A 115,343-nucleotide genomic window follows, 5' to 3' on the forward strand; every position below is an offset into this window, starting at 1 on the left:
ACTATTTAGTTAAAACCTCCAAAACATTTATGCATCTATTTTGTATAATTCCGCTTACTTGCTCTTAATCAGCACGTTTAATTAAAATAGAGCGTCATGTTAAGCTTTTACAGCATCTGTTGCAGCTTTGGGCGGTCGTAATGATGCGCCCGCTTTGAGCATTTCAGTGGTTATTGTGCGTGTATATTGTTGTATTTCCTGCTGAAAACTCGCTACGGATGCACCCGACCGAATTTCTTCCAAACGCTTTTCCCAATTTCCGGTGAGTTCAGCTTGCGCAATTTGCTGGTTTTTAACTACCCCGTATACAGATAGGCCAACTTCTGTTGGCAGTAGATTCTTCTTTTCCCTTTTAATATAGTCGCGCTTTATGAGTGTTTCTATAATTGCTGCGCGTGTAGCCGGAGTGCCCAGACCGCTATCTTTCATTGCATAGCGTAATTCTTCATCCTCAATTTCTTTACCTGCAGTTTCTAGTGCTTTAAGCAATGATGCTTCATTGTACATAGGCTTAGGCTTGGTTTGCTTTTCAAGCACGGCCTTATTAGTGATGGGTAATTGCTCGCCCGGCTCAACTTTTGGCAGGGATGCATTTTCCTCATCCTTCTTTTCTTCATCTTTATCATTAAACACTGCCCGCCAGCCGGCTGTATTAATAACCGTTCCACTGGCCATAAATTTAGCCCCCGATTGAACGGCAATCTTTGTAATCTCCTTTATGCAATCTTGATGAAAAGCCTCAAGCATACGGCCGGCAACCATATCATAAATTGTCTGCTGATCGGGAGTTAATTGTCGCGGCGTTTCTCCGGTAGGTAAAATAGCGTGGTGATCAGTCACCTTTTTTGCATTTACGCTTCGCTTGTTAAGCTTAGTAGTGCCTAAAAAGGTTGCCTGTTTGCCAAAGTTTGAATGATCTGTAAACTTACTTATAAGGGAAGGCACTGTAGCAAAAACATCATCACCTATATAACGGCTGCCTGTACGCGGATAGGTCACTAATTTTCCTTCGTACAAGTTTTGCAACAGGCTAAGGGTGTAATCGGCTGTAAATCCTCTTCTTTTATTTGCTTCCTGCTGTAAACTACTTAAATCGTGCAATAGCGGCGGCGGTTCTTTACGAGGTTTGGCTTCAACACTTAAAATATTGCCGCCCTGGGCATAGCCGGATGCAACATCTTCAACGGCATTAACAACGCCTTCTGCATCAGCCTTAGTTTTATAGCTATCAACCGATATTGCCCTGAAAGCAGTTCCGTTTTTATCTACCTGTATGGCAACCTGGTAATATATCTGCGGAACAAAGTTTTTATTTTCAAGATAACGTGAACAGATCATAGCCAGTGTAGGCGTTTGCACTCTGCCAAGTGATAAAACTGACCGCGTACCCGACGCCAGGCTTAATGCCTGGGTAGCATTCATGCCCACTAACCAATCTGACTGGGAACGGCAGTGAGCAGAATTAAACAAAGTATCATAATCAGAGCCGGGTTTGAGGTTGCGAAAACCATCTTTTATGGCTTCATCTGTTTGCGATGATATCCATAAGCGTTTGAACGGCTTTTTACATTTGAGGTAGTAATATATATACCTGAATATTAATTCGCCTTCGCGCCCGGCATCCGTAGCTACAATAATTTCTGAAGCTTCTTCAAATAAAGTCTTAATAGTGTTAAGTTGCTTTACGGCCGACGGGTCATCAACCATACCATCTTTTGTTTTAGTTTTACGTACAGATAGTTTAAACTTTTGCGGAAGCATGGGAAGGTTTTGTACACTCCACCTGTAATACCCATATTCCTGCGGAGGCGCTAGCTGCAACAAATGACCAAAGGCCCAGGTAAATGTGTATCCTTTGCCTTCAATATAACCATCCTTTTTAGTGTTTGCTCCAAACACCTTTGCAATTTCGCGGGCCACAGAGGGCTTTTCAGCAATAATTACTTTCATATAATACGAAACCGGAGTGTGATAGCTTTACCTATTGCGTCAGCTAATCGGTTTGAGTCAAAATTTTCATTGTCTTTAAATTTCCACTTTTCGCCATCGCGCTGCAAAACCTTCATTTCTCCGTTTACGAGCAACTCCAATTCATCAACCCTCCGATCATTGGGCAGAGCGCTCAATAGTTTAAAGGTATTGTCAACATTTTCAAAATTCAGTCTTAGTAGCTGTCCCATATATATGTGCGGCGAAATTAGTTATTGCTTATTACGACAACAATGTATGTTGATAAATGCCTTTTTATTGAAATATGGCCGTTTCGTAATATTTTTGTACCGATGACGGATTTAAATGAGTTCGAGTGTGAAATGCTTGATGTGCTTTTAGAAGCATTTGGCGTACCTGATAACCTTACACGCCTGCAGATAATGCAGCTTTTTAATGACGATGAGGCGTTAGCTTATGCTATGGTACGTGCCCTGTTAAGAGAGGGCCTTGTGGGCATATCGGGCAACCATGGTGATTATGAACTGCCCGACCGACTTGTACTTATGCCTAAAGGCGAACGCTTTTTAAAAGAGGGCGGTTTTATGCGCCGTTTTAAAGAAGAGCAGAAAAAACCGCTGGAGGTTGGCGGCACCCTGGCCAAACTTCAGCAGCAAAATATGAAGCTTCAGAATTTAAAGCTTGCTAATGAAATTGAAATAGGAAACTTTAAAAGGGAGTTACAACAAGGGCAAACTTTAAAATATTTATTATTTGCACTTGTTGTAGTTGCGCTTATTCTCGGTTTTATTCTTGGCCGTACACTTTAATATAGTACCTTCCGTTAATCCTCATCGGCACTATTTTTAAGTTTCATCAAAAGCGCATAGGCGTTTTTGGCGACTACACGTGTATTTACCGTTAAACTTTTACTGTTTATCTGTTGCTTTCCGTTATGTTGATTGCCTAAAGTAACAGGCATCATTTTAAATGACGAATCATTTAAAGCCTTAAATACATAATGTGCGTTTTGCCACCTTACAACGGCACTTTCAGGCACCGTTAAAGCTTTATGATTGGCAACCTCTACTTCGGCATTCATAAACATACCAGGCAAAAGTGTGGCATCAAACTTTTCAAAATGGCAATGTACACTTGCCATCCTATCTTCATTAAGATTTTTGCTGATTAATATAATTTCGGCCTCATATTTTTTACCGGGATTATTAATAGTGTAAGTAGACACTTTTTGGCCTATTGCAAGCTGGTTTACATCCTTTTCAAAAACTTCAAGTGCCAGGTGAATATCTTTTGGGTTTACTAGTTCAAATAACACATCAGTGGGCGAGGTGTACTTGCCTATGTTTACATTTACTTTTGATACAAAACCATCAATAGGCGACAAGATGTGAACGCTTTTTGAAATATTGGACGCTGTAAGGCGGTTCGGATTAATGTCTATCAACTCCAGCTTTTGAGCCAGCGAACGCATTAATATACGTTGAGTTTCCATTTCGGCCTTAGCCTGCTGAAACACTTTATCGCTGGTGGCTTTACTTGCGTTTAATTCCTGCTGTCGGCGGTATTCGGTTTCGGCAAATTGAAATTTTTCTTTGGCAGATAAGTAGTCCTGTTGAATTTGTATAAACTGCATGTCCTCCAGAATGCCTAATACCTGCCCTTTGCGCACGTGCACACCCGGCAATAAATCAGTACTTTTAAGGTAACCGCCCAAGGGGAAACTTACGCTTACGGTACTTTGCGGCGGCACATCTATAGCTCCCTGCAACTTCAAAGTTCCGGTTACATTACTCATGGAAAGTGTGTCAATTTCCACTCCGGCGTTTTTTAATTGTGCGGGTGTTAAATTAACTAACGTTGTATCTTGCAACTCTTCTTCCTCATGGCTTGCTACCTTTTTTTCGGTACAGCCGGTAAGTATAAAAAGCGTCACTAAAAGTGATATATAAGTCTTCATTTTATGCTTTATAAATTATAGAGTTTTTGAGCCTGAATTACCGAATTATTATAGTTATATAACAATTCCAGATACTCGTTTCTGATGCTTATAGCCTGATCGACCAATATTACCCATTGCAGGTAATCAATCTCGCCACCTGTGAATTGCTTGCTGGCAGTGTTAATGATTAAGTCGGCATTTTTAAGCCCTTGCCCCTCAAAGTAGTTAAGACTTGCAGCATATTTTTGTATTTGCCTAACTGCATTATGTTGTTCGGTTTTCAACTGCAGTGCAGCGTAAGCAGTACGGTTTTGAGCCAGCTGCCATTCAACCTTGGCTGATGATATACGTGCCGACTGTGCACCTGCAAATATAGGTATACTTACACCTGCCGATACATAATTGAACCGCTTACCGGCGCCAAAATTTGTTTCGAGGCCATTTACTATTTGTGAGCCTGCAATACTCTGGTTATTGTACCCGGCGAACAAATCAGGCAATAGTTTAGCCTTTTCGGTACGCCAGCGCCAGCGGGCTGCTTCGGCCTGATGATTGTAAAGCTGCACTTGCGGAAAGGCATTAACATCAGCGGGTGTTAGCAATTGAGCATTTACTCCGGGCTTAAGCGTTTGATAAGCCGGCACATAGGCAACAGAGTCATTGAGCAGTATATTGAATTGTTTTAAAGCAATCTCCTCATCGCCAATAACCAGGTTAAGCTGATTATTAATTTGCTGGTGGTGTGTTTGTGCTGTTGTTTTTTCAAGAATATTGGCCTCCCCTACTTTAAAGCGCAAGTTGGTTTTTCGCTCAAACAAAGTATAAATACTATCAGCATAGCGCAACAGCTTTTTCTTTTCGTTTAACCACACTAACTGGTAATAAAGCCTTCGCACATCAGCTTTAACATCTTGCTGAGTAAGCCGGGTTTGTTGCTGTGCTGCGAGGTAACTCTCCTGCAATGCACGCTTTTGGTTTCCATAAACTGTTGGAAAACTTATAGCCTGGGTAACACCTATGCGCGTGTCATTATTAATACTATTTATTTGACCATAATCGGCGCTGAACTGTGTTTTCGAAATATCAAACGATGTTTTTTGCCGCACACGTTCCACTTCTTCATTCAAGCGGCTACCCTGCATTTGCAGGTTATTTTTGAGCGCTATATCAACTGCTTTTTCAACGCTTAATACGGGCGATTGCTGTGCAAAAGCCGAGGACGTGCCCAGCATCAGCAATAAAATAACTAAAGGAGTGGGTTTTACCTTATTTTTGAGTTCTTTCATAAATAAGAGGTAAAGCGCCGGTAACACAAACAACGTCAATAATGTAGCTGTTATTAAGCCGCCTATTACTACGGTAGCCAAAGGACGCTGAACCTCGGCCCCTGCACCATTACTTAAAGCCATTGGTAAAAAGCCTAACGAGGCTACTGCCGCCGTCATTAAAACGGGGCGCAGGCGGTTACGTGTACCTTGCACCACCAAATCAAGCGCATTGGTTACTATGCCTTCTGCCCTAATACGGTTAAACTCTGAAATGAGCACGATGCCATTTAACACAGCTACACCAAACAAGGCTATAAACCCTACCCCGGCCGATATACTGAATGGCATGCCTCTGAGCGCCAAAGCAAATACACCACCAATGGCAGATAACGGTATTGCTGTATAAATAAGCGCACCTTCTTTGAACGAAGAGAAAGCAAAATACAGCATAATGAAAATCAATAACAAAGCAACAGGCACAGCAATGCTCAGTCGCATTTTGGCCTGTTGAAGGTTTTCAAATGCTCCTCCATAAGTTATGCTATATCCGGGAGCAAGCTTTACCTGACGGTTCACTTTTTGTTGCAGCTCCTCTACAATTGATTGCACATCCCGACCCCTAACATTAAAGCCAACGGTTATACGCCGGCGTGCATTTTCGCGCTGAATTTGATTGGGTCCTTCAATTTCTTCTACCGTTGCTACCTGTTGCAACGGTATCTGCGCTCCACGGGGTGTTGATATAAGGAGATTTTGTACATCTGTCAGATTTTTTCTGCCCTCGCCGCCAACGCGTACCACTAAATCAAAGCGTTTTTCGCCCTCATAAATCTTACCGGCAGCAGCACCAGCAAAAGCTGCGTTAACAGTGCGGTTAATATCTGATATGTTTAAACCATACTTGGCAATTTCAATACGGTTGTACTTAATAACTACCTGCGGCATGCCTGTTACTTTTTCAACATACAAGTCGGCAGTGCCGTCAACCGTTTTACTGATGCTGCCTATTTGATCGGCATAGCGGGCAAGTGCATTTAAATCTTCTCCAAAGACTTTGCAAACTACATCTTGCTTTGCACCAGTCATTAGTTCATTAAATCGCATTTGAACCGGGTATTGATAGCCTTGGGTAACGCCTGGAACAGCCTCTTGCACAGCATCCGACATCTTTGAAGCCATTTCCTGGAAACTTCCGGCGCTTGTCCATTCCTTTTTAGGTTTGAGTACAATAATCATGTCGCCTCCCTCAATAGGCATTGGATCTGTTGGGATCTCGGCACTACCAATGCGTGAAACAATTTTCTCTACTTCAGGAAATTTGCTTTGCAGCAGTTTTGAAACCTGTTGAAACGTTGCTATTGTTGTACTGAGGTTAGTTCCTACCAATAACCTTGTTTCTACCGCAAAGTCACCCTCTTCCAACTGCGGAATAAACTCGCCGCCCATGCGTGTAAATAATATTACAGCAATGGCAAATAATCCGAAAGCTGCAGCCACCAATATTTTCCGCACTTTCATAGCCTTTAAAAGCCAGCGTTGATAAAACACTTCAAGCTTACTCATTATCCTGTCAGACCAGTTGGCTTTGTGCGATACGGTTTTGCTGATAAGCAATGAGCTGATCATTGGAACATAGGTAAGCGATAAAATGAATGCACCTAAAATAGCAAAGGCCACAGTTTGGGCCATAGGCTTAAACATTTTACCTTCTATGCCCGACAATGATAATATAGGCAGATATACAATTAGTATAATTATTTGACCAAAAACTGCCGCGTTCATCATCCTTGAGGCGGAGCCGGCAACCTCATCGTTCATCTCTTGCTGCGATAGCTGATTTATACCAGCATATTGTTTTGAAAAATGCAGATGGTGCAAAATGGCTTCAACAATAATTACAGCACCATCAACTATTAGCCCAAAATCAAGCGCCCCCAAACTCATAAGGTTGCCACTAACGCCAAAGGTGTTCATCATTATAATGGCAAACAACATGGCCAGCGGTATAACTGATGCTACAATTAAGCCAGCCCTTAAGTTGCCTAAGAATACTACCAGAACAAATATTACTATAAGCGCTCCTTCAAGTAAATTATTTTTTACTGTGCCAATGGCATTATTAACCATTTTTGTCCTGTCCAAAAACGGATCAATCACCAGGCCTTCAGGAAGCGTTTTTTGTATTTGAGCAATTCGCTCTTTTACATTCTTGATAACTTCTGATGAGTTTTCGCCCTTGAGCATCATCACTATTGCACCGGCAACTTCGCCCACCAGACTGTAGTTAAGCGCGCCATACCTTATGGCAGCTCCTGTACGTACATCGGCCACATGCTTAATTAGTACAGGGGTTCCATCGGGCGTGTTCTTTACCACTATATTTTCAATATCGGCTATGTTGGCCGCAAGTCCTTCGCTACGTATGTATAATACAGTTGGCCCTTTTTCAATGTAAGCGCCTCCTGTGTTTTCGTTATTGGTATGTAGCGCGTTAAATACATCAGTAATGCTAAGGTTTACCGATTTAAGTCGTGCCGGGTTTACGGCCACTTCATATTGCTTTAGCTCACCGCCAAAGGTTGATACATCGGCCACGCCTTTTGTACCCAAAAGTTGCCTGCGTACTATCCAGTCTTGAATTGTGCGTAAATCGGCCAGGCTGTACCGACCTTCATAGCCCGGTTTAGGTCTTAACACATACTGATAAATTTCGCCCAAACCTGTGGTAACAGGTGCCAGTTCGGGCTTACTGGCGTTTTCATCAATTTCAACCTGCGAAAGCCTTTCGGTAACCTGTTGCCGGGCCCAGTATATATCGGCATCATCAGCAATTACAACTGTGATCACCGATAGTCCAAACCGCGACAGACTACGGCTTTCCTTAATACCCGGAATGTTACTAATTGCCTGTTCAATAGGAAAAGTGATTAAACGTTCAACATCCTGCGCTCCCAGTGATGGCGCGGTTGTTATTATTTGCACCTGGTTGTTTGTTATATCAGGTACAGCGTCAATTGGTAAACGGGTAACTTCGAAAATGCCGTAGATGATCCACAGCAGCATCAAAGCTCCAATTACCAGTTTATTATTAACTGAAAACTGAATTATTTTATTGAGCATGTAAGTGCTTAAATTGCTGAAAAGAAAATGCAACTGCATACACTTCTACCTTAGAGGTGAAGCTTTACAGATTACAATTAATTAAAAAATAAATAAGCTATGATTACACGCAGGGAGGCCTGAACGGAGATGCTAAAGCCGGATTAGGAAAGTACTGATGCTGGTAAACAGGGTAGTTTGTTAGTATGCGTTTTTCAGGCGTTAAACTTACTAGCGTACGCACCGTGGGCAAAAAAAGCACATGGGTAGGATGCACATCGAGCTTTTTAAAAGGAAGCTGCATATCACGATCATCATCATTATCGTTTAAATCGTTGCCCCAGTAATGCATTGAAATGAACGTTGCAAAACTAACGCTGTTGTCCCGCTCCTTGTGCTCGGCAAAATGCTCAAACAGCACAGGCAGCTTTAACAGCTGGTGCAGTTCGGTTGTATCTGCTGCAAGCAGTACAAGCATTAAATATATGCACAACTTTTTCAATGCTGCAAATTTATAAATTATATTAAAGATGTGCTTTTAAATAATTGCAGTTTAATCTTGTAGCGAGTATCAAACAAAAACGGCCACAAAGATTGCTCTTTGTGACCGCTCAGGAGTTTAATTATAGTTTAGCAGGTAAGTTTTATAAGGCGTAGCGCAAGGTTACGCCAAAGGTTCTTTGATCGCCAAGCACAGCAGCGTACTGGCCCGCATTGCCGCCGGCTGGCAGCAGCTGCTCAAAGTAGTTTTTGTTAAGCAGGTTGCGGCTCCATATATAGGCCGAAATGCCTTTGATGGCTCTGAACCCGGCCCGCGCATTTAGTATACTATACCCACCTATGTTTAAGTAAGCGGAAGGCGAAGGACTTGAAGAGAACTTTGACCGAAAGAAACCATCGGCAGCAATGAAGAAACGGGTGTCTTTGTTAATGTATTTGGCCACAGTACTAAACTCGCCACCTAATGAGCCGGCCCATTTTGAGATACCTGGCAACCTGCCGCCTGAAATATCTTTAAAGGCAACTTGTTGTCCGTTCACTGTGAGTCCGGTTTCTTCTAACGGAAGCGGCGCATTGGTAAACTTTACATACTTGGCATCAGTATAAGCAGCAGCTCCGTAAACTGAAAAGTTTTGGCTTGCTCTGAAGTTACCGTCAAACTCCAAGCCCTTAACGTTTACTTTATCAGCATTAGCTATGTAACCACGGTTTACGCCAAGCTCGGGTGATTGCACATTGGTTTGGTAGTTTTTAATATCAGAGTTATGATAATTAAGATTTAAAATAAGGTTGTTAAGTGGTGTGGTTTTAACGCCTACTTCGTAGTGCTTTGTATTTTCGGGTTTAATAACGGCCAAGCTCAAATCGGCAGTAGTACCACCTACAACACTTGGCAAACCGGCAACGTTAACGCCTACTGGCTTAAAGCTGGTTGAATAAGTGGCAAAGGCGTTAATGCGTTTACCTGGTTTATAGGCAGCGGTAACCGAATAAGTAAAGTTTTTTTCATCGGCACTGGCATCATATTGCTGACTACTGTAAACCAGATTTTTGATTTTTTGCAATTCAGATTTTACTGCTGCGCTGTAATTGCTGTTTCCAATATCTAGACCGCCGCGGGCAGCGCGATTATAGTACACGTCTTTATTATCATAATTTATACGTGCACCCGGCAAAATATGAAAGCCTTTGAATACCTCCAGGTCAATGCTGGCAAATGCTGCCGCACTTTGTGATTTTATTGAGGCATCGGTATAAATACCATACCCTTCTAACAAACCGGGCGTGGCCCATAATTGATCATTTGTAGTGCCGGGCGTGTTAGCATTGTTGCCGGTGGTGCTTTTGGCAAAACGCGCCTGCGCCGACCCGGACTCTTCAGTACCTGTAATATCAACTTTTTGGTCGATGTAGAATAAACCAATAACACCACTCAACTTTTCGGTTAACTGGCCGGCATAACGTACCTCCTGTGACCAGCTTTTATGCTTTGCCGGGTTTTGCGATTTAGCCAGCACGGGCAAGCCTGTAAAATCGCGATCATTTGATGGATCCCAGTTCCAATAGCGCCATGCAGTTGTTGATGTTAGCGTACCGGGCCCTATTTTAAAGTCAGCATTTAAAGAAGCACCTCCTAATTGGTTACCTGATCTCCATGGTGTGTCATGATCAATAACACGGTCAAAAGCATTAAGACTTGGCAACTTGTAATTTAAGTCGGCAATGATGTTGTTGAACTGCCGGTAAGCGGCACGTTTGGTGGTTACAACCCCTGCAACAACCTGTGCATAACCATCAGGTTTTTGATCAGTTATATCGCCGGCAAGTGTAAGTGCTATATCGTCGGTTGGTTTGTATAGCAACTGTGTACGGCCGCCAAGGTTATTTATATCATTTGTTGCTCTACCGGTACGTATATTATCAACCAGGCCGTTACGCTGGGTACCTGAGAATGACAAACGACCGGCAATTTTTTTACTTAACGGACCAGACACGGATGCCTTTGCCTGTATGTAGCCATAATTACCATAACTGGTTTCAAAAGTAGCTTCGGGCGTAAAACTGGCTTTGCGGGTAGTTATATTGATAGCGCCTGCGCTGGTGTTTTTACCAAACAAAGTTCCCTGCGGACCGCGTAAAACTTCAATACGGTCAATATCTAAAAAGTCGAGCGTGGCTGCAGCCGGACGCGCATAGTAAACACCATCAACGTAGAAGCCAACGCCGGGGTCAAGACCATCATTGGTTAACCCAAACGGCGACCCAATACCACGTATGTTAATACCTGTATTACGCGGATTTGAAGAGTATAACTGTACTGAGGGGATGATTTCCTTAACCCGGTTTACGTTAAACGCCCCGGCCTGGTCAATTTGTGAACCACCCACAACCGAAATAGGTATAGGCACATCCTGCACCACCTCTACCCTCCTGCGCGACGTTACCACAATCTGGTCAAGCAAAGCATTTTCTACTAGTACCAGGTCTATCGGCGCTTCCTGAAGTTGAAGTATTTGAAAATCCTGTGGTTTGAAACCCACGGCGCTTATTTGCAAGTAAAACGGGGGTTGTTGTTTAGTTTCAATAGTAAAAGCACCGTTATCATCAGCACTTACCGCTGTTTTGGTACCGCGTATAGCAACGGTTGCACGTGCAATGGCGCTACCGTCGGTTCGTTTTACAATACCCGTAATTTTGCTTTGAGCAAACGCAAAGCTTGCCGTAAGCAAAAAGAAGGTAAATGTGAGTAATTCCTTTTTCATGAGTTGTGTTATATGGTTTACGTCTATAAGTATTTTGATTGCAGCATCGTGACGAAACATAGCTATGCTATTGGCCTGCCTGAGGATGCCTTATTATACAGCAAGAAATTATGGGATTGGATGAAGAAGATTATCTACAGCAACAACAAGCGTACTTTGCGACAGTACAATAATTTTGAGGAGTTGACTTTACTCTCAGGCATAAAGCGTTGTTGTTGATTTCTTTAAAGGCTTTCATTTGTTCTGCAATTATAGCACATCAAATTTAATCTACCAAATCTATAGACAAAATAGTTTTTAATATTTGTTGCTCATCCATTTATGTATTTGACGCAAATCACCTACTTGAGTGACGATGGTCATCTCCAGAAAGTACATAAGCGATCACTTTTGTAGTTGAGCGACTGATTTGCTCAAGTTGTACTTAAATGGTCAAATGCCATTAAATTCAATTACATAACATGAGTCATACTTTTCATATCCCCGTATTGGGCTTAGCATTTTCGGTTGACACTCCGCTTAAAGTTGCACGCTATGGCATATCATCAACAGTTTCAATAGTTGATGATGAACTTTTAGAACGCATGCGTAAATATCACTGTGAGCAAAATGCGCTACCTTTTACACCTATTAACAAAACCGAACCTGAAAGCAGAACCAAACGCGTAACTGCCTATTTAAATCTGCTGCATAAACTGGTAAATCAACAATTTGACGAGTTGCGCAAGTTGCCTTTTAATCATTGTTCTGATATTGATCGCTACTTTGAACTGTTACCACCGGGATCAGAATTAAAACATGGCTATGAGTTAATGTCCGAGTATCCGGAATGTGATAGCAAGCGCATTTTTCAGTCATTATTACGTTCACGTATCCATATGGGGGCTATTGACGTAAATATTATGTCGAAAGTTGATAAAATGAATTACACTGCAGAAGGCAACCCTGCCGGCGAAGAAAATTCAGATGCGCTGGCAGCATTAAAGGGCTTTGCCCAAAGCAACCTCCAGTCATCAATTATTTTATCAGCCGGTATGAATCCGCGCTTATACAGTTACCTTGAAAACTTTGCAGACTTTTATCCCGACGAAAACGGACAGCTCCGCAAAAAAATAATTTTGAAGGTTAGCGATTATCGTTCGGCATTAATACAGGCCAAGTTTTTAGCTAAAAAAGGATTGTGGGTATCAGAGTTCAGGATAGAATCGGGCCTGAATTGCGGCGGACATGCCTTTGCTACTGATGGCCTGCTGCTTGGACCTATATTGGAGGAGTTTAAACAAAAAAGGCTGCAAATGGCTAATGAGCTTACACAAATGTACCAGGCAGCTTTAGCAACAAAAGGTATAACAACTCATAAGCCTAAATTAAAAGTAAGTGTGCAGGGAGGTATTGGAACGGCTTATGAAAATACGTTTTTAATGAAGCATTATCAGCTATGTGCAACAGGCTGGGGAAGTCCGTTTTTGCTGGTACCAGAGGTAACCAACGTTGACCCCGACACCTTACAAAGTTTGGCCAATGCCGGTAAAGATGACTTTTACATCAGTAACTCTTCACCCCTTGGTGTATTGTTTAATAATTTTAAGGGCAGCACAATGGAGCAGCAGCGCCTGCAACGCATTGAAAAAGGTGTACCAGGAAGCCCTTGCGTTAAAAAGTTTTTAGTAAGTAATAGCGAGTTTACCCAAGAGCCAATTTGTACGGCATCACGCCAATACCAAATGCTTAAAATAGCGCAATTACAAGAGCTTAACCTACCACAAAAGGATTACCAGCAACAAGTGGAAGCAGTAACCGAAAAGATATGCTTATGCGAAGGCCTATGCACATCGGCCTACATAAAAAACGATATGCTTAAGCCGCGCGAAAGCAAAGCTGTAGCTGTTTGCCCCGGTCCTAACCTGGCTTACTTTAAAAATGTTTATACTTTGGGTGATATGGTTAAACATATATACGGACAGGTAAACCTTTTGCAAAATGTGGAACGGCCTAACCTGTTTGTTAACGAGCTTAATTTATATATTGATTACCTGCGAAAAGAGATAAGCAGCCATTTACAAAACTGGAATGGAAAGCGGGAAAATTACTTGCTTAAATTTAAAAACCAGTTACAGGATGGTATAAACTACTATAAACAATTGCTGCCCGAGCTTACCGGACAAACGCAGGAATATCTGAATAAAATGTATAAGGAGCTGCTGATTTCCGAAGCGCACCTTGAAGCATTAGATTTAGGGCTAATGGCTATTTAGAACTGAACCCCACCTTAATTATAAAGAAGCGGCTCAATGTATTGAGCCGCTTTTTTTATAAGCAAAATACTCCATAAATTGATAAATCTGTATTGAGTTAAAAAAGTACTCAAGCAAATAGTGCTAAAGCTAATTAAACACTAATGTTCTCTTTTATTGAGTTACATTCATTTGCGCAAATGCAGTCCTTGCCTATACATTTTTGCCTTGCCATAAAAACGATTGTTGTCAGTTTTTCATTTTTTGCAATCGCTCAATAGCTAATATTTGAATTACGCTACCTTTCTTTTCAATAATCCCTTCCTCTTTAAAATCGGTAAGGGTACGGCTAACGGTTTCGCTGGCTATACCGGCCATTGATGCCAGTTCTTCTCTGGAAGCTGATATTTGCTCTTGTGCACCTGCGTATTTGCTTAGTCTTAATAAAACATTAGCCATTCGTTTCCTCACAGACAAATAAGCCAACTCAATCAACTGATCTTCTTTTTCCCTGATGTTGTTGGCCAATATCTTAAAAAACTGCCTGCCTAAATCAGGATATTTATAAAGCAGCTCGGTAACCATATCTTTTGGCAACAGGCACACTGCCGAATCATCTAATGCTTCAGCGGTCTCGGCATGGTCAGCTTCCAACAACAGCGCATGCAGACCCAGGTAATCATCCGCCTGGTAAATGCCGGTAATTAATTCCCTGCCATCTGGTGCCATTTTAGTGGTTTTTATGTTGCCTTCAATAACCAGGTAAAGCCCCTGAGGCTGATCGCCGTCATAAAACAGTATCTGCTTCTTTTTAATCTGACGTATCTTTCGTCCAGCAATCATGCTTTTAAGTTCCCTTATTCCCTTACCATTGCCTTCGGCCAAACGCTCAAGGTTTTCCAGTGAGCGGCTGTAATAAATTTCCAGTTTTTGCTTTTTTTGCAAACGGCTTTCAATTGCGTTCAGCAACTCTACATCGTCAAATGGTTTGGTTAAATAATCATCAGCGCCAAGTTCCATACCTTTACGGTGATCAACGCGCTCAGCCTTTGCGGTTAAAAAAATAAATGGAATGGCTTGTGTATGCATGTTTTTGCTTAAACGCAACAATACGCCATAACCATCCAGTTCGGGCATCATAATATCGCACAAAATTAAATCAGGCTGATGCGCAGTAGCCAGTTCTACGCCGGTTTTACCATTATCAGCCTCGATTACCTTATAGCCCGATAAGCCCAGTATCTCGGCAGTACCTTCGCGTATATCTGCGTTGTCTTCAATAATTAAAATGGTTTTCATGATGATAAAGGAAATGTTAAAACGAACGAAGTACCCTGGTTTACGGCACTTTTAAAATGAATTTGCCCATCCATTAAAGCCACGTGCCGGGTTACAATGTTAAGACCAAGGCCCGTACCCGGGATGTTGCCGGTATTATGCGCTCTAAAAAAAGCCTCAAAAAGATGTTTCTGATCTTCAGGCGGAATACCAATGCCATTGTCTTTAACGGTGATGGTAAACTCACTCGCAGAAAGCTCAGTATTGAATTCAATAAATGTGTTTTCGCCCGAGTATTTGATGGCATTGCCAATCAGGTTTACAACGCAGTTTTTAAGCAACGAGCGATCAAGTGTTACGGTATTACCGGTGCCGGTGTGCTGGTATATTATATTTTGATCTTGCTTGGCAACCAGCTGCATTTCTTCGGTAATTTCTTCTCCAAACTTTAAAACATCAAAAGTTGAGCTAACAGCATGTGTTTTACCGGCTTCCAGTTTTTCAAGCGAAAGGAAATCGTTGAGTATGGAAGTAAGATTGTTTACCCCCGCCTTAATTTTAGTAACATGCTTTTTGATGTTGCTACTTTCGGCTTGTTGAGCATATTTTTCAATAAGCACGGCCGATAGCTGGATTGCGCTCAAAGGTGTTCTGAACTCATGTGATGCCATAGATACAAAACGGCTTTTGAGTTGATTAAGTTCTTTTTCCTTTTCAAGCGATACACTTACCTCCTCTTTTGCAAACTCCAGGGCCTGCACTGTTTCTTTTAAAGAGCTGGTGCGTTCCTCTACCAGTTCTTCCAACCGGGCGGCATGTTCTTTTAAGCGGTCTTCTGCTTCTTTAGCACGGCTCAGATCATGTATAAAGCCTGTATAAATTTTCCGGCCTGAAACTGCTACTTCACTCACTGCCAACCTGAAGGGGAACACAGAACCATCTTTACGTAATCCTGTTACCTCGCGGCCGATGCCAATAATATGTGCATGGCCGGTATGCTGGTACCGCTCAATATATGTATCATGTCTTGCCTTATCGGGCTGTGGCATCAGCATAGATATGTTGTGACCTATAACCTCATCAGGCACGTACCCAAAAAGCTTACATGCCGATGGGTTTATTGATTCAACTACTCCCCGTTGGCTGATAGTAATTATACCATCAATGGCATTTTCTATAATAGCATTCAGCAAAGCGGCATTATCCATAGACTTATTTATTGGGTAAAAATAGTGATTAAGTTCTTTCAAAATTACAACCATCATCAGCCTAAAATGTGACCATCGTCATTTTTGATTATGTTTGATTCCTGCATTTAGCTTATAAAACAAATAGTTAATAACACTAAACTTTTCAACAATACAATCAGCAATTTGGCATCATTTAAGGCAATACCTATTTTTATCGGGTAATTATGATTTCCCCTGATTTTAAAACCTTACACGCTCAGGTGCAACAAAAGGCGCCTATAGTTTCTATTATCTCATCCTATTTATCATTGCAACCCAGCAGGCGAGGCATGAGAGGTAACTGCCCATTTCACACCGATCAAACTAATTCGTTAATGGTAAGTGCTGAAAAAAATATTTTTAAATGTTTTGGCTGTGGTGAAGAAGGTGGACCTGCTGAATTTATATCGCGCATTGGCAATATTCCTATTGAGCAAAGCATTGAGTTACTTGCCGGACGTTTAAATATTACCCAAAACGCATAACGCAAATCCCTGGTTTATATAATTGATATTCACCTCTGTGTCTGGTTTAGATTACTAATTGTTATATGTGCACCATAGATAGGTAGCGCGTTCATCTTTTACTTACAAATTTAGTTTTCAACAAAAAATGTTTAAAATCTAAATACGATTTGCTAACTTTTTTAGCATACATTTGTACTTAGATTTATGGACGAGTTTTATATTGACATACAGTTAAACCGCGGACTTACCAGAATACAGGTAGATGAAGTACCTTCACATCAGTGGGATTTTCCGTTCATTCCGCAATTTATTGTGGAGTTCTATCATCAAAACGAATTTATAACCCTAACCTTACAACTTGAACACGGCACCTGGTATGATCGTAATTTACGCATAGCCGAGGATGAAGAAATTAAACAGCACCTGGATGCAGTTGATAACTGTACACCAAACTATCAGTGTGCGTTAAGTGCTTCTGAACTGCAGGAGATTGGTGCTGCTATATCAAGGCATATGGTGGTTTATCTTACCGCTTATTTGGGTTTACTCGTCCCTGCATTTCGCAACCCAACTTTAAACTGATTATAAACATGTTATTATGGCCCAGATTAATAAAAATGTTATTGAACAGTTGAAAAAAGATATTTTGCTTAAGCAAGGCTACAAACCGGCATCGGCAGATACTTTAAAAATAAATGGTTTACAACAAGTTGAAGCCAACTTTCCAAACGGTGTGTTTCCAACTGGAATGATACATGAATTTATTAGCAACCGTGATGAACATGCGTCGGCCTGCCGGGGTTTTATTAGCGGCTTACTAAACTCGTTAACCGGTAATAAGGGCATGTGCATTTGGGTAAGCATGCAACGCACCATATATGCACCGGCATTAAAAGAATTTGGCATTGAACCTGACCAGCTCATATTCATAGATGTTGCTAAGGAAAAAGATTTATTATGGGTAACCGAGGAGGCTCTTAAATGTGAAGGGTTTGCTGCCGTAATAACAGAAATCAAAGAACTTAGCTTTAGCCAATCCTTACGTTTACAACTGGCTGTAGAACAAAGTAAAGTTACCGGCCTTGTGCTACGTACCGATGATACCAAAATAAATCCAACCGCCACGGTTGCCCGTTGGCAAATCACCCCCCTGCCCAGCCATTTACAAGGCGGGCTACCCGGCGTAGGCTTTCCACGCTGGAAAGTTGAACTTTTGAAAGTACGCAACGGCCAGCCAGGTGCCTGGGAGTTTGAATGGCATGGCGGCAAGTTTTTACCGGTTTATGAAACCGAAGGTAGCAATATAAATACTTCGGTAAAAAAGGCAGGTTAATGACATGCAGCAACGTTTTATGGCTTTGTGGTTTTGTTATTTAAAAACCGATTGGATAGCCATTCGCAAACCCGAACTTATAGATATACCTTTTGTGTTTTCTCAGCCAGATCATAACTGCGTTATGGTTACTGCAGCAAATAATATTGCACAGCAAGGCGGTGTAATACCTGGAATGCGCCTGGCCGATGCAAAAGCCATTCTACCATCACTAGAAGTACTGCAGGATAAGCCCGCACGCGAAGAAAAGCTACTGAAAGCCATTGCCGAATGGTGCATACGCTATACGCCGGTTGTTGCACTTAACCTTCCTGACGGCCTTTTGCTAAACATTACCGGTTGCACGCATTTATGGGGCAGCGAAGCCGGGTATGTAACTGATATAATCAACAGGTTTAATAATAAAGGTTACGTTGTAAAAGCTGCCATTGCTGATACTATTGGCGCCGCCTGGGCACTATCAAGGTACACTGAAAACTATTGTATTGTTGAACCGAAACAGCAAAGGGCTGCTTTATGCAACCTGCCGCCGGCTGCTTTACGCTTAGATGCTATAACTATTGAAAAACTTGATAAGCTTGGCTTTTTAAACATTGAGTCTGTACTAAAAATTCCGCTTAAAGAGTTGCGCCGGCGCTTTGGTGGTGATTTAATTTTAAGAATACTACAGGCACTTGGCGAGGTGGAAGAGTACCTTAAACTAATTAAAGAACCTGATCCATACGAGGAGCGCCTGCATACACCTGAACTTTATAAAACACGCACCGGTATTGATATTGCCGTACAAGAGTTATTAAAAAAAATTTGCGAACGTTTAATTGCAGAGGGCAATGGCGTTCGTGCTGCAATATTAAGCACTTACCGCACCGATGGTAAAATTCAACATTTAAAGATTGGCACCAACAAGGCTACGCATGATGTAGCACATTTATTTAAATTGTTTGAGCTTCATTTAAACGAGATAAAGCCGGGGATGGGTATTGAATTGTTTGTTTTGCAAATACCTAAAATTGACAAGGTTGATATCAAACAGCAAGCCATTTGGAAGGGCAAAATAAATATTGACGATAATGGAATTATTGAACTGCTAGACAAAGTTGCCGGCAAAATAGGTATGCAGTCTATTTACAGATATTTACCCCAGGAAAACTACTGGCCGGAGCGAGCAATTAAAAACAGCCAAAACATAAAAGATATAAAGCAAACACCCTGGCGTACTGATTTAAAGCGTCCGGTAAATCTTTTTAAACGCCCGCAGCCTATACAGGTTTCGGCACCGATACCCGACTATGCTCCTATGCTCTTCAGGTATAAAGGCGAGGTGCACCATGTTAAACGTTCTGACGGCCCCGAACGTATTGAGCGTGAATGGTGGCTTGATGAAGGCGAACACAGGGATTACTACATTGTAGAAGATCAAAACGGATATCGTTACTGGATATTCCGTTCGGGGCATTATGATAAAGCAACCCCTGAATGGTATTTGCACGGCCATTTTGCATAAATCAAAACTATGCGTTACGTTGAACTACAGGTTACTACTAACTTCAGTTTTTTAAGGGGAGCATCACACCCTGAAGAATTGGTTAAATATGCAGCTCAATTAGGCTATAAGCGTATTGCCATTACAGATCATAACTCATTTGCAGGCCTGGTAAGAGCGCATGCTGAAGCAAAAAAACACAATATCAGTATTATACCTGCATGCAGGCTTGATTTGCTTGATGGGCCCAGCCTATTGGCATACCCAACTAATAAACAAGCTTACAGCCAATTATCAACCTTGCTTACGCTGGGCAACCAGCGGGCCGAAAAAGGCAAGTGTTATTTGTATAAAAAGGATGTTTACGCAGCAGCTAGTGATCTTATCCTAGTCATCATTCCCCCCGAAAGCCTGAATGAGTTTTTTGAATTTGACAGCCAATTCATTGCTGATGTGATTGATTATAAGGAAAACATAAGCAACCTGTACGTAGCTGCCAGCAGAACCTATCAAAACAATGATCATAAAAGATTATTTCGCATTCATGAGTTAGGGCTTAAAAACAACATTAAGGTTGTTGCTACCAATAATGTGCACTATCATGAACAAAGCAGGCGCGAGCTGCAAGATGTGCTTACCTGCGTACGCGAAAAATGTACTATACATAATGCCGGTTTCAAATTGCACGTAAACGCCGAAAGGTATTTAAAACCCATTAATGAGATTGAAAGGCTATTTCGATCCTATCCCGATGCTTTAGCGCATACTGTTGAAATATCTAATGCCTGTACTTTTTCACTTGATGAACTAAAATACGTTTATCCTGAAGAAATATATCAGAGCAGCCGCACACCAATGGAAGAACTTAAACATTTGGTTAATGAAGGTATAAAAGAGATGTTTAATAATGAGCCAACTGAAAAGCTTATAAACACCATTAACCATGAGCTTGGCTTTATAGAGCGAATGGATTATGCCAACTACTTTTTATTTGTGCATGATATTGTAAGAGAAGCCAGACAGCGCGGTATATTATGCCAGGGACGCGGTTCAGCAGCTAATTCGGCTGTTTGTTATTGCCTGGGCATTACCTCCGTTGACCCTACAAAGTTTAATTTACTTTTTGAACGCTTTATTTCTTCTGCCCGGAATGAACCTCCTGATATTGATGTGGATTTTGAGCACGAACGCCGGGAAGAGATTATTCAGTACATCTATGATAAATACGGGCGCGACCGGGCAGCTATTGTTGCTACGGTAACACAACAACGTCAAAAAGGCGCCATACGTGATGTTGGCAAGGTAATGGGCCTTTCGCAGGATGTGATTGACCGCCTTGCAGCAGGCATTTGGGACTATAGCAGTGACTGGTTTGATGCCAGGCAGCTAGAAGAACAAGGCCTTAACCCTGAGGATAAGCTTCTGGTAAAAGTGTTGAGCTTAACATCCCAAATGATTGGCTTCCCACGTCAGTTAGGGCAACATACGGGTGGTTTTGTTGTAACTCAGGGCAAACTTACCAACCTATGCCCTATCATCAATGCCCGTATGGAAGACCGTACCAATATTGAATGGAATAAAGATGATATTGACACTTTAGGCTTTTTAAAGGTTGACGTTTTAGCATTAGGTATGTTAACCTGCATACGTAAAGCGTTTGACTTGGTTAAACAACATTACGGCATTGAGCTAACACTTGCCAATATACCCCAGGACGATGATGTTGTTTACCAGATGATAAGCCTTGCTGATACCATTGGTGTGTTTCAAATTGAAAGTCGTGCACAGCAATCAATGTTGCCACGGCTGCGTCCTGAGTGCTTTTATGATTTGGTTATAGAAGTAGCCATAGTACGGCCCGGCCCTATACAGGGTGATATGGTGCATCCTTATTTAAAACGTCGGAATAAACAGGAAGAAGTAACTTATCCATCGAAAGAGCTTGAGGAAATTTTGAAACGCACTTTAGGTGTTCCGTTGTTTCAGGAGCAGGCTATGAAAATTGCTATGGTTGCTGCAGGCTTTACCCCTGCCGAAGCCGATGAATTACGTAGAAGCATGGCTACATTTAAAGTAAAAGGCCAGGTAAATGCATTTCAAAAAAAATTAACCGAAGGCATGATGGAACGCGGGTATACCCGCGAGTTTGCATCGCGCATATTTAAACAATTGGAAGGTTTTGGCAGCTACGGTTTTCCTGAAAGTCATGCTGCTAGTTTTGCATTATTGGTGTATGTTTCATCGTGGCTTAAATGCTATTATCCTGATGTTTTTGCGGCAGCTATTTTAAACAGTCAGCCCATGGGGTTTTATCAACCATCACAACTTATTACTGATGCGAAAAACCATCATGTTGAGGTAAGACCTATTGATGTAAACTACTCAGAATGGGACAATATTTTAGAAGAACGTATCAAATATTACAACCCGTTAAGGTTAGGTTTCAGAAATGCCAAAGGCTTACGTGAAGACGATGCTTTGTTAATTGTGGCTGGCCGCACTAAACCTTACAAGCACATTATAGAACTTTTGAACACAGGTATAACACCCGATGCACTGGAACGCTTAGCCGATGCGGATGCCTTCCGCTCAATGGGTTTAGATCGCCGCCAGGCTCTTTGGGAAATTTCGGCCTTGGCAGATGCCCCAAAAGGAATATTTAAAAATCAGGTTGTTAAAAACCCAGACTCTAAACAGATGCAATTACCCTTAATGAGCTTGGCCGAACATGTAATTCACGATTATAGTTCTACATCGCTGTCATTAAAAGCACACCCGGTAAGCCTTACACGCCCTAAACTAAAACAGCTGGGCATAGTAAGCAGTGAAGAAACAGCTCACATTGCTGTAGGAACAAAAATTAAGGTTGCCGGTTTAGTAACCATACGTCAGCGCCCCGGCACTGCACATGGCATATGTTTTATCACTATAGAGGATGAAACCGGCGTATTAAACCTTGTAGCCTTTGAAAAAATTTTTGAAACATACCGCAAAGAAATACTCACCGCAAGACTACTTATGGCCCAAGGCTGGATACAACGCGAAGGCATAGTACAGCACATTGTCATTAAAAGCTTTCATGATTTAACTCCAATATTAAACGGTGTTGTAAATGAATCCAAACAATCAGCGTTTGAACAAAGAGCTTCAAACACGGCAGAAAATACTTCATCAAAAGAGAACCTTGCTAAAAGCGCCATACCCAAAGCACGAAATTTCAGGTAGGTGAAAATTATATTGCTGTATTTACGCTTTATATTTAATTTTTTAACAAAACATCACTGCATCTGGATAAGAAACTTTAAATATGGATGTAAAGAAGAATAGAATATAATCTGTTTAGTATGAAATTAAGATCATAAAAAAAGACGGTTATAAGATTATAACCGTCTTTAAATTTTACCTTTTTGTGGAGCCGGAGGGATTCGAACCCTCGTCCAAACATGGTATAAGGTAAGCTTTCTACATGCTTAGTTCTGTTAATTTGTCGGGAAGGGGAAGGTCAGTAACTCACCTATACCATCTTCCGTAGGTGCTTTATCTCACCCGCTTATCACACCTTAAGCAGACCAGTTTCATCTTTCGATGCCCCGTATGCCGATCCGATGAAACGGAAAACCGGCGGGACAAAAGCTATGCTAATTCTAAATTAGGCAGCTAAGGCGTAGTTATTTTCGCCATTTGTAAGTTTGAGCGTTCAGATTTAAGCGCTAATTCACACAACGCGCTGCATGCTTACTTACTTATCTCCATCCTGTCAATTCCGGTCGACCCCGATTTTTGATAAGTAATTACAAACATACAAATTTAAGGCCATAGTTAAAAACATGACAAATAAGTCACTTTCTTATATACTTACCACTTCTATCTTCAGCATTTTTTATCATGCTTTTCCAAAATTACCCCATTATATCCCGTTTTTAGATTTGCCCTTAATTTGGGATTAATATCTCCCAACGATATACCAGTTTAATAAATTGAACTGCATCATACAAAACTCAATCAAGAATTTTTGCATGCTCAGCTTTTTAACGTGGTATCGCTTTCCAATTACTTCCTATACTGAATTAACTTTTAACATGGCAACCAAATTTTATATTACTTAATGTAACAATTGTAGCGGCTAACTATTGCATAAATAGTTAAATTGCTTACTTTTAAAACCTTATTTGTTTAAGTGCATGAAATATAATTTTGGAAATTGGATGCTGGCTGCAGCAGCACTTTGCCTTTCGGCAAATGTACAGGCCGGCGATGGTGGAAAAAACAAGAAGGCTAAGGCCGATCCCCCTAAAAAATTTATTGATCCGGCTAACATGGATAAGTCGGTAAAACCAAGCGACAACTTTTTTGAGTATGCAAACGGAGGCTGGTTAAAGGCAAATGAAATACCAGCCAAAGAAACGCGCTGGGGAAGTTTCAATATCCTTAACGACGATAACAAGAAAAAACTTCAGGGTATTGTTACCGAGGTTAGCGCAAAAACTAACGCGCCAAAAGGAAGCATTGAGCAACGTGTAGGTGATTTATACGCTAGCGGTATGGACACCATGGCTATCGAAAAAAGAAGCTACACCCCTATTCAGGCCGATTTACAACGTATTGATGCTATTCAAAATCTTGATGGCGTTATTAATGAAATTGTATTTGAACGCGTTAACGCCTTAGGCAGCCCACTATTTAGCTTTGGCGTAAGGCAAGATTCAAAAAACCCAACCAAATACATTGTAGGTTTTGGTCAGGGCGGCACCAGTTTACCTGATCGTGATTACTACCTTAAAAGTGATGCCCGTACAAAGCGCATTCAGGATGCTTATAAGCAATACATAGTAGATTTATTTACACTTACGGGTAGCAATGCCGAAACTGCCGCTAAAAATGCAGCTACCATTTGGGGCATTGAAAGCAAACTTGCCGAAGCACAAATGACCCGTGTGGCCATGCGCGATCCTAATAAAACTTATAACAAGTTTGCAACTCCTGCTTTAGCCAAAACTACTCCTCACTTAAACTGGGTTGAAATTTTGCCTAAACTTAAAGTGGGTACTCCTGACTCAGTACTAGTATCATCACCATCATTTTTAACCACTGCCGATGGCCTATTGGCTTCGGTACCGGTTGAAGATTGGAAAACTTACTTAAAATGGGGTATTTTACGCGGTTCGGCTGGTTCATTAAGCTCACCGTTTGTAAAAAGCCAGTTTAAATTCAGCAGCGTACTTAGCGGACAGCAGGTGCAGGCACCACGTTACGAGCGCATGACCGGTTTGGTTGATGGCAGCCTTGGCGAATTATTAGGCCAGCTTTATGTAGCCAAGTACTTCACTCCTGCTGCAAAAGCATACATGGTAGGTTTAGTAAATAACCTTAAGGTAACTTTAGGAGAGCGTATACAACGTTTAGATTGGATGACGGCCGACACTAAGGCCCGTGCAATGAAAAAACTGAATGCCTTTACGGTTAAAATTGGTTATACCGATAAATGGGAAACCTATAATGGCTTAAGCATTGACCGTAATGATTACTTTGGTAACCTGCGCCGCATTAACGTTTGGAGCTATAACGATATGGTTAGCCGCCTTGGCAAACCGGTTGATAAAACTGAATGGGGAATGACCCCTCCTACCGTTAACGCTTACTACAGCCCGGTAAACAATGAAATTGTATTCCCTGCAGGCATATTGCAATTCCCATTCTTTGATTTTAAGGCCGATGATGCCATTAACTATGGTGGTATTGGTGCTGTAATAGGTCACGAAATGACCCACGGGTTTGACGACCAGGGCCGCCAGTATGATGCTGATGGTACACTGCGCGATTGGTGGAAAAAAGAAGACGCCGACAAATTTAAAAGCCGTGCCGATTTAGTGGTAAACCAGTACAATGCCTTTACCGTGTTAGATACTGTACACGTAAACGGCAAGCTTACTTTAGGTGAAAACCTTGCCGACTTAGGCGGTTTAAGTGTAGCTTATGATGCATTCAAGAAAACCAAGCAAGGAAAATCAAATACCAAAATTGACGGCTTCACCCCCGATCAGCGATTTTTCTTATCTTGGGCACAAGTTTGGAGAGGTAAAAAACGTCCTGAGGCTTCAATGCAACAGATTATGACCGACCCGCACTCACCTGAGCAATTCCGTACCAATGCCCCTATTACAAATATGGATGCATGGTACAAAGCATTTAACATACAACCGGGCAACAAAATGTACAAAAAGCCCGAGGAGCGCATTAAGATTTGGTAAGCTGTAAAAGCTTCAGGTCTTAAGTTTTAAATCCCGAATCCCGTCCTCATGAGGGCGGGATTTTTCGTTTAATTAATAATAGAAATAAAGGAATTTACAAGCATTATTAGTTGACAAATAAGTGTCATAAACAATGGAGACATTAAATAGTGGAAGTATATTTACTTGGTTAATCCATCTGTATAACAACATTTTCAATGAAAACATAACACAACAAATTCATCAAGCTATTAATACTAACGTTGCTTGGCGGGTGAGTGAATTATATTTATTTATAGAATTGGCTGCGCAGAAAAACATTATCGTATCTTTTGAAGAGGACGTTGAAAACTGGGCGGGGATTTGCTTAAGTAATACACTTATAGGTTATGTTTGGTGCAAGAGCCCTCTCCTATTCATAACATCACAGGTGGCCAAGTTATTTGAAAGTATACTAGACAAATGTTCTTATATCACTTATATTGAGGTAAGCTCTATCGTCTCAAACGAATTACTAATTGACTACAATCCTGAGTTAATTGACAGGCTTGGACCTAATCTTTACAATAAACCCGTGTCGGTAAATGATATTTGGTTTGATTCAATCACTTGAGTATAAATTCCTGTATTTTACAACAAACTAAACTCAATAGGCACCATCTGATAAACCCTAACCGCCTTACCATTTTGCTGTCCGGGTGTCCATTTGGGAGAAGATGATACAATTCTCACGGCTTCGGCATTCAGCTCGGGCGATGCACCACGTTCGGCTTTCACATTTTTTACGGAGCCGTCTTTTTCAATAATCATGCTTACGTATACCTTACCCTGTATCTTTTTGTCCTTAGCCTTTTTTGGGTAGCGCAGGTTTTTGGCAATATACTTTTCAAACGCCCCGTTACCGCCCATAAAAACAGGCATTTTTTGAGCTACACTGTAAACCTGATTGCTTTCAGCCGTTTGTTTTGAGGTTTGAGCACTGGCAATAGTGGCGCAGCAAAGCGCAATTGAAAGCGTAATAATAAATTTCATAATTGATTAGTGGTTATGTATGTTGCAAAATACAAAGTAAACTTATAATTAGTTAACTGCGCTTACTCGTTTATTGTCAACTTAAACTGGCTATCAAACGGTTAAATTATTCTACTGCTTACAGCGTAGCTCAATGCTTCGGTCATATTTTTTACGTTGAGCTCCTCAAAAATATGGCGGCGATGATATTTTACGGTATCGGGTGCTACAAAAATCTTTTCGGCAATTTGGTTTATGGTTAGTCCTTGAGCATGCAGGCGTAAAATTTCAATTTCGCGAGGGCTAAGCCTGGGTTTTGTGTTTTTGCACCATACGCCTGTTTCCACATCAAGCTGCCAGATAGTATCATCGCCTTGTTTATAAATAAATGCGTTACCTGCTGTTTTGCGGTGCGCAATTGATACAATGCATATAGCTTTCCATATCTTTTGGTCGGGCGTTAAAAACAACGGTGTAAGCTTATGATTAATCAGCACCCGGCTCCCATCTTTGTTAAGTAAATGAAAATCGTAGGTAATGCTATACTGTTGTCTTTGTTCAGGAGCAAGTTTATCGTAAAAATTGAAACCGGCAGTGTTAATGAGCGTAAGAAGCTTTAAATCATCATCGGGCACGTTGTAAAGTAAAAGTTGTACCCCATTTCTAAAACCTCATTAGCTGTGTAACCGCACAAAAACAAAGGATTTTCAGACACATACTCAAACGACATGTCTTCGTAATTAATCACATATATACTTTCGTACGTAAGCCTTGCAAATGCCTTAACAGCATCAAGGTAGTTTTGCAACTGTGTGCTATCAGGCTGCGGAGCATTGTTCAGCTTGCTACGTGTTAGGAGTGATGAATGGTTATTGTTTTTCATTCTGTAATGCCTAAATTACACCATAGTGTAGTTTAATAAAAATAGCAGCTACACATTTTTGTTTAAATCCTCACCCTTAGCATGAAAAGAATCTTTCTGAAATGAGTTTAGCTCAACTGAGCAAACGACAATCAACGTTAAAAGGCGTAATCATGGGCCTGTTTGGCATATGGGTATTAATGATGCTTACCTTCATTTACCTTAAAATGAAACCGGGCTTTGCCATACAGTTTGCCCTACCATTTATTTGCGCGTGGCCTGCAATTTCAGCTTACAACGCCATAAAAGAAGAGCTAAAAATGCGTAATGAGAAAATCGATATCTAAGAGGACTGCTGTCATACCTTTTCCATCAAAGCAGCAAAAATACTTTAAAAGCAAAACGCCCCAATTTTCTCGGGGCGTTTGTAAAAATATCTGGTAAATAATGTTAACCTAGCTGGTTCAGCAGCATTTTGCCTCTTTCGGTATGTTCAGTTATAGTAGCCAACGCAAGGCTGGTTACGTGTTTAACATGCAAATCTGAACTTGCCGCATTCAAAGCCGAAACAGCAGCGTGAAGTTTTTGATGGGTTTCAACCTGGCCCTGCATAAATGCCTTGTCAAACGCAGCACCGCTTAAGCTTTGCAATTTGGTAAGCATTGCTTTCACTTCGGGGGTTGGTGCAGGCACGGTGGTTTTCATGTCTTTCAGTATTTTACCCATTGTTTCCTGCTCGGCAGCCTCAAATTTGGCAAACATTTTAACCTGTGCGTTTGATGCCTTGGTTAAAGCCAGTTGGCTGGTTTGTAAAGATGCTGTACCAAGCATTGCAATTTTTGATTGCAATGCCGCAGCTCCGGTCTGCGCAAACACAGCAGATGATTGTAATAAGCTACCGGCAAAGGTTGCTCCGGCACCAATCATCATGGCACTTTTAAATGATTGCGCTAAGAAGCTGCGACGTGAGTTTTCAGTTGTGTTATTCATGGTGTTTGTTTTTGTAGTTAAACTTTTAAACTATTAATACAACAACTTGTTTGAGTAATAGATAATTAAGCAGAAAAAATTGATTAATGTTTTGAGTTTGATGACGCAGTTGAGCCGTTTAAGCTATAGCTTTGTAATATGGGTAGTAAGCGGGAGATTTTAAACTTGCAAGACATTAAAGTTCTTGTTGACGGGTTTTATAACCGCGTACGCAATGATGAGTTGCTTGGGCCGGTGTTTAATGCGCGGGTAGAAAACCGCTGGCCGGAGCATCTTGAAAAGATGTATAAGTTTTGGCAAACGCTGTTGCTGGATGAACATACGTACAATGGCAGACCGTTTCCGCCACATGCCACATTGCCGGTTGAACACCAGCACTTTGAACGATGGAAAGCTATATTCAATGCAACTATTGATGAACACTTTACCGGCAACAAAGCCGACGAAGCGAAACAACGTGCGCAAAACATTGCCAAAATGTTTGAAATAAAGGTTGCCCACTTTCAGGGCAATAGCGGTGCTATTATGTAAGTTGCCTGCCTTTAATCAACGAAAACAACTTCTTGCCACCGGCAAAAATAGGAATGGCAATTAACCCGAAGACTATTCCGGCAGCAAACTCTGATACTAAAGCTGGTATACCTGTTAAAAGGTGATGCAGGTATTCAATATTATGCACAAAAATACCTCCCGCTACTAAAATAAGAGCAATGGTACCTACCACACCCAATATTTTAATAATTACAGGTAATGCCTTTACTAAAAATTGCCCTAATGCCGCAAAGAAACCTTTATCGTCTGAACGTTTAATGAGGTTAAAGCCAGCATCATCCATACGCACAATTAAGGCTACTATGCCATAAACTCCAACAGTAGCTAATATAGCCACTGCTGACACGGTAAGAATTTGCGTTAACAAAGGCTCATTAGCCACACTGCCCAACGCTATAATCACAATTTCTATTGAAAGAATGAAATCGGTAGCCACAGCAGATTTTATTTTGGTTTTCTCGGCATCGTTACCCTCTTCCTGCACTTCCTTAACCACCTCATGCCCCATCTTTTCGCGGTGAAACAAAAATTCTATAATTTTTTCAACCCCTTCATAAGCCAGGTATAAGCCACCCATTAATAAAATCACCTTTATAGCCGGAGGATAAAATGCGCTTAAGAGCAACGCTATTGGTACAATTATAAGCTTGTTTATAAAGGAGCCTTTGGTAATGGCCCATAACACCGGCAGTTCTCTTGATGAGAGAAACCCGGTGGCTTTTTCGGCATTAACGGCCAGGTCATCACCTAAAATGCCGGCGGTTTTACGCGCCGCAAGTTTGGTTGTCACCGCTACATCGTCCATTAAGGCGGCTATATCATCTAAAACTGCAAAAAAACCTGATGCCATATACTACTCAACTAAGGGGCGCAATATTAGTTTAACTTTTGCTCAATTTTATAAAATGGAAAATTTTGAACGCAGCTAGGCTTGTATTTAGTTTACGGCGGTTAAACCAAAAAACTTATACTGCCCGGCATCCTTCACAAATTGAAAAGCGTAACGCTGGCTTTCAAATCCTTTTACTTTATCGGGCTGGCGGGTAACAAACCACACATCATGTACAAGCAAAGCATCAGTAGTAACATTAAGGTTTAGCGGTTTGTAGTTCTTAATTTGCTCGGTTACAATTAAGTGCCTCGATGTTTTTACCGCCTGCCATAGTTGCGTTTTAGGTAAGGTAGTAAACATGCTTTGAATGAATGCATCGGCTGTTACCAAATCACCTGTACCAGCCTGTATAGCGCATGGCTGGCAATACACCTGCTTTAATGACAACTTTTTGAGCACCTTAGCATTTTTGCTACTTAAACCCCTTACATATTGTTTCCAAACAGCCTCTACGGCCAGTGAGTCAGTTTTTGCAGTTTGTACCATTTTCATCTGCTGGCCGCACGAGGTAAATAAAACCGAAGCAATACAGGCAGCAGCAATAATATATTTCATCATCTTTATTGATACTTATTGTAGCTGTTTAGCTACTGTTGTAACAACACATAAACGCCTTTGGCTCTTTTGTGTTTGTATAAATGCCGCAAAGCGTAATGCATGATGGCAGTTGGCTGACAAGCACGCGTTTGCCTGCTTTGGGCAAAACCTTATCTTTGCCGCACTCATGCTAATACACCAGTTTTACGATACCGACCTTGCCCATGCATCATACGCAGTATTGCGCGCGGGAAAACTTTTTGTTATTGACCCTGCCCGCAACCCGCAACCTTATTATGATTTTGCAACATTGCATGAAGCCGAAATAACAGGCATAATTGAGACTCACCCCCATGCCGACTTTGTAAGTTCTCACGTGGAGATACATGAGCAAACCGGTGCCACCATATATGTAAGCCGTTTACTTGGGGCTGCTTATCCGCATCAAACCTTTGATGAAGGTGATGAAATTGAACTGGCTGATATCAAATTAAAAGCGCTTAATACTCCCGGCCATTCACCCGATTCTATTTGTGTATTAGTAGAAGATGAAAACGGCCAAACCACCACTCTTTTTAGTGGCGATACTCTTTTTGTTGGCGATGTGGGCCGCCCCGATTTACGTGAGGAAGCCGGTAACATTACCGCAAAAAAAGAGGACCTGGCGCGCCAGATGTATCAAAGCACCCGCCAAAAACTAATGACCTTACCCGAAAGTGTGGCCGTTTACCCTGCCCATGGCCCCGGCTCATTATGCGGTAAAAACCTTAGTCCAGACCTTCACAGCACCATTGGGCGCGAACTGCGCGAAAACTATGCTTTGCAGTTAATGGACGAATTAAAGTTTGTCAAAGAGTTAACATCTGATCAGCCTTTTGCACCAACCTATTTTGGATATGATGTTGAGCTTAATAAAACAGGCGCTCCTGCTTACCAGCAATCAATACAAGCTATTGAACGTTTAGCTGCCAATGCTATTTTGGACGAAAACATTTTGGTTGTTGATACCCGACCAAAGACTGAGTTCAATAATGGGCACTTGCGTAATGCCATCAACATACAACTGCAAGGCAAATTCGAAACTTGGCTTGGAGCTATTGTTGAACCTAAAGAAGCGTTCTATTTAATAGCTGCTGACAAAGATAAATTGGAATTAGCCATTAGCAGAGCCGCCAAAATTGGATACGAGTTGCAGATTAAGGGAGCTTTGATAAATCCTGAACAAGCGGTTAATCATTCGGCCGAACTTGACCTAAATGATCTTAAGGCTAACTCTGAAAACTATACCATTGTTGAAACACGCAACTGGAATGAAATAAACGCCGGACTAATATTTGAAGGGGCTTTAACCATACCGTTGCCCGAATTGCGTAAACGCATAACCGAAATACCAACAAACAAACCTATTGTAGTGCATTGCGCAGCAGGTTACCGGTCGGCGGCGGCACGCAGTATCATTGCAGCACAAATAAGCAACGTACCGGTATATGATTTAGGCGAAGCAATAACGGAATTTAAATAATGAACCTATCCATCGTTACAACGGCCGACGGCTCACGGAGTATTTATAACGCCGAGGTAGGTGAAAATTATCATTCCAAGCATGGGGCTTTACAGGAAAGCAAGCATGTGTTCTTAAACGCAGGGTTAAAGCATTTCCTTAATAACAAGCCATCTAACGAGGTATCTATACTGGAAGTAGGTTTTGGTACCGGGCTTAATTTTTTGCTCACTGCTGATTATTGTACAACCCAAAAGCTAAATCTTCACTACACCGGCATTGAGGCGTTTCCTCTTAGCTATGATTTAATTACTCAAACCGGTTATAATGAATATGTAGAGCCTTTAATATGGTCTGCATTTCAAGATAATTACCCACGGGCCTTACAACAGCGAGTTGCAATTAATGACTTTGTTGAGGTAGAGGTTGCCCATACTGAGCTGCTCCACTTTGAAGCCAATAAGCTGTTTGATGTAATTTATTTCGACGCTTTTGCAGCTATCCATCAACCACACATGTGGAACGAAACTGCTATAGGTCATACCGTTAAGTTCCTGGCTCCCGGAGGCGTATTTGTGACTTATGCCATTACCGGTAACCTTAAACGCATGCTTAAATCATTAGGGCTTATGGTTGAAAAAGCACCCGGTGCTCCGGGCAAACGAGAAATGCTGCGCGCTACCAAACCGCTGTTATAATTTCGATTTTTAGGCCTGTAAACCATAGTTTTTAGCTTAAGCAGGCATTGTTTACTTTTGTTAAAAAAATAAACTATGGCTTTAACTCCTCCGGCTGCGGCCCAGGCTCCTGATACGGCATTTACACGTTTACTTAAAATAATGGACGACCTGCGTGAAAATTGCCCGTGGGATAAGAAGCAAACGCTCGAAAGCTTGCGCCATCTTACCATTGAGGAAACGTACGAACTATCGGATGCTATTTTAAGTAACGACTTAAACGAGATCAGGAAGGAATTGGGCGACGTGATGTTACACCTGGTCTTTTATGCCCGCATAGCGTCTGAATCCAATGCCTTTACCATTACCGATGTGTTGAATGGTATTTGCGATAAACTGATTACCCGCCACCCGCACATTTACAGTGATACCGAGGTTAATGATGAAGCCGACGTTAAACGCAATTGGGAAAAAATCAAGTTGAAGGAAGGCAACAAATCGGTCTTAGGTGGCGTACCTGCCTCATTGCCTGCACTGGTTAAGGCATCGCGCATTCAGGAAAAAGCGCGCGGCATCGGCTTCGATTGGGAAAACAAAAGCCAGGTTTGGGAAAAGGTTGAAGAAGAGATGCAGGAATTCAGAGATGAATTTAATGCCGAAGATGACACCATGATTGACAAGGATAGGGCCGAAAGTGAATTTGGCGACCTCATGTTTTCCCTCATCAACTACGCACGCTTCATTAACATTAACCCTGAGGATGCTCTTGAAAAAACTAACCGCAAATTCATCAAACGCTTCCAGCACCTTGAAAAAAAAGCACAGGAGAACGGCAAGCAATTACAAGATATGACCTTAGCCGAAATGGATGTTTACTGGAACGAGGCCAAAAAAATGTAATTTATTTCAATGCTGCTGTTACGTTTTTAACCCTACGCACGTAAGGGTATACGTAATTGTTTTATTGATATGAGGAAGCATTTAGTTTATGTTTTATTAAGTGCAACGATGGGTTTGAGTAGTTGTTTAAAGGGCCCCGAGCCAGATAGTACACCTGTTATACAACCACAGGGAAACTTTGCTGGACAGTTTACCAAAATTCATCGTAACGTGTTAAACAATAAACGCGACACTGTAAAGCTAAACATACAGTTGAAATTAACCGGCAATAAGTATGAGGCAATCAATACAGATGAAAGGCACGCCGCAAGCAACGGTGCATTTGAGTATAACCGTCAGTTTATAGTGTGGTATGATAACACCATAACTACAGCGGCAAACCTTAACCTGCCCCCATACCACTTGCACGGCCAGTTTGCCTATCAGTTTGATGGCACGAATTTCAGTTTCTCTGCGTCAGACTATGCTGATACTGTAAAATATGTATATGCACTAAAAAAGCAGTAAAGCTTATTGATAAAGTAAAAAACACCTACGGTATTTTTTGAATGCACGATAACCCCAGCAGCGCCGAACAGGAACTTATCCAGCGCTGTAAATCAGGCTCACTAAAACACCAGGAACAGCTGTATAAGCAGTTCTATGGCTATGCTATGGGTGTAGGCCTGCGTTATTGCGCTAGTCGTGACGATAGTTTGGAGGTGGTAAATGATGCCTTTATAAAGGTTTTTGGAACTATTGAAACCTTTAATGCCGAGCGCTCATTTAAGGCATGGCTGCGCCGGATTATAATTAACACGGCGATTGACCGCCGCCGTAAGGATCTTAAATATCAATTACACACCGATATGGAAAACGCACACCATATTGGCCATAACCATACAGCCGTATCACAGCTTAACGCAAAAGATATTTTAAAATTAATGGACGATTTGCCAGCTATACAGCGCACCATATTTAACATGTATGAGATTGATGGATACAACCATGATGAGATTGCAGATATGCTCAGCATACCCTCAAGTTCATCTAGAGTTTATTTAAGCCGGGCTAAAGAAAAATTAAGAAAGGCATTAACCACGGAGGCACATACTCATGAGTGAACAGTTGGATAATGAGTTAAGAAAGCGCATAAGCGAGGTGTTTGAAAATTACGAAGACACCGCTCCTTCAAATGAGGGATGGGCAATGCTGCGCCAAAAGTTTCCGGAGAATAAACCAAAACGCATAATACCTTTATGGTGGATGGCTACTGCTGCCATGTTATTAATTTTGAGCATGTTTGCCATTTGGCTATATCAGCAGCCCGGCAAAACAACTGAAAATGCAGGGCAGTCTGTGGTTAAAACCACAATTAACCCCCAAAAACCTGTTGCACCAAATCATGATTCTCAGGAAGCGGTATCAGCTGAAATGGCAGCGTCAAATAATTTAGCAGCCACCAACGACAAACAAAAGCAGCCATCAATAAATGAGCCTTCAGTTACAAACCATAGCATTGTAGGTAATAACGCGTTTTCTGCTGATGCTGTGAATACCAATGTTGTTACCAATACTCAAGCTTTGCCTGTAGAAAATAACATTGCCGGCAGTGTTATTAGCCAATCAAAATTGGCGGCAAATTCAGGCAGTGTTTTGATGCAAAATAAAGGTGGAGCAAGCTATGGTGCTGATAGTACTCAAATCAACAGCCCGGCAATGATTGCTCAGCAAAAGCCTGTAGCAACAGATCAACACAAAAGTATTATTGCAGTTAAAAAGGATTCGGCAGCTGTTGAGGCGGGCCAGTCGCGCATGGCTGCATTCTTAGCTAACGAACAAAAAAAGGAAGACGCACTTATTAAAGGCAAAGAACCAAGCGAAAAGGCAAACGTTGATAAGAAAGTAATGTATGGCGTTTACGCAGCCACTTATTTTAATTATGCCGAGGGCAGTAAAAGCCAGGTAAACGCAGGAGCTGGTTTCAGTACCGATATACGCCTTAGCAAAAACTTTAAACTCTCGACAGGGGTTGCTATTGGCCGCAATACGCTGAGCTACGAAAATCAGCCTGTGTCGGCAAGTTTGCAATCAGACGCCGCCTATGCGAGCGACTTTGCCAAAGTTGAAGTTATTCCTATATCCAATCTTAACCAGTTAGGATTTACGCCACTAAGGGTTGCAGCAAGTCCAACAATTTCGGCTTATAACATAAGCCTTACCGGCCTTGACGTACCCGTAAATATCAAGTATGAGTTTAACCCGCAAAGGTCAGATGCTTATATATCTGCCGGTTTAAGCTCGGGCACTTTCATAAGCGAAAACTTCAGATATAAGTTTGATAGCAACATTAGGGATGGTATTGCCACTTCAAATACATCATCCATACCCGATGCTACCTCAAGCAGAAGCTTTACCGGCTTTAATTTTGCACGTACGCTTAATTTATCAATGGGAATGGGTTACCAGCTAAGCAGGCACAACCGCCTGGTTATTGAACCGTTCTTTAAGTATCCGCTGGGTGGCTTAGGCTCGCAGCAAATACGATTTGGTTCTGGCGGGGTTAATCTTCAGTTTAAATTTCAGGGATCAAAAAAATAAGCAGCTTATTTAAAACGTATAGCCTTAACCGGTTGAATGCGGCTAACCAGCATTGACGGTAACAGCAGCACTAAAAGGCAAACGAACAATGTGCCGATGTTTAACCAAACCACATCGGCCAGTTTTAGCTCAATAGGTACAAAGTTCATGTAATAGGATGCCTGATCGAGCTTAAAAAAATGCGTTTGCTGTTGAAACCAGCTTATACCGCAACCAAATAAGTTACCAAGTAATAAGCCCACTCCTACAAGGTAGGCTGCATTGTATAAAAACACTGCTTGTATGCTCCAGTTGGTAGCTCCCAGAGCTTTGAACATGCCTATCATTGCGGTGCGTTCCAATATCATAATAAGCAGGGCCGAAATCATGTTAATAGTAGCTACAATAACCATTAATATCAACATCACCTGCGTATTAACATCCAGAAGGCTAAGCCACTCAAAAATGGCCGGATAAGTTTCGTCAATGGTGTATGAACGCAGGTAGGTAGGCAAAACATCATTAAGCTCAGCATTAGCCAGTGCAAGATCATCAAAGTTCTTTACCTGCACCTCAAAGCCTCCGGCCTCGCGTGGTGTCCATCCGTTTAACCGTTGTATAACCGCCATATTGCCAATTACAAACGTTTTATCAACGTCTTCCACTCCTACGCTGTAAATGCCAACAATATCAAGCTTTCGCTTGCGCATAGGCTCCTGTATAAAATACATCAGCAAATCATCTCCTACCTTAAGCTTAAGGCGTGATGCAATACGGCTTGACAGCATTACCTGGTTTTGCGCTGCTGCCGAATCTTTAAAGTTGATGATTTTGCCACTCACCATAGCATTTTTAAAAGTGCTCCAGTCGTAGCTCTTATCAACTCCTTTGAGTACAACGCCTTCAATTTCGCCGTTAGCTTTTATAATAGCCGGTTTCGTGGCATATGGCACAATACCCTTTACAAGTGAACTGGCTTTAACTTTACGCACAAAGGCCGTGTCAATCATAAACGGCGAATTTTCATAGGAAAAGTTATTATCAAACTTCGTTACCTGAATATCGCCCGCAAAACCGCGCACCTTTTCCTGAATTTCGCGTTTAAACCCTTTAACAATGGCTATCGACAGAATCATTACGCCCAAACCCAACATAATACCAACTATGGCAATACGCACAATGAGTTTTGAAAAGGTGCGCTTGCTGTGAAACGTAAGCCGCGAAGCAATAAAGGATGAAAAATTCAAGGCAAACAGTTTTTTTGTACTTTCGCAAATATGCAGATTTAGTGCCGTAATTGGCAGCTGCATTACATCATACCTCATACATTTTTCACATGATAAAACATATTTGCTTTAGTATTGGCTGTTTGCTGCTTAACATGGCAACATCATGTGGCACGGCCAAGGCGCCGGTACTTGTAACGCAAAAAACCAAAAGCGTCCAAACCAAACAACAAAGGTTGCCTCAGGCTGCTCAAAACGAAATAATTACCGGCGCCGACCAAACTGCCGCATACATTGGCTACCTTAAAAACCGTAAGGTTGGTATGGTGGTTAACCCAACTTCTATCATCGGCAACAACAAAACCACCTTGGTTGACAGCCTCTTGAAACGAGGCATCAGCATAAAAAAAATATTTGGACCCGAGCATGGTTTTCGTGGCGATGCAAGCGATGGCGCAAAAGTTAACAATGCGGTGGATGCAAAAACAGGCATTCCGGTTATTTCTCTGTACGGCAGCAAAACCAAACCAACACCCGCCGACTTGAAAGGCATTGATTTGATGATATTTGACATTCAGGATGTTGGTGCAAGGTTTTACACCTACATATCAACCCTTCATTACATAATGGAGGCCTGTGCCCAAAACAACATTGAGCTCATGGTATTGGACAGGCCCAACCCAAACGGATTTTATGTTGATGGCCCGGTGCTTGATACTGCATTCCGCTCGTTTGTGGGTATGCACCCCATACCTGTGGTACACGGCATGACCATTGCCGAGTACGCCCAAATGATTAATGGCGAAGGATGGCTTAAAGGGAAAGCTAAGTGTAAGCTCAAGCTAATAAAGGTAGCTAATTACAACCATTCCATGCCTTATGCGCTTCCTGTAAACCCATCGCCTAATTTAAATTCGGCACAATCAATTTTATTATATCCTGGCATTTGCTTTTTTGAAGGAACTACGCTAAGCCTAGGCCGCGGAACGGCATATCCGTTTCAGGTTGTTGGTCACCCGGCACTAAAGGGCAAGTACAGCTTTTCGTTCACACCTAAAAGTATACCCGGCGTAAGCGACAATCCGCCTCAAAAAAACGTGGAATGCTACGGAACTGACTACCGCAACTACAATACAGATACTATACGTAAAGAGAAACGCCTTAATTTGAACTGGCTCATTTCATTCTATCAAAACTTTCCGGATAAAGCGAAGTTTTTTAACGCTTACTTCACCAAGCTGGCGGGCACCGATAAGCTGCAAAAGCAAATAGAGGCCGGGCAAACAGAAAAGCAAATACGTGATAGCTGGGAACCTAAATTGAGCCGATTTAAGGAAACAAGAAAAAAATATCTGCTGTATAATTAACTTTGTTTACGGTTTATGAATACGCCTGATATTCATCAACTGTACATTAACCCAAACTGTCACCTGTGAACTAAACATCTATGAGAATAATATTTATGGGCACGCCCGACTTTGCAGTTGCATCGTTGCAGGCATTACTTGAAGCCGGAAGCAATATTGTGGCTGTAGTTACTGCACCTGATAAACCTGCCGGCCGCGGACAAAAGCTTTCGGAATCGGCAGTTAAACAATTTGCGGTAGCGCAGGGCCTTAAAGTCTTACAACCCGAAAAGCTACGCGATACTGACTTTTTGAATGAATTAAGAGCATTAAAAGCCGATTTGCAGGTTGTTGTAGCTTTTAGAATGTTACCCGAGGTGGTTTGGAACATGCCGCCAAAAGGCACCATCAACCTTCATGCTTCGTTACTGCCGCAATACCGTGGTGCGGCACCTATTAACTGGGCCATTATAAACGGCGAAAAAGAAAGTGGTGCTACTACATTTTTTATTAAGCAGGAAATTGACACCGGCGCAGTACTGTTTGTAGAAAAAATAAGCATAGATGAGGATGTTACTGCCGGAGAGTATCATGACCGCCTGATGATTAAGGGTGCAGGCTTGTTGGTTAAAACCGTAAAAGCAATTGAAAGCGGGCGCTATACCGAACAACCGCAGGAGCAACTCACTGAAGGACTTGAGCTTAAGCATGCCCCTAAAATTTTCAAGGAAGATTGCCGTATAAACTGGAACAAACCGGCTGAAATTGTTTACAACCACATCAGAGGCCTTAGCCCTTACCCTGCTGCGTTTACCGAGCTGAATGGCAAAACCTTTAAGATATATAAAGCTCAAAAAAACACCGAAACCACTTCAGAAACACCGGGCACATTCAAAACCGACAACAAGACTTTCCTGAAGTTTGCCTGCAATAACGGTTACATCAATGTAACGGAGGTACAGTTAGAAGGTAAGAAACGCATGGGAATTGAAGAGTTTTTGCGTGGCGTAAAATTATAGTTATCACCTCAAAAATGCGCTACAATACTGATGAAACAAGACAATTTGGGCACGGGATCTTTTTTCCTACCTTTGCCAATTGCCACTCAACTTGGCTTTGAGGTATAAAGTGCCGATATATTAAGTTATGTTTGATAGAGCAGTTACAAGCAAAAACAATCACAGCCTCAGATGAAGCAATTCTGGACTTACTTAAAAACAAAAGATTTTCGATTTCATATTTTAGGTGCTATTGGTACAGTGGTGGCCGTCGTGTTTATTGCTTACCTGAGTTTGGGCTTTTACACACGCCACGGTGAGGGCATACCGGTACCCCAGCTTAAAGGACTTACTGTTGACCGTGCAACGCAGTTATTAGAAGAGCAGGGTTTTGAATATAAAATTGATTCAGTCTACGTTCAGGATCAGCCGCCGGGTACCATCATTGAACAAGACCCTGATGCCGGCACCAAGGTTAAAGAAAACCGTACCATATACCTAACCATGGTAACCACACAGGCACCACCCGTTAATTTGCCCGATTTAGAGCAGAGCACTTACCGCGAAGCTGTGGCTATATTATCAAACAACGGTTTAAAAATTGGAGATACCACTTACCGCTCAGATATTGCCCGCGACCGCATACTTGAAGTACGTTTTGGCGGACAGGTGATAAAAACCGGGCAAAAGCTACCTAAAGGTTCAATTGTTGATTTGGTATTAGGAGATGGTGCGGGAGCTAATGAGGTTGATATACCTGATTTATTAAACCAGGACCTTGATGCAGCACGTTTTGCTATCAGGGGTGCAGGATTGAGCATTGGCAATATAACCTACGAAGGAACTATTACCGATTCAACCAATCTGATTGTAGTGAGCCAGTTTCCGGCTAAAACCGATTCTACTTCCAAAACAAGTATTGGTACACGTGTAAACTTAACTGTTACTCAAGGTAAATCAACTAATGAGCCAGAACCTCAACAACAACAGCAAGAACCCTGATATTAAGGCAAGTGAGCTATTGGAGAGGCTGGAACTTGGTGAAGCTTTGAAAGTGCTTGATGTAAGGGAACCAATTGAATACCACACTTATAACATTGGCGGTGCCAATATATCTGTTGGTACGCTAATGGACAGGTTGGATGAGCTGGAATGGAATGAGGATGACGAAATAATTCTTGTTTGCAAGGCCGGCGTTAGGAGCCGTACTGCGCAATCAATTCTGCAGCAAAACGGTTATACTAACACCCGAAATTTAACCGGCGGACTTACCGCTGTACAACGCTTAAAAAGTTAACATCTATATCGAAACAATATATGGATACTCAAAAACCGTCATCGGGCGGTACATTTAAAAAATTCATTGTGGCTTTGGTAGCCATTGTAGTGCTTGCACTTGGTATAACCGGCTTAGTTTATTACTTACGGTGGTTTGGCCCCAACGTTACCGATAAGCAGGAATACCTTTACATACGTACGGGAGCCGGTTTTAACGAAGTTTATGAAACTATACGCGAGCAAGGCATCGTTAAAGACACCACTACCTTTTTGTGGGCTGCACATAACATGCATTATGTAGACCGTGTTAAACCCGGACGCTACAAACTAACAGAAGGCACTAGCAACCGCAAGCTGATTAATATGCTGGCTTCGGGCACACAGGAGCCGGTTAAACTTAAGTTTAAAGGGTGGCGCTTAAAGCAGCAATTTGCAGGGCATATTGCTAAGCAAATTGAGGCCGATTCAGTTGCCCTGCTTGGCTTACTTGATTCAACCAGGTTTGTTGAAAAATATGGCTTCAGTACCGAAAATGTGTACACCATGTTTATGCCCAATACTTACGAAATGTATTGGAATACGTCGGCCGGTCAGTTTTTCGAAAAGATGCGCAAGGAGTATGAAAAGTTTTGGACGGCAGCCAGAAAGCAACAGGCAGCGGCTCTTAACCTTACCCCTATCCAGGTGTCTATATTAGCCTCTATTGTTGATGCTGAAGCTTTGCATGATGATGAAATGCCCATGATTGCTGGCCTCTACCTTAACCGCCTTAAACGCGGTATAAAATTAGAAGCCGATCCTACCGTTATTTACGCCACGGGCGATTTTACCATAAAGCGTGTATTGCGCAGGTACCTGTCTACCCCATCACCTTATAACACTTACAAGGTTACCGGTTTACCTCCCGGCCCTATCATGATGCCATCGGTTAATGCTGTTAAAGCAGTGCTTAGCCCTAAGGAGCACAATTATATTTATATGTGCGCTAAAGAAGATTTTAAAGGCTACCACAACTTTGCCAGTACGGTAGCTGAGCATTTAGCTAACGCCCGCCGTTTTCAAAAAGCGCTTGATGAAAGGGGAATAAAGCGTTAATGTTCACCTATACTACCAAAGTGAGGGTTCGTTACGGCGAAACCGACCAAATGGGCTATATGTACTATGGCAATTACGCCGAGTTTTTTGAGGTGGGCCGCGTAGAAATGCTCCGCAGTTTAGGGCTTACCTACAAGTGGATGGAAGAAACCGGTATTATGATGCCTGTGCTCGAAATGAAGTGCCGTTACTTGAAGCCTGCGCTTTATGACGAAGAAATAAGCATTAAGGTTACTATGGATAAAATGCCCGGTGTAAAAATCCATTTCAGGTACGAGTTATTTAATGAGAAGCAGGAACTTATTCATATTGGCGAAACGCTGCTGGCTTTTATTAACATGAAAACCAACCGTCCCAGCCTGCCGCAACAGGAATTTTTAGACAAACTCAAACCTTTTTTTGAGTAGATTTGATTAATGGACTGGCTGCACAGGTTACTACTCAAAACAAGCATTTACCGGGCTTTTTTAGAGTGGACAAAAGGGGTTATTTTGCCCGGCTTTCGTCCGCTGCCGCTATATACTGTTGCAGTTTTCTTTATTGGCGAATTACAAAAAAGCTCGCTGGTTAATAAAGCGTCTTCTTTGGCTTACAGCTTTATGCTGGCATTCTTCCCTGCAACCATCTTTTTATTTACGCTTATTCCCTTTGTGCCTATTAATCACTTCCAGGAGACCTTATTTGCCCTTATTGAGGTTATTTTACCCAGCAACGCATTTGAGGCCTTTAAAAGCACGCTAACCGACATTATAAAAAACCAAAACGGCAAATTGCTTTCTGTTGGCTTTGTGTCGGCTTTGTACTTTGCATCAAACGGCGTTTATAAGCTAATGCAGTCATTCAATAAATCATCTTTAATACATGAAACCCGTAGCATTTTAAGGCGTAGGCTTGTATCAGTTTACCTAACCATACTCATCAGTTTCTCGCTGGTATTTGCTATAGCTGTACTTATAGCCGGTCAAGCCTTAATTGGCTTCCTTAAATCACACTTTTTCAAGAGCTGGCATCTATGGCGGTGGTTGCTTTCATTAAGTAGCTGGTTTATTGTAGTGATGGTATTTTTTACAGTAGTATCTATCCTGTATAAATATGGCCCCGCCCATAAACGCCGGTGGAGGTTTTTTAGTCCGGGCTCAATATTAGCTACTGGGCTAGCCGTATTAACCTCAATTGGCTTTTCTTACTATATTAACAACTTTTCATCCTACAACAAAGTCTACGGTTCTATAGGAACACTTATCGTAATGATGATATGGTTGTACATAAATTCGCTAATAATTTTAATTGGTTTTGAATTAAATGCCTCTGTTGACCTCTCTAAACGGAGCATTAAGATAGTAAAACCCCGTCAAAACACATTTCGGGGGCCGCGAAACAGGCATTTACAATAAATTATTGAATTGATAATAAATGGGTTACAAACAAAACGCTCGAAAACATGAAAATATTGCATTTTCAATTTGTCAATTCGGTCCGGATTTGTACTTTTGTCCCCGGAGAGTTGGCAGAGTGGTCGATTGCGGCAGTCTTGAAAACTGTTGACTGTAACAGGTCCTGGGGTTCGAATCCCTAACTCTCCGCAAAACTTTAAAGCCCTGTAAATGCTGAATTTACAGGGCTTTTTTAATGAGTATAATCTTTAAACCGACATTTGATTATTACTCATAAACCCCCGCGGTTTGAGTTTTGTATAAACATCCTGTTCTCAAAGCAGTTCGAAAACTCCATTTATCTTCTTTATAAATCAGCACAATTTATTAGGCATGTAAGGCTCCCCTATAACAAGGTCAACTTAATGTATCAACCGCATAATTGCGTTTGTATTTTGCTAAAGGACTTATACTTGATGCAAGCTTAAAAGTTGATGCAACTGACAGAGATGTATACGCTTAGGCATAAGTGTTGAATAACACAGTTGCATAAAATTTCTATAGCGGTTAAAAGTAATGTTGGTTAAGCTTTAACATTTGAAGTGAATTGCTTGACGTAGCAAATCGGCAAAATTTAGCCATTAAATATGACCATATTTAAAACTTAAGGAGTAAAATTGAATGTAATTGTATGATTCATATGTTGATTGCTGATGACCATCAGTTAGTGCATGGGGCAATAATTACTATACCATCGGCTCCGCTTTGCTGTATTTAGTTGAGAACTAATCTACGTTGCTGACCGCTTTGGTTACTAGTATTTGGCAGAAATACGACGACACTTTAGTTACCGTGATGCCATACACCTTTTGAATTTGCAAACCTCTTTCCACTTGCTGTTTGAGTGGAATATTGCTCGTTATGGCTGTTAATATATGCCATGAATTTTAGACTTGCGCCATGAGCCGGATAGAGATGTAGTTGTACTGCATGCCATTAACAATATGCCAATGCGGGTAAGAAAACTGATTTTTATTATTCACGACTTATCAATAATGCTTCACAACCCTCGTGCATCAAGTAGTTCAAACTGATCAACAAAGGGGCTGCGCCTGGTAAATAAGGCAGCACCAAAAGAAAGCAATCCTAAGAGTAAGTGTGGTAGGTAAACGTCTACATAAAACTTGTACAAGAACGGCGATACAATAAGTATAAAGCCAACAACCATATCTAAAAACAAATGTAGTTGCAGCGGGAATACTTTGATTATACCCCCCTGATGATTGGTAAAAACGGTCATGAGCAGCTGCATTGATCCAAGCAGTAAAGGCAAAAATAGTGCAGCGCCTCCAATGCGGTAAAAACCAAATACCCATGGTGATGCGGTTATCAATATGCCGCCCACATAATCGAGCACTGCATGAAAGTTTATAGGAACAAAAGTTTTCATAGGAAAAATAACAAGGGCGCCGGTAAGCAGAACCGGCGCCCAACCAATAAAACATAAACCTACGGAAGAATGGTATCCTTAATGTTTTCAAGCATACCTTTATCGTTGCCGTCAACCATTTGCTGGCTTTGGGCATAACCTTTTACATCGGGCGGTCCTAAAACCGGCTCTTGGCCGTACGGGCGAGCGTGCACAAAGCTAAACTCGCCTTTGCCATCAATTGATGGTCCGCTTGTCCAGCGTGCATCTGGCGGTGCTGGTTTTTCGATATTGGTTGATACAAACTGGTATTCAAACTGCCTGATCTGATCGCTCATGGGAAATGTATTAGGAATAGGCAAATTTTCTTTCACGCCTCCTAAATCTTCAATTACAGCAAGCCACTGGTTTTGATGCATGGTATCACGGGCTATCAAAAATGCAAGCATATCTTTCATACCAGCATCATCGGTTAACTCCCAAAGGCGGGTAGCTAAAACCCGGCCGGTTGATTCGGCCATTACGTTAGCGTACATATCGGCTGCAATGTTTCCGCTGCCAACTACCCATGAGCCATTAAACGGCACGCCGTTACTATCAACAGCCATAGCAGCCAGGCCTGATGACAGTACATGCCTTGGATCCATTCCGCCTAAAATACTTCCAACTATGGGGTTTTCGCCTACAACTTTATCTTTCAATTCATTGGTAGCGCCCTCAAGATTAAGCGCAACGGCGGTGCTCAACATTTCAATGTGCGAAATTTCCTCAGTGCCGGTATCCAATAGCATATCACGGTACTTGTTAGGGCCTCTGGCTCCCCAGGCTTGAAACAGGTATTGCAAACAAACTCTGATTTCTCCTTCAATGCCGCCAATAGCCTGTTGAAGTAGTTTGGCAAATGCCGGATTTGGTTTTTCTACGCGTACTTCGTACTGTAGCTTACGGTCGTGGTAAAACATACTTTTTGCGTTAATTATAAAACATTAGTGTTTTTATTTCTGACGATCAGCAAGTATGGTGGTGGCCTGAAAGACGCATCAGGTGCTATGAAGCAAAAGCAAATATGTTATAAGAACCCGTGAATTAAAAATAAGTTTTAACTAATAATTAATATCTCGCCATCGTAAATTAAATCAGGCTTGTATTGCTGATAGCTTTTCAATTGTTAACTCATCTTTTGCACCTGAATAAAATTTATTCAGAACGTTCTGGAATACCTGATCACCATTAGGAACCAACGCAAATAAAGTCATTGATGAGCGTAGTTTCATATCATCAGGGCTGCCCATTACATTATTAGCGTCATTTGAAGGTAGGGCGAGTAGAGCCTTACTTATTTCAATTAAACGTATCCCAAGCACAGGGTGCTTTAAATAGTCTTTTGCTTCTTCCAGGTTTTTAAGGCCATAATAGTTTGCTAGTTCACTACTGCCCAACCCTTTTAGTTGCGGGAAAATATACCACATCCAATGGCTTCGCTTTCGTCCCTGCTTAATTTCTGACAAAGCGGTTTCATAGTCTTGTTCCTGTACTTTTATAAACCGTTCAAGTTCCATATTCTAATTATATTACTGTTAACTCATTAATGTTTAGCATTACTGAGGTTTTCAAGTTTAAAACACTCCTTCACCTCAGGTATAACATATTTGCCAAAATCTTCAATAAAACGCTCCTGACCGAGGTTTACGTTATGTAGAACCAAATCACTAACATCAAGTTCACTATAACAGCGTATGATTTTGACGAACTCTTCTTTGCTGGAAGAGATATGAACATGCTCATACATATCCTGTGGCTGTACGTTTAACGCCAGTTGTTCAAAATCTGCGGGTGTGCGCGTATCACTTAATACATGGCTGTCAAATATATTGGTACTCCACTGTTCACATGCCCCTGTAAGTGCCTGTTGCTCGGTAGAAGCATAAGACAATTGAACTTTTAATATTATAGGCTTCGCTTTTCCACCATTATTTCTAAACGCGCTTATAACCTTGTTTAAATGCTCTATAGGCTGGTGTGCTGTGAGCAAACCATCAGCCCATCGCCCGGCCCATGCCGCTGTTTCGGGCGAAAGTGCGGCACAGTATAATGGCGGCTGTACCTTAGGTAGCGTGTAGAGGCGGGCATCGCGTACTTTTACCACTCCATCATGATTTATAGTCTCTCCACGTAACAATCGTTTGATAATTTGCGCGCACTCCAGCAATCGTTGATTACGCTCAGGTTTAGCCGGCCAAGTGTCGCCAGTTACTTGTTCATTAATAGCCTCGCCGCTTCCTAAAGCTACTTCAAGCCTACCAGGAAACATCTCCGTAAGAGTTGCAATAGCCTGAGCTACAATAGCAGGATGATAACGCTGACCAGGAGCGCATACCATACTGTAGGGTAGCGATGTACTTTGCATAGCCGCGCCAAGCCAGGCAAAAGAAAAACCGCTATGTCCCTGATTTTCGTTCCATGGCTTAAAATGATCAGATGAATTGATAAAATTAAAGCCGGCCTCTTCTGCCAACTTGGCCAGCCTTAGCAAACTACCGGGAGAAAATTGCTCGTGAGAAGCTTGATATCCTATGCGCATATAAATTTGTGTGTGTGTGTGTGGTTATTTATTTTTACGATAGCGGAAACGCAAGTAAAGCATAACCAAATCGAGTATTACTGCAAGTACATTGGTTGCAATGATGGGTAAGTCGTTTTTTTGAAGCCCATACCAAGTCCACAATACATTACCTGCAAGCAATACAATAAACATAAACGGCGAAACCTCAGCCGCCTTTTTAGTTTTTATAGTGCTGATAATTTGAGGCAGGCTGGCAGTTGATGTACAAATTCCGGCAACCAAACCTAATATTTCTAATACATCCATATTTATAACGCTAAGAAATTTTGCCTTGATTATCCCAGTGATCTTTGATCACGTTGCCAACTTCATTAGTCACTATGCGCCGGGTAAAACGCTCTCCAACAATACGACCTTGTGCATTTGCCTTGCCAGCAAAAAGTAGTATAGGCCGTCCTATCTGGTCAGTGTCAAATCGAAGATCATACCTGCCCATACTACGCTCAATGGTACTTAGTGGTGCGTATGTTTTATCAAGTATCTTTTGTAGCTCTTTTCCTATCTTCATACTTGGCTAAATTGTAGGCTTAGTTTTATTATTAAGTTTATTATTAAAACACTTATTTAACCATTAATTAACCAATCGGTTTTATTCCTTAAAGCTATAATTTGATTTTTCATCATCGTATTGAATAAGGCGCGTTAAAAACTAGTAGGTAAACTTACTGTACGTAATTGACCAGATCGATCAATTCCAACCAACAGACGATTATTTAAAGGAGACCGCAGTAAAGTTGATTTATTTAGATAAAAACCTGGATGTATGGTTAGATTGGAAGCCAAGTATTAAATTGCAAGCAACAAGTAAGGTTAAAAATAAATATACCACATCCTATGGAAACTCACTTAAGCATCCTGAAAGGTATGGTATATTATGATCTTGTGACCAGCGTTGTTAAGCCAGTATAGTGGTACAGCGCAAGAGCGTACTGGTTAAACGCTTTCCTATGCGCCATATGAAAGTTGAGAGTATTGTGGTACCTTTTTTAACTACCTTTTTATTGATCATCAGTAATTTTGCGCTCATTCTGATAAGCCGTTGGAGCAGCGCCTGACTTTTTATTGTCGTCAACATTGGTCGAATTCTCTTTCAGCTCATCAAGCTGATCTTCTTCATTAGCACCCTCCCTGATCTCGTCTCCAGATAATGCATGTGGATTTCCCTGAGGCTCATTTTCGGATGGATAATTTTGTTGCCCCGGAGCCATGCTTCCTTTTTGCTCTGACATATTCTTAAGTTTTATATTACTATAATCAAACAAGATGTATTAACTAATAATTAAATACAACATTTCAAATTATGTTTTAACAAATTCAAACTAAATAGGTACCGATATACAAGCTTAGCACTAAGGTGCATTTATTACCTAATAGTTAAAACAAATATGATTCAATGGATATTATCAAACTATGAAAAATTCAATTAAGATCGGCATTGTCGCGTTAGCAATTTCATCCTCCTTGTTTGCTTGCAAAGGCTCAAACGCCTCAAACACCGAAGCTGACTCGAGCACCATCGATACTACCATAAAAGTAGATAGCAATACGATCGATTCGCCTGCCATGGCTGATACGCCAATGGTCGATAGTCCTTTAAGAAGGTAACTTAACTTCGAAATACACAATGTAATTTCTCCGCAGCATCGAGTACAATAATAGTAGAGTTATATCAAGTTGATTGACTTAACTCTTTTAAGCAACATTGGTCAGTAATAAAAGAAGCGCTTTCAAGTAAGATTTTTTGAAAACGCTTCTTTTAAACCATTATTTGCAATAGGTTTTACATTTGCTTAAAGATTATGCTTATAAATTTGAATTAGTATTAACCTCATTAATTGGAATAGGGAATAGGTAATATACGCTGTTTGGCACCAGATTGCTGTTATCGGGAAACTTAAGCACATAATGGCCTTTAATAAGTACATCGGCAGCGCCAACACGTATAGTCTCAACTGATTCTTTACGTACCGGGGCGCGTTGCAGGCGCAGCAAATCGTACAGCCTAAAACCCTCCCCCCAAAGCTCGCGGCGGCGTTCGGTTAGTATCTCCTCAATTAGTGTGGTTTGGTTAAAATTGGCAACTACTGCCCCCGGTAAATTGCGTTTAACCCTAACCTCGTTAAGTGCCGATATGGCTCCTGTTAAATCATTTAAACGGGCTTTACTTTCGGCCTCTATCAACGCCATTTCTGATGAGCGCATGAGTACGATGTGACCCGACTGATCAGCCTTGTTGATGAATTTTTTGTATTTGATCCAGCGATACATTGGGTCGGCTGGGGCAGTAACGGTTTCAAACAGCGTTTTACGGATGTCGCCATCGGCAAACAACTGTTTAAAGTATGGGTCGGGCATTATGGAGCGGTAACCTGCCGCCGGGGTAACATCAATGTAGGCAAAGTACGATGCTCCTCCCAAGTTCTGGTCGGCCTGCTGCGGGTGGCCCCAAATCCATTCAACGTTACTCACATCATTAAACCCTTGTGTGTATTGCGCGGCTTCCATAATGTTATAACCGGTACGGGCTTCACGGGCTTTTGTAGCAGCTAATGCCCAATTTTCCTGAGTTAAATAAGCTCTTGCAAGCAATCCTTTTACCACATTGGCGTCGGGGCGGTTTTTAACCTTGCGCACAAAGCCAACAAGTAGTGTTTCGGCCTGGGTAAGGTCGCCAATGGCCTGGTTGTACACTTGCTCAACCGTAGCACGTGCTTTAGGTACTGATGTGGGACTGGTTGGCTCGGTGTACACTGGGACAGCCTTGGCATTTTTATCTTTGGCATAAGTAAACTGGTATTGTCTTACTAAGTTTAGGTATACAAAGCCTCTTAATGCCAATGCCTGGCCTTTTAAATAGCGGCGTTCCGCATCAGTGCCGCTGGCATTATCAACATTAGCCAAAATGTTATTGCAGTTATCAATCACTTTATACTGAAAGCTCCAGAAAAACAAAGCCCTGCGGGTCGTATTATCAAATGGGTCTTTATACGGATATGAATCACGAAAACCGTAAACACCATCGCGGGCAATGGCATCCTCTCCCATTACCTCGTGTGTGAGGGTAATGGCCGACAAGCCTGGATTATCCTGCGAGGTACTGGTTTCCATAAGGTAACGCATTGTGCCGTTAATCAAGGCATCAATATTTTTGGTTGACGAATAGGTTTCGCTGCCAGTGAGATCTCCCGATGGCGAGGTTTCAAAAAAGTCGTCCTTGCAAGCCGACAGGCTTAACACGATGGCTACGAAAAGTATTTTTATGGTTGTGTATTTAAATTTCATGACGGTTGCTTATTAAAATGAAAGGTCGAAACCGAAGGTGTAAGTTTTTTGAGCCGGGTAACGGTAAAAGGTAACCCCGTCAACAGCCTGTTCGGGGTCCATGCCCTTGTGGTTATACCAGGTTAACAGGTTTTCGCCACGACCGTAAACTCTCACATTTTTAAGACCTATGCGGGTTGCCCATTGCGTTGGCAAATTGTATGAAAGACTTACATTTTTTAAACGTGCGTAAGTGGCATCATGCAAAAACCGGGTTGATATGCTGTTCCAGTTAGTGGTGGTTGTGGTTAATCTCGGCACATCCGTAATGGTGTTTTGCGGTGTCCAGCGGTTTAGTATTTCGGTGCCCCAGGTACGGCCGGTATTTTCGCCGGTGTGGAGAATCATCACCTCGTCTAAGTCCAAAATTTTACCGCCAATGTTGTAAGCCACTAAAGCATACAATTCAAACTGTTTGTACTTAATGGTGGTGTTAGCGCCGCCATAGAGCTTGGGCAACGCACTACCTTGAAAATACTGATCGGCCTCAGCGTATACGCTGGTTGTGGTACGCCCTGTAATGGTACGATTGCCAGCAGCATCAACAGCATAAGTATTTTTGTACCATAAAGGTTTACCGTTTGCCTGATCAACGCCTGCCCATTCGCGTATATAAAAATCATATACCGAGCTGCCCACGATCATTTTTTTGGTTGAACCCAATTGGCCTACGTTACCGGCAATAATCTCTTTTTGCGGAAGCTTGGTAATCTTATTGTTGTAATGACCAAAGTTGAAGCCAAGCGTCCATTTTACATCTTTGCTTACAACAGGCACCAGGTTAATCTGGCCTTCGTAACCATTGTTACGCATCGAGCCAATGTTGTCATCAATGGCTGTATAACCCAATGATGGTGCCAGCGGACGGCTGAATAACAAATCTTTTGAACGGCGCTGATACACCTCAAAGCTGCCGCTGATACGGTTATCAAGAATGGCAAAGTCTACACCCGAATTAAAATTGAGGTTGGTTTCCCATTTTAAGCCGGGTGTTGGCAGCCTTGAAGTAACCAAACCAGCCTGGCCTAAGCTGTTGTAAATAGAGTATAAATCTTGATAAGCATAATAGCTGCCCAGGTTATCGTTACCCTGCGCACCGTAGCTGCTACGTACAGTTAAGCTGTTTAACCACGATACATTCTTTAAAAAAGCTTCTGACTTAGCGTTCCACGAAGCTCCAATTGACCAGAAGTTACCCCAGCGCGACTGCGAACTAAAACGCGATGAACCGTCTCTACGGAAACTTGCTGACAGGTAATATCGTTGATTGAAGTTATAATCTATCTTACCTAAAAAGCTTGCCAATTTGTATTCATCGGCGTTACCTGTAAAGCTGTTGAGTAATGATGCCGCCGCCGGCTCAACCTTGTCAGAAAAACCAAAATTACTGCGGCTACCCGAAAGACTGGAAATGTTCAACACGTATACCTCCTGCCCTGCCAATACATTAAAGTGGTGAGCATTGGCTACGTTGAACGTATAATCCAAAAGATTATTGATGGTATACCCCACCGTGCGCGATGAATTTTTACTAACCGAACCACCACCTGTTACACCCGAACCAAAGGTTGGATTAGTATATGATAAGCCGCTGCGGTTATTATAATCGGTGTTAACGCTACTTTTCAGTTTAAGCCCGTCGAGTATGTTAATTTGTATGTTACCACGCAATATTAAGGCGTCTTGCTTGTTGCTGTACTTGTTTAGTTCGGCTATACCCAGCAGGTTATTGCCTGTCGCTGCCGCGCTTGGACGGTAGTTACCAAAATCGTAAACGCGGTTACCGCCGGCATCTAATTTGAGGGTTCCATCAGGGCTACGCTCATACACCGGGTAGATATCTGACACCAAACGACCGAAGTTGGCGAAGTTACCCTGGCTGCTATCGGTTTGTGGTGGCGAATCCTGACTGGTGCTTGATGCAGCTACGTTTACCCCTGCCTCAAACCACTTGTTAACCTTGGTATTGTAATTAACTCGCGTATTGTAGCGGCGAAAGTGTGAACCGATGATAAAGCCTTTATCATCCAAATACCCGCCCGATACAAAGTAACGCGAATCAGCACCGCCGCCGCTAATACCTAAATCTACCTGTTGGCGCACACCGGTACGGCTTAATGATTTGCTCCAGTCATCATCCCAAAGCGGAGTTGCGCCGGCTACCAGCTTGCCATCTAACCCAACCGGATTTGGGAATGCTGAGCCATACGGGTTAATTTTAAGGTTACTTACTAGTTCATTGGTGGCATATTGCGCGGCCTGTGCTGCTGTGTTGCCTTGATCGAGGCGATTGTTGCGCAAGGCTTCCCATTGTAGCTGGAAATAATCATTGGTGCTTACAAAATCGTAATCTTTAACCGCACGTGATGAGTAGCCTATGTTAGAATTTAAGGTAACCGTAGGCTTGGCATTATACTTACCGCGCTTAGTAGTAATGATAATTACACCATTTGCACCGCGCGATCCATAAAGCGCACTTGCCGAAGCATCTTTCAATACCGAGATTGACTCCACATCGGCCGTATTGATAGCATTGATATTACCCGAAAACGGAATACCGTCAACCACGTAAAGCGGATCGCTCGATGCATTAACCGAACCAATACCCCTGATGCGGATACTGGCCTCACTACCCGGCTGCCCGGCTGGTGCTACCGATTGTACACCCGGTACTACACCTTGCAGCGTACGGCTAATATTTGACACTTGGCGTTTTTCTAAATCGGCAGCGTTTACCACCGATGCCGAACCTGTGTAGGTAGCCTTGTTAGCAGTACCGTAAGCCACCACAACCACCTCGTTAAGGTTGTTATTGGCGGCCTTTAATTGTACCGATAGGGTATTACTACTCACGGGCACTTCTTTAGGTTCAAAACCTACGTAGGTAAATACCAGTGTATTTTCGGCTCCTTGAAGGGTAATGCTAAACTTACCATCTGGGTCGGTTTGAGTGCTTTTTCGTTGTCCTTTAATGTTAACGTTTACGCCGGGCAAGGCCGTTGTGCTGCCCTCCTGAGTAACTGTTCCGGTTACTTTGCGTTCCTGTGCATGGGCAAAGGCTACCCAGCCCGTTAAAAACAGGAATAGTAAAAATCTGAATTTCATAAAATGATGAGGTGGTTATTGTCCTTGTGTTATGTTTTCAAGTAGTGTGCTTAGGCGATCCACAGCTTTGGTGGCTATGGTTATTTGCTGGCGGGCTTCGTCCCAGTTGTTTTGCTCAATGGCCTCGCGTATTCCCGGTAAGGTTTTTACGCCATACCCGGTGTAAAAGCCCGGCGCATATATACTATGACGATACCATGGGCGTTTAGGCAAACCTTCCGCAATCAATAAGCTCTTTTCGGCCTGGTAAACGGCGTTGTTAAATTTTGCCGCAAGTTTGGGATTAGTCAAAGCTTTAACACTTATGCTATTAAGTGCCGATGCCGATAGCTTGAGTCGCTGTATAGTCTTATCGAAAAAGGCAAAATCAAACGCCGGCACATCGGGTTTTGGAGCCGATGCAATGAATTTGTCTTTTGGGTCGGCAGCCAGTTTGTAGCTGTTGCTTTTAATAAGTTGGTTTTCGGCATTGTATTTTTCGCGTAGCTGATCGGCCAGTTGCTTTACCTCGGTTTCGTACTGGTTTATTACTTTGCCTAGGCTTGCAAAATCAAACGGAAGCACATCGGCATTAGCTAAACGCAATACGGCCCTGCCTGCAGTTTGCGCCAACGCTACACCGTAGACAAAACTGCTATCTTTGAACCGCACATAATCATCATACGAATCATAAATAGAATGGTAATCGCCGCCGCCATCTTCGCCACCGTAACCTAAATTTAGAGTGGGAATGCCTAAATGCTGCAGGAAGGCAGAGTAATCAGACCCGGTACCTAAAGCCCCGAGCGACAGGGTATCCTTTTTAAGTATTGCTCTTTGTGCTTTGGCCGATGCCGCTTTTACTGCATCATTAGCCCGTTTGCGTTCAAACACACTTACACCCGTTAGCGGGTCAATAACGTTTTTGGCTATCTCGCTGGTAAATACCTCCAGCGCGTGCGAACCTCCTGCACCTAGAAAACCACGACTGTTACCGTCGGAATTGATATACGCAACCGCTTTTTCTTTCAGCTCATCGGCATGGTCATCTACCCACTCGGTCGATCCTAACAATGAGGGTTCTTCGCCATCCCAGGCAGCGTAAACCAGTGTACGCTTAGGTTTGTAACCTGCTTTTACCAGCAAGCCAATAGCCCTTGCCTCCTCTAACTGGGCAGCCAAACCGCTTACCGGGTCGTCTGCGCCGTTCACCCAGGCATCATGGTGATTGCCGCGTACTACCCATTGGTTAGGGTATTGGCTACCTTTTATTTTAGCTATAACATTATAAGCCGGAACCAAATCCCAGTTATGTTCAATTTTTAAATGCACTTTAGCTTTACCAGGACCAACGTGGTAAGTAATGGGCAGTGCCCCGCGCCACTCGGCCGGAGCCACCGGACCGCCTAGTGCAGCCAGCAACGGCTGGGCATCGCCATAACTGATGGGCAGCACCGGTATTTTTAAAATGGTTTGCGCCTCGCTCCTTTCCAAACGTTTGGCTTTGGCGGTTGCGCCAACATCGGGAGTTAGCGGATCGCCGGGATAAATTACCATATCCATTACCGAACCACGCTGCACCGTTTGATCGTTTTTGTAAGGGCCTTTAGGGTAAACCTCGCCCTGGTAAAAGCCGTCATCTTTAGGATCGGAGTAAATAATGCAGCCAATAGCGCCGTGCTCATAAGCTACTTTGGGCTTGATGCCACGCCACGAGCGGCCGTATTTGGCTATCACTATTTTGCCTTTTACATCAATGCCCAGTTTTTCGAGCTGTATATAATCATCGGGCAAACCGTAGTTAACAAATACAAGTTCGCCGGTAACATCGCCATCGGCACCCCAGGCATTATAGGTTGGCAACTGCCCATCTTGCCCTGATGTGGCATCCTCGGCAAAAGCAGGTTCTTTTAGCTTGGCCACGTACCGGGTTGGGTAAATAAGCTCCAGCAAACGCGCTTTGGGCGTTGGAAACAGCACCTGGTAAGTCTCAATTTTGGCGTCCCAGCCGTACTCTTTAAACTTTTGTAATACAGCTTGCGCAACCGCCTTACCTCCGGGCGAACCCAAATGATGGGGACGAGCGGCCAGTTCTTTTATATTTTGACCAACGCGCACATTGCTCAGGTGCTTGTCAAACTCTTTTTCGGTTTGTAGTTGTTTGGTAGCCGCTTCAGTCGTAAACCCTTTAACAGCAGCATTTTGTGCATATGATGTGGTATAACCGGCCAGGCACAGCACAGCCAGTATCTCTATTTTTTTCATAAAGAAATTTTAGTTGTCAATAAAAGTTGGGTAGTACACCGGCATGCAGACGTGCCGCGGCTACTATAATTTGAAGTGCTGGACTAGCAACAACACCACACCAGGACTGATTGGTAACGGGCAGCACCCAGCCGAGGTAAGTTGGCCAAAAGAATTTTAAAGTAAGTTTCCAGTTTCATTTAGTTGCAGATATAGTTTATGTTAAGGGAAAATATGCAAATTGCACCAGCCACCGGTTAGCTCTGTTAATTTGCTGTATTAGTAAGGTCAGTTGAGGCGGGAGGATGGATTCGAACCACCGTAAAAGGTTTTGCGTACCTTCACCTAACCACTCGGCCACTCCACCAATAGCTTTTAAAGCGATGCTTTTAACGAAGCTTTGCTTGCCAGGCCATCAATTACTTTAACCATTTCGTTAAATTCGTTTACATCATATAACCTGGTGAGGTAAACAATTTTGCCGTTAGCATCAATAACCACGTTGCGGGTTACACCAGCTTTTTTGTTAGCAAACTTGCCAAATATTTCGGCACCCGGGTCTAAGGCCAGCGGGTAAGTTACTTGTATATCCTGACGGAATTTTTGAACTTTTTCAAGCGGCTCGTCACGGTCTACCCCTATCAACACCACATTTTTATTTTGATAAGCTTTCCAAACATCGGTTTCCAGGTGGGGCATTTCTTTACGGCATACGCTGCACCAGCTGGCGGTAAATTGTAAAACCACCACCTTACCTCGCAGTTGCTTTAAAGATGTTTTTTCTCCGTTATCTAAAACCAGTTCAAAATCGTCTGGTGCCTGGTCCCCAACCTTAACTAAGTAACCGCGGTCAGCGTCAGCAACGTTGGCTGTAGCTGCATTTGGCGCCACGGTTTGTGCTTGCGCATTCGACGTATTTGCGCCAGCTAAAAGTATTGCTACAGCGAAAAAAGCTTTCGAAAAATTGAGTAATGATTTGTTTTTCATGAGCGTATAAGTTGAGTAGTCTTGTTTTATTAAGCTAATTTTGTAACACTTATACCAGAAGTAGTTTTAAGGCCTTGTTGAGCAAGCAGATGCTTGCCGTTTTATCTTTCTCCATGTTGGGAGCAGGAATTAGCACCTTTTACCTTAAGAGTAGTATAGGTTGCTAAGACTTCATCGGGCCTTTCCCTCAGTCTTTCTGGATAAATATCACAAAGAACATTTATTAAACAGTACAAATATACAGATATATTTTATAAAGTCTATAGATTTAGTAGATTATTTTAAATTGTGTAAAGATTTTAATGTAAGTCGTATGCGTTATCGGTGCAGCACCGGTTAGAGAATACAGAACGCCAACTACAAGCAGATCAAACTTAGAAGCTTTTAAAAATTCGAAGTTCTTCTTAATAAATGATACAAATCGGCCAGAAATTGATAGCATTTTGCAATGCTTAACCGTTTACTTTGTTCTACGGCGAAGCCTGTATTAATTGACTTTCTTCTTTATCTAAAATGTTTATCGGGTAAATCAACACGCTGGAAAACAACCTACAAGCATAAATTAGTGATGAACCTTCGTTATTTGTAAATGAAAAATCTCCTCAATAAATTCGTACTTGCAACTTGTTCAATATTTGCTGTAAGTTGTGCATTTACAACAGTTTTTGCACAAAGCAAAACGTTGTTATTTCCTGATGCTCCCGGAATTGAATCGTACACCTACCGGACTAATTTTTCAAAAGGTGTGCCGGCAACTTTAGATTTAATAAAAGAAAATAGCATCAAGGATATTGAATTTTCGAGTTTGTTTAATTTGAGCCCCGAAGATCTTCGCAAACTACTTGATGAACGAGGATTAAAATGTTCTTCATTCGGCACAGGATGGAATAATATTATGCATAAAACTGCAGAGGTTGCTAATGCGGCCAAAGCACTCGGTGCACATTACATACATCTAGGCAGTGTTCCGCAAGCTGGCAAAACGTTTACTTTACAGGATGCCGAATTTGCTGTTACAGAATTAAACAAGGTTGGTAAAATTTTAAAAAACGAGTACGGACTGGAATTACTTTGCCATAACCATGGTGTAGAGTTTGTGCCTTATGAAAATGGTACGCTTTATGATTTTCTTATTCAGCGCACAAACCCCAAATATGTAAGCTTTGAGTTAGATATTTTATGGGCTTTTTTGCCGGGCCATGATCCGGCTCAATTGATTGACAAATATCCTAGTCGAATTAAGGCGCTACATGTAAAAGACCTTAAAAACGGCATTGGTACTACCAATCTGGGCAAAACCGATCATAACAACAATGTGGTATTGGGGCAGGGACAAATTAACATTCCAGCCGTTATTAAAGCTGCCAAGCGTGCAAATATCAAACACTATTATCTTGAGGATGAAAGCCAGTTTGCGGTTGAACAGATACCGCAGAGCATTCAATATCTGCAATCTTTAAAACAATAAATTTTCAGCTTGCTTACTATTGTTCAACAGGCGCACTTCCGCTTTGCTTTTTATGCAGGCTGTTACGATACTCAATAGGGGTCATCTTAAAATATTTTTTAAAATTTCGGCTAAATAAGCCAGGTGTATTGTATCCAACTATTCTTGCTATCTCCGAGAATCTGTATAAATCTTCACCTATAAGCCGTGCAGCACTTTTTACACGTGTGGTATCAATAAGTTCTTTCGGCGATAAGGAAGAAATGGACTTGATTTTACGATAAAAGGTTGGCCTGCTCATATTCATATAGTCAGCAAGATTATCAATATCCAAATGCGGATCATTCAGGTTTTTTTGAATATAGTCACTGAGTTTTTTAAGAAATGCTTCCTCTGTTTTAGATTGCGCGTTTACCCGGAAATCTTCAAATGGCGAGCTTGAAAAGTGAACTTTAATTTTCATTCTGTTCTTCAGCAAGTTCGCAATATGAAGCTGAAGCAGCTCCGGTGAAAACGGCTTCTGAATATAGGCATCAGCTCCTACCTCCAACCCCTCAATAAACGCATTTTGGGTATTTTTAGCAGTAAGAAGAATAATGGGTATATGGCAGTAAGCAACGTCTGATTTTAAGATTGCACAGAGTTCGAAGCCATCAATACCAGGCATCATAATATCCGAAACGATGAGACTAACGGTCTTCGTAGCAAGTATTTCCTGAGCCTTTTCGCCGCTTTCGGCAATGTATACGGTATAAGTATCGCTTAACACTTCCGATAAAAACTCTAAAATATCTTCGTTATCGTCGATAATTAAAACACTATCAATCATATCTTTTTAAAATTTCATTTCACAAATGATAAACTAAAGCCCATGATCAGGGCCGCTGTAAAAAAACACAGGCGTGCCCACTGGTATAGCAACGTTAAAAATTGCGCTACAACCGCCCACCCCAAGTGTCAGTTCCAATATTTGTTTCTAGAAGCGGGTAAACAGGCTTAAGCCGTTAACCTTACTTAGCGCAATATTTATAACAGAATTGGTAGGTGAACATATATACGATAGCCCATCGTTACAACAAACAGCAATAAAAGTGCACAAGTATGTGCACCATTATTGCCGTTTTGGCGCATATTAAAAGCCAAGATTTTGAGGGTACTTAGGTCCTGTAATGATACGATCTATCTGACTTTGCGGTATAGGCCTTAATGTATGCCTGTCTTGTATATTGTTTGCAGCGTCGGGGTTATAAAGTTTTACGCGCTCCACAAGTTTATTTGTTCTTACCAGGTCAAGCCACCTGGTTTGCTCTCCGCATAGTTCACGGGCACGTTCATCTAAAATATAGTCGAGCGTAACCTGAGCCGGTGTTATAATCATCGCATCAGCATTGCCGGTTGGGAAGGCGGCCCGCTGGCGCACAACGTTAATATATTTTGCAGCATTAAAATTATCATTCAAATTTAACGCAGCCTCGGCAGCAATTAAATAAGTTTCCGCCAGCCTGTATACAATAATTGGCCTTACCGACGGATCATTAATACCTGCCCTTTTAGTATCCTGATACTTGGTCATGGTAGGAAACAATTGCAGCGTGTAATTACGTGGCGGCACCAACAAATACCGGGATGCATTGATCTTAGCATTGGTTACATCAACAGCCGGCATATAAATGGCTGTATCGCCTAAAGCGTATTTGGGTACACCGTTCACTTTCGGTATTTTGTCGGCAGAGTTGGATAACCATACAGACTGGAATGTTTTATAGTAGCGGGTATCGTTTGTTTTATCGGCAAAACAAACATTGCCTAACCAATTGGTTAGTTGAACCCGGGCATATGGCCTGCCGTATGCCATAGACCGAACCAGGCCCGGAAAGTTTTCATACCCCATTACGTAATGAAAATTAAGTTCGTTGCTAACAGCATTGTACGTTAAATTGGGTGTATGTTGAACGCTCCAAAGCACTTCTTTGTTGGCTTCGTTGCCTTCGGCATATACCGAAGCAAAATCAGGCAGCAAACCAATATTCCAGGTTCCTGCGTTATCAATTACTCCTTTTGCCGTATTGTAAGCGTTTTGAAAATCATCTGGTTGCTTTGCTGAAGAGTAAGCACGGGTAAGGTAAACTTTTGCCAAAAGGTGCGATGCCGCTGCTGCTGTTGCTTTACCTGGTAATACACCGGTTTGAGTTGGGCTTAGCGGCAATCCGGCAATGGCATCCTTTAAATCCTGCACAATAAAATTATACACCTCGGCAATGGGCGCTCTATTGGCGCTGGTGCTGGGTTCACTAATAAAATTCTTACTTAGTGTTACCGGCCCAAAAAACCTCACCAATAAAAAATAATAGTTGGCACGTAGAAATTTAGCTTCAGCAACCTTTTGCTTAACCGTGTTAGCATCAAGACCGGTTACCGTTGCGCCGTTATCAATTACGCCATTACAGGTATTGATGAAGGTATAGCATGGATTCCAAACGCCGGATAAAAATCCGCTGCTGGCATCATAACTGCTCGCATAAATATTAAAATTGGAATTGCCACCGCCACCCGATTTAAATTCATCGGTTCCGGGAACGGTCATGGTCATCAGGTTTTCGGTTCCCCATAAATTACGGTTGCCGGCATAGGCAGCATCCAGTCCGGATTGAAAACCTTGAGCTGTATTAAAAAACTGCGGAGTAAGCGATGATTTTGGTTCTTCGATCAGTTGCTTACTGCAACCCGAAGTAACAATGGCAACTGAAGCCAGTATGATGATTTGATATAAATATGATTTCATTTTTATAATCAATTAAAAGGAAACATTTAAACCGAACAATAATGACTTAACCGGCGGCGTATCAACACCCAGTGTCCCTGCCGATTCTGGATCAGCTCCGTTGAACTGGTTATGCAACGGAGAGAATAAAATAATGGCATCGTTTAAAGATGCATGCAGCCTTAAAGATTTTGCCTTAATTTTTGTTGCTATTGCTGATGGGAACGTGTAACCCAGGCTAATTGTCCGAATTTTTAAATAGGATGCATTATAGTAACCCAACAAATCGCCAAAGGCAGGCGACCCAACGTTAAAATTTGGTTTTGGATATTTGTTAGCATTGTTAAATGGAGTCCAGTAATTTACGTTAAGGTTGTTTGCCTTTCCGTTTAATACATTTACGTTACTGCTTGGCTGCAACCATGTAGCTATTTGCGTTCCTCCTACTCGGTATGATGCAACTACGGCCAGATCAATGCCGCGGTAACTAAAGCGGTTAGTAAAACCACCAAAGAATTTTGGCTGCCTGCTACCTATAACTGCACGGTCATTGGAATTGATAACGCCATCACCATTCAGGTCTGCTACTCTGATGGTACCAATAACTGAGCCGGCCCCTGTCATTGTTAGGTTAAGCCGTTTGGCTTCGGCTGAATCTGCCCTGGTGTTTTGCCATATACCCACTTGTTGGTAGTTATACAGAGCGTTTATTGGTGAGCCCACAAATCTGTTGCTACCAACGTCTTGCGTAACACCATTTTGTAACGCCGTTATTTTGTTACGGTTAAATGATACATTGACGTTGCTGGTCCAGCCAAAATCTTTTCGGGTTTTTGCCTTAACGTTAACCGAGCTTATGGTTATTTCCAAACCTTTGTTTTCGGTTTTTCCCACGTTAGCCAGAAACTGCGAGGTATAGCCTGTCGTTATAGGTAGATTTTGAGGAAGTATCAGATCATTTGTTTTTTGATGATAAACATCAACCGTACCGGTTATACGGTCTTTAAACAAGCCAAAGTCCAACCCTACATTTAACGTAGATGTGTACTCCCAGCCAAGCTGAGGATTAGGTACGCTGTTAGGATAAGTACCCGTTACATTAGTTGTGCCATAGTTATAATTGAATATGGTAAGGCCTCCAAGCGTTTGGTAAGGGCTAACAGCCGCATTACCTACCGAACCATAACCCAGGCGAAGTTTTAAACTGGATACGGCGTTAATACTTTTCATGAAGCTTTCTTCGGAAATGTTCCAGCCAATGGCGGCACTTGGGAATAAGTGGTACTTATTTCCGGGAGCAAGCGTAGATGATCCATCAGAACGCATAGTAACTGTAAGCAGATATTTGCTTTTGAAATCATAATTAATGCGCCCCATGAACGACACTATCGAAAATTTGGAATAACTTCCGGTCCCTTTAAAATTAGCGCCTAATTCGGGATTGTAGTACTGCACATAGTCGGCCAGGATATTGTTATAAGTTAAGGTTGTAGAGTACTTGTTATCCTGCTGATAACTAAATAGCCCTGTACCGGTAACATGATGGTTTTTGGCAAAGGTATTTTCGTAAACAATAAGGTTTTCCAGTGTAAAGTTCCGGTAATCATAATTAGTGTTTCTGGCTGTAGACGGTCCGCTCAAATTTTGGAACGTTGCGCTCCCGAAAAAGTCGCCGTATGTTTCCGGCGTTAGTTCTACACCACCATTAAATCGATATTTTAAATGCGGTGTAAATTGCGCTTCTGCGTAAGCAGTGGTAAACATATTGTAGCGGGTACGGTTTTGTACCACTGCACCCGGAACCAGATTAGCCAATGGGTTGTATATCAGCGATCCGCCACCCGGAAATGGGATCAGGTTACCTGCGGCATCGTACGGAACAGTTAATGGGCTTGATTGTAACGCCTGAGAAACCGGGTTAATTCCTTCGCCGTTGGTTCTGCTCACCGAGTTAAGAGAACTAACTCCAACTTTGAAAATTTTGCCCAATTGCTGGTCTACACTTATTTTAAAGCTATAGCGCTGGAAAGAAAGCCCGGGAAAAACACCGGTTTCATTGAAATAACCTGCCGAAATTGCATACTTGGTTTGTTCGGTACCACCCGAAACGCCTAACTGGTGATTGGTTCGCAAACCGTTTTTAAAGATTAACTTTTGCCAGTTGGTGTTGGTACCATTTTGCCTGCCAGCAAGCTCTGCCGGCAAAAATGTAATGCCATCGGTATAAAACCGCGGATCATCAATTCCGCTATATGGGTTAGGCGCGTTTATAACATTTGGGTTGTTTGCATTATAACTTCCCCATTTTTTATAAACCTCATAGTCTTGCGGCTGCATTACATCGTAATAACCCAAAGGTTTCATTACCCCGGCATAGCCGCTGTAGGAGATAACAGGTGCGCCGGTTTTACCACGCCTGGTTGAAATTAAAATAACACCATTGGCGCCCCTTGACCCATAAATTGCCGTTGCCGAAGCATCCTTTAGTATTTGAACAGATACCACATCATCCTGGTTAAGGTCATTAATGTAAGTTCCGTTGTAAGGAATGCCATCAACAACGTAAAGCACGTCATTAGTTGCACCTCCCTGTAAGGAGCGTTGTCCGCGTATAGCAATAGAAGGTGTTGAACCAGGGTGACTATTACCACCGCTTTTTTGAATATCCAAGCCGGGAGCCTGGCCTTGCAACGCACTTACCAGGTTACTTACTGGTACACTCTTCAATGCTTCTTCGTTTACCGAAGCTATGGAACCGGTTACATCAGCTTTTTTTTGCGAACCGTAACCCACCACAACCACTTCGTTCATGGCAGATACTTTTTCTTTAAGCGTTACGTCAATTTGGGTTTGGTTGTTTACCGGCACTTCAAGCAACTCAAAACCAATGGCGGTAAACACTAGGGTTTGATTACCATCCGATAATTTAAGTGAATATGTTCCGTTCGGGCTGGTGATGGTGCCACCGTTAGCACCTTTTATACTTACGGTAATACCTGGTAGTGGCTGCCCCTTAGTATCTTTAACAGTGCCTGTTACCGTTATTACATTGGGTACAACTACAATATTCTTTTTTTGAACAACTACTGTCTTCTGATAAATTACATAAGTGAGCGGCTCATTTGCAAAAATCTCATTGAGTGCATCTTTAAGCTCAACCTCTTTTACAAATAGCGTAACAGGTTTTGCCTCGCTGAGCATATCTGAGTTATAAACAAAATTGTACCCGGTTTGCTGTTTTAATTTGTCGAACACCTTGTTAAGAGGAGTATTCTTGACAGAAATGCTGACCACCTGTGCAAATGTTGCCGCGCTTACCTGCATAAAGCAGGCTACAATAAGAATAACCACAAGTTTCACTATTCGACTGATTTTATAAGGTACACAGGAAAGTTTCCTGCATGAAAATGCATGGGAAAATTTATACATTTGGTTAATAAGTTAATTTATAATTGATTGTTGGTACGATTAATTGGATTGCTTATGGCCTAACGGCAGATTACCGGGGGCGCTCCAACGCTCCTGGTTATCATTCATTTTACAAATCCAATTGGTTGTTTATTGTAAAAGTCACGGCATAACGGTTATCCTCCTCCCATTAACTTTAAAATGAACCGTTCCGGTTAATTCAAGGGTTTTTAATAAGTAAGAGATGTCTTTAAACCTTGATACCGAACCGCCAAAGTTTTGCTTACTCAGTGGCCCTTCGTAGTCAATATCTACATCATACCATCTGGACACTTGCCGCATAATGGTGCGTATATTTTCATTCTCAAAGCTGAACAAGCCGTTTTTCCATGCTACAATGTCGTCAACCTTAACCTCGCGAACTTTAAAGGCACTCCCACCCTGCTTTATCAGCCCTTGTTCGCCCGGAGTGAGCATGGCTGTGATTTCATCTTTTTCAAGCCTTACGGATCCCTCTAAAAGTGTGGTTTTAACAACACTTTCGTCTTGATAGGCCATTACGTTAAAATGTGTACCTAAAACATTTACATTTACGCCGTTGGCAACTACTTTAAATGGCATGCTCTTATTTTTGGCTACTTCAAAATAGGCTTCCCCGGTTAACTCAACCAATCGTTCCTTGCCGGTAAATGTGGTTGGAAATTTTAGTGACGAGGCTGCATTAAGCCAAACCATTGTACCGTCTGCCAAAGTGAGTTGGTATTGCCCTCCACGTGGGGTAGCTATCGTATTGTATGCAACCTGGTTATCGTTTTCGGCTTTAGATTCGGCATTGTATACTAACTTACCGTTGCAGAGTTTTCTGACTTCGGCCGCGCCTTGCTTTGACACCAACCCTTTGTCAGACCCATCCAAATCTACCATGTTGCCATTGGCCAATATGAGTATAGCCTTATTGCTCCCCGGTGTAATAGCAGTTTTAACTGCTGCTTTCCTGGCAAAATGATCGGCCACGGTAACCTGCTTTTGTTCTTTGTCAGATAGCACAACAATGCCAACCGACAGAAAGATGAGTAAAGATGCCGCAATGGCCCATCTGGCCGGAAATTTCCTGGAACTTTTTTCTTTCGGAGTTATTTTAGAGCGAAGAGTATTCAAAAGTTCAGTTCTCACCTCATCCCGGTCACCCATTTCTGGTAACCATGGCAACTCCTTCAGTTCAAATTCATCTTTATAATGATCCAGCCGTTGAATTTCTTCAGCTGTACATTTCCCGGTTTGGCACTTTTCATAAAGTGCTAAAAATTCATCTTTAGTCATTAAAATAGTCGGTTACGACGTTAATTGGCTAAGCTCAACTATAACTGGTTCTATCAACATAGAGACTTTTTAGCGGCCTCAACGCATACAATAAAAAAAGTTTTTTTTATAAGCACAAATGATGGTCTGAAACCTAGATATTAACTATCTTTTATCCTCGCAAATAAGTTACTCAGCAAATTTTGAGCTGTTAGAAGTTTTTATATAGCGATAAAAATTTCTAATTTTATGAAACCAATTATATGCCTGATAAAAATTCCCCTGATGATGATTTGTGGCGAGCCATAAAATCTGAAAGTATTCCTGCGTTCGAAATTCTGGTAAAACGGTACTGGGAGGCTGTTTATACAACCGCATTTTCCCACCTTCGGGATAAAGAAATGGCAATGGAAATTGCAAATGATACTTTCCTTAACATATGGCAAAAAAAGCACGTGTTAGATATAGGCACATTTAAAAGCTATCTTACAACCAGCGCACGCTACCATGTTTATAAGGTACTAAAAGCCAAAAAAGCACTTAAATTAGCATACGTTGCTGATCACGAAAACTTGTCGTCGGTAAATGTATCAGTTAATACGGGAGAGGAAAAAATTCGGCACCTGAATTTGCAAAGCGAAATTGAGGCCCTCCTATCAGCACTGCCTGCCCGTTGCCGTGAAATTTTTTTGTTAAGCCGGCTGGGCAACCTTACCAATACCGAAATAGCTGAAAAGCTTTCTATTTCTAAAAGAACTGTTGAAAACCAAATATCTATTGCCCAAAGATTTGTTCAACAAAACTCTAAAAATATTGCGCTGAGTATTTTGGCAACCTTCCTTTTACAGTAATATGCTTTTTAGGGGCACTTTGAAAGCGCCACCAAGTGCTATATAGCTATTGTAATCAATTTTTTATCATAACACATGTGCGTTCAGGCTAACAGTTGCACTCTAAGAGTATAAAAGCCAATTGTTAAACCTAATGAGAATATTTTTCCTATTAATGCTGGCCGGTATTGCATCTTGTAATATAACCTCGGCTCAAAGCAAAAACGCCTCTTTGGCATCACAATCGTCCATTAAATCAGTTTTTCTGCGCTCTTTAAAAAACCATCAAGGCGCTTACACCTGGCAAATGATTAAAGCCTCAGAGGCCGGCACTGATGGAAACATCATTTCCACATCAGCATACCATGCAACAAATTGGAAAGCTGCGATAGTACCTGGAACTGTATTAACAAGCCTTGTTGCCAATAAGGTATACCCTGAACCTTATTATAGTGATAACAACCGCAAAACCCGTAAACTGATACCGGACATCAGCGATGCAGGAAGGGAGTTTTACCACTATTGGTTCCGTACTAATTTTAAAGTTCCGGCTTCATTCAAAGGAAAGCGGCTGTGGTTGAAATTTCACGGCATTAATTACCATAGCACCATTTGGCTTAACGGTAAGCGTTTAGGGCAGATGAAAGGAATGTTTAACAGTGAAAGTTTTGACATCAGTAAAATTGCAAACTTAAGTGACAACAACATCCTTGCGGTTGATATTGAACCTGTTGACCATCCGGGTTCTACCTTTAAACCTGGCAAAACCAAAACGGGTGCCGTGGGTGAAAATCATAACGGAGGCGATGGTGAAATTGGTAAAGATGTAACCATGCTAATGAGTGTAGGCTGGGATTTTACAACTCATGACGGCATACGCGACCGTAACACCGGCATTTGGCGGGATATTGAACTTTTTGCTACCGGTGACGTAACTTTAGAGAATGCTTTTGTAAAAAGCAAGCTCCCTCTGCCAGATACCACCAGTGCCAAAGAAACGGTAAGTGTGGAAGTAAAAAACGCATCTGGCATTAAGCAAACCGGTTACATCTCAGGTACTATAAACGAAACCGGAAAAACATTTAAAAAAACCCTCACCTTATTACCTCATGAAACCAGGACGGTGACTTTTTCACCTGCTGAATATGCTGCGTTAAATATTAGCCGCCCTAAGCTTTGGTGGCCAGTTAACAAGGGAAACCAAGCACTTTATACGTTATCGTTAAAGTTTGTTACTTCAAAAAACGTAGTAACGCATTCGCTTGATACTAAATTCGGCATCCGTGAAATAACTTCAGATCAAAATACGCCCGACAAATCCCGGAGATTCCTGGTTAACGGAGTTCCCATATTTATAAGGGGAACTAACTGGATTCCGGAAGCAATGCTGAAAAACAGCGAAGCAAGGACAAAAGCCGAACTGCGATACACCAGGCAATCCGGCCTTAATTTCTTACGACTTTGGGGTGGCGGAATAGCCGAATCAGACTACTTCTATCAGCTGTGTGATGAATACGGAATTTTGGTGTGGACGGAATTTTGGGTAACTGCCGACACTAAACTACCAACAGATACTGCTCTTTATTTTAAAAACGTGGTGAGTACTGTTAAGCGCATTCGTAATCATGCTTCGCTGGCTTATTACGTTGATGCCAATGAAGGTAAAGAGGTTCCGGGTACCGGCAATTTAATTAATCAACTTGACCCTACACGCGGCTACCAGGAACAATCTGAATGCTGTGGCGTGCACGATGGCAGTCCGTATAAATACGAAAACCCGATGCAGTACTTTGAAAACACAGCATCGCCACGCGGAAGCCGTGTTGATGGATTTAATCCTGAATATGGTACATTATCGACACCGGTTCTATCTTCATTACAAAAAATGATGCCCGCTAAAGACCTATGGCCAATTAACGATTCTGTTTGGAACTATCTTGATGGAAACGGGTTTCATGGAGTAACCGGCAAATACCATCAGGCGGTAAATGAATTTGGCCGGTCATCATCCATAAAAGAGTATGCTCAAAAAGCGCAGCTTGTTGGAGCGCTTAATTTCAGAGCCATATGGGAAGTATGGAACTACAATAAATTTAACTATGGAGATCGTTGGGCATCAGGGTTCTTATTTTGGTATCATAACAGTCCGCTGCCTCAAACTGCATCCCGAATGTATGATTGGTATTTGGAACCTACTGCAGCACTCTATTATTCGCAAAACGGACTTGCGCCTTTACATGCTCAGTTTGATTATTTGAAAAACACGGTATCTGTTTACAACGATTACCGCAAAGCGTTTAAGGGTTACCGGGCCGAGGCAACCGTATACGATTTCAACAGTAAACCTGTGTGGACAAAATCTACCACAATCAACATTCCTGAAGATGGAGTTGTTAAAGATGCAATAACTATCAGCTTTCCTCCAAGTATCAGTCAAATTCACTTCATTAAGCTCAGGTTGCTTAACGCAGATGGCAAACTGGTAAACGATGCCTTTTATTGGCGCTCTAAAGACGCTTATAAAGGCGCTTGGACTTTGACCGGGCCTGCAGTATCGGGCTTTAAGGATATTAACCAATTACCTAAAGCCAGTTTGAGTGTTTCGGCAAAAAAGCAGGCAGCTGCAGGGAAACAAATAGCTAAGGTAGTGGTGAAAAACCCATCTGAAAACTTGGCATTTTTTACGCAGTTACAGTTGCGGGGTGTAAACGGCCAAACCTATGCACCTGTGTATTACTCCGACAATTTCTTTTCATTGTTACCGGGAGAAGAAAAATCGGTAACTATTGAAATTCCCGAATCAGCCAATAAAACCAAACTGGTGTTGGTAAGCTCGGCACTGAACTCAAGTGAGTCTGTTACGCCTGTTTCAAATTAGCAAGCCCATATTTTGAAATTATGAAAAATTCTTATCGTTTATTATTTGCCTTATTGTTTACCTTTTTAGTTAACGCAACATCAAAAGCACAAACAAAAAATTCACTCCCAGACTGGGCACTTGGAGGCTTTATAAGACCAACTAACATCAATCCTATTATTGCCCCTGATACAAATTCTTTATTCCTCGACCCCATGTCGGGCAAAAAAACCCGATGGGAAGATAATGACACCTTTAATCCTGCAGCTGTGGTTAAAAACGGGAAGGTAATTCTTTTATACAGATCAGAAGATAGAAGTGGTGTTAAGATAAGTACACGCACCTCAAGATTAGGCTATGCTATAAGCAAAGATGGCCTGCATTTTAAACGAAAAACCCAACCGGTTCTCTATCCTGATAATGATGATCAAAAAGAATTTGAATGGCCTGGAGGCTGCGAAGATCCCCGCGTTGCAGTTACCGAAGATGGAACCTATGTTGTTTTATACACACAGTGGAACCGCAAAGTACCACGCTTAGGTGCGGCTACCTCGAAAGACATGATTCACTGGAAGAAACATGGCCCGATATTTCATGATGCTTATGAGGGTAGATTTTTAAACATGCCCACCAAATCAGCATCTATTTTAACCCAGGTAAAAAACAACAAGCAAGTAATTGCAAAATTAAACGGGCAGTATTTTATGTACTGGGGCGAAAGAAATGTGTATGCAGCAACATCGGCCAACATGGTAGATTGGACCCCGCTTGTAGATGCACAAGGAAAGTTGCTTGTGCTAGCAGCTCCAAGAAACGGATATTTTGACAGCGACTTTACGGAGTGCGGCCCTCCCGCAGTTATGACCGAAAAAGGCATTGTACTGTTATATAACGGAAGAAACAATAACGGAGAAAGGGGCGACAAAAGATTTAATGGTGGCACATACTCGGCCGGACAAATGTTGTTTGACAAAGCCGACCCAACGAAACTACTTGGACGCTTAGACGTGCCTTTTTTCCGCCCGATGGAACCGTTTGAAAGAAAAGGACAATATGCCAGCGGCACCGTATTTATTGAAGGATTGGTTTGGTTTAAACAAAAATGGTACTTGTATTACGGCAGTGCTGATTCGAGAGTTTGCGTAGCGGTTTACGACCCCAAAAAACAAACTCCACCAGATCCAATTACTAATTAAACCCAAATGATTATTTGAAATACAGACGTTTGTTTACTATAATAATAAATCAACAAAATTATTAAAAAAGGTTCTTGCCGATACAAGTGGCAAGAACCTTTTTTTATTACTCATAGTTATTCGCCAATTGGCACACCTAACTTAGTACCTAACGCAACCGCTACACCAAAATTTGGTGAGCCATCGCTATTCCAACTTAACTTCTGCATTCGTGGCATACGGCCGCCGTTAGACGTATTTGCCACACTTCGGGCGTGGTAAATAAACCAGTTTTCAGATTTGAAGTTGCCATTACCATCAGTATAACTGCTTGTAAAAAATCCGTTGTGCCCCGGAGCATATACCGAGTTTGCATCATTTCTGGTAAACACCTGTTTTTTGTTTATCCAATCACTTGCAACAGTTGGGTTACCGCCACTTTTTAGTTGCATTTGGGCAAGGCAATAATTATCGCTGGTATACCTGCTGGCAGAATAGATAATGAAAACTGGGCTGTTAGCATCCTTACTTAAAGCTTCGGGCCCTTCATTTACACCAGCACCCAGGTTTCCACTTGGCTCATACCGCTCCCAGTTGTTTGTAGGCGATGAGATCTTTACCCTCGTGCCGGATATTGTCCAGGGGTCAGACATTGGAGCTAAGTATAAATATTGTTTATATTTTGATGATGTACTTTCCCAACCCGACCAAACAAAGTAATTGCTGGTTCCAATGGTAAGCACAGTGCCATCAATTGCCCATTGATCATCAGTATCGTGTATCCGGCCTTTAAACGTCCAGGTTCCTGTGGTGGGGTCTGAGTTTGGATTCTCTAAAACAAACATGTGATGGCTATCGTTCACGCCCGCCTCGGCAGCAGCAAAATAAATATACCATTTGCCCGAAAGAAAGAATAATTCAGGAGCCCATATATTTACAGAGTGGTCTGTACCTGTAGGTGGAGTCCATACGGTAGTTTCCCCGGCGTTTGCCAGTAACGACATATTCTTAGTTTTGCTTATGGCAATTTTGTTGCCCTTTGTGTATAAAAAGTAGTAATTTCCATCCTTTTGCGTTACATAAGGGTCAGGTCTACTGGCATTGATAACCGGATTTTGAAATTCTAAATTATGAAACTCAAATTTGTCCTGAGTACCGGTTGAGGTACTTTTTTGCCTGATCTTGGATCCTGGTGTATTAGTTTCCGGATCTATTACCATCTTCATACCTGTTGCCTTGTTTGTAAGCGTATACAAATTTCCGCTACCGGCATAGGCCACCAACCATCGCTGCGAATCTGTACCGTCATCGGTGCCTTGCTGTAATATTGAACCTGATGTTGCATCGGGAGATTTGAGGCACTTATTGCTGGTAATGTTAACCAGTTTGTAGTAAGTGGCATCTGTTTTAATTAGCCGCCATTTTTGCCCTCCGTTTGGAAACCAATTCCATTGCTGAATTTGCTGATTTTCGGCGGTGGAATTGCCAGTAACTTCCACAACAGGCCCTGAGGGTAATGACGCACTGCCGCGTAAGCGATAGATACCGCTATCGACCAAGGTACCCGCCGCCGGAGCGGCATTGGTTTGATAATTACCTGCCGTTTCAGCACCATTTGGCAGGCCGTCAAGCGCCCGGTCTTTAAAACAGGCCGTGCTTAAAACGGCCACTCCCGCGAGTACATTAAAGATTTTCATTCTCATAATAAATGATTTTTAGTAAAAAATATAATTGGTTATTCGTAAGCTGTTTGAAAATCAAACTTGAAAAGGAATGAAGATTGCACGCAACAAGTACTTGTAACGTTAATTTGCTGCGTTAAACGGTATGTAGAGTCCTTAGGGGAAGGATGGACACGGCTATTATTGGTGAAAACAAAATAGAGAAGAAACAAAATATTTTCATCTCAATTTTATACAGTTTTGTATCAAAATAAGGGAAGTAATTGCAGAGCGCAAATTGCGATTGATTGCTAAACAAACTAAAAAACATCGGGATGCATTATGATTTACACCCCGATGTTTTACGATAGCATTTTTTTCCTTTTCCCGGCATTTACTTCGTTCACAGTATTGCGGGAAAGCTGCCATGTTGTAAAAAACGAAACATTTTAATATCCGGGATTTTGTGCCAGATTTTTCAGCTTGTTCATTTCTATCTGCGGAAAAGGATATAAATAATTCTTATCAGTAAATATCCGGTTTTCAACAGTGAATTTGTTGTAAGTAAAGTTTGTTCCGGTTTTTACGATTTGTATACCAGACACGGGCTTGTTGAAAAATTCAGCTCCCTTTTTCCATCGTCTTACATCAAAAAACCGGTGCCCCTCAAAACACAGCTCAACTCGGCGTTCGTTTTGAATTCGGGCACGCATTTCATCCTGACTAAGGCCGGCCGGTAAGCTTGGCATTCCGGCCCGCTGCCTCACTTGGTTCACGTAAGTGTATACATCAGCCGTAGGCCCGTTTACTTCATTCAGTGCTTCTGCATAGTTCAACAAAGTTTCGGCATACCTGAAAAGTATCCATGGACGGTTACGGTTTACTGCCGTTGTTCCGGTAGCCCAGGCAGCACTCTCTGATAAAAATTTGCGCAAATAATACCCGGTCTTGGTGTTATCAACATTAGTTGGTACGTTATCCTTTCCCCCAACAAAGGTTTCCACTGCCTTCGACTTAAAATTTTGGCCGTTATAAATTATAAAAAGAGCGAGGCGCGGGTCGCGAGCTGTTGCCCCTGTTGTAGAGTATGGATTAGCTGCCGAGTATCCGGATGTAACATCATTTATGGGCTTGCCGCTCACCCTCATTTCAAAAGCATTAACCAGTTCTTCGGTAGGGTTTGTACGCCCTTTTCCTTCGTAGCTTATAGGCGCATTATTACGTTCAATTGTATTACCGGCGGTTACACTGGTGGCAAATATTAATTCGGGACTGTAATTTGATGCAGCAACCGAAAAGTCCCATAAATTGGCCAACTGAGCCAGTGTTAGCAACGAATGTTTGTTTAGGTCTATCAGTTGTTTAGCGGCAGTTGCAGCAGCGTTCCACTTTTCAATAATGTTTGTTTGATTGTAAAGTGGACTTGCTGCGTAAAGCAAAACCCGTGATTTTAATGCAAGTGCTGCGCTGCCCGTTGCACGGCCCTTATCTCCTGCGCCCCATTCTGCGTGAGAAGCAGGCAAAACTTTAACAGCTTCGTCACAATCAGCTACAATTTGGGCTACCACCTCTTCTACGGTGTTCCTTGGCACATCAAGATTGTCAGTGGTTGTGTACGACCGGGTAGACAGAATGATTGCACCGTACCTTTTCATTAGTTCGAAGTGATACATTGCACGCAAAAAGTAAGCCTCCCCTCTTAGCCTCGGAATATCTGTTGCCGGCGTTATGGCACTTGTAGTACTGTTTTCCAAAAATAAATTGGTTCTGCGTATGGCAGTATACATGGCACCATACTGATCGTCAATGGTACGCAAAGGCCCCCAAGTTCCGTTATTGATAATGTTGATAGATGAATTAGCATTGGAGTTTACAGCCTCGTCAGATGCTGATGCAAGCAACGCTCCGTCATTGTCAACATTGTATGCATTAATGAGCCCCGCATAAGTTGTATTTAAAAAGCCGCGGCTGTTGCGATCAGAGTTCCAAACGTCATCGGCTCTTATATTGCCATCAGTATAGTCAAAACTCAGGTAGTCTTTTTTACAGCCTGCCGAAATAGTAAGTACTAAAAGTAAGAGGAGTAATTTTTTAGGTAAAGTTTTCATTGTTATAAATCTTCCGGTTACATTTTTTAAAAATTAACGCTCAAACCCAGTGTGTAAATTTTGGAATATGGATAGGTGGTTCCCCTGCCGGCAATTTGAATTTCCGGATCAACCCCTATGCCCAAATCATTGGTGGTGAAAAGGTTTAAACCACCTATGTAAAAGCGTGCATTGTTCAGCCCAAACCTGGTGCTCAGGTTATTAGGTAAATTCACGCCTATCTCAGCTGTTTTTAATTTAAGATAATTGCCAGATCGCAGCCAAAAGTCAGAAGCTGCTGTATTATTGCCACGGTCGGCTATGCCCAGTCTTGGAAACTCTGCATTAGCCGCATTGTCAGGGGTAAAACGTCTTAAACTTAATTGATTAAAAGAACTTGGACCGCTGTTTACCAAACCCTGGATGTTAACAGTTCTTCCAATTACGCCTTGAAACTGAAAAGTAAGGTCAAAGATGCCATATTGGAAGTTGCCTCCAAAGCCGTAGTAAGTGTGTGGAAGTGTGGATTTGTCAATCCGGATTTGATCATTATTATCAATAATGCCATCCGGAACGCCGTTAGGCCCGCCTATATCTTTATATTTTATATCTCCGGGGGCTGCTTTGCCCGAAAGTGTTTGTCTTGGGCTATTGTCAATCTCCGCTTGAGATTGAAAAAGTCCGTCGGATAGGAACACGAGCGTTGAACCGGCAATATGCCCTACCGTTTGCTGGTATGTTGGTACGCCTACCAATCGGTCAGACAAAACCTTGCTTTTAGAAATCAGTATATTTCCATTTAGGCCTATGGTCAGTTTATTTATCCTCCTGGTGTATGAAGCTGACATCTCCACTCCCCGGCTTTGTACCGAACCTAGGTTAATAAGGCCGGCACTCTGACCAATCAAACTTGGATAAACGCTACCTGTTAATATGTTGCTTCTACGCGTGTAATAATAGTCGGCAGATAATCCTAAACTGTTATTAAAAAAGCGGGCATCAAAACCAGCGTTCAGCATCCGTATGGTTTCCCAGGTAAGATTAGGGTTGCCCAAGTTCAGTTCGGTGGCAGAGTTTGTAGCTGCCGGCGTTGAACCGAAGCTGTAACCTCCGCCGGTTAAATTTCGGCTGTAGAAACTTTCAAACGGAAAACGGTCTCCGTCTATATCACCGTTTCCGACAAGTCCATATGATGCACGGGCCTTTAAGTAACTAATTACAGAAAGTTTCTTCAGGAAGTTTTCTTCGGATATTACCCATCCTGCAGAACCCGCAGGGAAAAAGCCATAACGTTTGCCGGGCGCAAAGTTTTCTGAACCAGAATAACCAGCGGTGAAACCAGCAAAATACCGTTGCTTATAACTATAATCTGCACGGCCGGCAAGACCTTGATTTCGGTAGTCCAAACGTTCGGGCGCCTTATCGGCAAAACGTTGCCCCCGTAACGACACCTTAAGCGAGTGACTGCCAAATTCTTTATCATAATCAAAACCAGCCCAAAACTCGTTTTGCAGGGCATTATTGCCATAAGTGGTTGTACGGTATCCTACCGGGCTGGCTGTAAGATAATTTTGCGGCGTGGCCAGTGTTTGATCAGAAACGGTGTATTGCTGGGAAAGGCCTGAAATGTAATTACCCACCCCATCATATGATCCTAACACGTTGAAAGACAAGCCCGGCACCCAAAAATCTAACCTTTGCTTAATGTTTAAAGTAGCCAGTAAAACCCTGTTCTGATCACTTACATAGCCGCTTTGCTGCAGCAGCCCAAGCGGGTTTTTAGTAAACTGCGATGCTCCGCCAAGGGTGCCATCTGCGTTAAGAACCGGAAATGCATTAGGCGGCGTGTTGAAAATAGTGTTCATTACGTCTGTAAGGCCTGTTCCCGGTGTTATCCGGTTCTCAATCCTTACCCCTGCATTCAGGCTTACGGTTAAATATTTACTGGCTTCAAAGTCAATATTACCCCTAAAATTATACTTCTTGTAACTGATGTTTGAATTGTAGCTGGGGGTTTCTGTATGCTTAAAAAACCCGTTTTGATTCAAATAGCTTACCGAAGCAAAGTAACGTACGGTTCTTTTGCCGCCACCCATCGAGAAGGCATATCGCTGAACCGGGCTGGTTTTGCGAAGATAATCTGCCACAAAATTGTTATTAGGGTAAAGGTAAGGCGATGTACCATTACGATAAGCATCCAACACCGTCTGACTATAGGGCGCCGTTCCTCCGTCATTCACTACGGCTTCGTTGTAAAGCCTTGTATAATCATATGAGTTTAGTGGCTTTATTAGATTTACAGCCTCTTGTAAGCCTACCTGTGAGTCAAAACGAATATAAGACCTGGTAGGGTCACCTTTCTTCGTATTAACCATTACAACGCCGTTACCACCGCGCAAACCATACCATGAGAGCGTAGCAGCATCTTTCAGTACAGTTACACTGGCTATTTCGCTGAGGTCCATATCGGCGTAATCCCTTTCTGTTCCGTCAACAAATATCCGTGCGTTATTTATTGATAACGAATTCATGCTTCGAACCATAACCGTGGTAGCCGTAGTGCCCGGGGCCGTACCTACCTGCGCCTGGTAAAGACCAGATACACGGCCCGAAAACAGGTTACGCAAATCATTGGTTGGCAATTGAGGTATGGCATCGCTGTTTAACACGGTAACGGCGGCCGAAAGCTCGCGCTTCTTTCTCACAGCAAACGGAATGTTGGCATCATCATCTTCGCCTGCATCTGCCGGTGCCGAATGAAGGGTAATGCGTAATGAGTCGCCGATAGACAATACCACTTGTGATGTAAAATACCCTGGCATCTTTACAATGAGTACATCATTTTTGCTCCCTTTTATATCGAATTCGCCTTTCTTATTGGTTTGTGTTTGCCCTCTCCTTTCCTGAATAAAAACGCTTACACCAGGCAGCGGCTTTTGCTGATCGTCCACAACCGTTCCATGGTAGACAACGCTACCGGCAATTACTTCTTTTTGCTGGGAAAACACCTTGGTTACGAGCAAAATACATAGCACAGGACATAGCAATAAATATTTGCTAAAAAATTTCATATGATTGAATTTGAAATTATCGATTAAATAAGACACTGTGTGATTACCAGCCGGGATTTTGCACCAGAACGCCTCTAGACTTATTAATTTCTACCAGTGGAATTGGATAGAGATACTGCCGCTCCTGAAATGGGTTTCGTTGGTAAGCTGCCTCTACCGGTACAACATTGTAAGTAAACTCATTACCGTTTTTCACAACGTTCATTGCAGTTAGAGTTTGAGAAACCAGTTCAGGGCCTTTCTTCCAGCGCATAATATCCCACCACCGCATGTCTTCAAAAGCAAACTCTACGCCCCGTTCATTCTGTATTCTAAGGCGCATATCTGTTTTACTTAAACCTGCAGGCAAACCGGGCATACCTGCCCTGGCCCTAACTTGATTGATATACTGGTACACTTCTGCCGTAGGACCATTACTCTCATTTTGTGCCTCGGCATAATTAAGTAGCACTTCTGCATATCGGAAATAGATATAATTGATAAGCGAACGCGCAGTAGCCCCGGCCTTATATATTTCGGGCCACAGCTTACGGCAGTAGTAACGGGTACGGGTGTAAGAAATAGGCCCGATCTTAAAATCGGTTCCACCTTCATACATCTGTATCTGGCGTCCTTGCCAGGTCATGTTGTTATAAATGATGTTGGAATAAAATCTTGGATCGCGGTTAGCGTAAGGATCCTGCGGATTATAACCCGACCCGGCATCGGCTATGGGCGAACTACTGATAATTGGGCCTGATGGCGTAGCTCGTTTAACCGCCTCGTAAAGATCCACATGGTTTTGAGTTGGGTTAAGAATGCCCTGGGCCCCGCCCGAACCTACAGACATAATAAAATCTCCCATTAATCCACCGAGTTGCCTGGGTGCCCGAACCTTAATCATGATATATTCAGGAGATGTGTTTACGTTAAGCAAGCTTGCATAATCAGATTGCAAAGCATACTTATTCATATCAATAATTTCTTTAGAGGCCAATGCAGCAGCGTTCCACTTTGCAGCGTCTCCTGATGGATTGTGTAACGGGCTTGCATCCAACATTAGTAAACGCGCCCGTAACGCCTTAACCGCACCAACGGTTGGACGCCCGTAATTACCTGCATCCCATTCATTAGCAGGCGAATAATTAAATGAAGATTCTACTTTAAGAATATCCTCAGCTTCTTTTAAATCGTTCAGGATAAATGCAACAGTTTGCTCATAACTGTTCCGGGGCAAATCAATGTCTTCAGTTGGTGTAAAAGGCCTATCGGCTAATATCACACCACCGTATCTTTTAACCAATTCAAAATAAAACATACCCCGCAGAAAAAGCATTTGCGCCCTTACAATTTTAGGGTTATAAATGCTGCCGGTCCAAGGCACCTGGTCTAGCTTGGTTAATACGGTATTGATGATTCTGATACCCTGATACATGCGCGAGTAGGTTGTTATGATATCGGGGTTAGCACCTAAATAATTGCCTGACCAGATTGGGGCAAGGGCTACAACAGCGCCCGTAGCTTCGTCGGTCAGCTGCCCGGTTGTTCCTTTATAACCGTCTTGCAAACGTGCATAATCATCAATCATGAAATTATAAGCGTTATCCGCAAACCTAACGGTTAATAATGGGTCTGAAAAAACCTTATCTTCTGGCAGCGTAGTGCCAAAATCCAGCTGCAAAAAGTCCTTTTTGCAGCCCGCCTGGCTAATTAAAATCAGCAACAGGCAGTAAGTAAATATTTTATAGTTCATAACGATTTAGCTTAGAATTGTACGTTGATACTTAAATTATATACCTTAGACAAAGGGTAGATATTGGAATATGCCACCCCGTTTACCGTAGTATTATTGGCAATCTCGGGGTCAAGTCCTCCTTTAAACTTTGTCCAGGTGTACAAATTCTGTCCGGTTAGGGAAAGCCTGATATTCTGTACTCTCAAGCTTTTTGCAATTTGTGCAGGTAATTGATAAGCAACCTCTATGTTTCTTAACTTTACGTAACTCGAGTTTTGCAGTAAAAAAGAGTTTAGTGAATAACTTGGGTTGTTGGCATAATTTGAGGGCTTAGCTACAGGCCAGGTAGCGGTATTGTTGTCGGCCGGCGACTGCCACCTGCCCAGCATAGGAGTGTATACTTGAAAACGACCGCTTTCTAATGGCAAAACGTTAGAATTTACATCAAAGGCACCTTGAAAAAGGGCCGATAACGATACCCCCTTGTAACTTACCCTTGGCTGCACACCCAACACAGTTTGAGGAATATCGGTTTCACCTATTGCTAACCTGTCTTGTACATCTATTACACCATCTGCGTTGGTATCCTGGTACTTTAAATCGCCGGGGATAACTTTGTTTCCACTGGCATTATTTACCGGGCTTGCGGCAATGTCTGCTGCATCCTGGTAAAACCCTATAAATTTATAACCCACGTATTGACCCAAACGCGTACCTATCAGGCTCTGGTAATCTGGCAGGCGTACAGCCTGATCTGCTATCTCAATTTTATTGCGGTAATGTGAATACTGAATATCTATACCATAATTAAAATCCCGGTTTTGGGTATTGTAAGATATCTCTACCTCATAGCCCCTGTTATAATTGGCACCATAGTTAACAATAGGAAGTGTAGCACCGTAAATTACCGGTGCCGAGTTTGTACGACGCAAGGCTATATCTGTACGCTTTTCGTCATACAAATCAGCTGTTAATTTCAGCTTACTTTTAAACAGGTTAGCTTCAAAGCCAATGTTTCGTTTTACAGAATTTTCCCAGGTAATATCAGGGTTGCCAAACTGGCTTTGATAAACTACCTGGTTACTGGTTGCGCTGGTTCCGTTACCAAAATATACCAGGTTGTTTGGAGACGATGCACCACCATTGGCACTTACCGAACCTCCGCCATTGGTAAAATTGCTGTTGTATAAAAAGCGCGTCTCTCCGGTTACCGCCGGATTTGAATAGCCGGTTTTACCCCATGAGCCCCTTAACTTTAAAAACGACAGCCATTCAATCTTTTTGAGGAAAGTTTCTTCACTCAGGTTGTAGCCCGCCGACACCGATGGAAAGAAACCGTATCTGTTACCGGCTGCAAAGTTTTCAGAGCCATTGTACGCACCGTTAAATTCAACAAAGTACTTACCTTTATAATTGTACTTGGTACTTAAAACCAAGCCCTGATTGGCAAAAGGCGCATTGGCCACATTGCGCTGAACGCCACGTACCTCTCTTTGCGCAAGCGCAAGTACTGATACCTGATGATCGTTAAATAAACGGTCATAATTAAATCCTAACTGGATGTTTGATTTGTTATAACCGTCGCGACTTGTAAATACGGAGCCTAAATTGTCATTATAAATACCTGGAAAGGGCACCAAAGTTCCGGTTGTGGCATCAACCTGGTATTTGGCATAACTGCCCGACTGCGCCCTAACGCCAGTAATAAAGGCATCGAGACCGAGGGTACTTTTGAAGCTTAACCCTTTAGTAATTACGTCAAGCCTTTGATTAAGCACAAATACAGTTTCAATCGTATTGTTGATATTATCAAAATAACCGTTGCGGGTAAGTTGTGAGTAAGGGTTAAAAGTGTTAACTCCTATGCGCGGGTTTTCAATGTTATTATATTTATCATCAAGAGCCGCCAATTCAGGCGTTGCGCGGCTGGTGTACTCGGGGTAAAACGGAATGGCCCACGCCGGTATAGCAAGCATTCTGCTTATTAAACCAGTAGTGCCCCCTAAATCACCCGTACCTGCTGTTCCCCCACGAATACCGTAAGTATCTTCAAGCCTGCCACCAAATTTGATGCTGAATACCGTTGATTTGGTTAACTTGAAATCTAGATTGCTGCGAAAGTTATAGCGGGTAAATGAATTTGATGTTTTGTAACCGTTAATGGGCTGAAAGTTTTTATACATCCCATTCTCAAATAAGTAGCCCAGCGATACAAAAAACGTAGCAAATTTACTTCCGCCGCTAAACGTAAGGTTGTGCTGCGTACGTAACCAGTTGTTTTTTGTAACCGTTTTATACCAGTTCACATCAGGAAAACGCAACGGGTCAGATCCGTCCTTAAACTTAATGAGGTCTGCATCCTGAAAGGTGCGCTGTGCCGGTGTATATAAACCAGCTGCAATCATATTATTTTCACCTTCTGTTTGGTAGGTGGCGGCATCAAATGCGTTAGCCGTTTGCGGCAATCCTGTTAAGCTAACTAAACCCGCCCCACCTGAATAGGATATTCTGATTGGTCCTTCTTTACCAATTTTGGTGGTAATTACAATAACGCCATTTCCCGCCTTTATACCATACAAAGCGGTTGCAGATGCATCTTTTAATACACTGATGGATTCTACTTCATTAGGATCAATGTTACCGAATGATGTTCGCTCTACTCCATCAACAATAATTAGTGCCGAAGAATTGGCAGATGACCGCCCCCTTATAAAGATATCAGCGGCGCTGTTACCCGGTAAACCATCACCTTGTCGCGTGACCACGCCCGGTATTTTACCTATTAAGGCGTTGGTAATATCACTTACCGGTGATTTAATAAGTTCTTTGCCGGATAACGTGCTATAAGCTGCTGTTTGCTCGCTACGTTTTTGGGTTGAGCCAAATCCTAACACAACAACCTCTCCCAGGTTATTGGCTGAACTTAAAAGTTTGATGGTTAAGTTGGGTGATGCAGCCACTTCTTGTGTAGCATAACCAATAATTGACGCCACCAACACAGCCCCCGTAGGCACCGTAATTTTAAATGTTCCGTCGGCTGCGGTGGTTATACCACGTTGTGTTCCCTTAACTTTAATTGTTACGCCGGGTATAGGTTCTCCCTTTTCATCAACCACCACACCTTTTACATATATATCAACGTAATTGTAAAAAGCGGGGTGGGTTCTTAATAATTCGGGGGTTGAAGTGCCATTAAACTTTAAACTAACTTTAGTGCTTACGGAGTATGCAGTTACTGGCGTAATGAGGAAAAACGCAAGTATAATAAGACTTAAATAATTAATTAACTTTGAAAATTCAACGCGCAGGGTTATAGCATGGACTGGTTGAGTAAGTCCTTTTTTCATAATTTACAGCTTTGATTGGTTAGGAAATTGAAGTGGTAATATATTACCACAGAAAGGGTTGCGATGGAAGTAGTGGTTACTTCTTAAAAGTTTAGTAAAAGTTTATTTCATTGGCGTTCGTTTAAAACATGACTGTACATAAACTGCCCCTGCATTTAAAAAATGCGGCACAGTGCTGCTGCCTTTCAACATTAAGATTTTAAAATTTGGTTTATAACTTTGTTATTGCTCAGAACTAATACCTGTTAAGCAATGAAGTAAAGTTAGGCGCATAGAGCTACCGATTTGTTCAATTTCTTACCAATGTGTCTCAATTAATTAAGTTGAGTAAGCCTACTAACAAGGAGTTAAGCCCCTCATCCAATACTAGTTGCCATTTCTATAATTGTATCATCAGGTAATTAAATAACATGGATGAGGGGCTTAACTGGGAGAATTTTAATATTGTACTTTTGTAAATGAGCCTGCATATGATTAAACAGATGCTCAAAAATTTATAAATTGATTGTATGCTGTTTTAAATGCGTTAGCTGATAATGTTTACAACTCATTAATCTTTAAAACAACTTTTAAACTTTTGGCTCCCATCCCGGTTCGTAGGCCCGGCTCCACAACTTCTGAGCCTCCGGGTCATTAATAATGTGCCCGTTTGATGGATTGATATGCAGATCACGCCCTACCCTCCAGGCGATATTACCCAGTTGCATAGCCAAAACGCTTTTATGTCCTTGCACTACGTCGCTGTTTGGTTTTTTATTGTCGCGTACGGCCTGCAAAAAGTTGGCAACATGCAGGCTATCTAAACCCAGGCTTGGGCTTGCAGTATTGCGGCCTTGCAAAGCAGCATTTTCTGCTGCGCTTTGTTTTTTTACCTGCCTTACCACTTTGCCGTTTAAATCATACACCGTGTAATCTTCACCGTCGGTATCTAAACTACCGTTGTCGCCATAAAAAATAACGCCACGATCTGCGCCCTCTATTTTCCGTCCGTTTGAACTACGGTTCTCCCACATCAATGAAATACGCCCCGGATAATCCATACAAACAATTTGCGTGTCGGGCGTTTGCCAGGCATCCTTAAACTGGTAACGTCCGCCAACCGAAGTTACGCGTGTAGGCAAATCAACCCCTAAACCCCAACGTGCCAAATCTACCTCATGCGTACCATTATTAAGCGCCTCGCCGGTTCCATATGTCCAAAGCCAGTGCCAGTTGTAGTGTATCAAGCCGTCTTGATAAGGTTGGCGCGGAGCCGGGCCTTGCCAAAGGTCGTAATTTAACCACTCTGGTATGGGCGCTGGTTTTAACTGCATGGCTTTACGTGCATTAGTATACCAGCATTTGGCAAAATAAATGCGGCCAATAACGCCATTGTGTAATTCGTCCATACATTGTATAGCCAAGGGAGATGAACGACGTTGTGCACCCATTTGGACTACCCTTTTATATTTAAGCGCTGCCTCAACGGCTAGTTCGCCCTCGCGCGGATTATGGCTAAGCGGCTTTTCAACGTAAACATGTTTGCCGGCCTGGCAACCTAAAATGGTCATTGTAGCATGCCAGTGGTCGGGCGTAGCAATGTAGATGGCATCAACATCTTTATCACGTAAAACATTTCTAAAATCCTTTTCACCTTTAGGTACATCGGTAGTGCCGGTTGCATTCTGTATCTTTTTTTGCGTATTGGGAATAGTGCGCGAGTCAACATCACAAACGCTCGTTACTAAACATTTGTCCTGTTTTGCAAAGGTAGTACACATACTGCCGCCTCTTCCGTTAAGGCCTATTATTGAAACATTAATACGGTCGTTAGCGCCAATAATTCTGTTATAACTCTTAGCTGTAAATCCAAAGGATTGGTTACTAAAAGCCAAACCTCCGGTAGCAATAGCTACTTTTTTCATAAAGTCTCTTCTTTTTTCCATTGTTGATAGGGATATATGGTTAGTATTTGTGAAGTATAATTACAATAGTTTAAGCTGAAGACGGTTGTAAAATGTAGGTCGAAAACCATTTTACAGCGAATAGTGGTTTTAACTTGATGCGTTAGGTACTGAACACACCAACACCAACTTTTGTCCTATTGGCAGACGATAGGCCAGTTGTTCCATTTCGTATTTTTTAGCAAAGACTATGTTGCAGAAAGTAACACGAGCCAGCGTAAAAACTGAAGGTATTCTCATTAAAGGTTTAATAAAGGTTTACATGTACTTAGAGAAACATTTCAGCTAAAACTCACACAGGTTATCAAAATAGATAGTTGTTAATCAGATATGGGTACCGTATAACAAAAGCAGATTGGTTCACTCGGTATCTACTGATATATAAACGGATTTGTTACGACATCTTTCTTGCAATGATAAACCCGACTAATCGTCTCATTTACTTGTTTAATTGTATCGAATTCAGTTTACAAATAACACTGAATTTAACCCAACTATGTAATAGTCAATTTATTATCACAAAAACTTTCATTTCAATAACGTTCAAAGCAGCCATATGGGGGTAGGAAATTATTTTAAATGCATAAGTTTGAATTAACCAATTATATTATGGAAACCAAGAACCAACAGAACCAAATTAACCGCAGAAATTTTCTACAGAAAAGTGCAGTATTTGCAACTTCTGCAGTCGTTTTACCCTTTTTGGCTAATAGTGCATACAGTGCCTCAAACTCTGTAAAAGGTAATAGTTCAATTCCAACCGTTAAGCTGAATAACAATTTACTTATGCCAACCATTGGCTTTGGCACCTACTCATTAAGAGATGACGTATGCAAACGTTCTGTGGCTGAAGCTATTTCTGTAGGGTATCGCCTTTTAGATACGGCAAGTAGATATGGAAATGAAACATTTGTGGGCTTGGGAATTAAAGAAAGTGGTATAAATAGAAAAGACCTTTTTATAACCTCAAAAATTTGGGTAGATGATTCTGGGTACGAAAAGACAAAAACAGCGTTCGAAACCTCTTTAAAAAAACTGGATACCGATTATTTGGATTTATATCTGATTCATCGGCCAAGAGGAGACTTTAAAGGTTCGTGGAGGATGATGGAAGAGCTCTATAAAGAAGGTAAAATTAAAGCTATAGGAATAAGTAATTTCACTCCAGCTCAATATAAGGACTTGATGTCAGCCGCGAAAATTAAACCCGCAGTGAATCAAATTGAAACTCATGCTTTCTTCCAAGAGGTGGAGTCATATAATTATTTTAAACAAACCGGGGTACAAACTGAAGCCTGGGCACCATTTGCCGAAGGCAGGAATGGACTTTTTACCAACCAAACTTTAGCTGATATTGGAAAAAAGCACAATAAAAGCACTGCTCAGGTGAGTTTAAGGTGGCATTATCAGCGTGGTATTGTTGCAATACCCAGAACAGTTCAAAAAGCACATATGATTGAGAATTTGAACATTTTCGACTTTAAGCTTAGTGAGTCGGAGATGAAAGCAATATCAGCCTTGGATCTGAATACCTCTCAATTTCCGGAGTGGACGTAAAGAACCGGCATTGTGTCTTTATTTGCCATTTCTTTCTTAAGAATACACTGCTGACTAGATTCTGTAACGCTTCAATATTTTCAATATTCGCGGTTTTATTTTTTGCAACATCCTGTCAAACCCGAGGTCGTTTGGGTGAATACCGTCGGTTGTCCCTTCCTGGTCTTTTCCTAAAAGGCCGTCGGCTTCAATCAGGTACAGGTCTTTGTCCTGCTTTTGCAGCTTGTTTACCTCTTGTTTAAAGTATTTGTCTTTGAGGGCTACTCTTGCCGCAACCACCTTGTCGAAGTTTCCTTTCTCTCTGGCCACGCTTTGTATACAAACGATAGGTATTTTGGGGTGTGACCGGCGTATTGTACTGATCAGATAATTGGTCCGTGCCAAAAGCTCCTCAGGCGAAGGGTTGGGTACGCAATCTAATATAATGGCATCCATAGGCATAGCTGCAATCATATCAGCAACAGATGCTTCCAATTTTGCGTTACCGCTAAAACCAAGGTTAATGAAATTGTAGCCGCTTTCCCTTGAGAGTTTAGCCGGATAGGCAAGCCCGGGGCGACTTGCGGATGCACCCTGCACAATACTTGACCCATAAACCAGTATCTGCTTTTTAAAAGGGTTAGTGCCGGGACGGAGCTCGGCCCCCTGATCAACCCCTACACTCAAAGAAAGCACCTCATCATAAGTAGGAAGAAAAAGCAGGCACTCCTTTTCTCCGGGCATCATATTTTCAACAATCATTGCCTCCGAGCAGTCATGTGATACTGGCCGGGCCACACCGCCATATTGCCAGCGACCGTCTCGCTTTATATAAAGGTCCATCCCTTCATATGCTATACCCGTCATGTTATTTGCCGTGGCTTGCTTGCTGGTGCACCATTTAGCAGATATAGATGAGCTGTTGGTAATAAAGCTTATAGCAAGCCCTGCCGAGTTCGTAGCCAGGGACTTTACAACACCAGGTATGGCTTTATGAGCTGAAGTATCAAGCCGATGGAAAAACATCTTACCTTTTTCGGCCTTACCAATCATGGTAAGTTCTCGCGCGTCGGTATAAATTAATTTTGTTGATTGCTGCGCTTTACTAACAAATGTTAAACATAACAGCAATACAATACTCCAAATGAAACTTATTAACTTATTCATTGAGTTTACCGCTTTTCTAAAAAGTTATATTAATGGGTGATCAAAAGTTTGATGTTATCTGCGTTAGAAAGCATTCAGCATTTGCATCTGACCGTAATGATGAAGGCTGCCGCAGATCACTATCCTTGGTCATTAGAATCGACAGTCAAAAGTTTATTTAAAAAGCCCGGATAACTGTTGTTATAAATGGTACCATCACCTTTGGTTATGCTATCGCCAAAACATACTATCTGTTGGGTAGGAAGTTTGTGGGCCATAATGTAATCATAAACAGAAAGGCCGATGAAACGGTAACCGTTGGCCGTAGGGTGTATACCGTCGGTCTTGTTTGCGTTGGCCTCGTTCTGTATCAGCGAATCTTTATCCAAACCAACCTTGCCAATGGCCTCAAAGCGCATACTTATGTCAAGCAGATGCGCACGGTTTGCTTTAGCTACTTTTTTGATTACCTCATTTACTTGCCGGCGGCGGGCAGCCACTCCTTCCGGCTGATAGAATGATGCCGGATGCCTGGTTAAAAGATATGGTTCATACAAAGGCAAAATAGTCATAATTAGCAGCTTGCTTCCGCTTTTTTTAATGAGCTGTGCAAGCTGATGCATATTTTGCTCATATTGTTCCAGCGGAATATGCTTTACACTATTCATATCATTGGTGCCGGCCATTAAAATTGTAAGCTTAGGCCTGTGAGCCAGGCAGTCCTGCTGTATACGGGCAAGCATCTCGGCGGTGTTATTACCGCCAATACCTGCATTGATGATATTTACACCACCATCATCCGTACTGTTCAATGTATCTTCTTTGCTTGCATACATCTGTGGTGATAACGTCATAAAAGCCAAACCTGCACCGGTCCCTTTTATCATTTGTCTTCTATTGATGCTCATTACTCTTAACTTTTTGTGGAACAAACAATACAGCGTCGGCCACTACCACACCGTTAGCCCCCTCAGTTGATATTTCAACGTAGCCACGCCTTTTAAGCTGAAAATCGGCAGACCCTAAAGCCACCCATTCACCCGAGGCTTGCCCAACTATTTGTATCTCATCCTTTTTTACATTTCTGGTGGTAAGCTGATTACCATTAAAAATCTTCACCGTGGTCACATCAGACGCGTTGGGTACTTTAGAAAAGTAGGCATATATCTGGTACTTACCCGGCTTGGCAATAGCGGCACTAAATTTTACTGCCGAACTCCCAGCCGATGAAGCTTTTAAGAATGATGGCCCATACCCTCCAATTTTCTCCCTATCCCACTTGCCGGTTACTGTTACGTTTTGTGTATCATCATTGTCAATCAGTACCTCTGCCAAACTATGATCTGCCAATGGGTTGGTCTTTAATTCGTTCTGTAGTTTAGTCACATCAATTTGTTGTATAGCGCAACGGCCATCAATGGCCTGGCAAGCTGCCACCGCCGATGATTGCCCTAGCACCATAAAAACCGGTTCCATACGGATAGAACCATAAGCCATGTGGCTTGCTGAAAGACAGACCGGAACAGTTAGGTTACTGCATTCACTTTGCTTTGGTGTGATTGAGCGGTAGGCAATTGGATACGGACTGATTCCACGCAATTGTACATCACCCTCGTTTTTAACCATACCATCTACCACCAATCGTTGTGCATTGTGCGAATCCATATTATAAGCGCCCATACCAACACCATCAGGCACTACCACCTTGCGTTCGCAGTTAGCCTGCGTCATTATATAGGCTCCTATCATCCGTCGTGCTTCGCGCACGTATAACTGTTTGGTAAAGTGCCCGCTTTCCAAATACTCATCCTTAGGGTAACCCCACTCCAGCATTTGGTTGCGCAAATGCTCGGGCACTCGCGAATCATGACCGGCAAAATATAACAGGCCTTTGGTATAGTCCTCATGAGCAGTCAGGATAGCCTCACGGGTTTGATAGCTGCCCTCCGGATATTTGTAATTCATGCCAATCATATCGGTAGAAAAAGGCCCGTTATTGTTGATGTCGGTTTTGTGGTTAGGCATCAAACTCATTTTTAAAAATGCCCACAGATCTTTACTCGGTTTGGCAGCAAGGTATCTTAGCAGTAATTCATACCTGCTTGGATCGTACCTTTCAGGCTTAGTAATGGGGATGCGGTTAGCAGGGTCATTACTCAGGCATATACGAAAATTGTAAGCTTGTATTTTTATATCGCCTGTACCATTTGGCTCAAGTTTGGCATTGCTTATGCCCCAAAGCAACCCGCTTTTAGGGTCCCCCGGTATCTTATACGGATCAATATTATCCGGAAACTGGTGCTCGTTCTTTAACTGCACACCACTTACGGTTTCATTATAAAGCGAATTGTCTTCGCGGCCGATGGTATAGCTCACGCCTGCCTTTGCCATAAGATCGCCCTCGTATGAGCAATCAATGAACTGTTTGGCAACTACTGATCTTTTTGCAGCCTGTGGATGCTGGCTCTGTTCTAACCGAATGCTTTTTATAACGGTTCCGGCCTTAGTGACAGCGTTAAGGCGCCAGTTATAATAGATAGTTATCCTTTTTTCTTTTGCGTATTTTAAAAACACGGCATTAGCTACCTTAGGCTCAAATGTCCATTGTTCCAGTTTACCGTAATATTGGCCTATGTGGCGGTAAAAGTCGCGTGCAAGCCCGGTTACTACGTATTTGTTACCAATATCTGTAAAGCCCAGGCCGCCGCTGGAGAGACCGCCCAGCCTGTTGCCAGGCTCAATTAGTATTACGCTTTTGCCCGACTTTGCTGCTGTATAAGCAGCGATAACGCCGGCAGACGTTCCGCCATAAATACATACGTCGGCCCCTGGCGCAACCAGGGGCCGGGCGTATGCCCATTCAAAACTGAGACAGAACAGTACGATTAATAGGAATATTCTGTTCATTTTAATTAGTCAGCGTGTAAGTGAAGGTTTTGTAATTGCGATCGGAGCCCATGCCCACCTGTACATTGTTTGATGCGGTGGTCATGGTTATAACGATAGTACGATTACCACTAAGTGGACTATTAATCACCGGTATCTGTATATCAGCATACCACTTGCCTGCCGGTATAGTAACCGCCAAGGCTGCGGGGGGCGTATAATTAGTACCAGCAACGGCAGTGCCCGATAAGGTATAGTTAACATTAATGTCAAAGCCTTTTAAAGTGTTAACATATACCCGGGCCACTGCAGGTGATACCGAAACTTTACCAGATGCTGAATTGGTGATGGTAGTAGAGGCCGAGGCACCCGAACCTGTATTGGCATTGGATGTGATGTACACAGCATCTACTACGTTCCCTGTAGCCTCATCTTTTTTGCAGCTTAAAAAAATCATCAGGCATAATGACGTAAAAAGCAAGTATTTTTTAGTTACAACATTCATATTTAACATGATACAAAATTTAATAACCTGGATTTTGAACTAAGTTTCTGTTTTTTATGATCTCATTAGCGGGTATTGGCCATCGCAAGTAGTTGACGTCATTGAAGCCTGTTACGGCGGCGTACCTGCCTGTACGTACTAGGTCATAATACCTTTTTCCTTCGAAGGCCAGCTCTGTAAAACGTTCGTTTTCTATTGCTAAACGGACATCGCCTTGTGACGTGGCCGTGGTACCATTTAGACCGGCTCTTGTTCTGATTTGGTTCAATAGCGTAATGGCCTGGTTGGTTTGGCCAAGCTCGTTGAGCGCTTCCGCACGGAAAAGAATGACCTCTGCCAACCTGTAAATAATAAAGTTAGAATCCTGAAACAGCACAGCCCCCACTAGTGTGCCCGGATATTTAGCTATATAAATCCTGTTCGCGTCACGAAACGGTGCCGGCGTAGGACCTGTGTTTTTATAAGTAATGCCTGCCCGGAGATCAGTGGCGGGTAATGCTGTTAATAATTTATTGGATGGCAGGTAGCGCCAGTTGCCGGCAGTGTACGAGCCACCTATAGGCAGAAACTGCTCGGTTAGCCCGTTAACATCATTTGTTCCAGGAGTACCTTCCTGGTTCGCGTTGTTGTACTGAACTTCGAGGATAGATTCGGATTGATTTTTTAATGTGAATATATTACCAAAATTAGCGCCCGATAGCAGCGAATAACCTGCCGGACTGCTTATTACCAGTGCCGCAGCATCTGCTGCTTCCTGATACTTTTTATTCCATAAGTAAAAATCGGCCATTGCTGTGCGTATGGCAGCTTTGGTGGTTTTTCCTTTGTTCTCAATAGTGGTAGCAAAAGGCAGGTCCGGAACCAAAGGTTCGGCGGCTTTAAGGTCTTTTTCTATTTGGGCAAATATTGTAGCACGGTCATTATTCTTGGGGAAAAAATCGTTGCTCAAATCCTCGTAAGGCTTTATAATAAGCGGTACGTTTTCAAAGGTTCTGGCCAGATAAAAGTAAAACAACGCACGTAGAAAATAAGCTTCGCCTATAATCCTGTCTTTACGGCCTGCCAATGACGGATCGGTAATGTTAGGAACGTTGGCAAGCACGCTATTGCAGCGGTTTATTCCACTATACAAAGCGTTCCATCCATTTACATAACTGTTACTGGCCGAGATATTACCATTAACCACCTGCAAATCTGCACTTAAAGGTCTGTCAGTAGCTGCAAGAATATCAGCGCGGCCGTCTCCCCAAAGCTCAAAGTTTACAGGAAGTTTTTGTAGCACATCATAACAAGCGTTAATTGCATTATCGGCATCTGACGCTGTTTTGTAAAAGTTAGCTGGGGTAATCTGGCTGTCAGGTACCTGATCCGTCACCTTTGTACAGGAAACCGAGAAAAGGCAGAACATGATGATAGCAGTAATTATATTGATCTTCATTTTTTTCGATTTAAAATCCAACGTTAATTCCAAAAATGTAAGCACGGTATTGAGGATAGGTGCCTTGATCAACCCCCAATTGAATAGAACTGGCCTCAGGGTCATAACCGGTATATTTAGTGAGCGTGAAGAGGTTTTGTGCGGTTGCGTACAGTCGGCATGATCTTACTTTTACTTTCCCAAGTAAGCTTGCAGGCAGTTTGTAGCCAATTGTCAGGTTCTTTGCTCTCAGGTATGAACCGTCCTCTATCCAGCGGTTTGAAAACCGCCTGTTACCAGCAGGGTCTACATAGTTAGCGCGTGGAATGTTAGTGATATCACCTTCATTTCTCCATCGGTTCAATAGCGTTACTGATCCGTTAAAACCAGTAGCCGATTCTGCAGCGTACCTCGTTCCGTTGACAATATCGTTGCCATAACTGAACGTCATCAATAAGTTAAGGTCAAAATTGCGCCAGGTTACCGCATTATTAAAGCCGCCTGTAAATTTCGGCTGCGCATTGCCAATAATCATCCGGTCGTCAATATCAATTGTGCCGTTACCGTTCAGGTCTTGAAAAATCATATCGCCACCTTTGAAAACATACCCATTGGTACCAAAGCTTGTGCTAGTTATTTTAGCTGTGTTGTCAGTTGAATTGCGGTATACACCTGACTGCCTCCAGCCATATAAACTGCCAATAGGGCTGCCAACCTGCAAAATATTGTATGATGTAAGCGATCCTGACAAGCCAGCGCCTACGGTTTGGATAATGTTTGCCGCGCCACTGTAAAGTTGTACAACTTTATTACGATTGAAAGATATATTGAAGTTGCTGCGCCATGATAGGTCCTTGTTGTCAATATTGATCGTGTTTAGCCCAAATTCAAGGCCTTTATTTTGCGTGGCACCAATATTTTGCAGCACAAAGCCGAACCCTGAGGTGTTAGGTAAAGGAACCTGCAGTAATAGGTTAGAAGTATTTTTCACGTAGGCATCCACAGTAAAACTCAACCTTGATGACAAGAGCGAGATATCAAGTCCGGCGTTGTACTGAAGCGTGGTCTCCCAAGTAAGATCAGGGTTAGGGAGCGTGGTGAGTGCTATACCGCTTTGACCTATGTAGTTGGCTCCGGTTGAGTACTGCCCCTGAGCAACATAATCACCAATGGTTTGGTTACCCGTTTTGCCAACACTTGCTCTGAATTTCAAATCATTTATAACAGAGTTCTTATTCCAGAATGCCTCATTTGATACGCGCCACGCAGCAGAGACCGCTGGAAAAATGGAGTAACGTTTATTAGCCCCAAATCTTGATGATCCATCGCGACGTGCCGAAGCCTCCAACAAGTATTTGTCATTGTAAGCATAACCTACACGTGCAAAGGCTGAGGACAAACCATAAGCCGACGTGCTTGACGATACACTGGTTGGTGTTGTGGCCGCGTTTAACGTATAAATATTATTAGTTGAGTAAGGCGTACCTCTTCCGTTCAAAGCAAATGAGCTACGTTCCTGCTGGCTGTAACCTAAAAGCCCCGTTAAGTGATGCTTGCCAACATCGTGAGAGTAACTTAATGTATTCTCAATGATCCAGCCGGTTACGTTAGAATTAAACGCCTCTCCTACCGCAACACCATTACGCACCGCATCAGATGGTTGAAAAAACTGATCGGTAACAGCATCATAGTCAATCCCTGCTGTACTTCGTAATATAAGCTTCGGTATAATTGTGTATTCGCCATAAATATTGCCTTTTACCGTGCTTACCTGGTTCACATATTTGAGCTTATTAGCAAATGCCACCGGGTTTATAAAGCCTGACACATCTCCCTGGTAAAAGGTTCCATCAGGATTATAGATAGGTAAAGAGGGGGATTTTTTTAAAGCCACCTGTATAAGTGAAGAGGCACCATCGTCGGTAGACACCCTGTTGTTGGTGTACCTTGACAATGACAAATTAGTACCAAATTTGAATTTGCTTGATGCATCATAATCAAGGTTAATACGACCTGTACCGCGGGTAAAGCCCGACTTTATTATAATACCCTGCTGATCCAAATAACTTCCGCTAACCGAAAACCTCAGTTTATTTTCTCCGCCACGTACAGATACCTCATAGTTGGATATTGGGGCAGTGCGGAACAAGGCATTTTGCCAGTCGGTGTTTGAAACCGTACCATCAGGTGCGGGCAATAAAAATCCGTATAAAGAGGTTATACCGTCAGACAATGCATTGGCACGTCCCTCTTGTATAAGGTCAATAGCTTGCTGACTGTTCATCAACTTAACCCTGCGGTTAGGATTGTCTTGCTGGAAACCGGTGTAATAATTAAGGTTGAATACGGTGCTACCCTTTTTACCATGTTTGGTAGTAATTAGCACAACACCATTGGCAGCCCTTGATCCGTAAATAGCCAACGCACCCGCATCTTTCAAAACCTCCATCGATTCAATATCATCAGCATTGATGGCAGCAAGTGCCGATGGCTGACTGCCCGATAAGCTGATACTACTTAAGCTGCCTGATTCTACCGGCACGCCATCAATAATATAAAGAGGATCGTTACCCGCGTTAATTGAAGTAGTTCCCCTTATGCGCACGGTAACACCGCTACCCGGAGAACCAGAGTTTTGTATCACCTGAACACCAGTGGCACGGCCTTGTATTAAAGATTGAGGAGTTGCTACGGGTAAGTTCTCAATATCCCTACCCTTTATGGATGATACTGCAGAAATTACATCTTTCTTTTGCTGAGTACCGTAGCCCACTACTACAACCTCATTCAATGCCGATGGAGTTTCTTCCATCACAACATTAATAACGTTTTTACCTTTTAAAGCGATTTCTTGGGTGGTGAAACCTATTAAATTGAATACCATCGTACCGTTATCATCTGGTACTCGTAAAGTAAACTTACCCTCAGCGTTAGTAGCCGTTCCGGTGGTTGTGCCTTTAATTGATATACTGACCCCTGCTAACGGTTGCCCTTTATTGTCGGTAACAGTTCCGGTGATAACGATTGGTGCAGCTGATCGCGTAGCGATAGTAGCAGCTGACGTTGCGGGCGTGACTTTCTTTTTAATGACGACCGTATTGCCGTTTATTATAAAATTCAGTGGCTGGTCTTTAAAACAACTATTAAGGGCATCAGTCAATGACCCATCAGCTATATTCAAACTCACGGGTTTGGCCGTCTTGATCATTGCCGAATTATAGATAAAGTTATACCCGGTTTGTACGCTTAAGTTGGTAAGAACGTCATCCATTGACGCATTTACAACGCGGATATTAACTTTCTGTGCAAAGCTTGCTGCGTTAACCTGAATCAGGGCCAATGCCCACATTACGATGGTTAATTTCATTACTCTCAGAAATTTAGGTGGAACGCAGGAGCAAGCCCTGCATATTATTGCAGTAAAATTTTTATACATTTGAATGTTAGGTTAGTGTATAATTGGTTTTTGAACTACTGAAATGCGGACCTGATCCAGCTTCTCAAGGCTGGGATCACCGGGGACGCGGCAATGTAACCGGTGATCATTTTAGGACGCAGTTATACAACGGGAACCGTTATTTCATAACTATGATCCTCCTTCCGTCTAGTCTAAAGTGAACAGTACCTGTAAGTTCCAGGTTGTTTAATAACTCGGAAATGTTTTTGTACTTGGTTACGCGGCCGCCATATTCATCAGGCGAAAAACCCTTTTCGTAAACCACATCTACATCATACCAGCGTGATGCCTGACGCATGATGCTGACCAGGCTTGCGTTACGGAATTGAAAAAAGCCATTTTTCCAGGCTACAGCCTCCTGAACATCAACCTTATTTACAGTAAAGCCGCGCTGGTTACGGGTACTTACAGCTTGCTCCCCGGGAGTTAATACCTGCTTTTTACCATTACGGGTTACTTTTACCGATCCTTCCAGCAGCGTGGTTTTGGCATCAGGTTCATCATCATATGCGTTAACATTAAAATGCGTGCCTATCACCTCTATTTCCTGATCGTTAAAAACCACTTTAAAAGGCTTATGCTTATTCTTAGCTACCTCAAAGTAAGCCTCACCAGCAATTTGCACACGGCGCTCTTTATTTGTAAAAGCTACAGGAAATTTTAGTGTTGACGCCGAATTGAGCCAAACTTTTGTACCATCTTCAAGTGTAATGTGGTACTCGGCACCACGCGGGGTAGTAAGTGTATTATAACCTGACGTGGCATTTGCCTTGCCTGCTGAAGATATGATATAATTTAATGATCCATTCTTTTCTTTACTTACTGTGATGCCTCCCTGATTAACTAAAGTGCCACTACTCTGATTAGACAGAACGACCTCTTTCCCATTGGCCAGCTTTAATACTGCTTTATCTTTGCCGGGCTTTACGTCATTATTTCTAAGAGCGTATGAAGCGTTGTTTTCTTTAGGGCCTGAAATGTTGCTCCATAAATAAATGCCTGTAACCAGCAAAACCAGTATTGTTGCTGCTACATATAGCCAGGTATTATGGTACCGCACAGAACGGGCACCATGACCGGTAGCCTCATTTAACCCGGACAAGATACGAGCCCCACGTTCACGCTCTTCTGCATCCATTTCCTTGGCTTCAGCCAATTCGAGATCGTCTTTGTAAGTCATTACTTTCGCGATCTCTTCTTCAGAGGCCTCCCCCGCTAAAAATTTTTCAAAAAGAATGAGGTACTCGCTTCGTTTCATAATTGTAGGCTATTGAGGCAAGCCTTTAAAATTATAGAGTGTCTTCTGAATGCCGCACACACTAACTTTTATTAAAATTTGTGATGTGAATAACTTTGTCTGTAGAAATACTTTTCTGTATAATACTAACGACACAAAGACTGTGTGGATTTGCTAGGTAAAAGAAGGATGTGCAGGAGCTAACCTAAAAATGTCATTCGTGGTGGGAATATATATATATGCCGATATAATATTATCTCTAGTATAGCTTCAAAATTGAAACAGCGAATGCCTGGTTACCGGGCGTGTTGTAGACTTACTTAAAGATTGTGGGCAGATAAGACCAATAATATCATTATCTCCTTAAGATTGAAACGCAGGTGTTTCAACGCAATAGTAATTTGATTCTCCACCGAGCGCTTTGAGATTTTTAACATTGCAGCAATTTCATCGTTAGAAAGATAATCTCTCCTGCTAAGTAAAAATATTTCCCTGCAACGTAGTGGAAGCGCATTCAAATATGACTCAAGTTGCCGCTCTAATTCGCTGGATTTCAACCTTTCACTACCTTGATTATAGCTGACCAATTCGGTCCTATTCTCAAGATTCTCGCTGTAAGATATAATTTCTGTTTTAAGCTTTTTTTGATATTTAAAAACCTGATACCGTATAGATGCTTTTAAATAATGTTCAACATTGAGGATCACCAAAAACTTCCGCCGATTCCATAAATTTAAGAAAAGGTCGTGCACAGCCTCTTCGCAAGCAATTTCGCAATCAAGATATTTCTGTGCCGTTTTGAATAGTCTTAACCAGTACCTGTCAAATAGCTCACAGAATGCACGATAATTATCGCCAATGATCAAAGACCATAAGTCGGAATCACTCAAGGAGTTTAGCTGCATGTAAATAATCGGTTAAGTAAACATACAGTTTAATTCCTAAAGAATACAAGTGCTGAATGCCGGCAAGCGGGCTACTGCTATGGTTAGCAACTTTAAAGTGGAGATTTGATACAAATCGACAAAAGAATGATACAATCTACCTACAGGGTTCAAACCTTATCTTTAAGATGACGAGCATCCTTATGCTTAATTACGTGTAATAAGTGTTTTCTAAGTTACCATCCTAACAAACGGTGACACAGCACGAATTAAAGTATATGCCCATTTATCGCCCCTATTGAGCCAAATGTCACTTAGCAAGGGAATTGCTGTTAGGTTGAAATACGGAAAAGAACACACAACAAAACACACTCCCGTTCATTATCTCATTAAGGTTTGTTGGAAATCAGCAAACTGTCGGTCCTGAATGAGGATGCAGGGAAACCCTCAACGTTGTACAATTCACCAATTACCCACTCGTCAAAAGCATATCGCGCGTTTAGCGGTTCTTTAACTTTGTCGTTCCAAACTTCTATACCTTCATTAGTAATCTTCGCCTTCGCAGGGTGGAAAACGTTATCAGCGCCAGCTATTCGAAAGTTGGTTAAATCCTTTCCGTAAGAGGTTAAGCCTAACGGTGCGTAATCAAAGTATAATTGGAGGCGCCCGTTCTTGATTGCTTTTGACCGGTATACAGGGCCGGAAAAGGGCAGCGTTTTAAAATTATAGGTATTAGCTAGTGCCCAATGTGCTAAACGTTTGCCAACCGTTATCTTATCGGGCGGGTGTATAAAGCGTTCTGCTCCAATATCTAAAGTAACAGCCATGCCACTGTTTGGTATCACTTTCATTGCGTTCAGTTGTACCTCGCGTAAGCGTTGCGGACCTTTATTGGTGCTATCGCGACCATAATGATAAGGTGCTATTTGCACATAATAAAATGGCAGCTTACCCCCGCCCCACTGCTTACGCCAAGTGGCTACCATTTGCGGGAAAAGGCTTTTATACAGGTTTGGCGCATCTTTATTGGCCTCGCCCTGGTACCAAATAAACCCTTTGATGGCGTAGCTGGTAATGGGGTGCACCATTCCATTATACAATGCGGTAGGCGGCTGGCGGTCTACCGTTGGTGGCGGAAGCTGCGTCGGCAGTTCGATCTCAGGATGTTGCGTGATAGATGCCTTATCCATCCATGTTTCAATCTTAGTACCGCCCCATGAGGAGAAGATTAGCCCTACCGGCACTTTAAGGCGATGCTGCAGCATTAACCCAAACTGGTAGGCCACGGCACTAAAACTGCCTACGCTTTCAATGTCCGCCTGTTTCCACTCGCCGTTGCAAGTATTTAACGGTGTTAAGGATGGATTTCGCGCTACGGTAAACAAACGCATCTTTGGATTATCAGCATTTAGTAACAATTCTGCCGAATTTGTAACCGGCTGATTTTTCCATCCCCTTACCGGCATTTCCATATTCGATTGACCGGAACAAAACCACACTTCCCCAATCAACACATTAGTAAGGGTAACCTTTTCACCGTCATTAAAGGTGATGTTATATGGCCCTCCGGCAGCGGGAGTTGTAACGTTAATATGCCAGGTACTATCCTTGTTTATAGCGGCTTTGTACTGCTTATTATTCCACGAAGCAATGATCTGTAAACTTCCGCTTCGGGTACTTTTACCCCAAAGCTTAACTGTAGCTTTTTGCTGCAGCACCATGTTGGAACTTACCAGTGCGGGCAATATAACGCGGCCGTAGCTGCACAATGCAGTAAACATAAACAGTGATAGCGCAGATAGCCGTTTTATGCAAAATTTGGATAGCTTCATTTGCTGACGATGATTACCGTGTGGCGTTCAGGTTAAGCTTAAATAAGCCGTCGGGTATTTTAACGTCCGAATTTTCCATGTGGCTTATCGCTACGTCATGGGTTGTATATTTATCGTCGAGCTTGTTGCGGGTTATTTCTACCTCACGGCAGCCATCCAAAAGGAAAGCAGATTTTTGCCAGGTGTAAGGCGCATATTTATCGGTTTTAATTATACGATTGTTATCAAAATACAGACCCCTTACAGATACCGCCCTTACTAACGGGGCATCAAAAACCTTGAACTGATTGTTGGTAATGCGTATGTTTTTATGATAGGGTTCGGTACTTGAGTTTTGCGGTTGGTGTGATGGTGTAATAGTGATCACAGCCTCGCCCCATTCGCCACGGTTGCCATTTTTATTGCCGGAGGTAAGACAGTTTTCAAACACGTTGTTTTTTATCTGGAGGTTAGTGGTGGCGCCTGCCTCAAACCAAAAGTTAAGGTCACCCTCTATTAAAATAGCCGTGCCGGCGGTACGGAAATAGTTATCCTCTATCACTACGCGTTTAGGCGTTGTTACCAGCAAACCACGCGCGCGGTTGCGCTTCAATATTTTACAACGGCGAAGTTCCAAGCCTGCAGTCCAGGTTTTATTCTCGGCAAAGTCGCCGGCGTTGATATTGGCGGGTACGGGACTGGTAAAAGTTAATGCATAATTGTCCTTATTTTTTTTAACTGAGCTTACCACACGTATTTCCCCTCTTTGAGCCGTGGTTTTATTGATGAACCACACACTGTCGCCCACGGTGGTTAACCGGGCATCCTTAAACTCCACTGTATTAGGACCAGCTATTTTAGTGATAGCCATATTGCGTCCATGAATATTAATAAAGTCGTCGCCCTGCCCTGTGTGAGCACAATTTTCAACTTTGATGACACCTTTGCAGTTTACGAAATTAGTGGCATCGGCAGTACAGCTAAATACCCGGCCTTTTTGATCGTTTACACATATAGAGGCGTTTCTCATGGTGATGTTTTCGGTCCGTTCGCCTCTTAACCCAAAACCTAACGTATGGTAAATTTTCAAATCCTGCAGCAGTACATCCTTACTGTTTTGGATATGAATGCCAACATTACCATACCTTATATGAAATAATGCTACATAAGTCCCTATCTCGGGTTTTATACTGGGCTTACCATGAAACCTTACCACGCCGCCCGCAAGCTGCTCAGCTTTACTCTGAAAAATATTACCCAAAGGTGCATCCCAGGTATTGTATACTATCTCTTTATTTAACTTATCATAAAGCGTTCCGTACATTTTTAACACCGGCAGCTTCCAGCCCTCGCCGGTAAACTGTATAGTGTCTTTTTCTATTTGATATGGGTAAGCTTCGCGGTCAATTTTCACGTCGAGGTACGTATCGGTAACACCAACTACCTGGCATTGCGACGTAAAGGGGCGATCCCAATCAACCGTAAAGTTTCGCAGCGCAATATTGGTGCTGGAGTCGACATTGGCAATCTGCATCTTTCCGTGAAAGATAAACTCTGAGTCGCCGCCATCTATGGTTACGCCATTTTGCTTATAAACGCTCATGCCCACCGTATTTGAACTGCCCTCGCGCGGGAAAAAATCATACCTGCCTTTAGGAAATTGTATGGTGATATTCTTCTTGCCTTTGCAGTAACCAAGAGCCCTGTTTATGGCAGGAATTACATCTGAGTAACTATTAGGGCTGCCGCCAAAAGAGGTTATGTTGATTGTTTCCTGCGAGTAAGCTTCGCAAAACAGGCATAACAATAACAACACTACACATGATTTCTTGAATATTTTATGTGCCATAATATCAGGTTTAATTAATTGGATAAGGTTTAGGCCGGTGTGTTTATACGGGTGTATTAATTGGTTAATGGGCGCACTATGAATGATTAATCTTTAATCCATTTTTCAAATGAGCTATAACTATTGATATTCAAGCCCGACTCAATAATTAAATTATCGATGGTGTTACGAACCGAAAATGCTTTCCTGGTAACACTATACTCTTTTTCAATTTTCTTCGCGTTTGCTGGTTTACTATCAGCTCCGCAAGTATTAACTATCAGCAACTTTTTAGGCGCCAAGCTTGCGGCAAGGTCAGGCAAATCATATTGCCCTATCGAACCGGCCACCGTACTGTGCAGAAACGATGGTTTGTAATTTTCATCTTCTACAATTGACAGGTAAGAGGTGTATGGCTCAATCATGGCAACACGGTCTATATCATCACTAAAAGCAGCTGCGTGTAGCAACGCTGGTGATAAAGAACTAATAGCTAATCCAAACACCTTTTTAGCCCCAATTTGCGCTTTCAATAAGCGCGACAGCGTTACAATATCGCCAGCATGCAAACCTGTGATACTCCGGCCAATGAGCATGGCAGAGAACCAATTGTTATAAGAAACGCTGTCGATATAGGAATCGCCTTGAAACACGCCAGGCCCTAACTCCCCGTTGCCAAGCATGTCTGGCACCATTACGGTAATTCCTCGTTTTACAAACCATTCCACTTCGCCCGATTTTGCTCCGTATGCCGCTTTGCCTTTAGGGTCAAGATAGAGAAGTGCCCGGTCGCCAGGTGTATCTGGCCTAAATAACAGGTATGGTATATCATAGTCACCCTCCCCTTTCACCATAAATTTTTCAATCACGTATCCGTCGCGCTGTATCCGCCCGGTGAAAACGGGTTTAGAAATCTTAACCGGTTCGCGAAAGCCTGAAATATTTTTAGCTACAGGCAGAAGGCTTTTTAAATAGTCGGGTGAGTTTTTACGCTGATCGTTCAACACTTTCATTTTGACCGAAGCATCCTTACGATTCAAACTAAACACAGTTTCTGCCTTGTAAGAGGTAGCCACCTGCCCGGTTTTGGTAACCTGAAGCTGTTTTGGTGATAGGTATGCAATCTCTTCTTCGGTTAACGAGCCCGGGTTATTTAAGGTTTTCTGAAAAAAAGCATACATCGCTTCGCGGTTCTTTTTTGTCGATTCGTGTCCGCTGTCGTCAGTAACCATTGCAAACTGATCAGGCTTACCATACAACTTATACAAAGGGGCAACTTCTTCTACCGTTTCCATGGTACCCTGTATAGGGAACATATCTCTGCTGGTGGCTATTACCAATGTGGGCTTAGGAGAGCGCACCGCCAATAAATCGGCCATATCAATACCGCTACTAATGCCGTGCATGAAGTTCTGCTCAGCATCCTGCGGACCTAATGACTGGTACAGCCAATTAAAACTTGTAACATAATCTTCGGGTGCTGCGGCCTTTATCCTGTCATCAAAAGCAGCAATGAATGCGCTTTGCGTCCCCCCGCCCGACCGGCCGGTAATGCCAATACGGTTAGGGTCAACCTCTTTGCGGGTAAGCAAGTAATCAACCGCCCTGATACCATCCCAAATAAAATAGTTGGCCAGCGTATTACCGGTTATAAATAGTTGTGCGCCGGGGTATGAATGCTCGTTCGATGGCGATACAAGGCGGGAACGCTGAGTAGCCGAATCCAAATACCCCAACCTTTCGCCTTGACCCAATGGATCATAAGCAAGTACAACAAATCCCTTTTTTACCAAATTAAGAATAGCGGTTTGATATCCCGCCGAGCGGTAGCTTTCCCAAATGTGTCCGCTGCAATAAACTATTGCTGGTAAGGGTTCATTTTCCTTACCCTTAACAGGTATAAAAATAGATGCTGTAACATAAAACCCCGGCCGCGATTGGTATACCACATTTTCTACTTTGTAACCGGGTCTTGCAATGGTTGATGTTATAATAGGTTTAAGCGGCTGTTTTTGAGGGAAAGCGCCAACAGCCTTCCCTAATTTGTTACGCATCCGCTCCTGTCTGGCTTGCCAATCTTTTAAAGCAGAAAGCTTGCTGATCTGCGTCGACCGGTCATTCAAATAGCCGTATGCCTGCCTGGCAAAGTAATGATACATGGCATTAGCAGCATCGGTATGGGCCATAAACTTACGTGTGCTGCCAATGCCATCAAACTCAGGCTGTGCATGGCAAAGCAGACTTGTGATATGTAATAAGATAATGACAAGGATGCTTCTACGTAAACGTAGTTTCACTTTTTGCATTTTGCCTGATATTGCCATTTTAAGCTACTGGTTTACCGATGTGTTAACTGCATTTGCTTTGTACACCGCTTTATCAATAATGTATTCGCCGTCCACTTTTACGTTTGTGGCTTTAAGTTGCTTTACATCATCAAGGTATAACGCAGGGCGGGCGTCAGGAGCGGCTAATCTCACCTGAAAGTTATCAATATTGATGTTGCTGGCATGTCGCACATATAAACCCGACGCAGGTATGGTCCAGCCAAAAATGCGGTTCTCGGGATAGTCCTTTTCATTTTCAGGCACCTTGCGTTCGGCATCTTCACGGGTGCCGCCGCCTTGGCTGTTTATCAAAATATCCCGCAGCGTTACATTTTCAATATTGAACCCCGGCACACCGGCAATCATGCTCGACATGCGGCTATGGCTCGTGGCTGTGATGTTTGATATGATCACGTTCTTAAAGCTCCCGGTAGGGTTTTTACGACTACCCAAGCGCATAAATATGGGTGTTTGCACTCCCGTCATGGTGATATTGGTGATGCTTACCTGATCAAGTACGCCTCCGTCTACAATTTCCAAAGCAATGCCCGATATACCGCTGATAGGTATACCTATATAATGGTCGGGCTTATCAGCCCACTTATGAAACGGCGACTCGGTAGCCCGGCGCAACGAGCAGTTACTGATAGAAATGTTTTTAAAACCGCCAATTGAGCCGGTACCCATTTTAATAAGGTTACAGTTTGAAGCCGCTATACAATTGGTAATGGTAATATTCTCGGTAACACGTTTGGTTGAGTCCTCGCTTTTAAGGCAAATTGCATCATCGCCCGAGTCAATATGGCAACCTGTAATGATGATGTCTTTACCGTCTATATCGATGCCATCATTATTTAAGTTGGCATGCGAGTAAATAGACACACCCCTAACGATCACATGCTCGCTGCCAAACAGGCGAAGCGTCCATGATGCTGATTGTAAAAGATGGACATCCTCAACCAATACGTTTTTACAGTTTTTGAAAAATATAATGTACGGACGATTGGGAGCTTCTTCGCCAATGGTAAATTTGCCGCCGTTGCCAAAAAGCGTGCCGCTACCGGTAACCGAAACGTTTTGCACTTCGTTACCCATTACCAGGCTGGTATACTTGGCGCCGTTAGCAATAGCGCTGATTTTTGCCCCGGCTTCCAGGTGCAGGTTTATGTTTGATTTCAGGGATATCATCCTCGAGGCAAATTCTCCGCCCGGTACAACCACCTTGCCGCCGCCTTTGGCACTGCACTCATCAATTGCTTTTTGTATAGCGGCGGTGTTGTCAGTCTTAGCATCGGCCTTGGCACCAAAATCGGTAATGAGGTAATCTTTGGCCGAAGCGTTATAAGCCGAAGCAAACAGAGCCAGTATAATTAGTATGTGTTTTATATTTTTATTCATGACTAATGTATATATTGGATGCAGATAGTTATTGCGTTAAATAATCTTTGATTTTAAGGTTACTGGCTTTGATATAATTAACTACAGTAAGTGCGCCTACCTGCGCTCCTTCGGTAGTTGGATGTACGTGGTCATTGATAAAATATTTAGCTGTGGCTTCCTGTCCCTGCTTCTCGTACCTGTCTCCTATAATATTGTTCAAATCCAGAAACAAAGCCTTTTTCTTTTCGGCTACTTCCTTACCCCATTTGCCATAGCTTTCGTTTACCCGGTCTATTTTGCCATCTTTCCATTTGTCTTTAGGTACGGGCGAACAAATGACCACTGTAGCACCTTTGGCCTTTGCTTCGTCAACCATGCGCGATAAATACCAGCCATAAGTATGCACCACCTCTTTGCTTTTGGTGAAATGATTTTGAATAACTGTTGAGTCGTTGCCGATACCCCTCATGCTGCCTCTTGAACGCAGGGTGTCATTTACGGGACTATCGTCATTATGGCCAAATTGTATAAAAACTACATCGCCGCGTTTTAATTGCGTAGCCACAGGCTTCCACATGCCATTTTTAACCTGCGATGGGTCATGAAATACACCTGTGTAAAATGTACGGCTGCTGGTACCCGATACTGCCCTGTTTTGAATGCTCACCTTACTGGTGTCAAAATAACGGTACATAAGCTTTCCCCAGCCGCCTGCAACGGTCGAGTCGCCTACCAGGTATATGGTAGGTTTATCGGGCTTAACAAAAGAGATGAGTATGAAGCACATGCCGGTAGTTAACAGGCATAGTAATAAATTAATTCTTTTCATTTTATAGGTTGTTAATTGATTGACGGAGTTTATTATTTAGCGGTTAAACGCGCTGCCCAGCCACCACCCGGCGCCAGGTTCACCTTAATTTTGGTGCCTGTGTTCACGGTTGCATTTTCCTTTTTGTAATCGGTGGCATCGCGGTCGGCGTTTATGCCGTCTTTCATAATTACTGCGTTAAAAGCAGTTTTACCCAATGGCGACAGATCGACCTCTATTTCGCGAGCCGTCCAGTTGTTAAGTGCAGCTACAAACCATTGGTTCCCTTTACGGCGCGCCAAAACGGTGTACTCGCCTACTTTGCCGCCAAGCGGTACGGTTTCGTCAAAAACGGTGGGTACGGCTGCTATAAAATCGGTGGTTTCCTGCTCCTTCATGTAAATGGTAGGATTATCAGATAGCATATTAAGCGGTGCCTCATAGGTAATATATAGCGCTACCTGGTGGCAGCGGGTGCCCTGGCTCATGGGCATACTGTACGAGGTAACATATTGCTTTTTAGTAGCGTTACGCATAGCGCCCGGCGTATGATCCAGCGGGCCCGCCAGCATCCTGATGTAGGGCACTAAAGTTTCATAACCCGGAAAATCAACCTCCTTGCGCAATGCCTTAAAGCTTTCGATGCCAAAAACGCCTTCAAAATTCAACACATTGGGGTACGTTCTGTTTAAACCGGTTGGCTTGTAAGCTCCATGAAAATCTACCAGTAAATTCCGCTCGGCAGCTTTTTTGGCAGCTCTATAGTAAAAGCCCACCATTTTTTGGTCATCGCGGTTTATAAAATCTATTTTGAAACCTTTAATGCCCATTTTGGCGTAATGGTCATAAGCTTCGTCCATTTTTTGGTTAAGGGTGTACATACCTGTCCATAGCCATACGCCAACATTTTTACTGCGGCCGTAGTCAATAATTTCCTGAAGATTTAAATCAGGTATGATCTTCATGATGTCGGCCTTTTCCGACCATCCTTCATCAAGCATAATATATTCCAGCTTATTGGCAGCCGCAAAATCAATGTAGTACTTGTAGGTAGTGGTATTAATACCGGCCCTAAAATCAACCTTTGATATGTTCCAGTCGTTCCACCAATCCCAGGCAACCTTGCCCGGTTTAATCCAACCGGTATTGGCTACGCGCGACGGGGAGGCCAGGTTATATACCAAATCGTTATCGAGCAAATCCTTGTCCTGCTCGCTTATAGCTATCAGGCGCCATGGCAAGGCCCGTTTGCCGCTGATTTTAGCAATGTAATTTTCACGTTCGGTAACTACCGATTGTACATTGTTGTAACCACCACGCTTTTCTTTTTTTGGCGCAGGTGCCATATCTGATACGAGGGCGTTTGGCGAACTACCTCTTTTAAGATACATGCCCGGATAATCTTCCAGGTCGGCCTCTGTAATAACGGCTTTCTTACCGTCAGCAAGTTCAACCAACAAGGGTAAAAATGCAAGTGAATCTTTAGCTGCTGAGGCCAGCGGTAAATGAGTGTAAATATTCTCGAACGATGATTGATACCTATCGGCGGCGCTGCGCTTAGGGTCAACGTAAGGGATGTAGGCTGTAGGATTGCCAGCAAAATCAAAGGTTGATAGCTCAGATAGTACGTTAACCGAATCTTTTCGATTGAGCACGAACCGATAGGCAACGCCTTCGTTATAAACCCTAAACTGAACCTGATAACCACCTTTGCAATCAAGCACCAATTCGTGATACTTGTCGCTCACTTCGGCCCTTTTGTACAATGTGGTTTTAATAACGTTGTTCACATCGCGTTGTTTTGTGCTGGCAACCTTTACATTACTGCCCAAAAGCATGCCTTGCAACTGCACAGCAATTGCCGAAGGTTTAATTACCTCCGTACTGTTGTGTTTAACCGACCACTGCAACGAACTGCCGGCATCAACTGCAACAGATATCTTTTGATCGGGTGATTTAAGCTCGTAGTGCTTACCGCTTTGGGCCTGCGCGGTGTGATTAAACGTTAGTAATATTGCCGTAGCCAATAAGCAGGACGACATATTGCGCCCTAAACGCCTGGCACGATCCGACAATGGCGTGGATTGATTTGTAATTATATAATGGGTGTTATTTTGCATGGATTTACTTGTTTTTAAAGTTTGATGTTTGTTTCCATAACCTTATGGAGCCGGCTATGTAAGCGGCCTGTAGCTTACGCACCTCTGGTGTGTAATGTGCATGATCTACAAAACGGTTGTCTCCCTGTGCTTCGGTAAAGGAGTAAAGGTCAATTTCAGGAACCTGATGGGCGGTGAACACCTCATCGGCTATGTGATTGTACAGTTTAATATCTTTATTAAAGCGACTGAAACCTTTATTTCTTCGATGAATAGAGTCAATGATACCTGTGGTTCTTACCCACATCATCGGAATCTTTTTTTGTGAGATAAGTTTATAAATCTGTTCCAGGTTGCTGCGGTAATCGGCTTCTTCAACTGCTATTTTACCGGTGACTGGCTCCTTCTTTACATCGTGCAAACCACAGTTGAGCACAAAAAGGTCGGGGTTAAAAGATGGGTCGTTTACCTTGCTTTTAAGGTATTTGAGTACCATACGCGAGTCGCCACCGTTGGACCCTACCGGAATGTCAAGATTTTTAAATGCTACAGAATCGCCTGTCTTTCTTTCAATAATATATCCCTCGCCTAAATACTTGCCCAAATCGGCACCATATTGCAGTGATATACTATCGCCAAGCACAAATAGCCTAAAGGGTTTATAATTTACAAATGATGTAAGCGCAGCCAAACAAGCTGCAGCAGTTACCATTTTTAAAATCCTGGTCATGGTTCAGTTTATTTTAATTGGTTAGTGAAGCTATAGATGGCTTATCCGTCATCTCGAAAGTAAGTTGCCCGCCTTTCATGATAGCAGCATGGGTGATGTAAGGCAAGGTATATGGCTTGCCGTTGAGTTGTATGCGGCTTATGTATCGGTTACGATCGCTCAGGTTTTTTGCTTCCACAACAAAAGACTTACCGCCTAACTTTAGGGTTGCCTTTTTAAACGCAGGCACCCCAAAAACGTATTGCCCCGAAGCCGAATTTACAGGGTAAAAACCCAATGTACTGAATATATACCAGGCACTCATTTGGCCGCAGTCATCGTTACCGCTCAGGCCATCGGGTTGGTTGCTGTATAAGGTATTTATAATCTGATTTATCTTTTCCTGTGTTTTGTAAGGCGCGCCGGCCAGTGTATACAAATAAGCCACATGATGGCTAGGTTCGTTACCCTGAACGTACTGACCAATAAGGCCGCTTACGTCAACAGTGGCACCATCGCCATAAACTTTTGAATCAAGCGCAAACAGGCTGTCCAGCTTTGAAACGAAACGTTTTTTACCTCCGTAAAGATTTATCAATCCGTCTACATCTTGCATTACGTGCCAGCTGTAATGCCAGGCGTTACCCTCGGTGTAATCGCCTCCAGATGTATTGGCGTGTGATATTTTGAACTGATCGAAAGGTTTCACCCACGTTCCGTCGCTGTTTTTGCCACGCATTAGGTTGGTTGACCGATCGAATAGGTTTTTATAAAAGCCAGACCGTTTGGTAAACATCTGGTAATCGGCCGTTTTGCCCATTGCTTTAGCCACCTGCGCTGCGCTCCAGTCGTCTACACCATTCTCGAGCGTAGTTGATACAGATTCTACTTTATAAAGGTCAGATGGCAGGTAACCGTATTTGTTATAAAGATCCCATTCAGAATTGCGGTGGTTAGCGGTAAGGCTGGTGCGTATGGCCTCGTAAGCCTTGGCGGTATCATAATTGCGTATGCCTTTTAGGTAAGCATCGGCAATAACCGGCACGGCATGATTGCCAATCATACAAAAGTTTTCATGCCCCCACAACGTCCATATAGGCAGGTAGCCAACCACCTTGTAATGATCAATCATGCTGGCAACAATGCCATTTGTTTTTTGAGGATATAGAATAGTATATAGCGAATTTAGCGCCCTGAAGGTATCCCACAATGACAAGGTTGAATAGTAGGCTTTGCCAGGCGATGTATACACTTTGTTATCAGCGCCGCGGTATTGCCCGTTAACATCGGCAATATTGTTTGGCGCCACCAGGGCATGATACAAGGCCGTGTAAAAAATTTGCTTTTGGGACTTTGAAGCGTCAATATCTACACAGGCAAGTTCCCGTTCCCATTGTTGGCGTGCGCGTTGGTGTAACTGATCAAAGTCAAGATTACCTGCCTCTTCTTTAAGATTTTGACGGGCATTTTCAATGCTTACGCTAGATATACCGACTTTAACAATTACCTGCGACCGGTCGGGCTTGTTAAATTGGAACACTGCCCTTTGGTTACGCTTTGCGGTTGAGTCAGAAACCCAGGTGTAGCTATTAAAAGGCTGATTAAGCTGCATTACAAAATACACATGTTTGCGGCCGGCCCAGCCGTTGGTAATGGTATATCCTGAGAGCGTGGTACGGTTCTCAATTTTAAAACTGCTTTCCATTACATGCCTGTCAAGGTTACCGGGACTTTCGCCCACCAAGCCATGGCGCAAATCGAGCAGTAAATTGGCAACTTGTTTGGCAGGATAACTGTAACGGTGCATGCCCACGTGAGCCGATGCCGTAAGTTCAGCCTTAACATCAAAGGTTTTTAGCTTTACGGCGTAATAACCAACACTTGCTTTTTCGTCCTGGTGAGAGAAAGAACTTTTGTAATACTCCTGGGGCGTTACTTTGCCGGTAAATGGCATGAGTAAAATATCGCCCAGGTCTAACGCCCCCGTTCCGCTTAGGTGGGTGTGCGAAAAGCCTAAAATGGTACTATCCTCATGCCGGTAACCGGCACAGTAGTTCCAGCCAGCGTAACCGGTTTCGGGACTTAGCTGCACCATGCCGTTAGGAACCGTGGCCCCCGGATAAGTGTGACCCGTACCACCGGTACCAATGAAAGGGTCAACGTAGTTAACCACCTGTGATTGTTGCGGGAAAGCAAGCTTGCCAACGCAAATACAAAACAAAAGGCAAAAAAGGTTTCTCATGATATTTAAGCTTGCTGCATTTTTAACAGCGTTTTTTATTCGTCATAAAACCGGCCCGGCAACAATACCTGACCCACGGAGCAATAAAGCACCAGTTGCCCGACCGATTTGATATGTATATTGATCTTTTGCTGAAACTTAATAACCCGGGTTTTGAATAAGGCTAGGGTTTGTTGCTATGTCGCGGCTTGGTATTGGATACCATATTTTATACGGCTGAAAGTTTTGCCTAACCGAAACAGGATCCTGCCCGGTGAATAAAACGGTGGTACTTAAATTGCTCACCACGCTTGCTATCCTTCCGGTGCGTATAAGGTCAATCCTCCGCCAACCTTCAGCAGCAAGTTCACGTCCGCGCTCATCCATCAACTCATCCATAAAACTGGGTTTTAGGTAAGCCGTGGTAATAAGGTTGGTTTTGGCAACATCATCTGCGCAAGCTCGTAGCCTTACTTCTCGGAGCAGGGTTCTTGCGCCGGCCTCATCACCGGTTTGAAAGCGTGCCTCGGCATACATCAGTATGATATCGGCAAACCGTAATATGGCAAAATCAGCCTCACCGCCCCATACTACAACACCTCGGGCAGCACGCGCTTTGGTATCATCTTCGCGCCATTTGTTGGTTGATAAATTAGCCAGGTTAGCAGCTATAGGGTCGGGCGTATAATACTTGTAACCATTTACCGTGGTAAAATTGGTAGTGGTATTCAACAGTCCGCTAAAGGTGGAAATGCGTCCGTCGTTTGCGTTCAACTTGGTGTATGATTCGCGCACGGGGCGTAAAAATCCGCTTGTACCGCTGTTATCGCGCGTGTTGCCTCTTGGCCCTGATAACTGCGAGAACAGAATGTATTCCTGGTTGCCACCTGCGCCCGATTGTACAATCATCATGTTTTCATCGCGCGCTGAAACTTCGGTTGCCGAAAGGAACAGGTTATTGTATGGCCTTAAAAGCTTGTAGCCGCTGTTGTCGTATATATCCTTACAATACTTAAGGGCTTCAGCGTATGAAGCAGCTACGTCAACATAATCAAGGCTATTTAGTGGAAAGTTAAGATCCTTACCAACGTTGTTTTGCTTGCCCGAGGCTTCATATAAGTACACCTTGGCTAAAAAGCCCGATGCCGAATACTTGTTCATACGGCCGGCTATGGCGTTGCGGCTTGGCAGCACATCATAAGCCGCTTTCAAATCATCTTTAGCCTGCTGTAATACCTGCTGAAGGGTTGATCGTGGCGAAGTAAAGTCAGGATCGGTTTTGGTAATAACCGGTACGCCACCCCATAGCCAACTCAAATATGTATAAAACAATCCGCGTAAAAGTTTGGCCTCGCCCACTATTTGTGCACGGCGGGCGGCATTCATGTTAATGGATGGAACTTTGTCGATTACAAAGTTGGCCCTGTTGATGCCTGCGTAAAAGGTAAAATAGGAGTACCATATCAACAGGTTTTCTGAGGTGTAGGTATAGTTGTAAAATGGTACCAGCTCGGGCACACCAACGCTGAACCTAACATCCTGCGTAAGATCATCAACCCCAAGGTTGGTCATATAATGTATACCACGGCCCCAAAGCGCCTGGTTGCCTAAACCCTGTACACTTGGAGTGTTAAGCACATCATAAACCCCGGTTAAAGCCAGCTCGGCATCACTTGCAGTTTGGTAAAAATTGCCGGTAGATACCACTGAATAAGGCTTCTCTTCTAATAACTTTTTGCACGAACCGCATACAAGGGCAAGTGCTGCTATCATAATAGTAAGTATACGATTCATAATTAAAATTTAAAGTTTAGCCCAAATATTACCGAGCGTTCGCGTGGGTACGATATGTTATCAACCCCCGGCAGTAAAGGAGTGTATGAAGCAACCTCCGGATCAAAGCCTTTATAGTTAGTCCAGGTGTAAAGGTTTACGCCTGTAGCATATATCCTTAAACCGCTAACCCCTATTTTTTTGAGAAAGGCAGATTTGTTAAGCGTATAACCAATGGTCATATTTCTTAAGCGTAAAAACGAAGCATCTTCAACGTAGTATGATGATACATCCAGCTTGCTTTGCTCGTTAAGGATAGGGTATTCGTTTGATGGTCTTTCTGGTAACCAGCGATTGTCCCAGTACTCCTGCGTAACGTTTGCAAAAAACGACTGTCCGGCTTCGAGTTTTGACCGGCCAAGGTTAAGCACCTCGTTACCGTACGACCAGTTGAACAGCACGCTTAAATCAAAATTTTTATAGGTAAAGTTGTTGCTAAAACCTCCGTAATGTTTAGGATTACTGTTGCTGATCATTGTACGATCGCGATCATTGATAACACCATCACCATTTAAGTCTTTAAACTTTTTATCACCCGGACGTGCTGAGCGTGTGCTCATTGCAGGCACCCCGCTGTTAGGCGTATAAACAAAGCTGGCAATATTAGCGCTGGTAATGGTTGATGGATCTACCGGCGCACCCGCTGTAGTTTTTATACCAAAATCACTGATTTGATAAATGCCATCAAACACATAGCCGTAAGCTGTACCAATAGGCTGACCAACAATTACACGTCCAACGGTTGAAATTACACCGCCGCGTACAGTAACTGGTATAAAGCTAACGCTACCTAATGATACCACCTTATTGCGGTTCATGGATATATTGATGTTAGAACTCCAGTTGAAATTGCCGGTACGAATGTTAATGGTATTAAGGGCAACCTCAAGGCCACGATTGTCAATCTGACCTAAGTTTTGGTACTGGCGCATAAAGCCCGACTGTGCCGGAACGTCGGCCTGTAGCAAAAGGTCTTTTGTTTGCTTAAGGTAAACATCTGCGGTAATGCTAATGCGGTCTTTTAGCAAGCTCAGGTCAAAACCTGCATCGTATGCTTTGGTAGTTTCCCAGGTAAGTATAGGGTTGGCAATAAGGTTAGGTGCGAAACCTAATGATGCGGTGTTGTTAGGCGTAGAGTAATATACCGGTGCCAATGTAGATAATGATTGGTAAGGCGGTATTCTTTCGTTGCCGGTTAAGCCAAAACTTCCCCTGAATTTCAGGTCAGAAATAGCAGAGATATTCTTCATGAAGTTTTCCTTTGAAGCACGCCACGCTAAGCCAACACTTGGAAACCTTGCCGATTTATTGCCTTCGGCTAACTTTGATGAAGCATCGTTACGCAAAGTTGCGGTTAACAAATACCTATCTTTAAATGAGTAGTTCAAACGTGCAAATTGCGATACACGTATATACCGTTGCTTATCGGTGCTGGGCGGGGCAGGCAATACATTTGCAGTTGATATATTATCAATAGGGTTGATATTTTGCACATCAAAACCCTGCCCAATCCAGCTTGATGCTTCCTGCTGGTATGAGTTTACCTCAAAACCGGCTAAGGCTGTAAAAGAGTGATCTTTGGCAATGCGCTTGTTGTAGGTAAGGGTGGTAGTTTGGTACCAGTTGGTAGTGTTGCTGGTGTTTAACAGCGCCAAACCATTTACCGGGTAGCCCCATGAAACGGTGCTTGGGTAAAACTCTCCGCTCTTAGAAAATGTAAGAACAGCGCCAGCGCGGGCATCAAGGTTTAAACCGTTTATAATGCGGTAGTTGGCGTTAATATCGGTTAACACCCTTGATAGAGGGCTTCTTTTGTATGAGAGGTTGGCAAAATCTAACGGGTTAGAAAATGAGCCGCCATCGGGGTCAAGTGCCAGTTGTGTAGGGTCTGGCGCATTAACCGGACGGGTCATTACCAGCATTTGCATAAGGCCAATGTAGTTGGGCACATCATTACCACCGTTGGATGATACACCAGAGCCTATTGCGTGCGACAAGTTTACGTTAGCGCCCAATTTTAGCCTATCGGTAGCGTTGTGGTTTATTTTCATAAGCAAACCGTAACGCTCGTACTTGTTGTTAATTAAAACGCCTTGCTGGTTAAGGTATGATGCCGACGTTAAAAAGTTAGTGCGCGAGTTACCACCGCTATAGCTCACATTGTAGCTTTGCGTGGCTGCATGGCGTAACGCTTCCTTCTGCCAATCATGGCTTACTTCCCCGCTCAAATCTTTAACCCGGTCCCGGAAGTCAATAACCTTGTCGTTATTTACGTCTATGGCATAATTACCATCAGCAGTTAATGTGGCAAAGCGGTAATAAGCATAATCTTGCGCGCCAAGCATTTGTATATGTTTTGGTGCCCAGCTTATACCGCCGTATGTATTTAATTCGAGTACTGAAG

General features: G+C 42.6%; 84 protein-coding genes, 2 tRNA genes, 1 other RNA gene and 1 riboswitch (1 of these 88 running past the window's edge). Of the genes, 31 read left to right on the forward strand and 56 right to left on the reverse strand.

Going from position 1 to position 115,343, the window contains the following annotated elements:
- Positions 1–99: 99 nt before the first annotated feature.
- Both GO816_RS17450 and GO816_RS17455 read right to left on the reverse strand, forming a co-directional pair.
- Entirely contained in the window at positions 100–1,950 is a 1,851-nt protein-coding gene (locus GO816_RS17450; protein WP_157543246.1) for a DNA topoisomerase 3, read from the reverse strand.
- A complete protein-coding gene (locus GO816_RS17455; protein ID WP_157543247.1) occupies positions 1,947–2,180 on the reverse strand; it encodes a hypothetical protein in 234 nt (77 codons plus the stop codon). The genes GO816_RS17450 and GO816_RS17455 overlap by 4 nt, the downstream gene beginning before the upstream one ends.
- 102 nt (positions 2,181–2,282) lie before the next feature.
- On the opposite strand from GO816_RS17455, the gene GO816_RS17460 reads away from it, so the two are divergent.
- Entirely contained in the window at positions 2,283–2,759 is a 477-nt protein-coding gene (locus GO816_RS17460) for a hypothetical protein (RefSeq protein WP_157543248.1), read from the forward strand.
- Positions 2,760–2,773: 14 nt separating this feature from the next.
- On the opposite strand, the gene GO816_RS17465 is transcribed toward GO816_RS17460, so the two are convergent.
- From GO816_RS17465 to GO816_RS17480, 4 genes are all read right to left on the reverse strand, one after another.
- Positions 2,774–3,907 (reverse strand): efflux RND transporter periplasmic adaptor subunit, encoded by a 1,134-nt coding sequence (locus GO816_RS17465; protein ID WP_157543249.1) that lies wholly within the window; start codon positions 3,905–3,907, stop codon positions 2,774–2,776.
- Positions 3,908–3,915: 8 nt separating this feature from the next.
- Positions 3,916–8,277: a CusA/CzcA family heavy metal efflux RND transporter gene (locus tag GO816_RS17470; protein WP_157543250.1), complete on the reverse strand. Its 4,362-nt coding sequence runs from the start codon at positions 8,275–8,277 to the stop codon at positions 3,916–3,918.
- 103 nt (positions 8,278–8,380) lie between these two features.
- A complete protein-coding gene (locus tag GO816_RS17475; protein WP_157543251.1) occupies positions 8,381–8,734 on the reverse strand; it encodes a hypothetical protein in 354 nt (117 codons plus the stop codon).
- A 166-nt stretch (positions 8,735–8,900) separates the two neighbouring features.
- Positions 8,901–11,519: a TonB-dependent receptor gene (locus GO816_RS17480; RefSeq protein WP_157543252.1), complete on the reverse strand. Its 2,619-nt coding sequence runs from the start codon at positions 11,517–11,519 to the stop codon at positions 8,901–8,903.
- A 461-nt stretch (positions 11,520–11,980) separates the two neighbouring features.
- On the opposite strand from GO816_RS17480, the gene GO816_RS17485 reads away from it, so the two are divergent.
- Positions 11,981–13,774, forward strand: coding sequence for a hypothetical protein (locus GO816_RS17485; protein WP_157543253.1), 1,794 nt, complete (start codon positions 11,981–11,983; stop codon positions 13,772–13,774).
- A 228-nt stretch (positions 13,775–14,002) separates the two neighbouring features.
- Here GO816_RS17485 and GO816_RS17490 read toward each other — a convergent pair whose 3' ends face one another.
- Both GO816_RS17490 and GO816_RS17495 read right to left on the reverse strand, forming a co-directional pair.
- Positions 14,003–15,052 carry a response regulator gene (locus tag GO816_RS17490; protein WP_157543254.1) on the reverse strand — a complete coding sequence of 350 codons (1,050 nt, stop codon included), beginning with the start codon at positions 15,050–15,052 and terminating at the stop codon, positions 14,003–14,005.
- Complete coding sequence (locus tag GO816_RS17495; protein WP_157543255.1) at positions 15,049–16,239, reverse strand: PAS domain-containing sensor histidine kinase; 1,191 nt, start codon at positions 16,237–16,239, stop codon at positions 15,049–15,051. Before GO816_RS17495 ends, GO816_RS17490 begins: the two co-directional genes overlap by 4 nt.
- Before the next feature lie 206 nt (positions 16,240–16,445).
- On the opposite strand from GO816_RS17495, the gene GO816_RS17500 reads away from it, so the two are divergent.
- The 5 genes from GO816_RS17500 to GO816_RS17520 all read left to right on the forward strand — a co-directional run bounded on the left by GO816_RS17500 (position 16,446) and on the right by GO816_RS17520 (position 22,768).
- Positions 16,446–16,745 carry a CHC2 zinc finger domain-containing protein gene (locus GO816_RS17500; RefSeq protein ID WP_157543256.1) on the forward strand — a complete coding sequence of 100 codons (300 nt, stop codon included), beginning with the start codon at positions 16,446–16,448 and terminating at the stop codon, positions 16,743–16,745.
- A gap of 186 nt (positions 16,746–16,931) precedes the next feature.
- Positions 16,932–17,309: a hypothetical protein gene (locus GO816_RS17505; RefSeq protein ID WP_157543257.1), complete on the forward strand. Its 378-nt coding sequence runs from the start codon at positions 16,932–16,934 to the stop codon at positions 17,307–17,309.
- Between the two features lie 16 nt (positions 17,310–17,325).
- Positions 17,326–18,060: an ImuA family protein gene (locus GO816_RS17510; RefSeq protein ID WP_157543258.1), complete on the forward strand. Its 735-nt coding sequence runs from the start codon at positions 17,326–17,328 to the stop codon at positions 18,058–18,060.
- Between the two features lie 19 nt (positions 18,061–18,079).
- Positions 18,080–19,564, forward strand: a complete 1,485-nt coding sequence (locus tag GO816_RS17515) for a Y-family DNA polymerase (protein ID WP_232336614.1) — start codon at positions 18,080–18,082, stop codon at positions 19,562–19,564.
- Positions 19,565–19,573: 9 nt separating this feature from the next.
- Positions 19,574–22,768: an error-prone DNA polymerase gene (locus tag GO816_RS17520; protein WP_157543260.1), complete on the forward strand. Its 3,195-nt coding sequence runs from the start codon at positions 19,574–19,576 to the stop codon at positions 22,766–22,768.
- Positions 22,769–22,950: 182 nt separating this feature from the next.
- Here the strand turns inward: GO816_RS17520 and ssrA are convergent.
- Positions 22,951–23,318: a transfer-messenger RNA gene (gene ssrA, locus GO816_RS17525) on the reverse strand.
- Positions 23,319–23,724: 406 nt separating this feature from the next.
- Between ssrA and GO816_RS17530 the strand changes: the two genes are divergently transcribed.
- Positions 23,725–25,791, forward strand: coding sequence for a M13 family metallopeptidase (locus GO816_RS17530; RefSeq protein ID WP_232336615.1), 2,067 nt, complete (start codon positions 23,725–23,727; stop codon positions 25,789–25,791).
- A 133-nt stretch (positions 25,792–25,924) separates the two neighbouring features.
- Complete coding sequence (locus GO816_RS17535) at positions 25,925–26,383, forward strand: hypothetical protein (protein ID WP_157543261.1); 459 nt, start codon at positions 25,925–25,927, stop codon at positions 26,381–26,383.
- Positions 26,384–26,400: 17 nt separating this feature from the next.
- On the opposite strand, the gene GO816_RS17540 is transcribed toward GO816_RS17535, so the two are convergent.
- The 3 genes from GO816_RS17540 to GO816_RS18735 form a co-directional block, all read right to left on the reverse strand.
- Complete coding sequence (locus tag GO816_RS17540; protein WP_157543262.1) at positions 26,401–26,802, reverse strand: energy transducer TonB; 402 nt, start codon at positions 26,800–26,802, stop codon at positions 26,401–26,403.
- Positions 26,803–26,903: 101 nt separating this feature from the next.
- The gene (locus tag GO816_RS17545; RefSeq protein ID WP_198171562.1) at positions 26,904–27,416 is read right to left on the reverse strand and encodes a response regulator transcription factor; all 513 of its coding nucleotides are present in this window, start codon (positions 27,414–27,416) and stop codon (positions 26,904–26,906) included.
- Positions 27,398–27,664, reverse strand: coding sequence for a hypothetical protein (locus GO816_RS18735; protein ID WP_198171563.1), 267 nt, complete (start codon positions 27,662–27,664; stop codon positions 27,398–27,400). Before GO816_RS18735 ends, GO816_RS17545 begins: the two co-directional genes overlap by 19 nt.
- Before the next feature lie 101 nt (positions 27,665–27,765).
- Between GO816_RS18735 and GO816_RS17550 the strand changes: the two genes are divergently transcribed.
- Positions 27,766–27,990, forward strand: coding sequence for a hypothetical protein (locus GO816_RS17550; RefSeq protein WP_157543263.1), 225 nt, complete (start codon positions 27,766–27,768; stop codon positions 27,988–27,990).
- A 103-nt stretch (positions 27,991–28,093) separates the two neighbouring features.
- Here GO816_RS17550 and GO816_RS17555 read toward each other — a convergent pair whose 3' ends face one another.
- Positions 28,094–28,633, reverse strand: coding sequence for a DUF4142 domain-containing protein (locus GO816_RS17555; protein WP_157543264.1), 540 nt, complete (start codon positions 28,631–28,633; stop codon positions 28,094–28,096).
- A 138-nt stretch (positions 28,634–28,771) separates the two neighbouring features.
- On the opposite strand from GO816_RS17555, the gene GO816_RS17560 reads away from it, so the two are divergent.
- Positions 28,772–29,164 (forward strand): group III truncated hemoglobin, encoded by a 393-nt coding sequence (locus GO816_RS17560; RefSeq protein WP_157543265.1) that lies wholly within the window; start codon positions 28,772–28,774, stop codon positions 29,162–29,164.
- Here GO816_RS17560 and GO816_RS17565 read toward each other — a convergent pair.
- Positions 29,157–30,035, reverse strand: coding sequence for a DUF808 domain-containing protein (locus tag GO816_RS17565; protein ID WP_157543266.1), 879 nt, complete (start codon positions 30,033–30,035; stop codon positions 29,157–29,159). The genes GO816_RS17560 and GO816_RS17565 overlap by 8 nt on opposite strands.
- A gap of 87 nt (positions 30,036–30,122) precedes the next feature.
- Positions 30,123–30,635, reverse strand: coding sequence for a hypothetical protein (locus GO816_RS17570; protein WP_157543267.1), 513 nt, complete (start codon positions 30,633–30,635; stop codon positions 30,123–30,125).
- A gap of 166 nt (positions 30,636–30,801) precedes the next feature.
- On the opposite strand from GO816_RS17570, the gene GO816_RS17575 reads away from it, so the two are divergent.
- From GO816_RS17575 to GO816_RS17600, 6 genes are all read left to right on the forward strand, one after another.
- A complete protein-coding gene (locus GO816_RS17575) occupies positions 30,802–32,136 on the forward strand; it encodes a rhodanese-like domain-containing protein (RefSeq protein ID WP_157543268.1) in 1,335 nt (444 codons plus the stop codon).
- Positions 32,136–32,813, forward strand: a complete 678-nt coding sequence (gene mnmD / locus GO816_RS17580) for a tRNA (5-methylaminomethyl-2-thiouridine)(34)-methyltransferase MnmD (RefSeq protein ID WP_157543269.1) — start codon at positions 32,136–32,138, stop codon at positions 32,811–32,813. Before GO816_RS17575 ends, mnmD begins: the two co-directional genes overlap by 1 nt.
- A gap of 75 nt (positions 32,814–32,888) precedes the next feature.
- Positions 32,889–33,692, forward strand: a complete 804-nt coding sequence (gene mazG / locus GO816_RS17585; RefSeq protein WP_157543270.1) for a nucleoside triphosphate pyrophosphohydrolase — start codon at positions 32,889–32,891, stop codon at positions 33,690–33,692.
- A gap of 69 nt (positions 33,693–33,761) precedes the next feature.
- Entirely contained in the window at positions 33,762–34,199 is a 438-nt protein-coding gene (locus GO816_RS17590; protein ID WP_157543271.1) for a hypothetical protein, read from the forward strand.
- Between the two features lie 41 nt (positions 34,200–34,240).
- Positions 34,241–34,795 (forward strand): RNA polymerase sigma factor, encoded by a 555-nt coding sequence (locus GO816_RS17595; protein ID WP_157543272.1) that lies wholly within the window; start codon positions 34,241–34,243, stop codon positions 34,793–34,795.
- Positions 34,788–36,272, forward strand: coding sequence for an outer membrane beta-barrel protein (locus GO816_RS17600; protein ID WP_157543273.1), 1,485 nt, complete (start codon positions 34,788–34,790; stop codon positions 36,270–36,272). The genes GO816_RS17595 and GO816_RS17600 overlap by 8 nt, the downstream gene beginning before the upstream one ends.
- Positions 36,273–36,277: 5 nt before the next feature.
- On the opposite strand, the gene GO816_RS17605 is transcribed toward GO816_RS17600, so the two are convergent.
- Positions 36,278–37,498 carry an ABC transporter permease gene (locus tag GO816_RS17605; protein ID WP_157543274.1) on the reverse strand — a complete coding sequence of 407 codons (1,221 nt, stop codon included), beginning with the start codon at positions 37,496–37,498 and terminating at the stop codon, positions 36,278–36,280.
- 89 nt (positions 37,499–37,587) lie between these two features.
- Here GO816_RS17605 and GO816_RS17610 point away from each other — a divergent pair, with 89 nt between their 5' ends.
- The 8 genes from GO816_RS17610 (at position 37,588) to GO816_RS17645 (ending at position 43,777) form a co-directional block, all read left to right on the forward strand.
- A complete protein-coding gene (locus GO816_RS17610) occupies positions 37,588–38,844 on the forward strand; it encodes an exo-beta-N-acetylmuramidase NamZ family protein (RefSeq protein WP_157543275.1) in 1,257 nt (418 codons plus the stop codon).
- Between the two features lie 80 nt (positions 38,845–38,924).
- Complete coding sequence (gene fmt / locus GO816_RS17615) at positions 38,925–39,842, forward strand: methionyl-tRNA formyltransferase (protein WP_198171564.1); 918 nt, start codon at positions 38,925–38,927, stop codon at positions 39,840–39,842.
- A gap of 171 nt (positions 39,843–40,013) precedes the next feature.
- Positions 40,014–40,823, forward strand: a complete 810-nt coding sequence (locus GO816_RS17620) for a PASTA domain-containing protein (protein ID WP_157543276.1) — start codon at positions 40,014–40,016, stop codon at positions 40,821–40,823.
- Positions 40,786–41,118: a rhodanese-like domain-containing protein gene (locus GO816_RS17625; protein ID WP_157543277.1), complete on the forward strand. Its 333-nt coding sequence runs from the start codon at positions 40,786–40,788 to the stop codon at positions 41,116–41,118. The genes GO816_RS17620 and GO816_RS17625 overlap by 38 nt, the downstream gene beginning before the upstream one ends.
- Before the next feature lie 20 nt (positions 41,119–41,138).
- Positions 41,139–42,194 carry an endolytic transglycosylase MltG gene (gene mltG, locus GO816_RS17630; protein ID WP_157543278.1) on the forward strand — a complete coding sequence of 352 codons (1,056 nt, stop codon included), beginning with the start codon at positions 41,139–41,141 and terminating at the stop codon, positions 42,192–42,194.
- Positions 42,194–42,601, forward strand: coding sequence for an acyl-CoA thioesterase (locus GO816_RS17635; RefSeq protein ID WP_157543279.1), 408 nt, complete (start codon positions 42,194–42,196; stop codon positions 42,599–42,601). The genes mltG and GO816_RS17635 overlap by 1 nt, the downstream gene beginning before the upstream one ends.
- Before the next feature lie 9 nt (positions 42,602–42,610).
- Positions 42,611–43,588: a YihY/virulence factor BrkB family protein gene (locus GO816_RS17640; protein ID WP_157543280.1), complete on the forward strand. Its 978-nt coding sequence runs from the start codon at positions 42,611–42,613 to the stop codon at positions 43,586–43,588.
- 104 nt (positions 43,589–43,692) lie between these two features.
- Positions 43,693–43,777: transfer RNA gene (locus GO816_RS17645), tRNA-Ser, on the forward strand.
- A gap of 850 nt (positions 43,778–44,627) precedes the next feature.
- Here the strand turns inward: GO816_RS17645 and GO816_RS17650 are convergent.
- The 7 genes from GO816_RS17650 to GO816_RS17680 all read right to left on the reverse strand — a co-directional run bounded on the left by GO816_RS17650 (position 44,628) and on the right by GO816_RS17680 (position 48,848).
- The gene (locus tag GO816_RS17650) at positions 44,628–45,017 is read right to left on the reverse strand and encodes an SPW repeat domain-containing protein (protein ID WP_157543281.1); all 390 of its coding nucleotides are present in this window, start codon (positions 45,015–45,017) and stop codon (positions 44,628–44,630) included.
- A gap of 59 nt (positions 45,018–45,076) precedes the next feature.
- Positions 45,077–45,958 carry a manganese catalase family protein gene (locus GO816_RS17655; protein ID WP_157543282.1) on the reverse strand — a complete coding sequence of 294 codons (882 nt, stop codon included), beginning with the start codon at positions 45,956–45,958 and terminating at the stop codon, positions 45,077–45,079.
- 174 nt (positions 45,959–46,132) lie between these two features.
- Positions 46,133–46,555: a DUF1810 domain-containing protein gene (locus GO816_RS17660; protein WP_157543283.1), complete on the reverse strand. Its 423-nt coding sequence runs from the start codon at positions 46,553–46,555 to the stop codon at positions 46,133–46,135.
- Positions 46,556–46,581: 26 nt separating this feature from the next.
- Positions 46,582–47,577, reverse strand: a complete 996-nt coding sequence (locus GO816_RS17665) for a TIGR03885 family FMN-dependent LLM class oxidoreductase (protein WP_157543284.1) — start codon at positions 47,575–47,577, stop codon at positions 46,582–46,584.
- Between the two features lie 24 nt (positions 47,578–47,601).
- On the reverse strand, positions 47,602–47,865 hold the full coding sequence (locus GO816_RS17670) for a SemiSWEET family sugar transporter (protein ID WP_157543285.1): 264 nt from the start codon (positions 47,863–47,865) through the stop codon (positions 47,602–47,604).
- A gap of 10 nt (positions 47,866–47,875) precedes the next feature.
- On the reverse strand, positions 47,876–48,127 hold the full coding sequence (locus tag GO816_RS17675) for a hypothetical protein (RefSeq protein ID WP_157543286.1): 252 nt from the start codon (positions 48,125–48,127) through the stop codon (positions 47,876–47,878).
- 490 nt (positions 48,128–48,617) lie between these two features.
- Entirely contained in the window at positions 48,618–48,848 is a 231-nt protein-coding gene (locus GO816_RS17680; RefSeq protein WP_157543287.1) for a hypothetical protein, read from the reverse strand.
- A 232-nt stretch (positions 48,849–49,080) separates the two neighbouring features.
- Between GO816_RS17680 and GO816_RS17685 the strand changes: the two genes are divergently transcribed.
- Positions 49,081–49,224: a hypothetical protein gene (locus GO816_RS17685; RefSeq protein ID WP_157543288.1), complete on the forward strand. Its 144-nt coding sequence runs from the start codon at positions 49,081–49,083 to the stop codon at positions 49,222–49,224.
- A gap of 198 nt (positions 49,225–49,422) precedes the next feature.
- Here GO816_RS17685 and GO816_RS17690 read toward each other — a convergent pair whose 3' ends face one another.
- From GO816_RS17690 to GO816_RS17710, 5 genes are all read right to left on the reverse strand, one after another.
- On the reverse strand, positions 49,423–50,901 hold the full coding sequence (locus GO816_RS17690) for a RagB/SusD family nutrient uptake outer membrane protein (RefSeq protein ID WP_157543289.1): 1,479 nt from the start codon (positions 50,899–50,901) through the stop codon (positions 49,423–49,425).
- 12 nt (positions 50,902–50,913) lie between these two features.
- Positions 50,914–54,045 carry a SusC/RagA family TonB-linked outer membrane protein gene (locus GO816_RS17695; protein WP_157543290.1) on the reverse strand — a complete coding sequence of 1,044 codons (3,132 nt, stop codon included), beginning with the start codon at positions 54,043–54,045 and terminating at the stop codon, positions 50,914–50,916.
- A gap of 15 nt (positions 54,046–54,060) precedes the next feature.
- Positions 54,061–56,289, reverse strand: a complete 2,229-nt coding sequence (locus tag GO816_RS17700) for a transferrin receptor-like dimerization domain-containing protein (protein ID WP_157543291.1) — start codon at positions 56,287–56,289, stop codon at positions 54,061–54,063.
- A gap of 274 nt (positions 56,290–56,563) precedes the next feature.
- Positions 56,564–56,635: transfer RNA gene (locus tag GO816_RS17705), tRNA-Cys, on the reverse strand.
- An 8-nt stretch (positions 56,636–56,643) separates the two neighbouring features.
- Positions 56,644–57,255, reverse strand: coding sequence for a peroxiredoxin family protein (locus GO816_RS17710; protein ID WP_157543292.1), 612 nt, complete (start codon positions 57,253–57,255; stop codon positions 56,644–56,646).
- 98 nt (positions 57,256–57,353) lie between these two features.
- A riboswitch (SAM riboswitch) is annotated at positions 57,354–57,462 on the reverse strand.
- Positions 57,463–57,844: 382 nt separating this feature from the next.
- Between GO816_RS17710 and GO816_RS17715 the strand changes: the two genes are divergently transcribed.
- Entirely contained in the window at positions 57,845–58,723 is an 879-nt protein-coding gene (locus GO816_RS17715; protein ID WP_157543293.1) for a sugar phosphate isomerase/epimerase family protein, read from the forward strand.
- Between the two features lie 16 nt (positions 58,724–58,739).
- On the opposite strand, the gene GO816_RS17720 is transcribed toward GO816_RS17715, so the two are convergent.
- The 4 genes from GO816_RS17720 to GO816_RS17735 all read right to left on the reverse strand — a co-directional run bounded on the left by GO816_RS17720 (position 58,740) and on the right by GO816_RS17735 (position 66,191).
- Positions 58,740–59,531, reverse strand: coding sequence for a response regulator transcription factor (locus GO816_RS17720; RefSeq protein WP_157543294.1), 792 nt, complete (start codon positions 59,529–59,531; stop codon positions 58,740–58,742).
- A 303-nt stretch (positions 59,532–59,834) separates the two neighbouring features.
- Positions 59,835–61,484: a RagB/SusD family nutrient uptake outer membrane protein gene (locus tag GO816_RS17725; protein ID WP_157543295.1), complete on the reverse strand. Its 1,650-nt coding sequence runs from the start codon at positions 61,482–61,484 to the stop codon at positions 59,835–59,837.
- Positions 61,485–61,496: 12 nt separating this feature from the next.
- The gene (locus GO816_RS17730) at positions 61,497–64,892 is read right to left on the reverse strand and encodes a TonB-dependent receptor (protein ID WP_157543296.1); all 3,396 of its coding nucleotides are present in this window, start codon (positions 64,890–64,892) and stop codon (positions 61,497–61,499) included.
- Between the two features lie 141 nt (positions 64,893–65,033).
- Positions 65,034–66,191 carry a FecR family protein gene (locus GO816_RS17735; RefSeq protein ID WP_157543297.1) on the reverse strand — a complete coding sequence of 386 codons (1,158 nt, stop codon included), beginning with the start codon at positions 66,189–66,191 and terminating at the stop codon, positions 65,034–65,036.
- Between the two features lie 242 nt (positions 66,192–66,433).
- On the opposite strand from GO816_RS17735, the gene GO816_RS17740 reads away from it, so the two are divergent.
- The 3 genes from GO816_RS17740 to GO816_RS17750 all read left to right on the forward strand — a co-directional run bounded on the left by GO816_RS17740 (position 66,434) and on the right by GO816_RS17750 (position 71,053).
- Positions 66,434–67,021, forward strand: coding sequence for an RNA polymerase sigma factor (locus tag GO816_RS17740; protein ID WP_157543298.1), 588 nt, complete (start codon positions 66,434–66,436; stop codon positions 67,019–67,021).
- A gap of 133 nt (positions 67,022–67,154) precedes the next feature.
- Positions 67,155–69,878 (forward strand): glycoside hydrolase family 2 protein, encoded by a 2,724-nt coding sequence (locus GO816_RS17745; protein ID WP_157543299.1) that lies wholly within the window; start codon positions 67,155–67,157, stop codon positions 69,876–69,878.
- A gap of 20 nt (positions 69,879–69,898) precedes the next feature.
- Positions 69,899–71,053 (forward strand): glycoside hydrolase family 130 protein, encoded by a 1,155-nt coding sequence (locus GO816_RS17750; protein ID WP_157543300.1) that lies wholly within the window; start codon positions 69,899–69,901, stop codon positions 71,051–71,053.
- A gap of 116 nt (positions 71,054–71,169) precedes the next feature.
- On the opposite strand, the gene GO816_RS17755 is transcribed toward GO816_RS17750, so the two are convergent.
- From GO816_RS17755 to GO816_RS17780, 6 genes are all read right to left on the reverse strand, one after another.
- A complete protein-coding gene (locus GO816_RS17755) occupies positions 71,170–72,735 on the reverse strand; it encodes a family 43 glycosylhydrolase (protein WP_157543301.1) in 1,566 nt (521 codons plus the stop codon).
- Between the two features lie 407 nt (positions 72,736–73,142).
- Complete coding sequence (locus GO816_RS17760) at positions 73,143–74,801, reverse strand: RagB/SusD family nutrient uptake outer membrane protein (protein WP_157543302.1); 1,659 nt, start codon at positions 74,799–74,801, stop codon at positions 73,143–73,145.
- 26 nt (positions 74,802–74,827) lie between these two features.
- Entirely contained in the window at positions 74,828–77,851 is a 3,024-nt protein-coding gene (locus GO816_RS17765; protein ID WP_157543303.1) for a SusC/RagA family TonB-linked outer membrane protein, read from the reverse strand.
- Positions 77,852–77,894: 43 nt separating this feature from the next.
- Positions 77,895–79,583: a RagB/SusD family nutrient uptake outer membrane protein gene (locus tag GO816_RS17770; RefSeq protein ID WP_157543304.1), complete on the reverse strand. Its 1,689-nt coding sequence runs from the start codon at positions 79,581–79,583 to the stop codon at positions 77,895–77,897.
- An 11-nt stretch (positions 79,584–79,594) separates the two neighbouring features.
- On the reverse strand, positions 79,595–82,912 hold the full coding sequence (locus GO816_RS17775; protein WP_157543305.1) for a SusC/RagA family TonB-linked outer membrane protein: 3,318 nt from the start codon (positions 82,910–82,912) through the stop codon (positions 79,595–79,597).
- A 569-nt stretch (positions 82,913–83,481) separates the two neighbouring features.
- Positions 83,482–84,837 carry a Gfo/Idh/MocA family protein gene (locus GO816_RS17780; protein WP_157543306.1) on the reverse strand — a complete coding sequence of 452 codons (1,356 nt, stop codon included), beginning with the start codon at positions 84,835–84,837 and terminating at the stop codon, positions 83,482–83,484.
- Positions 84,838–85,464: 627 nt separating this feature from the next.
- On the opposite strand from GO816_RS17780, the gene GO816_RS17785 reads away from it, so the two are divergent.
- Positions 85,465–86,412: an aldo/keto reductase gene (locus GO816_RS17785; RefSeq protein WP_157543307.1), complete on the forward strand. Its 948-nt coding sequence runs from the start codon at positions 85,465–85,467 to the stop codon at positions 86,410–86,412.
- A 54-nt stretch (positions 86,413–86,466) separates the two neighbouring features.
- Here the strand turns inward: GO816_RS17785 and GO816_RS17790 are convergent, their stop codons facing one another.
- The 18 genes from GO816_RS17790 to GO816_RS17875 all read right to left on the reverse strand — a co-directional run.
- Positions 86,467–87,558 (reverse strand): SGNH/GDSL hydrolase family protein, encoded by a 1,092-nt coding sequence (locus GO816_RS17790; protein WP_157543308.1) that lies wholly within the window; start codon positions 87,556–87,558, stop codon positions 86,467–86,469.
- A gap of 119 nt (positions 87,559–87,677) precedes the next feature.
- Complete coding sequence (locus tag GO816_RS17795) at positions 87,678–88,445, reverse strand: SGNH/GDSL hydrolase family protein (protein ID WP_157543309.1); 768 nt, start codon at positions 88,443–88,445, stop codon at positions 87,678–87,680.
- The gene (locus GO816_RS17800; protein WP_157543310.1) at positions 88,432–90,444 is read right to left on the reverse strand and encodes an FAD-dependent oxidoreductase; all 2,013 of its coding nucleotides are present in this window, start codon (positions 90,442–90,444) and stop codon (positions 88,432–88,434) included. Before GO816_RS17800 ends, GO816_RS17795 begins: the two co-directional genes overlap by 14 nt.
- A gap of 1 nt (position 90,445) precedes the next feature.
- Entirely contained in the window at positions 90,446–90,937 is a 492-nt protein-coding gene (locus GO816_RS17805; RefSeq protein ID WP_157543311.1) for a hypothetical protein, read from the reverse strand.
- Between the two features lie 10 nt (positions 90,938–90,947).
- Positions 90,948–92,366, reverse strand: a complete 1,419-nt coding sequence (locus GO816_RS17810; protein ID WP_198171565.1) for a RagB/SusD family nutrient uptake outer membrane protein — start codon at positions 92,364–92,366, stop codon at positions 90,948–90,950.
- Positions 92,367–92,376: 10 nt separating this feature from the next.
- Complete coding sequence (locus GO816_RS17815) at positions 92,377–95,712, reverse strand: TonB-dependent receptor (protein WP_198171566.1); 3,336 nt, start codon at positions 95,710–95,712, stop codon at positions 92,377–92,379.
- A gap of 208 nt (positions 95,713–95,920) precedes the next feature.
- Positions 95,921–97,060 (reverse strand): FecR family protein, encoded by a 1,140-nt coding sequence (locus GO816_RS17820; protein ID WP_157543314.1) that lies wholly within the window; start codon positions 97,058–97,060, stop codon positions 95,921–95,923.
- Positions 97,061–97,359: 299 nt separating this feature from the next.
- Entirely contained in the window at positions 97,360–97,929 is a 570-nt protein-coding gene (locus GO816_RS17825) for a sigma-70 family RNA polymerase sigma factor (RefSeq protein WP_198171567.1), read from the reverse strand.
- 383 nt (positions 97,930–98,312) lie between these two features.
- Positions 98,313–99,755, reverse strand: coding sequence for a sialate O-acetylesterase (locus GO816_RS17830; RefSeq protein WP_157543316.1), 1,443 nt, complete (start codon positions 99,753–99,755; stop codon positions 98,313–98,315).
- Positions 99,756–99,768: 13 nt separating this feature from the next.
- Positions 99,769–101,583: an alpha-1,3-galactosidase-related protein gene (locus GO816_RS17835; protein WP_157543317.1), complete on the reverse strand. Its 1,815-nt coding sequence runs from the start codon at positions 101,581–101,583 to the stop codon at positions 99,769–99,771.
- Positions 101,584–101,669: 86 nt separating this feature from the next.
- Positions 101,670–103,886: a prolyl oligopeptidase family serine peptidase gene (locus tag GO816_RS17840; protein WP_157543318.1), complete on the reverse strand. Its 2,217-nt coding sequence runs from the start codon at positions 103,884–103,886 to the stop codon at positions 101,670–101,672.
- Between the two features lie 6 nt (positions 103,887–103,892).
- Positions 103,893–105,287: a glycoside hydrolase family 28 protein gene (locus tag GO816_RS17845; protein WP_157543319.1), complete on the reverse strand. Its 1,395-nt coding sequence runs from the start codon at positions 105,285–105,287 to the stop codon at positions 103,893–103,895.
- Between the two features lie 28 nt (positions 105,288–105,315).
- Positions 105,316–106,098: a rhamnogalacturonan acetylesterase gene (locus GO816_RS17850; RefSeq protein WP_198171568.1), complete on the reverse strand. Its 783-nt coding sequence runs from the start codon at positions 106,096–106,098 to the stop codon at positions 105,316–105,318.
- A gap of 32 nt (positions 106,099–106,130) precedes the next feature.
- A complete protein-coding gene (locus GO816_RS17855) occupies positions 106,131–108,197 on the reverse strand; it encodes a glycoside hydrolase family 97 protein (protein ID WP_198171569.1) in 2,067 nt (688 codons plus the stop codon).
- A 4-nt stretch (positions 108,198–108,201) separates the two neighbouring features.
- Complete coding sequence (locus GO816_RS17860) at positions 108,202–108,906, reverse strand: SGNH/GDSL hydrolase family protein (RefSeq protein ID WP_157543320.1); 705 nt, start codon at positions 108,904–108,906, stop codon at positions 108,202–108,204.
- A gap of 13 nt (positions 108,907–108,919) precedes the next feature.
- The gene (locus GO816_RS17865; RefSeq protein WP_157543321.1) at positions 108,920–111,127 is read right to left on the reverse strand and encodes a GH92 family glycosyl hydrolase; all 2,208 of its coding nucleotides are present in this window, start codon (positions 111,125–111,127) and stop codon (positions 108,920–108,922) included.
- A 138-nt stretch (positions 111,128–111,265) separates the two neighbouring features.
- Complete coding sequence (locus tag GO816_RS17870; protein WP_157543322.1) at positions 111,266–112,900, reverse strand: RagB/SusD family nutrient uptake outer membrane protein; 1,635 nt, start codon at positions 112,898–112,900, stop codon at positions 111,266–111,268.
- Between the two features lie 2 nt (positions 112,901–112,902).
- Positions 112,903–115,343: the 3' portion of a TonB-dependent receptor gene (locus GO816_RS17875; RefSeq protein ID WP_198171570.1), read on the reverse strand. Its footprint extends 1,006 nt past the window's final position; 2,441 of the gene's 3,447 nt are visible here — the last part of the coding sequence; its start codon lies beyond the right edge, outside the window — the gene reads right to left on this strand; it ends in the stop codon at positions 112,903–112,905.

The sequence above is a fragment of the Mucilaginibacter aquatilis genome (assembly GCF_009755275.1).
GTDB lineage: Bacteria > Bacteroidota > Bacteroidia > Sphingobacteriales > Sphingobacteriaceae > Mucilaginibacter > Mucilaginibacter aquatilis.

Excerpts from the sequence above, each read along its gene's own strand:
- GO816_RS17450 (WP_157543246.1), bottom strand. The coding sequence starts at position 1,950 with ATGAAAGTAATTATTGCTGAAAAGCCCTCTGTGGCCCGCGAAATTGCA.
- GO816_RS17455 (WP_157543247.1), bottom strand. The coding sequence starts at position 2,180 with ATGGGACAGCTACTAAGACTGAATTTTGAAAATGTTGACAATACCTTT.
- GO816_RS17460 (WP_157543248.1), top strand. The coding sequence starts at position 2,283 with ATGACGGATTTAAATGAGTTCGAGTGTGAAATGCTTGATGTGCTTTTA.
- GO816_RS17465 (WP_157543249.1), bottom strand. The coding sequence starts at position 3,907 with ATGAAGACTTATATATCACTTTTAGTGACGCTTTTTATACTTACCGGC.
- GO816_RS17470 (WP_157543250.1), bottom strand. The coding sequence starts at position 8,277 with ATGCTCAATAAAATAATTCAGTTTTCAGTTAATAATAAACTGGTAATT.
- GO816_RS17475 (WP_157543251.1), bottom strand. The coding sequence starts at position 8,734 with ATGCTTGTACTGCTTGCAGCAGATACAACCGAACTGCACCAGCTGTTA.
- GO816_RS17480 (WP_157543252.1), bottom strand. The coding sequence starts at position 11,519 with ATGAAAAAGGAATTACTCACATTTACCTTCTTTTTGCTTACGGCAAGC.
- GO816_RS17485 (WP_157543253.1), top strand. The coding sequence starts at position 11,981 with ATGAGTCATACTTTTCATATCCCCGTATTGGGCTTAGCATTTTCGGTT.
- GO816_RS17490 (WP_157543254.1), bottom strand. The coding sequence starts at position 15,052 with ATGAAAACCATTTTAATTATTGAAGACAACGCAGATATACGCGAAGGT.
- GO816_RS17495 (WP_157543255.1), bottom strand. The coding sequence starts at position 16,239 with ATGGATAATGCCGCTTTGCTGAATGCTATTATAGAAAATGCCATTGAT.
- GO816_RS17500 (WP_157543256.1), top strand. The coding sequence starts at position 16,446 with ATGATTTCCCCTGATTTTAAAACCTTACACGCTCAGGTGCAACAAAAG.
- GO816_RS17505 (WP_157543257.1), top strand. The coding sequence starts at position 16,932 with ATGGACGAGTTTTATATTGACATACAGTTAAACCGCGGACTTACCAGA.
- GO816_RS17510 (WP_157543258.1), top strand. The coding sequence starts at position 17,326 with ATGGCCCAGATTAATAAAAATGTTATTGAACAGTTGAAAAAAGATATT.
- GO816_RS17515 (WP_232336614.1), top strand. The coding sequence starts at position 18,080 with ATGGCTTTGTGGTTTTGTTATTTAAAAACCGATTGGATAGCCATTCGC.
- GO816_RS17520 (WP_157543260.1), top strand. The coding sequence starts at position 19,574 with ATGCGTTACGTTGAACTACAGGTTACTACTAACTTCAGTTTTTTAAGG.
- GO816_RS17530 (WP_232336615.1), top strand. The coding sequence starts at position 23,725 with ATGAAATATAATTTTGGAAATTGGATGCTGGCTGCAGCAGCACTTTGC.
- GO816_RS17535 (WP_157543261.1), top strand. The coding sequence starts at position 25,925 with ATGGAGACATTAAATAGTGGAAGTATATTTACTTGGTTAATCCATCTG.
- GO816_RS17540 (WP_157543262.1), bottom strand. The coding sequence starts at position 26,802 with ATGAAATTTATTATTACGCTTTCAATTGCGCTTTGCTGCGCCACTATT.
- GO816_RS18735 (WP_198171563.1), bottom strand. The coding sequence starts at position 27,664 with ATGAAAAACAATAACCATTCATCACTCCTAACACGTAGCAAGCTGAAC.
- GO816_RS17550 (WP_157543263.1), top strand. The coding sequence starts at position 27,766 with ATGAGTTTAGCTCAACTGAGCAAACGACAATCAACGTTAAAAGGCGTA.
- GO816_RS17555 (WP_157543264.1), bottom strand. The coding sequence starts at position 28,633 with ATGAATAACACAACTGAAAACTCACGTCGCAGCTTCTTAGCGCAATCA.
- GO816_RS17560 (WP_157543265.1), top strand. The coding sequence starts at position 28,772 with ATGGGTAGTAAGCGGGAGATTTTAAACTTGCAAGACATTAAAGTTCTT.
- GO816_RS17565 (WP_157543266.1), bottom strand. The coding sequence starts at position 30,035 with ATGGCATCAGGTTTTTTTGCAGTTTTAGATGATATAGCCGCCTTAATG.
- GO816_RS17570 (WP_157543267.1), bottom strand. The coding sequence starts at position 30,635 with ATGATGAAATATATTATTGCTGCTGCCTGTATTGCTTCGGTTTTATTT.
- GO816_RS17575 (WP_157543268.1), top strand. The coding sequence starts at position 30,802 with ATGCTAATACACCAGTTTTACGATACCGACCTTGCCCATGCATCATAC.
- mnmD (WP_157543269.1), top strand. The coding sequence starts at position 32,136 with ATGAACCTATCCATCGTTACAACGGCCGACGGCTCACGGAGTATTTAT.
- mazG (WP_157543270.1), top strand. The coding sequence starts at position 32,889 with ATGGCTTTAACTCCTCCGGCTGCGGCCCAGGCTCCTGATACGGCATTT.
- GO816_RS17590 (WP_157543271.1), top strand. The coding sequence starts at position 33,762 with ATGAGGAAGCATTTAGTTTATGTTTTATTAAGTGCAACGATGGGTTTG.
- GO816_RS17595 (WP_157543272.1), top strand. The coding sequence starts at position 34,241 with ATGCACGATAACCCCAGCAGCGCCGAACAGGAACTTATCCAGCGCTGT.
- GO816_RS17600 (WP_157543273.1), top strand. The coding sequence starts at position 34,788 with ATGAGTGAACAGTTGGATAATGAGTTAAGAAAGCGCATAAGCGAGGTG.
- GO816_RS17610 (WP_157543275.1), top strand. The coding sequence starts at position 37,588 with ATGATAAAACATATTTGCTTTAGTATTGGCTGTTTGCTGCTTAACATG.
- fmt (WP_198171564.1), top strand. The coding sequence starts at position 38,925 with ATGAGAATAATATTTATGGGCACGCCCGACTTTGCAGTTGCATCGTTG.
- GO816_RS17620 (WP_157543276.1), top strand. The coding sequence starts at position 40,014 with ATGAAGCAATTCTGGACTTACTTAAAAACAAAAGATTTTCGATTTCAT.
- GO816_RS17625 (WP_157543277.1), top strand. The coding sequence starts at position 40,786 with ATGAGCCAGAACCTCAACAACAACAGCAAGAACCCTGATATTAAGGCA.
- mltG (WP_157543278.1), top strand. The coding sequence starts at position 41,139 with ATGGATACTCAAAAACCGTCATCGGGCGGTACATTTAAAAAATTCATT.
- GO816_RS17635 (WP_157543279.1), top strand. The coding sequence starts at position 42,194 with ATGTTCACCTATACTACCAAAGTGAGGGTTCGTTACGGCGAAACCGAC.
- GO816_RS17640 (WP_157543280.1), top strand. The coding sequence starts at position 42,611 with ATGGACTGGCTGCACAGGTTACTACTCAAAACAAGCATTTACCGGGCT.
- GO816_RS17650 (WP_157543281.1), bottom strand. The coding sequence starts at position 45,017 with ATGAAAACTTTTGTTCCTATAAACTTTCATGCAGTGCTCGATTATGTG.
- GO816_RS17655 (WP_157543282.1), bottom strand. The coding sequence starts at position 45,958 with ATGTTTTACCACGACCGTAAGCTACAGTACGAAGTACGCGTAGAAAAA.
- GO816_RS17660 (WP_157543283.1), bottom strand. The coding sequence starts at position 46,555 with ATGGAACTTGAACGGTTTATAAAAGTACAGGAACAAGACTATGAAACC.
- GO816_RS17665 (WP_157543284.1), bottom strand. The coding sequence starts at position 47,577 with ATGCGCATAGGATATCAAGCTTCTCACGAGCAATTTTCTCCCGGTAGT.
- GO816_RS17670 (WP_157543285.1), bottom strand. The coding sequence starts at position 47,865 with ATGGATGTATTAGAAATATTAGGTTTGGTTGCCGGAATTTGTACATCA.
- GO816_RS17675 (WP_157543286.1), bottom strand. The coding sequence starts at position 48,127 with ATGAAGATAGGAAAAGAGCTACAAAAGATACTTGATAAAACATACGCA.
- GO816_RS17680 (WP_157543287.1), bottom strand. The coding sequence starts at position 48,848 with ATGTCAGAGCAAAAAGGAAGCATGGCTCCGGGGCAACAAAATTATCCA.
- GO816_RS17690 (WP_157543289.1), bottom strand. The coding sequence starts at position 50,901 with ATGAAATTTAAATACACAACCATAAAAATACTTTTCGTAGCCATCGTG.
- GO816_RS17695 (WP_157543290.1), bottom strand. The coding sequence starts at position 54,045 with ATGAAATTCAGATTTTTACTATTCCTGTTTTTAACGGGCTGGGTAGCC.
- GO816_RS17700 (WP_157543291.1), bottom strand. The coding sequence starts at position 56,289 with ATGAAAAAAATAGAGATACTGGCTGTGCTGTGCCTGGCCGGTTATACC.
- GO816_RS17710 (WP_157543292.1), bottom strand. The coding sequence starts at position 57,255 with ATGAAAAACAAATCATTACTCAATTTTTCGAAAGCTTTTTTCGCTGTA.
- GO816_RS17715 (WP_157543293.1), top strand. The coding sequence starts at position 57,845 with ATGAAAAATCTCCTCAATAAATTCGTACTTGCAACTTGTTCAATATTT.
- GO816_RS17720 (WP_157543294.1), bottom strand. The coding sequence starts at position 59,531 with ATGATTGATAGTGTTTTAATTATCGACGATAACGAAGATATTTTAGAG.
- GO816_RS17725 (WP_157543295.1), bottom strand. The coding sequence starts at position 61,484 with ATGAAATCATATTTATATCAAATCATCATACTGGCTTCAGTTGCCATT.
- GO816_RS17730 (WP_157543296.1), bottom strand. The coding sequence starts at position 64,892 with ATGTATAAATTTTCCCATGCATTTTCATGCAGGAAACTTTCCTGTGTA.
- GO816_RS17735 (WP_157543297.1), bottom strand. The coding sequence starts at position 66,191 with ATGACTAAAGATGAATTTTTAGCACTTTATGAAAAGTGCCAAACCGGG.
- GO816_RS17740 (WP_157543298.1), top strand. The coding sequence starts at position 66,434 with ATGCCTGATAAAAATTCCCCTGATGATGATTTGTGGCGAGCCATAAAA.
- GO816_RS17745 (WP_157543299.1), top strand. The coding sequence starts at position 67,155 with ATGAGAATATTTTTCCTATTAATGCTGGCCGGTATTGCATCTTGTAAT.
- GO816_RS17750 (WP_157543300.1), top strand. The coding sequence starts at position 69,899 with ATGAAAAATTCTTATCGTTTATTATTTGCCTTATTGTTTACCTTTTTA.
- GO816_RS17755 (WP_157543301.1), bottom strand. The coding sequence starts at position 72,735 with ATGAGAATGAAAATCTTTAATGTACTCGCGGGAGTGGCCGTTTTAAGC.
- GO816_RS17760 (WP_157543302.1), bottom strand. The coding sequence starts at position 74,801 with ATGAAAACTTTACCTAAAAAATTACTCCTCTTACTTTTAGTACTTACT.
- GO816_RS17765 (WP_157543303.1), bottom strand. The coding sequence starts at position 77,851 with ATGAAATTTTTTAGCAAATATTTATTGCTATGTCCTGTGCTATGTATT.
- GO816_RS17770 (WP_157543304.1), bottom strand. The coding sequence starts at position 79,583 with ATGAACTATAAAATATTTACTTACTGCCTGTTGCTGATTTTAATTAGC.
- GO816_RS17775 (WP_157543305.1), bottom strand. The coding sequence starts at position 82,912 with ATGAAAAAAGGACTTACTCAACCAGTCCATGCTATAACCCTGCGCGTT.
- GO816_RS17780 (WP_157543306.1), bottom strand. The coding sequence starts at position 84,837 with ATGGAAAAAAGAAGAGACTTTATGAAAAAAGTAGCTATTGCTACCGGA.
- GO816_RS17785 (WP_157543307.1), top strand. The coding sequence starts at position 85,465 with ATGGAAACCAAGAACCAACAGAACCAAATTAACCGCAGAAATTTTCTA.
- GO816_RS17790 (WP_157543308.1), bottom strand. The coding sequence starts at position 87,558 with ATGAATAAGTTAATAAGTTTCATTTGGAGTATTGTATTGCTGTTATGT.
- GO816_RS17795 (WP_157543309.1), bottom strand. The coding sequence starts at position 88,445 with ATGAGCATCAATAGAAGACAAATGATAAAAGGGACCGGTGCAGGTTTG.
- GO816_RS17800 (WP_157543310.1), bottom strand. The coding sequence starts at position 90,444 with ATGAACAGAATATTCCTATTAATCGTACTGTTCTGTCTCAGTTTTGAA.
- GO816_RS17805 (WP_157543311.1), bottom strand. The coding sequence starts at position 90,937 with ATGTTAAATATGAATGTTGTAACTAAAAAATACTTGCTTTTTACGTCA.
- GO816_RS17810 (WP_198171565.1), bottom strand. The coding sequence starts at position 92,366 with ATGAAGATCAATATAATTACTGCTATCATCATGTTCTGCCTTTTCTCG.
- GO816_RS17815 (WP_198171566.1), bottom strand. The coding sequence starts at position 95,712 with ATGAAATTAACCATCGTAATGTGGGCATTGGCCCTGATTCAGGTTAAC.
- GO816_RS17820 (WP_157543314.1), bottom strand. The coding sequence starts at position 97,060 with ATGAAACGAAGCGAGTACCTCATTCTTTTTGAAAAATTTTTAGCGGGG.
- GO816_RS17830 (WP_157543316.1), bottom strand. The coding sequence starts at position 99,755 with ATGAAGCTATCCAAATTTTGCATAAAACGGCTATCTGCGCTATCACTG.
- GO816_RS17835 (WP_157543317.1), bottom strand. The coding sequence starts at position 101,583 with ATGGCACATAAAATATTCAAGAAATCATGTGTAGTGTTGTTATTGTTA.
- GO816_RS17840 (WP_157543318.1), bottom strand. The coding sequence starts at position 103,886 with ATGGCAATATCAGGCAAAATGCAAAAAGTGAAACTACGTTTACGTAGA.
- GO816_RS17845 (WP_157543319.1), bottom strand. The coding sequence starts at position 105,287 with ATGAATAAAAATATAAAACACATACTAATTATACTGGCTCTGTTTGCT.
- GO816_RS17850 (WP_198171568.1), bottom strand. The coding sequence starts at position 106,098 with ATGAAAAGAATTAATTTATTACTATGCCTGTTAACTACCGGCATGTGC.
- GO816_RS17855 (WP_198171569.1), bottom strand. The coding sequence starts at position 108,197 with ATGCAAAATAACACCCATTATATAATTACAAATCAATCCACGCCATTG.
- GO816_RS17860 (WP_157543320.1), bottom strand. The coding sequence starts at position 108,906 with ATGACCAGGATTTTAAAAATGGTAACTGCTGCAGCTTGTTTGGCTGCG.
- GO816_RS17865 (WP_157543321.1), bottom strand. The coding sequence starts at position 111,127 with ATGAGAAACCTTTTTTGCCTTTTGTTTTGTATTTGCGTTGGCAAGCTT.
- GO816_RS17870 (WP_157543322.1), bottom strand. The coding sequence starts at position 112,900 with ATGAATCGTATACTTACTATTATGATAGCAGCACTTGCCCTTGTATGC.